The organism is Pseudomonas sp. Irchel s3h9, assembly GCF_900187475.1.
Classification (GTDB): domain Bacteria; phylum Pseudomonadota; class Gammaproteobacteria; order Pseudomonadales; family Pseudomonadaceae; genus Aquipseudomonas; species Aquipseudomonas neuropathica.
In genome coordinates this window covers 1-115343 of the sequence record NZ_FYDH01000017.1, presented here as the reverse complement: position 1 = coordinate 115343, position 115343 = coordinate 1, and the positions used below count along the sequence as shown (strand labels likewise).

At 58.5% G+C, this 115343-nt stretch carries 112 protein-coding genes (1 of these 112 running past the window's edge); 44 read left to right on the top strand and 68 right to left on the bottom strand.

What is annotated here, in order from left to right; translation table 11 throughout:
• The 21 genes from CKW26_RS24930 to CKW26_RS24835 form a co-directional block, all read right to left on the bottom strand.
• Positions 1-11: the 5' portion of a hypothetical protein gene (locus CKW26_RS24930; protein WP_065615933.1), read on the bottom strand. Its footprint begins 913 nt before the window's first position; only the first 11 of its 924 coding nucleotides appear in the window; its start codon is at positions 9-11; its stop codon lies off the left edge, out of view.
• Positions 8-715 (bottom strand): hypothetical protein, encoded by a 708-nt coding sequence (locus tag CKW26_RS24925; protein ID WP_095050529.1) that lies wholly within the window; start codon positions 713-715, stop codon positions 8-10. Before CKW26_RS24925 ends, CKW26_RS24930 begins: the two co-directional genes overlap by 4 nt.
• 8 nt (positions 716-723) lie before the next feature.
• Complete coding sequence (locus CKW26_RS24920; protein WP_095050528.1) at positions 724-2418, bottom strand: phage tail protein; 1695 nt, start codon at positions 2416-2418, stop codon at positions 724-726.
• A 9-nt stretch (positions 2419-2427) separates the two neighbouring features.
• Positions 2428-2952: a phage tail protein gene (locus CKW26_RS24915; protein WP_095050527.1), complete on the bottom strand. Its 525-nt coding sequence runs from the start codon at positions 2950-2952 to the stop codon at positions 2428-2430.
• On the bottom strand, positions 2949-4124 hold the full coding sequence (locus CKW26_RS24910) for a baseplate J/gp47 family protein (RefSeq protein ID WP_095050526.1): 1176 nt from the start codon (positions 4122-4124) through the stop codon (positions 2949-2951). Before CKW26_RS24910 ends, CKW26_RS24915 begins: the two co-directional genes overlap by 4 nt.
• Positions 4121-4438: a DUF2590 family protein gene (locus tag CKW26_RS24905; protein WP_095050525.1), complete on the bottom strand. Its 318-nt coding sequence runs from the start codon at positions 4436-4438 to the stop codon at positions 4121-4123. Before CKW26_RS24905 ends, CKW26_RS24910 begins: the two co-directional genes overlap by 4 nt.
• Positions 4435-6420 carry a phage tail tape measure protein gene (locus CKW26_RS24900; RefSeq protein WP_095050524.1) on the bottom strand — a complete coding sequence of 662 codons (1986 nt, stop codon included), beginning with the start codon at positions 6418-6420 and terminating at the stop codon, positions 4435-4437. Before CKW26_RS24900 ends, CKW26_RS24905 begins: the two co-directional genes overlap by 4 nt.
• A 5-nt stretch (positions 6421-6425) precedes the next feature.
• Positions 6426-6566, bottom strand: a complete 141-nt coding sequence (locus CKW26_RS29985; protein WP_039013052.1) for a hypothetical protein — start codon at positions 6564-6566, stop codon at positions 6426-6428.
• Positions 6567-6589: 23 nt separating this feature from the next.
• Positions 6590-6883 carry a putative phage tail assembly chaperone gene (locus tag CKW26_RS24895; protein WP_095050523.1) on the bottom strand — a complete coding sequence of 98 codons (294 nt, stop codon included), beginning with the start codon at positions 6881-6883 and terminating at the stop codon, positions 6590-6592.
• Positions 6880-7410, bottom strand: coding sequence for a lysis protein (locus CKW26_RS24890; RefSeq protein ID WP_095050522.1), 531 nt, complete (start codon positions 7408-7410; stop codon positions 6880-6882). The genes CKW26_RS24895 and CKW26_RS24890 overlap by 4 nt, the downstream gene beginning before the upstream one ends.
• Positions 7407-7934 carry a lysozyme gene (locus tag CKW26_RS24885; protein WP_095050521.1) on the bottom strand — a complete coding sequence of 176 codons (528 nt, stop codon included), beginning with the start codon at positions 7932-7934 and terminating at the stop codon, positions 7407-7409. The genes CKW26_RS24890 and CKW26_RS24885 overlap by 4 nt, the downstream gene beginning before the upstream one ends.
• A complete protein-coding gene (locus tag CKW26_RS24880; RefSeq protein ID WP_039756531.1) occupies positions 7931-8227 on the bottom strand; it encodes a hypothetical protein in 297 nt (98 codons plus the stop codon). The genes CKW26_RS24885 and CKW26_RS24880 overlap by 4 nt, the downstream gene beginning before the upstream one ends.
• Positions 8227-8436, bottom strand: coding sequence for a TraR/DksA family transcriptional regulator (locus CKW26_RS24875; RefSeq protein ID WP_095050520.1), 210 nt, complete (start codon positions 8434-8436; stop codon positions 8227-8229). The genes CKW26_RS24880 and CKW26_RS24875 overlap by 1 nt, the downstream gene beginning before the upstream one ends.
• Positions 8436-8888 (bottom strand): phage protein, encoded by a 453-nt coding sequence (locus CKW26_RS24870; RefSeq protein ID WP_039756525.1) that lies wholly within the window; start codon positions 8886-8888, stop codon positions 8436-8438. Before CKW26_RS24870 ends, CKW26_RS24875 begins: the two co-directional genes overlap by 1 nt.
• Positions 8889-8894: 6 nt before the next feature.
• Positions 8895-10010, bottom strand: coding sequence for a DUF2586 domain-containing protein (locus CKW26_RS24865; RefSeq protein WP_095050519.1), 1116 nt, complete (start codon positions 10008-10010; stop codon positions 8895-8897).
• An 11-nt stretch (positions 10011-10021) separates the two neighbouring features.
• The gene (locus tag CKW26_RS24860; RefSeq protein ID WP_071173509.1) at positions 10022-10705 is read right to left on the bottom strand and encodes a phage virion morphogenesis protein; all 684 of its coding nucleotides are present in this window, start codon (positions 10703-10705) and stop codon (positions 10022-10024) included.
• Positions 10692-11144, bottom strand: a complete 453-nt coding sequence (locus tag CKW26_RS24855; RefSeq protein ID WP_095050518.1) for a phage tail protein — start codon at positions 11142-11144, stop codon at positions 10692-10694. Before CKW26_RS24855 ends, CKW26_RS24860 begins: the two co-directional genes overlap by 14 nt.
• Positions 11141-11599 (bottom strand): head completion/stabilization protein, encoded by a 459-nt coding sequence (locus CKW26_RS24850; protein WP_095050517.1) that lies wholly within the window; start codon positions 11597-11599, stop codon positions 11141-11143. Before CKW26_RS24850 ends, CKW26_RS24855 begins: the two co-directional genes overlap by 4 nt.
• Positions 11600-11697: 98 nt before the next feature.
• Positions 11698-12420: a phage terminase small subunit gene (gene gpM, locus CKW26_RS24845; protein WP_095050516.1), complete on the bottom strand. Its 723-nt coding sequence runs from the start codon at positions 12418-12420 to the stop codon at positions 11698-11700.
• The gene (locus CKW26_RS24840; protein WP_095050515.1) at positions 12417-13436 is read right to left on the bottom strand and encodes a phage major capsid protein, P2 family; all 1020 of its coding nucleotides are present in this window, start codon (positions 13434-13436) and stop codon (positions 12417-12419) included. Before CKW26_RS24840 ends, gpM begins: the two co-directional genes overlap by 4 nt.
• Before the next feature lies 1 nt (position 13437).
• Positions 13438-14379, bottom strand: coding sequence for a GPO family capsid scaffolding protein (locus CKW26_RS24835; protein ID WP_095050514.1), 942 nt, complete (start codon positions 14377-14379; stop codon positions 13438-13440).
• Between the two features lie 162 nt (positions 14380-14541).
• On the opposite strand from CKW26_RS24835, the gene CKW26_RS24830 reads away from it, so the two are divergent.
• The 3 genes from CKW26_RS24830 to CKW26_RS24820 all read left to right on the top strand — a co-directional run bounded on the left by CKW26_RS24830 (position 14542) and on the right by CKW26_RS24820 (position 17698).
• Entirely contained in the window at positions 14542-16584 is a 2043-nt protein-coding gene (locus CKW26_RS24830) for a terminase large subunit domain-containing protein (protein ID WP_095050513.1), read from the top strand.
• Positions 16496-17365: a phage portal protein gene (locus CKW26_RS24825; RefSeq protein WP_177409286.1), complete on the top strand. Its 870-nt coding sequence runs from the start codon at positions 16496-16498 to the stop codon at positions 17363-17365. Before CKW26_RS24830 ends, CKW26_RS24825 begins: the two co-directional genes overlap by 89 nt.
• A 75-nt stretch (positions 17366-17440) precedes the next feature.
• The gene (locus CKW26_RS24820; protein ID WP_064392752.1) at positions 17441-17698 is read left to right on the top strand and encodes an ogr/Delta-like zinc finger family protein; all 258 of its coding nucleotides are present in this window, start codon (positions 17441-17443) and stop codon (positions 17696-17698) included.
• Positions 17699-17753: 55 nt separating this feature from the next.
• Here the strand turns inward: CKW26_RS24820 and CKW26_RS24815 are convergent, their stop codons facing one another.
• Both CKW26_RS24815 and CKW26_RS24810 read right to left on the bottom strand, forming a co-directional pair.
• Entirely contained in the window at positions 17754-17939 is a 186-nt protein-coding gene (locus CKW26_RS24815; protein ID WP_095050511.1) for a hypothetical protein, read from the bottom strand.
• A gap of 102 nt (positions 17940-18041) precedes the next feature.
• Positions 18042-18389 carry a helix-turn-helix domain-containing protein gene (locus CKW26_RS24810; RefSeq protein WP_177409285.1) on the bottom strand — a complete coding sequence of 116 codons (348 nt, stop codon included), beginning with the start codon at positions 18387-18389 and terminating at the stop codon, positions 18042-18044.
• A 92-nt stretch (positions 18390-18481) separates the two neighbouring features.
• On the opposite strand from CKW26_RS24810, the gene CKW26_RS24805 reads away from it, so the two are divergent.
• From CKW26_RS24805 to CKW26_RS24770, 7 genes are all read left to right on the top strand, one after another.
• Positions 18482-18682 carry a DNA-binding protein gene (locus CKW26_RS24805; RefSeq protein ID WP_095050509.1) on the top strand — a complete coding sequence of 67 codons (201 nt, stop codon included), beginning with the start codon at positions 18482-18484 and terminating at the stop codon, positions 18680-18682.
• Between the two features lie 29 nt (positions 18683-18711).
• Positions 18712-19185: a YmfL family putative regulatory protein gene (locus CKW26_RS24800; protein ID WP_095050508.1), complete on the top strand. Its 474-nt coding sequence runs from the start codon at positions 18712-18714 to the stop codon at positions 19183-19185.
• Positions 19182-19547, top strand: coding sequence for a hypothetical protein (locus CKW26_RS24795; RefSeq protein ID WP_064392759.1), 366 nt, complete (start codon positions 19182-19184; stop codon positions 19545-19547). The genes CKW26_RS24800 and CKW26_RS24795 overlap by 4 nt, the downstream gene beginning before the upstream one ends.
• A 75-nt stretch (positions 19548-19622) precedes the next feature.
• Entirely contained in the window at positions 19623-19856 is a 234-nt protein-coding gene (locus tag CKW26_RS24790) for a hypothetical protein (protein WP_095050507.1), read from the top strand.
• A 2-nt stretch (positions 19857-19858) separates the two neighbouring features.
• On the top strand, positions 19859-22657 hold the full coding sequence (locus CKW26_RS24785; RefSeq protein WP_095050506.1) for a toprim domain-containing protein: 2799 nt from the start codon (positions 19859-19861) through the stop codon (positions 22655-22657).
• A gap of 16 nt (positions 22658-22673) precedes the next feature.
• Positions 22674-22967, top strand: coding sequence for a hypothetical protein (locus CKW26_RS24780; RefSeq protein ID WP_095050505.1), 294 nt, complete (start codon positions 22674-22676; stop codon positions 22965-22967).
• Between the two features lie 359 nt (positions 22968-23326).
• The gene (locus tag CKW26_RS24770) at positions 23327-23602 is read left to right on the top strand and encodes a pyocin activator PrtN family protein (protein WP_095050503.1); all 276 of its coding nucleotides are present in this window, start codon (positions 23327-23329) and stop codon (positions 23600-23602) included.
• Position 23603: 1 nt separating this feature from the next.
• On the opposite strand, the gene CKW26_RS24765 is transcribed toward CKW26_RS24770, so the two are convergent.
• Positions 23604-24728: a site-specific integrase gene (locus CKW26_RS24765; protein WP_095050579.1), complete on the bottom strand. Its 1125-nt coding sequence runs from the start codon at positions 24726-24728 to the stop codon at positions 23604-23606.
• Between the two features lie 102 nt (positions 24729-24830).
• On the opposite strand from CKW26_RS24765, the gene dusA reads away from it, so the two are divergent.
• Both dusA and CKW26_RS24755 read left to right on the top strand, forming a co-directional pair.
• On the top strand, positions 24831-25841 hold the full coding sequence (gene dusA / locus CKW26_RS24760; protein ID WP_095050502.1) for a tRNA dihydrouridine(20/20a) synthase DusA: 1011 nt from the start codon (positions 24831-24833) through the stop codon (positions 25839-25841).
• A gap of 27 nt (positions 25842-25868) precedes the next feature.
• Entirely contained in the window at positions 25869-26288 is a 420-nt protein-coding gene (locus CKW26_RS24755) for a DUF2388 domain-containing protein (protein WP_245397991.1), read from the top strand.
• Here CKW26_RS24755 and CKW26_RS24750 read toward each other — a convergent pair whose 3' ends face one another.
• On the bottom strand, positions 26289-27122 hold the full coding sequence (locus CKW26_RS24750; RefSeq protein WP_095050500.1) for an undecaprenyl-diphosphate phosphatase: 834 nt from the start codon (positions 27120-27122) through the stop codon (positions 26289-26291).
• Between the two features lie 585 nt (positions 27123-27707).
• Between CKW26_RS24750 and CKW26_RS24745 the strand changes: the two genes are divergently transcribed.
• The 3 genes from CKW26_RS24745 to CKW26_RS24735 all read left to right on the top strand — a co-directional run bounded on the left by CKW26_RS24745 (position 27708) and on the right by CKW26_RS24735 (position 31146).
• On the top strand, positions 27708-28448 hold the full coding sequence (locus CKW26_RS24745; RefSeq protein ID WP_095050499.1) for a winged helix-turn-helix domain-containing protein: 741 nt from the start codon (positions 27708-27710) through the stop codon (positions 28446-28448).
• A gap of 279 nt (positions 28449-28727) precedes the next feature.
• Positions 28728-29360 carry a winged helix-turn-helix domain-containing protein gene (locus CKW26_RS24740; protein ID WP_093433774.1) on the top strand — a complete coding sequence of 211 codons (633 nt, stop codon included), beginning with the start codon at positions 28728-28730 and terminating at the stop codon, positions 29358-29360.
• A 391-nt stretch (positions 29361-29751) separates the two neighbouring features.
• Positions 29752-31146: an undecaprenyl-phosphate glucose phosphotransferase gene (locus CKW26_RS24735; RefSeq protein ID WP_095050498.1), complete on the top strand. Its 1395-nt coding sequence runs from the start codon at positions 29752-29754 to the stop codon at positions 31144-31146.
• A 1019-nt stretch (positions 31147-32165) separates the two neighbouring features.
• Here CKW26_RS24735 and CKW26_RS24715 read toward each other — a convergent pair.
• The 6 genes from CKW26_RS24715 to galE form a co-directional block, all read right to left on the bottom strand.
• Positions 32166-34244 (bottom strand): YjbH domain-containing protein, encoded by a 2079-nt coding sequence (locus CKW26_RS24715; protein ID WP_095050495.1) that lies wholly within the window; start codon positions 34242-34244, stop codon positions 32166-32168.
• Entirely contained in the window at positions 34241-34999 is a 759-nt protein-coding gene (locus CKW26_RS24710) for a capsule biosynthesis GfcC family protein (protein WP_095050494.1), read from the bottom strand. Before CKW26_RS24710 ends, CKW26_RS24715 begins: the two co-directional genes overlap by 4 nt.
• Entirely contained in the window at positions 34999-35664 is a 666-nt protein-coding gene (locus CKW26_RS24705; RefSeq protein ID WP_095050493.1) for a YjbF family lipoprotein, read from the bottom strand. The genes CKW26_RS24710 and CKW26_RS24705 overlap by 1 nt, the downstream gene beginning before the upstream one ends.
• A gap of 11 nt (positions 35665-35675) precedes the next feature.
• On the bottom strand, positions 35676-36737 hold the full coding sequence (locus CKW26_RS24700; RefSeq protein ID WP_052178248.1) for a polysaccharide biosynthesis/export family protein: 1062 nt from the start codon (positions 36735-36737) through the stop codon (positions 35676-35678).
• 144 nt (positions 36738-36881) lie between these two features.
• The gene (locus tag CKW26_RS24695; RefSeq protein WP_007910552.1) at positions 36882-37118 is read right to left on the bottom strand and encodes a hypothetical protein; all 237 of its coding nucleotides are present in this window, start codon (positions 37116-37118) and stop codon (positions 36882-36884) included.
• Positions 37119-37348: 230 nt separating this feature from the next.
• The gene (gene galE, locus CKW26_RS24690) at positions 37349-38365 is read right to left on the bottom strand and encodes a UDP-glucose 4-epimerase GalE (protein ID WP_095050492.1); all 1017 of its coding nucleotides are present in this window, start codon (positions 38363-38365) and stop codon (positions 37349-37351) included.
• A gap of 389 nt (positions 38366-38754) precedes the next feature.
• On the opposite strand from galE, the gene galU reads away from it, so the two are divergent.
• Together galU and CKW26_RS24680 are read left to right on the top strand one after the other, a co-directional pair.
• Positions 38755-39588: a UTP--glucose-1-phosphate uridylyltransferase GalU gene (gene galU, locus CKW26_RS24685; protein ID WP_093433753.1), complete on the top strand. Its 834-nt coding sequence runs from the start codon at positions 38755-38757 to the stop codon at positions 39586-39588.
• A 29-nt stretch (positions 39589-39617) separates the two neighbouring features.
• A complete protein-coding gene (locus CKW26_RS24680; RefSeq protein WP_095050491.1) occupies positions 39618-40022 on the top strand; it encodes a mannose-1-phosphate guanylyltransferase in 405 nt (134 codons plus the stop codon).
• Positions 40023-40142: 120 nt separating this feature from the next.
• Here the strand turns inward: CKW26_RS24680 and CKW26_RS24670 are convergent, their stop codons facing one another.
• The 8 genes from CKW26_RS24670 to CKW26_RS24635 all read right to left on the bottom strand — a co-directional run bounded on the left by CKW26_RS24670 (position 40143) and on the right by CKW26_RS24635 (position 49801).
• Positions 40143-41273, bottom strand: a complete 1131-nt coding sequence (locus CKW26_RS24670; protein ID WP_095050489.1) for a GDSL-type esterase/lipase family protein — start codon at positions 41271-41273, stop codon at positions 40143-40145.
• A 186-nt stretch (positions 41274-41459) separates the two neighbouring features.
• A complete protein-coding gene (locus CKW26_RS24665; RefSeq protein ID WP_095050488.1) occupies positions 41460-42506 on the bottom strand; it encodes an acyltransferase family protein in 1047 nt (348 codons plus the stop codon).
• Between the two features lie 12 nt (positions 42507-42518).
• Positions 42519-43622 (bottom strand): hypothetical protein, encoded by a 1104-nt coding sequence (locus tag CKW26_RS24660; RefSeq protein ID WP_095050487.1) that lies wholly within the window; start codon positions 43620-43622, stop codon positions 42519-42521.
• Complete coding sequence (locus CKW26_RS24655; protein ID WP_095050486.1) at positions 43613-44845, bottom strand: oligosaccharide flippase family protein; 1233 nt, start codon at positions 44843-44845, stop codon at positions 43613-43615. The genes CKW26_RS24660 and CKW26_RS24655 overlap by 10 nt, the downstream gene beginning before the upstream one ends.
• Positions 44842-45954, bottom strand: coding sequence for a polysaccharide pyruvyl transferase family protein (locus tag CKW26_RS24650; protein WP_095050485.1), 1113 nt, complete (start codon positions 45952-45954; stop codon positions 44842-44844). Before CKW26_RS24650 ends, CKW26_RS24655 begins: the two co-directional genes overlap by 4 nt.
• Positions 45955-45969: 15 nt before the next feature.
• A complete protein-coding gene (locus tag CKW26_RS24645; RefSeq protein WP_095050484.1) occupies positions 45970-47052 on the bottom strand; it encodes a glycosyltransferase in 1083 nt (360 codons plus the stop codon).
• A gap of 40 nt (positions 47053-47092) precedes the next feature.
• Positions 47093-49321, bottom strand: coding sequence for a polysaccharide biosynthesis tyrosine autokinase (locus CKW26_RS24640; RefSeq protein WP_095050483.1), 2229 nt, complete (start codon positions 49319-49321; stop codon positions 47093-47095).
• Between the two features lie 39 nt (positions 49322-49360).
• Positions 49361-49801 carry a low molecular weight protein-tyrosine-phosphatase gene (locus CKW26_RS24635; protein WP_038362273.1) on the bottom strand — a complete coding sequence of 147 codons (441 nt, stop codon included), beginning with the start codon at positions 49799-49801 and terminating at the stop codon, positions 49361-49363.
• A gap of 293 nt (positions 49802-50094) precedes the next feature.
• Between CKW26_RS24635 and CKW26_RS24630 the strand changes: the two genes are divergently transcribed.
• Positions 50095-51048, top strand: coding sequence for a cellulase family glycosylhydrolase (locus tag CKW26_RS24630; RefSeq protein WP_095050482.1), 954 nt, complete (start codon positions 50095-50097; stop codon positions 51046-51048).
• Positions 51049-51250: 202 nt separating this feature from the next.
• A complete protein-coding gene (gene tal / locus CKW26_RS24625) occupies positions 51251-52177 on the top strand; it encodes a transaldolase (protein WP_016986723.1) in 927 nt (308 codons plus the stop codon).
• Positions 52178-52290: 113 nt separating this feature from the next.
• On the opposite strand, the gene rssC is transcribed toward tal, so the two are convergent.
• Positions 52291-52773 carry an anti-sigma factor antagonist RssC gene (rssC, locus tag CKW26_RS24620; RefSeq protein ID WP_003226553.1) on the bottom strand — a complete coding sequence of 161 codons (483 nt, stop codon included), beginning with the start codon at positions 52771-52773 and terminating at the stop codon, positions 52291-52293.
• On the bottom strand, positions 52773-53954 hold the full coding sequence (gene rssB / locus CKW26_RS24615; RefSeq protein WP_095050481.1) for a two-component system response regulator RssB: 1182 nt from the start codon (positions 53952-53954) through the stop codon (positions 52773-52775). Before rssB ends, rssC begins: the two co-directional genes overlap by 1 nt.
• Before the next feature lie 275 nt (positions 53955-54229).
• Between rssB and CKW26_RS24610 the strand changes: the two genes are divergently transcribed.
• Entirely contained in the window at positions 54230-54529 is a 300-nt protein-coding gene (locus CKW26_RS24610) for a PilZ domain-containing protein (RefSeq protein WP_095050480.1), read from the top strand.
• A gap of 52 nt (positions 54530-54581) precedes the next feature.
• On the opposite strand, the gene CKW26_RS24605 is transcribed toward CKW26_RS24610, so the two are convergent.
• Entirely contained in the window at positions 54582-55271 is a 690-nt protein-coding gene (locus CKW26_RS24605) for a VacJ family lipoprotein (RefSeq protein ID WP_038362262.1), read from the bottom strand.
• A 198-nt stretch (positions 55272-55469) separates the two neighbouring features.
• Between CKW26_RS24605 and CKW26_RS24600 the strand changes: the two genes are divergently transcribed.
• The gene (locus CKW26_RS24600) at positions 55470-56090 is read left to right on the top strand and encodes a phosphatase (RefSeq protein ID WP_095050479.1); all 621 of its coding nucleotides are present in this window, start codon (positions 55470-55472) and stop codon (positions 56088-56090) included.
• A 108-nt stretch (positions 56091-56198) separates the two neighbouring features.
• Positions 56199-56462 (top strand): DUF4404 family protein, encoded by a 264-nt coding sequence (locus tag CKW26_RS24595; RefSeq protein ID WP_095050478.1) that lies wholly within the window; start codon positions 56199-56201, stop codon positions 56460-56462.
• A gap of 187 nt (positions 56463-56649) precedes the next feature.
• Here CKW26_RS24595 and queF read toward each other — a convergent pair whose 3' ends face one another.
• Entirely contained in the window at positions 56650-57480 is an 831-nt protein-coding gene (gene queF, locus CKW26_RS24590; RefSeq protein WP_095050477.1) for an NADPH-dependent 7-cyano-7-deazaguanine reductase QueF, read from the bottom strand.
• Positions 57481-57541: 61 nt separating this feature from the next.
• On the bottom strand, positions 57542-58075 hold the full coding sequence (locus tag CKW26_RS24585; RefSeq protein ID WP_095050476.1) for a plastocyanin/azurin family copper-binding protein: 534 nt from the start codon (positions 58073-58075) through the stop codon (positions 57542-57544).
• A gap of 154 nt (positions 58076-58229) precedes the next feature.
• On the opposite strand from CKW26_RS24585, the gene CKW26_RS24580 reads away from it, so the two are divergent.
• The gene (locus CKW26_RS24580; protein WP_038362249.1) at positions 58230-58910 is read left to right on the top strand and encodes a heavy metal response regulator transcription factor; all 681 of its coding nucleotides are present in this window, start codon (positions 58230-58232) and stop codon (positions 58908-58910) included.
• Complete coding sequence (locus tag CKW26_RS24575; protein ID WP_095050475.1) at positions 58910-60256, top strand: heavy metal sensor histidine kinase; 1347 nt, start codon at positions 58910-58912, stop codon at positions 60254-60256. Before CKW26_RS24580 ends, CKW26_RS24575 begins: the two co-directional genes overlap by 1 nt.
• A 119-nt stretch (positions 60257-60375) precedes the next feature.
• Here CKW26_RS24575 and CKW26_RS24570 read toward each other — a convergent pair whose 3' ends face one another.
• The 3 genes from CKW26_RS24570 to CKW26_RS24560 form a co-directional block, all read right to left on the bottom strand.
• Complete coding sequence (locus CKW26_RS24570) at positions 60376-61620, bottom strand: lipoprotein-releasing ABC transporter permease subunit (protein ID WP_093433700.1); 1245 nt, start codon at positions 61618-61620, stop codon at positions 60376-60378.
• A gap of 63 nt (positions 61621-61683) precedes the next feature.
• Positions 61684-62382, bottom strand: a complete 699-nt coding sequence (gene lolD, locus CKW26_RS24565; protein ID WP_007910506.1) for a lipoprotein-releasing ABC transporter ATP-binding protein LolD — start codon at positions 62380-62382, stop codon at positions 61684-61686.
• The gene (locus CKW26_RS24560; RefSeq protein WP_034156426.1) at positions 62375-63625 is read right to left on the bottom strand and encodes a lipoprotein-releasing ABC transporter permease subunit; all 1251 of its coding nucleotides are present in this window, start codon (positions 63623-63625) and stop codon (positions 62375-62377) included. Before CKW26_RS24560 ends, lolD begins: the two co-directional genes overlap by 8 nt.
• 94 nt (positions 63626-63719) lie before the next feature.
• Here CKW26_RS24560 and CKW26_RS24555 point away from each other — a divergent pair, with 94 nt between their 5' ends.
• Positions 63720-64301 carry a PilZ domain-containing protein gene (locus tag CKW26_RS24555; protein ID WP_007910502.1) on the top strand — a complete coding sequence of 194 codons (582 nt, stop codon included), beginning with the start codon at positions 63720-63722 and terminating at the stop codon, positions 64299-64301.
• A 14-nt stretch (positions 64302-64315) separates the two neighbouring features.
• A complete protein-coding gene (locus CKW26_RS24550; RefSeq protein WP_095050474.1) occupies positions 64316-65038 on the top strand; it encodes a glycerophosphodiester phosphodiesterase in 723 nt (240 codons plus the stop codon).
• Positions 65039-65080: 42 nt separating this feature from the next.
• Here CKW26_RS24550 and sthA read toward each other — a convergent pair whose 3' ends face one another.
• Positions 65081-66475, bottom strand: a complete 1395-nt coding sequence (sthA, locus tag CKW26_RS24545; RefSeq protein WP_064117858.1) for a Si-specific NAD(P)(+) transhydrogenase — start codon at positions 66473-66475, stop codon at positions 65081-65083.
• Between the two features lie 197 nt (positions 66476-66672).
• Positions 66673-67659, bottom strand: coding sequence for an FAD:protein FMN transferase (locus tag CKW26_RS24540; RefSeq protein WP_176471231.1), 987 nt, complete (start codon positions 67657-67659; stop codon positions 66673-66675).
• Positions 67660-67779: 120 nt separating this feature from the next.
• Here CKW26_RS24540 and CKW26_RS24535 point away from each other — a divergent pair, with 120 nt between their 5' ends.
• Positions 67780-69078 (top strand): MFS transporter, encoded by a 1299-nt coding sequence (locus CKW26_RS24535; protein WP_095050472.1) that lies wholly within the window; start codon positions 67780-67782, stop codon positions 69076-69078.
• A 184-nt stretch (positions 69079-69262) separates the two neighbouring features.
• On the opposite strand, the gene CKW26_RS24530 is transcribed toward CKW26_RS24535, so the two are convergent.
• Entirely contained in the window at positions 69263-70726 is a 1464-nt protein-coding gene (locus tag CKW26_RS24530; protein WP_093433692.1) for a glyceraldehyde-3-phosphate dehydrogenase, read from the bottom strand.
• Between the two features lie 354 nt (positions 70727-71080).
• Between CKW26_RS24530 and mfd the strand changes: the two genes are divergently transcribed.
• The 3 genes from mfd to CKW26_RS24515 are packed head-to-tail and all read left to right on the top strand — an operon-like array spanning position 71081 to position 77809.
• Positions 71081-74530: a transcription-repair coupling factor gene (gene mfd / locus CKW26_RS24525; protein WP_095050471.1), complete on the top strand. Its 3450-nt coding sequence runs from the start codon at positions 71081-71083 to the stop codon at positions 74528-74530.
• Between the two features lie 10 nt (positions 74531-74540).
• A complete protein-coding gene (locus CKW26_RS24520; RefSeq protein ID WP_093433687.1) occupies positions 74541-75107 on the top strand; it encodes a CsiV family protein in 567 nt (188 codons plus the stop codon).
• An 11-nt stretch (positions 75108-75118) separates the two neighbouring features.
• The gene (locus CKW26_RS24515) at positions 75119-77809 is read left to right on the top strand and encodes a DEAD/DEAH box helicase (RefSeq protein WP_095050470.1); all 2691 of its coding nucleotides are present in this window, start codon (positions 75119-75121) and stop codon (positions 77807-77809) included.
• Between the two features lie 148 nt (positions 77810-77957).
• Here the strand turns inward: CKW26_RS24515 and CKW26_RS24510 are convergent, their stop codons facing one another.
• From CKW26_RS24510 to CKW26_RS24495, 4 genes are all read right to left on the bottom strand, one after another.
• Complete coding sequence (locus CKW26_RS24510) at positions 77958-81251, bottom strand: DEAD/DEAH box helicase (protein ID WP_095050469.1); 3294 nt, start codon at positions 81249-81251, stop codon at positions 77958-77960.
• A 9-nt stretch (positions 81252-81260) separates the two neighbouring features.
• The gene (locus CKW26_RS24505; protein ID WP_016986745.1) at positions 81261-81998 is read right to left on the bottom strand and encodes an S-methyl-5'-thioinosine phosphorylase; all 738 of its coding nucleotides are present in this window, start codon (positions 81996-81998) and stop codon (positions 81261-81263) included.
• A gap of 12 nt (positions 81999-82010) precedes the next feature.
• Positions 82011-83021, bottom strand: coding sequence for a beta-N-acetylhexosaminidase (gene nagZ, locus CKW26_RS24500; RefSeq protein ID WP_095050468.1), 1011 nt, complete (start codon positions 83019-83021; stop codon positions 82011-82013).
• A 158-nt stretch (positions 83022-83179) separates the two neighbouring features.
• Positions 83180-83887: a TetR/AcrR family transcriptional regulator gene (locus CKW26_RS24495; protein ID WP_007910473.1), complete on the bottom strand. Its 708-nt coding sequence runs from the start codon at positions 83885-83887 to the stop codon at positions 83180-83182.
• A gap of 229 nt (positions 83888-84116) precedes the next feature.
• On the opposite strand from CKW26_RS24495, the gene lexA reads away from it, so the two are divergent.
• Together lexA and sulA are read left to right on the top strand one after the other, a co-directional pair.
• A complete protein-coding gene (lexA, locus tag CKW26_RS24490) occupies positions 84117-84725 on the top strand; it encodes a transcriptional repressor LexA (RefSeq protein WP_003226590.1) in 609 nt (202 codons plus the stop codon).
• Positions 84726-84735: 10 nt separating this feature from the next.
• Positions 84736-85209: an SOS-induced cell division inhibitor SulA gene (gene sulA / locus CKW26_RS24485; RefSeq protein ID WP_095050467.1), complete on the top strand. Its 474-nt coding sequence runs from the start codon at positions 84736-84738 to the stop codon at positions 85207-85209.
• A gap of 92 nt (positions 85210-85301) precedes the next feature.
• On the opposite strand, the gene CKW26_RS24480 is transcribed toward sulA, so the two are convergent.
• The 7 genes from CKW26_RS24480 to CKW26_RS24445 form a co-directional block, all read right to left on the bottom strand.
• Complete coding sequence (locus CKW26_RS24480; protein WP_007910471.1) at positions 85302-85535, bottom strand: hypothetical protein; 234 nt, start codon at positions 85533-85535, stop codon at positions 85302-85304.
• Between the two features lie 106 nt (positions 85536-85641).
• Complete coding sequence (locus tag CKW26_RS24475) at positions 85642-86166, bottom strand: DUF6586 family protein (protein WP_007910470.1); 525 nt, start codon at positions 86164-86166, stop codon at positions 85642-85644.
• A 143-nt stretch (positions 86167-86309) separates the two neighbouring features.
• Complete coding sequence (gene topA, locus CKW26_RS24470) at positions 86310-88940, bottom strand: type I DNA topoisomerase (protein WP_095050466.1); 2631 nt, start codon at positions 88938-88940, stop codon at positions 86310-86312.
• 114 nt (positions 88941-89054) lie between these two features.
• Positions 89055-89291 (bottom strand): DUF1653 domain-containing protein, encoded by a 237-nt coding sequence (locus CKW26_RS24465; RefSeq protein ID WP_007910467.1) that lies wholly within the window; start codon positions 89289-89291, stop codon positions 89055-89057.
• Positions 89292-89390: 99 nt separating this feature from the next.
• Complete coding sequence (gene fadA, locus CKW26_RS24460; RefSeq protein ID WP_007910465.1) at positions 89391-90566, bottom strand: acetyl-CoA C-acyltransferase FadA; 1176 nt, start codon at positions 90564-90566, stop codon at positions 89391-89393.
• A 29-nt stretch (positions 90567-90595) separates the two neighbouring features.
• Entirely contained in the window at positions 90596-92743 is a 2148-nt protein-coding gene (fadB, locus tag CKW26_RS24455) for a fatty acid oxidation complex subunit alpha FadB (RefSeq protein ID WP_095050465.1), read from the bottom strand.
• 517 nt (positions 92744-93260) lie between these two features.
• Positions 93261-93698, bottom strand: coding sequence for a hypothetical protein (locus CKW26_RS24445; RefSeq protein ID WP_095050464.1), 438 nt, complete (start codon positions 93696-93698; stop codon positions 93261-93263).
• 103 nt (positions 93699-93801) lie between these two features.
• Between CKW26_RS24445 and CKW26_RS24440 the strand changes: the two genes are divergently transcribed.
• The gene (locus CKW26_RS24440; RefSeq protein ID WP_095050463.1) at positions 93802-94239 is read left to right on the top strand and encodes a universal stress protein; all 438 of its coding nucleotides are present in this window, start codon (positions 93802-93804) and stop codon (positions 94237-94239) included.
• A gap of 174 nt (positions 94240-94413) precedes the next feature.
• Here CKW26_RS24440 and CKW26_RS24435 read toward each other — a convergent pair whose 3' ends face one another.
• On the bottom strand, positions 94414-96336 hold the full coding sequence (locus tag CKW26_RS24435; RefSeq protein ID WP_095050462.1) for an ATP-binding cassette domain-containing protein: 1923 nt from the start codon (positions 96334-96336) through the stop codon (positions 94414-94416).
• Positions 96337-96550: 214 nt separating this feature from the next.
• On the opposite strand from CKW26_RS24435, the gene CKW26_RS24430 reads away from it, so the two are divergent.
• Positions 96551-98479: a transglycosylase SLT domain-containing protein gene (locus CKW26_RS24430; protein ID WP_095050461.1), complete on the top strand. Its 1929-nt coding sequence runs from the start codon at positions 96551-96553 to the stop codon at positions 98477-98479.
• An 82-nt stretch (positions 98480-98561) separates the two neighbouring features.
• On the opposite strand, the gene CKW26_RS24425 is transcribed toward CKW26_RS24430, so the two are convergent.
• Complete coding sequence (locus CKW26_RS24425; protein ID WP_095050460.1) at positions 98562-100367, bottom strand: ABC transporter transmembrane domain-containing protein; 1806 nt, start codon at positions 100365-100367, stop codon at positions 98562-98564.
• Positions 100368-100623: 256 nt separating this feature from the next.
• Between CKW26_RS24425 and CKW26_RS24420 the strand changes: the two genes are divergently transcribed.
• Entirely contained in the window at positions 100624-100803 is a 180-nt protein-coding gene (locus CKW26_RS24420; RefSeq protein WP_016983726.1) for a PA1571 family protein, read from the top strand.
• Between the two features lie 169 nt (positions 100804-100972).
• On the opposite strand, the gene pdxB is transcribed toward CKW26_RS24420, so the two are convergent.
• Positions 100973-102115 (bottom strand): 4-phosphoerythronate dehydrogenase PdxB, encoded by a 1143-nt coding sequence (gene pdxB / locus CKW26_RS24415; protein WP_095050459.1) that lies wholly within the window; start codon positions 102113-102115, stop codon positions 100973-100975.
• A gap of 159 nt (positions 102116-102274) precedes the next feature.
• On the opposite strand from pdxB, the gene CKW26_RS24410 reads away from it, so the two are divergent.
• A complete protein-coding gene (locus CKW26_RS24410; RefSeq protein ID WP_038369407.1) occupies positions 102275-103684 on the top strand; it encodes an MATE family efflux transporter in 1410 nt (469 codons plus the stop codon).
• A gap of 48 nt (positions 103685-103732) precedes the next feature.
• Here CKW26_RS24410 and tusA read toward each other — a convergent pair whose 3' ends face one another.
• Together tusA and rlmM are read right to left on the bottom strand one after the other, a co-directional pair.
• Positions 103733-103981, bottom strand: coding sequence for a sulfurtransferase TusA (gene tusA, locus CKW26_RS24405; protein ID WP_095050458.1), 249 nt, complete (start codon positions 103979-103981; stop codon positions 103733-103735).
• 165 nt (positions 103982-104146) lie between these two features.
• Positions 104147-105220, bottom strand: a complete 1074-nt coding sequence (gene rlmM / locus CKW26_RS24400; RefSeq protein ID WP_095050457.1) for a 23S rRNA (cytidine(2498)-2'-O)-methyltransferase RlmM — start codon at positions 105218-105220, stop codon at positions 104147-104149.
• Between the two features lie 222 nt (positions 105221-105442).
• On the opposite strand from rlmM, the gene acnA reads away from it, so the two are divergent.
• On the top strand, positions 105443-108184 hold the full coding sequence (gene acnA, locus CKW26_RS24395) for an aconitate hydratase AcnA (protein WP_095050456.1): 2742 nt from the start codon (positions 105443-105445) through the stop codon (positions 108182-108184).
• Between the two features lie 443 nt (positions 108185-108627).
• Here the strand turns inward: acnA and CKW26_RS24385 are convergent, their stop codons facing one another.
• Positions 108628-109116, bottom strand: a complete 489-nt coding sequence (locus tag CKW26_RS24385; protein WP_093433632.1) for an SRPBCC family protein — start codon at positions 109114-109116, stop codon at positions 108628-108630.
• 196 nt (positions 109117-109312) lie between these two features.
• On the opposite strand from CKW26_RS24385, the gene CKW26_RS24380 reads away from it, so the two are divergent.
• From CKW26_RS24380 to CKW26_RS24355, 7 genes are all read left to right on the top strand, one after another.
• The gene (locus CKW26_RS24380; RefSeq protein WP_095050454.1) at positions 109313-110233 is read left to right on the top strand and encodes an ADP-ribosylglycohydrolase family protein; all 921 of its coding nucleotides are present in this window, start codon (positions 109313-109315) and stop codon (positions 110231-110233) included.
• A gap of 57 nt (positions 110234-110290) precedes the next feature.
• The gene (locus CKW26_RS24375; protein WP_093433626.1) at positions 110291-110695 is read left to right on the top strand and encodes a lysozyme inhibitor LprI family protein; all 405 of its coding nucleotides are present in this window, start codon (positions 110291-110293) and stop codon (positions 110693-110695) included.
• Between the two features lie 106 nt (positions 110696-110801).
• The gene (locus tag CKW26_RS30320) at positions 110802-111005 is read left to right on the top strand and encodes a nitroreductase family protein (protein WP_245397992.1); all 204 of its coding nucleotides are present in this window, start codon (positions 110802-110804) and stop codon (positions 111003-111005) included.
• Entirely contained in the window at positions 110965-111195 is a 231-nt protein-coding gene (locus CKW26_RS30315; protein WP_256579960.1) for a hypothetical protein, read from the top strand. The genes CKW26_RS30320 and CKW26_RS30315 overlap by 41 nt, the downstream gene beginning before the upstream one ends.
• Before the next feature lie 306 nt (positions 111196-111501).
• A complete protein-coding gene (locus CKW26_RS24365) occupies positions 111502-112107 on the top strand; it encodes a hypothetical protein (protein WP_095050453.1) in 606 nt (201 codons plus the stop codon).
• Positions 112108-112116: 9 nt separating this feature from the next.
• A complete protein-coding gene (locus CKW26_RS24360) occupies positions 112117-112323 on the top strand; it encodes a helix-turn-helix transcriptional regulator (protein ID WP_007910409.1) in 207 nt (68 codons plus the stop codon).
• Positions 112324-112408: 85 nt separating this feature from the next.
• The gene (locus CKW26_RS24355) at positions 112409-113080 is read left to right on the top strand and encodes a hypothetical protein (protein WP_095050452.1); all 672 of its coding nucleotides are present in this window, start codon (positions 112409-112411) and stop codon (positions 113078-113080) included.
• A gap of 65 nt (positions 113081-113145) precedes the next feature.
• Here CKW26_RS24355 and mrdA read toward each other — a convergent pair whose 3' ends face one another.
• The gene (gene mrdA, locus CKW26_RS24350) at positions 113146-115038 is read right to left on the bottom strand and encodes a penicillin-binding protein 2 (protein ID WP_034156458.1); all 1893 of its coding nucleotides are present in this window, start codon (positions 115036-115038) and stop codon (positions 113146-113148) included.
• Positions 115039-115343 lie beyond the last annotated feature (305 nt).

Sequence of the window (115343 nt, the reverse complement as noted above, 5' to 3'; positions counted from 1 at the left end):
GCCCAGGTCATGCCGGCGGCGTCCAGGTGATGGCTTTCATTGCCTTCAGATTTTTGTCTTTCTGAGCCTTCGCCACAGCTTGGCGCAGTGTTTCCGCGTGCTGCTGTGCGGCCTGCCGGAAGCGCACCAGGTCAAGGCTGACTTTCTGCAATTGTTCGATGGTGTGCGGTAGGAAAGCCAATACCTGATCGACGTCATAGCATGGGTAAACGTCGTCCAGGCCCAGCAGCACCTGGCCGTTTAAATTCACCTGGTCATCGATCGCGCTGCTGTACCGGTATGGCTCGCCCAATGCGCTGGAGGTAAAGCCACCGGCGATATAAGCCGTGCTGCCGGCGGCGATCGCTTGCAGTTTCTTGTCCCGAAGTGCAGCCAACACGGCGTCGATGTCATCAACCCATTCGCCATTCTTCCAGACCTGACTAGGCCCGGGCTTCTTCATGGTGAAACCCGCCGGCACCCCTTCGAAGCCTTCCAATGTTCGCGGCTCGCCGGTGTCGGTGCTGTACACCACAACGCCGCCGAAGTAATCCACCAACTGCCAGGCCTTACCGTTCCACCACGCGGCTTTGTGTTCCGGAATCGCGGGCGGCTCCGCTTCGACGCAACCGCCAGGAATCAAATAGACGCCTGGCTCCAGCGGCGATTCTTCAGCCTTCACGGCACCAATGAAGATACCGAGGTGGTCGGTCTGGAATACGAGTTTGTCAGTCATGCTCAATCTCAATACTTGATGCAGAAAAGAAGGGCCAAGTTTCGCGGCCGGGTTTCAGCACCGCCGGCAGCGGCGACGGTTACACCGTGGGTGTGGTTACCTGCGCCACCTACTCCGACGTTGTGCGCGTGCTGGCCAGCAGCGCCGATACCGACGTTGTGAGCATGGTTTCCTTGGTAGTCAGTGCGCATAGGTCGACCGTCGGCGTTTTTACCGCCGCCGATCTCAAGTTCTGTCCATACGCTGCCGCCAGCCGGATAACCGACGTTCACACCGGCGCCGTTATCGACTACGCGAAAACCGTGGTCGTGGTTGCCTTGCGCATCCGTCCAGGCGCTGTGCACGTGGTTGCCCTGCGCATCTGTCCAGGCGCCGTGCACGTGATCGCCCACGGCTGCGGCCGAGGCGCCGTGCGCGTGCGAGTGGATCATCATGTCCTGATAGACGCCGAACGCACGGCCAGGATCCAGACCGCGCCCGTCGTCCCAGCCACGAGGGAATAAGCCGCGCATGTCAGGCAAGTTGAACGTGGTGGAGCCGTCGCCAGCGCCGTAGTGCGTTCCAAGCCAGGCAAAGAGTTGTGCGTATGTGGTACGGGACACAGCCGCCCCGTTGCACTTCAGCCACCCCTGCGGCGCCCAAGACATGGCGAACGCCGCAACCATCCCAGTCATCGAATCGCCAACCTGCTTTTGTAGCTTGTTCAGAGCGGCGGTCGACGCCACGATCTGGCTGCTGTTGGTTGCTGGATCGTCGCTGATTGCGTTGGGCAGATTGCCAAGTCCGACGTCTTCTTTGGTGGTTGCCCGGGCGCGCAACTCCGCGTAATCCCCTTTACGCGCCGCCAGATGTTTAATGAGTGCGCCGGCGATCGGCTCAGGCTCACGGGCGTCATAAATCTCTGTAGGAGATGCGTAATAAGCGATCGGCACGCAGTAATGTCGAACCCCGGCAGCGTCGGTATAGTCGCCTTGCTGTCCGAAAATCACTTTCCACGTCGCGACCCGATCGCTTAATTGCCGCTCCAGGCAAACGTCGAGTGTCACCGTTCCGACGGCAACGCCAGTTAACGGGACAGGCTTTTCCATAAAAACCCGGATGCCTTCGATGTAGGCGGTGCCGGCGCCCAACTGGAAACCATTTTCGCCCTTACCAAATGTAAGCGAGTCACCAAAAAAGCAGGCGCGGCCGTACACCTCACGGTTACTCAGGCGTTCTCGTTCATCGATGCCAGCAAGGCGCACCGTAAAGTCATGCTGCCAGGTGCTGGCATCGATCTTTACGCCGGTTAGTTTCATGGCGCCGTCGAAGGCCACCAGAAAATTGCGGGTAACGTTGTTGCCGATCTGCTCCGGCGGAATGTTCCTGCGCTTCTGTTGCAGTGGCACCGACGACGCGGCGAACAAGATGCCGTCGGCGTCCTCGAGGCCGACCCAGTTAAAGTCCCAGTCGCCAACGTCAGACCCCAACTGTGCGCTGTACACCACCTGGTTCGGATTCACGAAACCCGCGTTCTTTTCCGGGATGGTGTAGACGTGAACAATCTGCGCAGCCGGTGGCTTGCCGGCAGCGCGATCGAGCGGCGCGGTCGGATCAAGCCCGGGTACATTCGCAAAAATGAAGCGGCTGACGATCAGCGGCTTTTGCTGGCTTTGTTTAAGGGCGATTTGGCTTTCGCCGGCCAAGGTAATACTGGCGCTCACGGTGCGCTCCTACAGGCTGGCAACCAGCGTTTGCTGGTCGTCGTTGAAGTCGATCAGGGCGATTTGCAGCCCTACGGGGGTGATGGTGACGAAGTCGTAGCGCCGGCACGTTCGGCCGTACTGCTGGATCAGCACGCGCAGAAGTTCGGGATTGAGCGACAACTGAGCGTTGCTGAACTTCAGCAGCACCACGTCCCAATCGCGGTCGGGCTGGCGTTCCTCGATCTCGACGTAACCCACGCCCAGTCGCTCGAAAATGCGTTTCAAACCGGCAGTGCTGCCGGCGTCGACTGAGTTGATAAACGCGTACTTCACGCGCAGTCGAAACAGAGTCTCGGGTTCGCCCTTGAAGCGCGTCACGTCCCGCTGCCAGGCCCACAGCTCAAGGATGCTCATGTGGCAGGTGTCGGGATCGATCTGCGAGTAGGGCCAGCGCAGCCACCCGGTGACGGTTCCCCACCACGCCTGTGCAGCCGCGACCAGTTTTGAAAGCTCGGTACCGCCCAGCCAGAACGGCAGTTTCAGTTTGTTCATTGCAGGTTCACCTTCAGCGAAGTCAGGCGCGGAATGTCCAACCCGCTGGTGATGTCGACGCCAGGTGTAAACCGCAATGAGGCGATATCGGCAAACTGCTGGTGCAGTTCTTCCGCGAGGCGACTGAAGCTGAAACGCGACTGGGGATAAGTCAGCGTCGGCTGATAATCGCGGGGCGTGCTTTCCCGAAACGCGGCGCGGATGAATAGCTCGATCTCACTTTTAAGCGTGTCGATCTGCTCGGCGCTCAGATTTGGTTGCGGCCAGAGCGTCATCGCAACACTCACGGGTACTTCGGGCATCACCATGGCCAGCAGATCATCGCCGTGGCCATGGTTGCCCTGGTCGCGAATGTGCGAATTGATTTGCTCCAGGTAAGTCGCCGCCGGCACACCTGCATCAAACAACACAAAGGCATTCGCGCTGCCCGGGCCACGCGGTGCGGCATGTTCGAAGTAAACGCCGTCCGGACGCACGCCCGGAAAGGCCGAGATCATGGCGCGATACACCGCGTCGGTGTGCCACTGATTCACGGCCGAGAACTGGTTGCGCACGCGCAAACGCAGCTGGTCGTTCGGTTCCGGATCCGCACCTGGTGATTCCAGCCAACCGTCCTTGTTCACTACCTGAACAATGCCGGGGATGGGCACCGGCAGGATGGCGTAGTAACCCGGCGCGAGATTGAAACCGCTGCCGGATTCGATCGCCTCCACCGGGACTTCCAGCTGCAGCTGGCCTGCTACGAACGTCGCCGGCGCCGTGGTAATCAGTTTGTACACGTTGCCGTTGATGGCGGCCGACTGCACCACAATGCCTTTTTCCAGTTCCATGACGCCGTCCGGCAAGGCCCGGGTGAACAGCAATTTCCCTTGCGCTTTGGTGGCGCCTTTACGCTCGACGTTCACCGCCCAGGCGAGCATGTCCAGCCACGCGTCCACCGCAGTTTTCACAAAGAAATTCGGCAGCACCGTCAGGCACAGAAAGTCCAACAGCCACAACACCGGTTTGGTCACCAGCGCGGTCATCACCCGCCAGAACGGCGAATAACTGCTGGTGTTGGCCACCTTCGCTCCCTGGGCTTCAACCTCCTTTTCCCACGCCGCCTTCAAACCGGCCTCGGTGGTCGGGATGCCGGCGTCGGCGATCACTTTTTTAAAATCGACCTGGCTCACAGACTTACCTCAATCGAACCGAATTTCAGGGTTTTCGCAGTGACCAGGTACACGCCTGGTTCTTGCTGGGTGATGCGTGCCGTACCCGGCACCAGGCGCTGGTCGTCCTCCACCAACAGTTCCATTTGTTGAATGCAGTCGCGCTGCCGCAGCCGATCGCGCTCGGCCACCAGTGTCACCAGCAACCCGCTGTCGCGGATCATGTGAGCGATGTCCTGAGCGATGCAGGCGCGGTCATCGACCACCAGCGGCTGGTGTGACGGATCCAGTGCCAGGTCGTTGTTGACGATCAACAGGTCTACGTACTCGCTCATCCGCCGACCGCCATAGCGACCATGTTTTCAACTTCCAGCGGGTTCATCGGTTTGCTGGTGTGAATGTTCACGTTCTCCACATGCGTGCCCTTGTTCTGGCTGCTGTTGTTGTTCTGGATGCTGGTCAGCAAGCCGCCGGGCGGCACCGCCGAAGGGCGCGCCGGCGAAAGGCTGGGGATTGCCGCGTTTATGGTTTGCTGGGCTTTTTGCGCGGCGTTAGCGGCGTCAGCGGCATTGGTCGCGGCATCGACGCCGGGCACTTCAGGTATGCCGCCGAAACGCGCTTCGATGTTCACGCCCGGGATGCTGTTCAGCAGCTCGATCACGCCGTTTACGGCCTTGGTGAAAATGCCGACGATGCTGTCCCATGCGGCCTTGGCCATGCCTGACCAACCGCCCATGGAGTTAAACCAGTCGGACAGCTTCTGGAGCTTGTCGGCGACGAACTGGAACGCGGCCGTGTTCATCAGGGCGGACGTCCATTCGTCCCAGTAGTAGACCGCCGCGACAATGACGGCCACCAGGGCGAGAACACCCACCACAATCCACACCATCGGGTTGGCCAACAGCGCCGCGTTGACCAGCCAGATCGCGCCCTGCCACAGCAGCATGGCGCCGCGCACCAGGGCAAGGCCGGCGCTGAGCGTGTAGATCGCGGCCATGTAAGCCAGGATCGCCAGTTTCTGCAGGACGAAGCCGGCAACGGTGCGCAGGTTCAGCAACTGCACGACCTTCCACACCGATAACAGGCCCAGCCAAGTCATCCGTGCAACGCCGACCACGACGGTCAACAACGACATGGCGCCGACGATCGCCATGATGGTCAGTGCGGTGATGCCGATCACCCGGGTGATGTTGGGAAACAGCTGCGACCAGCGCACCAGGGTTTTACCGATGTCGACCATCTTGCTCATGAACGGCGTCAGTACCGGTATCAGCACCTGGCCAAATACCACACGCATGACCTCGACCAGGGACGCCCACTGTTGCCACGGATCGACCATGGCCCGGGCCATCTGCTCGGCGTTCTCCAGTCCGCGCACCTTGCCCAACTGCTCGATGCCGTTACGCAGTCGATCGGTATCCTTGGCCAACGCGCCAATCACCTGGGCGCCTTCGCCGCCGAAGGCCTCCATTAACTTGGCCCCGGCCGACGCGCTGGTCAGATCACCGAACTTGCCCTGCAGCTTGTCCAGAATCGCCATCATCGGCAGGACCTTGCCCTGCTGATCAGTGAACTGCATGCCGAGCTTTTCCGATGCGGCGCCGATGTTCTCGAAAAACGCTTTGTAGCGTCCGCCGGCGTCGCCGCCCTCCATGGTGCTGCTCAGCGTGCCAATCACCGCCATCTGTTCGGCAAGGTCGACGCCGGATGTGGTGGCGATCGCGCCGGCCTCCTTGAAGGCATCTTTCATCGCGGCGCCGCTGGTACGAAACAGCTGCACGGCCAGCGCCGTTTGCCCGCCGAGTTTTTCCACCCATGCGCCCTTCCCCATCGCATCGGCCTGGGACTTCTGCAGGTTGTAGAGCGTGCCGACGTATTCGCCCATGGTTTCGGCATCGGACTTGGTGGCCTTCGCCAGCAAGTTGCTGGTGTTGGTGAACGTGGCGAGTTGATTGCCGGCAAGCCCCTTGATGGCGCCCTCGATCAAGTAAGCCGAGGCCACAAAATCCTTGGCGTTCTCGCCATAGCTCACCGCGAACTGCAGCGACTTGGCATTGAGCGCAGACAACGCATCCTCGGCAACGCCCAACGATCGGACGTCGCCCAAGGCGCGATTGACCTCCAGCGCCGGTTCCATGGACTCACGGATCCCGACCACAGCCGCCGTCACGCCGCCGATGCCCAAGCCGATGGTCTTGATGTGCTTTTCGCTCTGATCAGCCAGCTCGGAAAAGCCCATTTTCACCTTGCCCAAGGGCGCGGTGACCTTGTCCTGCAAGCTGAGAATGAAAGCCAAGCTGGCGCTACGGTCTGCCAAAGTCGTTATCCGTTCAGCGCAAGGGCGATGCCGTTAGCCACGGCGAACTCCATGCGTCTCCAGTGTTCGTCCTCCAGCCACTTGGCCGTCCCCATCGCCTCGGGCGTGGGTTCGGCACCAGGAAGCCAGCGGTTCGTCAGGGCCATCAATTGGCCCAAGCCGTTTTCGTTTAGGCGCTCAGCGTGCTCGAGCGCTTTTTTACGATCACCTCAACGTTGGGCGCGTACTCCTCGAGCAGCGCGCCGGCAATCTGCATCACCATCACCGGGTTGCCCAGCAACGGTTTCAGCGTTGCCTTTTCCTCTTGCTTGACGGTGGTCATCAGCAGGTTGTTGCCCGGGGCGACCTTGTTGGTTTGGGTCAGCGCGTTGAAGTACTTGGTGACGTCGGCCGGGGTCAGGTTGAAGGTGAATTCCTGTTCGCCGACTTCCAGGGTGATTTCGGTGTTGTTCTGTTGGCTCATTGGGTAGATCTCTTGTTGAGGTTGGGAAAAGTGGTGTCCTGGTGCGCTGGCGATCGCTGGCACACGCCACGGACGTATTGCTGCAGTCCGAGAATCATTTGCCGGCTTAAGGCGAGCTGATTACGGAGGGTGAAATAATCCGGTCGAGCGTCTGTTGCGAGTTCGGCGCGTCCTGCATCAGCCATGCGGGCGGTGCCGGCGGTGGCGGGCACAGATCCGGTGGCGGGACAGGTGGCGCGGACGAGCAACCGGCCAGAGCCATCGCTAACAGCGCGGCGCAGGCGCTCGTTTTCAGTGAGTGCATCGGTCAATTCCTTGGTGTTTCGTTGGTCTATCGCGTCCCGCTCGGCGAGCATCTCGCCGCTGATTCGGACCGATTCGCGCAACCCGACGACCTCCGAATTCAGGCCTTTCAAGTCTTTCAGCGCTTCATCACGTTGATCCACAACCCGGATGAACCAATACACGGGCACCAGGGCAGTAATCAGCATCACGATCAGCGCGAGCCGTAGCGATGGAATCGTCATTTCAGACAAACCTCCACTTCAGCCAGCCGGCGGTAGTGCAGGCCTGGAACAAAGCGCTTGCGGCCTTGGGCGTCGGTCACGTACGCCCATACCGGTGTCTTGCCGTCCGGTGCCCAGGCCAACGCCCTGCAGCCGTCAGCAATGCGGCCGGCGTTGATTAACGCCACCGCCCGACTGGCGCAAGTGCTGGGCACACCGACGTTGTGGGCATGGCTGGTCAGCGCGTCGAAAGTGTTCTGGCTCACGTCCGGGTTGGTGATGCAGTCGGCCAGCTGCAGCTGGGTTTTGCGGATCACCAACTGCTCCACCTCCGCGCAACGATCGGGCGACCAGTAGTCACCGACTACCACCGGGAACGGGCTGGTGTGTCGAGTGATGCCCTTGCAGACAGTGGGCAGTCCGCTGGCCAACTTGTCGGCATAGACGGTGTTCTGGCCGTTGCCTTCCCAAGTGCCCAGGAAGATCACCAACGGAGCGCTGGCCAGCGCAATCACGCCGGCTTGAATCCTGCCGCGCAGGCTCATGGGAACCACACCCGCAACAGTGCCGGCACAACCATCTGCAGCACAGAAGCGACCACAGTGAGAATGGTCAGCAAGCGGCCGACCTTCGCGCCGATGTCGTTCACCGCGACCGTCAGGGTCTGCTGGCCAGCGTTCAGTTCCGACAGTTGCCCGGCCATGTGTTCGAACCCCTGTTCCAACTTGGTCACGCGGGTAGGCACGGTTTCGTGGCGGTCTTCCAGCTCGCTCAGCCGGTGTTCAAATACGGCGAATCTCTGCTCAAGCGTCCCGAGGCGTGCGGCGTCAGTCGTCATCAGCGTTTACTCTGCTCAAAGACCGTTTGGCACGGGACGCACCGCGTTTTACCGCCTGTTGCCTGGCGCGCCGGCGGGATCTCGTTGCCGCAGTCCTCGCAATGGGTCAGGCTCGGCCCGACCGGCACAGACTTCAGCAGCTGGGCTTTGATTGCCTGATCACGTTGGCGCTGCTCCAGTTTCTGGGCGCGGTCGAACCAATCCACCATTAACGGATCCCCTCGATCTCGGTAGCGTCGAGGTACGGAACGCCGTTGATGTGAATGAAATCCGGACTGGTGACGTCAAACGGGACCTTGTGTTTGGTTTTCTCGCCACCTTTCGGGTCGATCGACAACAGGCTGGAGATCTTCACCTTGCAGCCGAAGGCTTCCACGCGCAGTTCCTCGTCTTCGCCGGCCTTGGCGAAGAACACTGCGTCAAACGGCTTGAGCTTGCGGAAGCTGCCCGCCGATCGCGCCGCATCGATCAGCAACTGAAAGTTGGAGCTGTCCAGTTCCAATTCGCCGGCAGCGGCCACGTCACCCTCCACGTAGCCGTCAGGCACGCCCCGGGTTTGGGCCACAGCTGAGTTGTCGGTGATGTCCAGGGTGCAGCTCTCGACGTGCAGCGACAGATCGCCCAGGCTCACGTCGAAGTTCTTGCCGCCAATTTTCGCCATGGGGCGTTACTCCGTTTTGTCGGTGGAAAGATCCAGAGCGATGTTCGCCGTGAGGTCTTTCGGGCAGTTGAGGGGTTTGAGCTTGATGTAGGCCGCAACCTTGGTTTTGCTGAGCCATTCCAGCACCAGGTCACCGTCTTTCGGCGGCTCGATGTCACCGGGGAACACCTCGCCGTTGAACTTGATGGACTTGGCCATGGCACGCAGAGGCGCCATCAGTTGGTTGGTGTTCACCGCCATGCTGTTGGGGGTACTGTTCAAGCGGCGATCGGCTACACGGCGGATCAGCAGCGGGCGAATCAGGCGAGCGGCTTTGTCGGTGATGCGCAGGTATTCCACGACTTGAAAGTCACTGCCTGGGGTGTCCAGCATGTTGCAGTCACCCCAGTACACGCCTGGATAGTCTGGGTAGGTCTGAGTGACGGAGAACCGCGCCCGATCCAGTTCGCTGCGCACAGCGGACGGCAGCGGTATCAGCTCCATATCGATAGGCACGTCGCCAAGCCCCAACACCGGCCCGGTGGCCACGCGCATCGGACTATCCGCGATGCTGACTGCCGAATTCGCCAAGCGACCAGCCAGCACGCCCAGGTCATTACCGTGCAGTTGCGGTACCGGTGAAACGCGCGGCGCTGCCAGACCCGCTACCAACGCTTTTTGCTCGCTCAGGTACTGCGCCCAGGTCTGGTCGACGGCAATGCCGGCGGTGCTTGCCAGAAAGAAAACACGACGGCCGTAGGTGTTGTTCAGGGCGACGGCCGCGTCATTCATGGCCGATAGTTCGTCACCCTTGGCGACAGGCTTGGTGACGATTACCGCTTCCACCGACACCCCTTGTTGCTGGGTTTTCTCCAGAGCGGTGGACCAGTCGCCTTCGGGGCCTATTGGGGCCGCCATGCAGGCCCAGCGCTGGCCACCGTTCAAACGTGCGGCGGTGATTTGGGTTTTCAGATCGCTTGCCGGGACGCCCAGGGCGGCGTCCAGATCGCTGTCGGTGTTCAGCGGAATGACCTGGCCGACGTTTTTGGCGGCGGGGCCGATGAAAAGAAAGTAACGCTCAACCTCAGTCACGGCGCCCTGGCCTAGATTGAGATTGTCGACGGTGACTTGACCGAGTGCCATGCAGTGCCTCGTTAGCGGGGTGAAGTTAGGATTTGTTGCAACACCTGGTTAATCAGGAGATTGGTTTCGCGCTCAGTTTCGGCGCCGATGAACTGGCGTTTCGGCAGCGTGATTTCCCAGCTCTGCGCGCCGGTGCTTTCGCTGCGCTGGTCGTCCAGGATCCGGATCAGCAAACCGGCTTTGGCGTAGTTCACATGCTCCTGAATCCACGCCACAGACGGCCGGGTCAGCGTCTTTTTGCCGGCTTGGCGTACACGGAAGCCCAACCGGCGCAAGCGCTTGGCTTGCTTGTCGGTTGCGGCCAACCCCGGTGGGGTCTTGTTCCATCGGCGCATCTGTTGGGCAGTGCGGCGCTCACTCACGCCGTTGTGCTGCTGCGCGGCGACCCATCGGGTCAGGGCGTTTTTCCAGCCCAATTCCGCTTCATCAGCAGACACCCGGGTGACCACCATCAACTTGGCCAGGCCGGCTTCCATCTTCTTTTTGCCCTTGGTGTCGCCCTTGCGTGGGGCGAAGGGTGTGCCGTCCAGGTTCTTCTGCTCACGCACTCGCTTGCGGCTCATCGTCCGCACGCGTTTGGTAACCTGGTTCAGCAGTCGGCGGCGCAATTGCGGCGGTAGACTCAGCAAAGCCAGTTGTTCGCGAACACCCAAGCGTCCGCGAATGTCGAGTTCGAACGTGCTACGCCCGGCCATCGGTGGCCACCTCGCCGCGCTCAGCGATCCACAGGTCAAATGGGACGAAAGCCCAGCTCTTGCCGAAGGCCTCGATCTCTCCATCCGGATCTTCGGCCAGGAACTGCGGCTCGACGAATTCCAGCGTGATTTCCACGTCGAACAGATCGTTATCCAGAGGCTCCACAAGGAATTCCGGCGCCGGCAGTTCGTGGCGGTCACGGTTGGAGTCGTGGTTTTCCAGCCAACTACCGACCAACGCCATCAGGCGCGCCGGATGGTCGGCGAAGCGCTCCAGGACGATCACAGCGCGATAGTGCATATCGCCCAGATGCATGCCATCGACGTCGGGTTTCCACACCAGAACGAGCTTCACCTGTTCGGTGAAACTGTCGAGTTGTTCAGGCTCGACCAGACGGCGTTCCCGTAGGTAGGCGGTCAGCCCTTGCAACTTGGTCATAGCAACGCCGCCGTGATGCGGCCACGGCCTTGCAGGGCACGCACGGCGGATTGGCTGAATGCCAAGAAGGTTTCTTTAAGCTCGGGTGCTTCCTTGGCGGTGTTCTCAGCGCTTTCGCGGCGGGTGACGGATGCAAATTGAGGCAAGGCGCTGGCCTTGGCGCGGCAATACACGGCGCGCTTGTACAAGCTGACCCGCAACGCACGTTCAGGCGCCGACTGTTCGGCCGCTTCGACGTTGGCAATGCCGAGGAGCTGCCAGCGGTTTTTGAGCTTGGCCAGGTCGGTGTTGACCTCGGCCATGGCAATACTCAGGGTGTCGACCAGCAACGTGCCCAGGAACTCCGCCGGCAGGCGGTAGCCCTTCTGGAATTCGGACACGGAGAGGTTCGGCCAAAAACCGTCGTTCTCAATCGTCTGTTCCACAAAGGTGGTGGGGTTCCCGGAAAAGCTCATTGCTGGCCGCTCAAATAGGGCGGGGAGACTGTTTTTCGTGGGGCTGGCCATGAATGGCAGACACACGTCCACAGTTCCCCGCTGGGGGGGGTAGTCGGTTATTGGGCGTCGGTCATGGCGGATGTTTGTTTGGCGATCGCCTTACGGCACTTCGCAATGCGCGTCTCATTGCCGGCTTTCGCGTACAGCTCGGTGGAACGTTCCAGGTGCTGGAGCGCGGTTTCCCACTGCTCGGCCTCCATGGCGCGCATGCCGATCAACTTGTGATACTTGGACGGGATCTGTTCGGTCAGCTCCCATTCACCGTCGACGCGAGGCAGCAGATCGGACAGGTACGGCTCCGGGCTGCGCTGGGCGTTGTATTCGGCGTAAGCCCAGTCAATCACTGCGTCCGCAACGAAGGTTTGCACGTCGCGACGCTTGAACCGCTCGGGCATTTCCTGCCCCTGCCCGATCGCAAAGTCCGCCAATGCCAGGCCGTCTTCGAACTGCTCGGTGTCGAACAGCCAGACCATCACCTGCACCAGGACACGGTTCGGCATCACCAGGCCCGAATCCATGTAACGCTGAATGAAGTCCTGATACTTGGGCAGCAGTTCCTCGCGCTTGAGTGCCTGACGCCCGGCGAGCCCCTTGATATCGCTCAGGCGCTGCAGATCCTGATCCAGCGACGCTTCCATCAGCAGCAGGTGCTTTTTCGCGTTGGCCGGGCTGCTCAGGGCTTCCGCCGGCGAATACGCCAGCGGTGCCGCTGCAGCAGCAATCACTGCAGCGGTTCCCTGAGCCAAAGTGCGGCGCTTGTGTGCGAGAGCCAGGCTCACTTCACCAGCTCCACGTTCTCAGTCAGCGCGATTTTCTCCAGCTGCTCGATCACATAGCCTTCATTGCGGCTGTTGTAATCCTCGACGCGGGAGCGTTTCGGGTTGTCCACGGTTTGCTTGCGCCAGCTGGAGTCCTGGAAGTAGATCGACAGGTTGTCCCAACTGGTGACCAGCACGCCGTTGACCGGGAAGAACGGTACGCTGAAGCTCGGCAGGCCACCGTAAGTGGCGATCACCTGAGCGTCCTCGATGCGCTCTTTTTCGGTTGGTGTATCACCCTGCTTGGCGTACAGCTTTGCCTTGTCAGCCGCTAACAGGTCGGTGCCGATAATGGCGATCAGGTCGCCGCCATCGCGCAGGCGCTCGTCCACCATTTGCTTGGTGTCATGCACCAAGGCGTCCAGGTTGGCGTAATCACCGCCCTGCCCCAGGATTACTTTGCCAGCGGTTTTGCCTTCCTTGAGTACCTGCTGTGGGGCTTGCTCGCGCAGTTGTTGCAGCCAGCCTTTGTTCACGTCCTGCAGCATTGGGTAAGCGGCGATATCGGTCTGCGCAGCGGCTTTCAGGCCGTGGAATCCGACCATGATGCGATCCAGGGCGATCTGTTTCTGCACAGCAGCCGAGTAACGTTGGTGGAAGTCCGGGAATTTGGCCCAGGCGTCGATTTTTGCGTAAGGCAGACCCACGTCCGACTCGGTGGACGAGAGTTCGTAGGTGGTGTTGTCCAGCTCGGAAGCGTCTTTCGCTTCGCGGTCGGTGGTCTTGGTGTTGGTGCGGCCGGTGACAGGGCCGGACACGCCGATAAACACCTTCTCGCCCTTGATCTCGGTCACCGGAATGACGTTGATGCGCTGCAGGAAGTCCGCTTTTGCCGTGATTGCGTCGTTTAACTCCTGGGTGATCGACGGTTCAACGGAAAACATCTTGCTGGACAGCGGGACGCCGTAGGTCTCGGCGATCGCCAGTTGCATTTCGGCGTACATCTTGGCGCCGTAGGCGCTCAGGGAACGAGCCATGTCAGAGCACCCGCACTTTGGATTTGTCGGCGGCGCCGGTGGAGCGCGGCAATTGACGACCGGAAGGGGTGTTCTTCAGTTCGGTGAACTGCTTTTGCAGGCCTGCCAACGCGGCCAGCACGGCCTTGTTACCGCCGCCGTTGCGCTTGAATTCGCGCTCTTCTTCGGCAGTGGTGACGATGTCGTTCACTGCGTCAGTTACGTCATCAATAGGGGCCTGATCGGGTTCTGGTGCGTCTTCAGCGGCAGGCTCGATTACGGCCTGAATGCCAGCGGCGACGACCAGCAGCTGGGCCAGCAGGGCTTTGAGGGCCGTTGCAGTAGCTTCATCCATTGGGGGTTTGCTCTCGGTTGGGGTTTGCGGAGTGGTTTCGGTGGGTGTGTCTTCAATGCCGAAACACTTGAACAAGCGGGTGAACATCGCAGCGAGACGTCCGATCTCGCCCGGCGGCTCGGTCTCAGTCGTGTTCTTGGTCACGGGAAGCGGGCCGAGTTCCAGCGAAGCGGCGTAATACGCCGCGCGGCTGGTTCGCTGGGAGAAATACAGCTCTTGAGTGCCGAGGCTGGCCGGCTCGTCGGTCACTGCGAGGCCGGTCAAATAGGCCTTGCCGGTGCCGGCGAAATTCGGGGTGATCTCAATGCTGGTGAACAGCTTCTGGCCCTGGTCGTTGAGGTACAGAAGGCGGTCGTTTGGTTTCAGCTGCGCTTCCAAGGCAATTTGCCCCGGTTCCAGATCGTCGCCCTCTTCCACCAGGCGCACGGCAAATACGGTGCCGTGCGACCCTGTCCAGCGTTCGTGGTCACACCAGATCACAGCGGTGTATTTGGCCGGGGTGTAGGTCTCGGCGATGTCGCGCAGTTCCTGGGGAAGGATGTCGCGGCCATCAATGGTCGGGCCGCTGGTGGCGACACGTTTCCAGTAGGAGACAAGGGAACGGGGCATGAGTGGTAACTGCGCTCAATCGCTGAATGAGCCGCCACGATAGGAGGCCGTTTACCGCCAAACAAACGGTTGAAATTCGGGGTTCTCCTATTTTTGGGAGATAGGCGGATCGCAGCATTTAACCCCGCGTTTCTGCGGTTTTCGCCGCATAGACTGCGGCCCATGAACTACCCGACCGAAGTTAAAGAAGCCGCAAAACGCCTCTACCTGCGCCGCTGTTCGGTAAAGGAAATACAGGCGCATTTGAAGCTGCCCAACATCCGAATCGTCTATTACTGGATCCGCCAAGGCGGCTGGGACGAGATGCTGACGGATGAAGAACCGTTGAGCGCGGTCAACCGGCGAATCACCCTGATCCTGGAAAAGATCGATCCGCTGACGAAAGCCGAACTGGACGAACTGGAGCGACTGACGGGCCTGCTTGAGCGGCTGAAAAAACTTGCGGCCAAGCCTGCACAGGCATCGCCGTCGGACGCACCGGACGAGCCTCGCGAACGCCAGCCTGGTCAACGTCGTGAACGAGGCGAAAGCAGCGGTAAGAAGCGGGAAAAGAAGGCCAAGAACGACGTTAGCGGCCTGACCGAAGTGGACTTCCTCGATAAATTCATCTCGAAGATGTACGACTACCAGAAAGAGCTGTTCGAGGCGAAACAGAACCCGCTGACACGCCGCGTCCGGAACATACTCAAAAGCCGTCAGGTCGGTCTGACTTACTACTTCGCCGGCGAAGCGTTCATGGACGCCGTGCTGAGCGGTGACAACCAGGTGTTTCTGTCTGCCAGCCGATCGCAGTCCGAGATCTTCCGTAGTTACATCATCCAGTTTGCCCAACAGTGGTTCGGCATCGAGCTTACGGGCAATCCGATCACACTGAGTAACGGCGCCGAACTGCGCTTTCTCAGCACTAACAGCAGCACCGCCCAGGGCTACCACGGCCACGTCTACGTGGACGAATACTTCTGGATTCGCGACTTCGAAAAACTCAGCACCGTGGCCAGTGCTATGGGCACACACAAGAAGTGGCGCAAAACTTATTTCTCGACGCCCAGCGCCGTGTCGCACCAGGCGTACCCGTTCTGGTCGGGTGATGAATTCCGCAACAGCAAACGCGGCAAGAAGGCCGGCGGTGTGTGGCCGAGCGAAGCGGCTTACACGCAGGGCGCGCTGTGCCCGGATGGTCAGTGGCGCAAGACAATTACCTTGGACGATGCGATCGCTGGCGGCTGCGACCTGTTCGACTTGGAGCAGCTGCAGCTGGAGTACGACGAAGACAAATTTCAGCAGCTGTTCTACTGCAAGTTCATCGACAGCACGCAAAGCGCATTCAGCCTCAAGGATCTGGAACGCTGCTACTCGGATCTATCGTTGTGGGAGGACTACAACGCGGAGCTGGATCGACCGTTTGGCAACAGCCCGGTCTGGCTTGGCTACGACCCAAGCCGCACCCGCGACGACGCCACCTGTGTGGTCATCGCGCCGCCACTCGAACCCGGGGCGAAGTTCCGGATTCTGGAGAAGCACAGCTGGCGCGGTCACTCGTTCACCTACCAGGCTGCACAGGTCAAGAAGCTGACCGAGCGCTTCAACGTTCAGCACATCGGCATTGACGTCACCGGCGTGGGTTACGGCGTTTTCGACCTGGTGCGCGACTTCTACGCCAAGGCAACACCGATTCACTACAGCCTTGAGGCGAAAAACGCTCTGGTGCTCAAAGCCCAGGACACGATCCAAGGCAGTCGCATCGAGTGGGACGCCGGCTGGACCGATATCGCCCAGGCATTCCTGACGATCAAGCGCGGCGCCACCAACAGTGGGCAGATCACCTACAGCGCATCGCGTACCGAAGCCACCGGTCACGCCGACATTGCCTGGGCGGTGATGCACGCCCTGTCCAACGAACCTTTGAACACCAACAAGCGGCGTCGCAGCCGCTACGTCACGAGTAACCAGAGCAGCCATGGCCAACCGCAAGCGCAGAAAGCAACACGTAGCCCAACCAACGCAGCAACCGATGCGCTCATTTACGTTCGGGGAACCGGAACAAGTGCTGTCCGGCAACATCGGCGAGTACGTGGGCGTGTTCCCCAGCGACGACGGCAAGATCTACAAACCTCCGGTGTCACGGGCTGGTCTGGCCAAGCTGCTGCGCGCCAACGCGCACCACGGCGCCATTCCAAAATTCAAACGCAACCTGCTGCTGCGTGAGTTTATCCCCTCGGCCGGCTGCAGCACCGAGACGATGGGGCGCGCCGGGCTGGACTACATGGTGTTTGGCGAATCGTATTTCTACAACGACACCAATGCATTCGGCCAGGTGCTGGAGCTGCAGCACCTCCCGGCCATCAACATGCGGGTGAAGGTCGACGGCGGTTTCGTGATGCTGCTGCCCGACAACAAGGAAATGGAGTTCGAACAGCATGAGATTTCCCACGTCCTGGACTACGACGTGGAACAGAATATTTACGGGATCCCGGATTACTTGGGCGGTCTGCAGGCGCTGCTGCTCAATGAGGCGGCCACCCTCTTCCGCCGTCGGTACTACAGCAACGGCGCGCACGCCGGTTACATCTTCTACACCAACGATCCTGATCTGACCGAGGAGGACGAAGACGAGCTGCGCGCACAGATCAGTGCCAGCAAGGGCGTGGGCAACTTCCGCTCGATGTTCGTCAACATCCCCAACGGCAAAGAAAACGCTATCCAGATCATCCCCGTGGGTGACTTCCAGGCGAAAGACGAATTGGAGAAGGTGAAGAACATCACCCGAAACGACGTTATCGCCGCCTGGCGCATGAACCCGGCACTGGCCGGCATCATCCCGGAAAACACCGGTGGTTTCGGAGACATCGAAAAGATCGATCGCGTGTACACCAGCAACGAGATCCGGCCGATCTGCCAGTTGTTCAACCAACTGAATGACAAGCTGCGAGAAGACAGGCGCTTTAGCTGGAAACCAGCACCTGAAGCAGTGGATACAACTACATGAAAAGCCAAGCGGAGAGAAAGCCACTACAGATTGTGGCAATATGGTGGCGATCAGCTGCCCCTGGGGAGGGACACAATGAGAGTTGTATGCAATTGCGGACACAAGGGCCGGATTGCCTCGCGGGAAGAGGTAACCAGAGCCTTTGTAAAACTGTACTGCCAGTGCCTCGACGCAAAGTGCGGGCACACGTGGGTGGCAAATCTGACGTTCTCGCACACGCTCAGTCCGTCATCGCAGACATTCGAGCGGATGTTGATCGATCGCTTGCGGGAAATGCCACGAGCGAAGCAGCGGGAGCTTTTCGAGCAGTTGGGATCGCAGGCGGTGGCGTAGTTACAAACCGCCAACGCTTTAGCGCCGGCGATCGGGATCATTCAAGGAATGACGGTCAGCCCTCTACTTTCTCCTTTGGGTTGATTGCCAGTATCTCGGCCACGCGACGAACCTGTTGCTGTTCAATGCGGCTCAGCCGGCGATACAGATCGATCAGTCGACGCTCAATGTCCGTTAGTACGGTAGTTTCCGACCCGGCGTATTCGAGGTTGATGTGATCGTTCTTCTTGCGATCCAACATGCTAACTACTCCATAAAGTGCATTGCTGAATGGACTTTATGGGGGGTGCGCAACTGCATTGGAATAAGAGATACCCCAATGACTGTGCGGGATTGTTGCGAGTTAAGACCGGTGCCGGGCGGCGTCGTCGGCCATCGCTTCAAGGAAACGACGAATCGCCTTCTGATCATCATCAGGGATCGACCTGAATTGCATGATCATCTGTTCTTCCGAGGGGCTAAAAAGTTGGCCCAATGGTGTCGCATGACGTCCCGTAAGGACGTACGCCGCATCTACCCCCTTCTCTTCCAAGGCCGTGACGTAACGAAGGTCTAGGGAGCTAGCTCCCAGTTCGTAGTTCTTTTGCGTTCCCCTACTGACTCCAAGTAGGACTCCAAACTCTGTTTGATTTAACCCCAAGCGCTCGCGCTCTTCCCTGAGGCGTTCACCTACTCGATCCGCTATGAGCATTTTTTTAGTCACCACCATTGACTTGATCATTTTTTTGACCAAGAATCACCACAGACAAACGCAAACAAACACAAATGAACAGAGGGAACACTATGCCCGCCACCATTACGCACGAGCAAGCCCGGGCGGCTCTCGATCGAAAGGGACTAAGTATCGCGGAGTTCAGTCGCAAGCATGGACTGAACAAAAATTTGGTCAGCGACCTTTTGAACGGTCGGATCAAAGGTCGCCGAGGGGAGGCACATCGCGCCGCCGTGTTGCTTGGCATCAAAGACGGCGTGATTGAACAGTAATCGCGGCGCTCAACAGGGAAAAGTAGAAGTTGAAAAGTCCAATCCTAGACACTCGCAAAGAAGTCATGAGCGAGATCATCCGCAGTTACGCTGGCGGACGCGAAGCCGCTGCTGCGCGCTTGGGTCTGAAGCTCAAAAAATTCGACAACCATGCCTACGAAAATGCTGGTTGCAGTCCCCTCAGCGACTTACAAGTTTTCATGCTCGAGCAGGACTGTGGAACTCAGCACCTCCCTACTTACGTCGCCTCGATGTATGGGGGACTGTTCGTACCGGTGGCCGATCCTGAAACGCTCGACAATGTCGAACTCTACAAACGCTCCGTGCAGGTTTCTGCAAAGCGAGGGTGTGTTGATCAAGCAATTGCCGCCGCTCTTGAAGACGGTTCGATCAGTGATGAAGAAGCCGAATTCATCATGGACGCGCATAACCTCCACGTAGCAGCAAGGCACGCAGAAGTGCTGGCTGCCATCGCTCTCTACCGCGCAGGAAAGGCTCAATGAACAATTTGTCTGCAGTACCGGAATACCAGGATGTCCTGCAGAGCGCCGCGCTGGCGTTTCTTGAGCGTCACCACTGCGAACACCTGAGCGACGATCAGCAACTGTTCAGCCGGGCTGTTCAACACCTGGTCGCAGACTATGACGTGCAAACGCAGGTCGCTGAAAAAATCGTTCACCTGGCAGGCACCACCATGGTCGCCGTTCGCGATCGGCAACGCCTGAACATCCAGAGCAGCACGTCGACGCACACCGTGATCGTTGATCCGGTGACCGGCCGACAATGGGCCGTACCGGTCAGCCTCATCTATGAGCGAATCATCAACGCGCCGGACCTTGGCCGCTTTCGCTTAGCCAACTCGTAACACCAACCCTCAAACAAACACCTGCCCCGCACTCCGTGGGTTTGGGTGAGCTGCGCCCGAAATCGAGGTTTCAAGATGGGAAACGCCGTAATTCTGACCACCCAGCTGCCACCTGCAGAGGCCGAAGCACTTCTGGCTGCGATGCGTGAGCAGTACCGCTTGAGCCTCAACAACTACTGGTATGCGGATGAGTACCGGTATGTCCCGCAAGAAAAACGGCACAGCTCGATCCTCGAAAGAACTCCGGTGATGGCCGCCCAGAAACGCCTGATGGCCGCCCTCTCCCTCAGCCTCAAAGCAGTGAAGTAATCATGAAAGAAGATCTCCGCCACGACGTGTTGCAACGCCTCCAGTTCGATTTCGGACTGAAGCACCGCGTAGGCACCGATTACATGCGCGGTGGCACCTGCCCCAAGTGCAAGAAAAAGGAGCTGTATTCCCGATTCGATACACCATGGATGGTGATCTGTGGTCGCCCGGAAAAGTGCGGCCATACCCTGCATGTGAAAGAGCTGTACGACGACCTGTTTGAAGACTGGAGCAAGCGTGCGCCGTCTACGGACCAGCACCCCAACGCCACTGCACGGGCTTATCTGGAGTTCGCCCGGGGCTTTCGATTTGAGTTGATCCAAGGCTGGTTCACGCAGGAAAGCTTCTACTCGCCCGAACACAATGCCGGCAGCGCCACCGTGCGTTTCGCCCTGGAAAAAGGCGGCTGGTGGGAACGGCTGATCGATCAGCCGCACCGTTTCGGCAAGATGAAGGCGCGCTTCAAATCCAAGGACAGCTATCGCGGCGTCTGGTGGTGCCCCCCTTGCGTCGACCTGCTCGAGGTAAAGGAAATCTGGATTGTTGAAGGGATCTTTGACGCCATCGCTCTGGTACACAACGACATCGCGGCCGTATCGGCCATGTCGTCCAACGCGTTCCCCGGGGACTCGCTCAAGGCCCTGATCAAAACCCGTGAAGACGGCAAGCTGCCTAAGTTGGTTTGGGCGCTGGACAACGAACCTAGCGCCAACGCCTACACCCGGCGCTGGGTCCGCGAAGCCCGAGCCCTGGGTTTCGTCTGCGAATCAGCACAGATCCCGCAACGCGATGGCCGCAAGTCTGATTGGAACGACCTGCACCAGCGCTGGAGCTTCATTCAGGACGATGCCAAGCGCGCCGAACAGATCGCTTCGGACCTTAAACAGGCCCGCCATCAGGGCGCCCTGCTGCTGGCAGAAAGCGCAGCGGAAAAGGCATTGCTCATGTACGACTGGAACAAGCGCGGGGAATTTCACCTGGGTTTTGGCAGTCGTCTGTACTGGTTCAAGCTGGACATGGAGAAATTCAACCGTGCCATGTCCGACATCGAGGACAGCGAGAACCACGACGACCAGCTGCTCAACCAGGCGCAACAGCGCGAGAAGGCACTGCAGCAGTCCGGTAGCGTCGTAGAGATTGCCAACTGCTACCCGCAAGCCCTGTACTTTCAGCGCAACGAAGTCACCGACGAGTCCTGGTATTACCTGCGCGTGGACTTCCCCCACGACTCCGAAAGCGTGAAAAACACCTTCACCAGCGGCCAGCTGTCCGCCGCCAGCGAATTCAAAAAGCGCCTGCTCGGCATGGCCGCCGGTGCCATGTTCACGGGAAGCGGCCAGCAGCTCGACAAGCTGATGAAGGACCAGCTGTTCGGCATCAAAACCGTGTCGACCATCGACTACGTGGGCTACAGCAAGGAATACGCCTGCTACGTCTATGGCGATATCGCAATCAAGGACGGCACCACCTACAAGGTCAACAGCGAAGACTATTTCGAGTTCGGCAAGCTGCGTCTGAAAACCCTGCAGAAAGGCGTCCCGATCAAGCTGCAGCGGGACGGCAAAGACTTCAACGAGCAGTGGGTGCGGTTGCTGTGGACCTGCTTCGGCGCCCAAGGCTTCGTCGCGCTGGTGTTCTTTTTCGGCTCGCTGTTCTGCGAACAGATCCGCGCGCGTTACCAGTCATTTCCGTTTCTGGAGGCCACCGGTGAAGCCGGCGCCGGCAAGACCACCCTGCTCAACCTGCTGTGGAAACTGCTCGGCCGCGAGGGTTACGAAGGGTTCGACCCGATGAAGTCGACCAAGGCGGGTCGCTCGCGCCTGATGGGCCAAGTCTCCGGCATGCCGGTGGTGTTCCTCGAGGCCGATCGCCACAGCGACGATCGGGCACACGCGAAGACCTTCGAATGGGATGAGCTGAAAGACTTCTACGGCGGCGGCACGCTGGCCACCAAAGGCGTCAAGACAGCAGGCAATGAGACGTACGAACCGCCCTTTCGGGGAACGATCGCCATCAGCCAGAACGCGGCGGTGATTGCCCACGAAGCGATCATGACGCGCATCGTCAAACTGCACTTCGTACGCCCGACCGTGACCCCGGAGAGCCGTGCGGCCGCTGATCAGTTGAACGCACTGGACGGCGGCACCCTCAGCCACTTCCTGTTGCGCGCCGTGGGTAAGGAGTCCGCGGTACTGGATCTGTTCGCCCAGCGCATACCCGAACACGAAGCGAAGCTGCGCCGCCTGCACACGCATTGTTTTGCCTGCAGTACGGCCTACGTCAGCGACCAGGGCAACTGCACCAGTTGTGGTTATGACCTGCGCGGCTATATCCGCGTGGAGCGCATCAGCAAGAACCACGCTCAGTTGCTTTCGCTACTCGATGCACTGCGTCTGATTCTGAAACTGGATGAGCCTCAAATAGCCGCGACCCAGCGCCAAATCGTCCGCATGGCGATTGAGCGCCAGGCTTCGATCAGCTCCGACCACCCGGCCGTTGCTGAATTCTGGGAAGTCTACGACTACCTCGAATCTCTCAACGATGACCCCTTGGTTGATCACAGCAGTGACCCGAGCGTCATCGCGATCAACCTCAACGAATTCAGCGAACGAGCTGCTGAACACAAACAGAAACTGGCGGACGTGGCCACCCTGCGTGACCTACTGAAAGAGTCCCGCTCGCACAAGTTTCTGGAAGCAAACAAGGCCGTACATAGCGCAGTCCGCGCAGCCATGAACAGCAGGACACCCTTGGCGCCGGGTCGCCCTACCACAGTCAAGTGCTGGATCTTCAAAGCGTGAAAAGGAGGCTACACCGATGCAAATCCAAGTCTTTATGGGCAATGCCGGCGACGGCAAAACAAGCATGCTGCGGGAGATCCAGAACCGGATGGAAGGGATCGGCGAATGCCAGCCGGTCATTCAGGCCGGTGCTTATGGGGAGGACGGACTGCTGCAGATTCTTGAGGTTCGTGCCGCAGGTGGCCAACGCGAAATCCTAGTGGACGCGTGCAGCCCACAGCAGATTTTGAGAGTACTCGAATGGCAGTCCTGCACTAAGGAAGATCCGAAGTACGCGGGCCTAATCATTCACCTGGCCCGCCAGGACTGACGAAAAAAAGAAGCGATGTCGAGGAGTTGCACCTCCCCGACATCAACCACCACCGAGGGCAACACCATGGAAGTAAAGCACCAAAGCGGCAGTGATTCGAAGGCTAACACACTCAACAACAGTGACCCCCACACGCGGCATCTGATGGCTATCAGAATCGTAGGTACAGCACTGTTTGATTATCGGGTACGGAAAACCGAAGTAGCGCGTATCCGTCTTGAATGCCTTACCACATTCGCCAAGGAGTTGGGCGACATCGACGCGGCAGAGTTCGCTGTTGTCGCTCAACTACTGGCTGGCAACTCAACAGCCAACCTAACCCCAATTGATCGACCTCACTCACTCGAAGGAATCGCACTATGAAAACGTTGTTTGTACTGATGGCTCAATACAATGGCCAAGTGGTAATTCCGCTGGATCGAGTGTGTCAGGATTATTTCACGCATCTGACAACAGACATGTTCCAACGCAAAGTGGGGGCCGGCCAGATAAAGCTCCCTATCACTCGCATGGAGCCGAGTCAGAAAAGCGCGAAAGGTATTCATATTGCAGACCTGTCGGCTTACCTAGATGAGCAGCGCGCTGCAGCAGTCAAAGAAAGTAACCAACTGAACAGCGCGCCGCGCAGCAGGTAACTCACTTCAACGTTTTGGCGCCCAGCTTTACGGGCGCCTGCAGGATGCGCTCGAACCACTCCCAAGTTGCATAAACATCCCCTCGCCCGCGCAGGTGGGTATAACGGCGCATCGAGTTCCAATCTCGATGTCCCGATACACTCGCCACTCGCGGAATATCCCAGTCCATTTCGAAAAGCCGGCTGACGCCTTCGTGGCGCAGATCGTGAAAGTGCAGATCTGCGATGCCCAGGATTTTGCAGGCCCTTGTCCAGGACGTGGACACGGATTCAGCGCTGTAAGGAAAAATCTCAGGCAACACTCTAGGCATGGTCTGAAGTATCGCCCATGCTTCTGGCGGCAAATGACACCAGACGTCGTTACCGATCTTCTGGCCTGGATTCTTCATGTCACGAACCAGCACCCGCTGGCCCGCTTCGTCTAAGTCATCCCATAGGATCCGAGTGATCTCTTCTTGCCTACGCGTGGAAAACAACGCGAAACCCGTCAGCTTAAGCATGTTGATAGAAGTTGGACGACGGGTTTGGATATCCCGGAAGTGTTTAAGCAGCTTGTCGAGTTCGTCTAGGGTGGGCCGGCGATCGCGTTCGCGGCTTTTCATGTTGTAACCGAGCTTTTTTAATACTCGGCGCGCGTCCACCATTGCATGCGGATCCACCTCATAACCCCATGCGGGTCGAGCGATCGAGAGAACCGCGCCCAGGTGTGCGAGATCGTTGCCAGCGGTCTGAGGCTGAACGCCCCCACCCTCCTTGCCCATGCGCCATAACGCATACTCGACCAGGTGCTGGCTGCTTATATCTCTGTCGTTCAACTTTCCCAGGTAGCACTCGCTAATTGCCTTCAACGTACCGAGCTTCGTTTTCCCGAGAGGGCGCGCCTTGGTCATTTCAGCCAAGTAGCGATCGATCATTTCCTTGATCGTCGCACCAGGTCGGTTCGCCCGCTCGATCGCACCTGGTTCGTCCAGCTCGGTTTCTCTTTTACGCACCCAAGCCTGTGCGGCCTGTTTTCGGGCGAAGGTCTGACTCTCTTGGTAAACTTGCACCCCATCGCGAAACAGGCGTATCTGTGCCGTGTAACTGGTGCTGCCGTCGGTGCGTTTCCGTGCTCTGATCGTGGCCATAGTCAACTGGTACAATTTGAAAAGTGATTGGTACATTGTACCAACCGACCTTCGAAAACGCCTATTTACCCCCTGAAATCGGCCTAGAACACGTAGAGCAAAATGGTACATAAATCAGCTACATACCCAACAAACACAGGCTCTACGCTGTCTAGAAGGTTCTCCGTTGCGCCCATGATGGATTGGACTGACCGCCATTGCCGTTTCTTCCTACGCCTCCTGTCGAAGAACGCTCTGCTCTACACCGAAATGGTCACCACCGGCGCGCTCCTCAATGGTGATCACGAACGTTTCCTCCGTCACAACGAAGCCGAGCACCCTCTCGCGCTGCAGTTGGGCGGTAGCGTCCCATTGGATCTGGCCGCCTGCACCCGCATGGCTCAGGAGCACGGTTACGACGAGGTAAACCTGAACGTCGGCTGCCCAAGCGATCGTGTGCAGAACAACATGATCGGCGCGTGCCTGATGGGTCATCCGCAACTGGTGGCGGATTGTGTGAAGGCAATGCAAGACGCTGTGTCGATTCCGGTGACGGTGAAGCATCGCATCGGCATCAACGGTCGGGACAGTTACGCGGAGCTGTGCGATTTCGTCGGCACTGTTCGCGATGCCGGGTGCACCAGTTTCACCGTGCACGCGCGGATTGCGATTCTGGAGGGGTTGTCGCCGAAGGAGAATCGCGATATTCCGCCTTTGCGCTATGACGTGGCGGCGCAGCTGAAGGCGGATTTTCCGGGGTTGGAGATTGTGCTGAATGGCGGGATCAAGACGATGGAGGCTTGCCATGAGCATTTGCAGACGTTCGACGGTGTGATGTTGGGGCGTGAGGCTTATCACAATCCGTATTTGCTGGCGGAGGTGGATCAGCAGTTGTTCGGCAGTTCGGCGCCGGTGATCAGTCGGGCTGAGGCGTTGGCGCAGTTGCGTCCTTATATAGCCGAGCATTTGCTGGCCGGTGGGGCGATGCATCACATCACGCGCCATGTGCTGGGCTTGGGCACGGGGTTCCCGGGGGCGCGGAAATTCCGTCAGTTGTTGTCGGTGGATATTCACAAGGCCAAGGATCCGCTGGCGTTGCTGGATCAGGCGGCCGAGTTGCTTGAAGGTCGTTGATTGATGGTTTGAGTGTGCGGGCGACGCATGAGCGTTGCCCGCTGTTTTGTTGTACTGACAGGATGTCTTTTGTTTATGCCCGCGTTTACTTTTTCTGCTTTCAAGCGCTTCACCCTCCTCGCCTTGTTCAGCTTCACTTCCGACGTTTATGCGCACTGCGATGGCTTTTGTATGGGCCGTACCGATACGCCGTGGGAGGTGACGCAGTTTTCCGGCTTCACCCTGGTGTCTTTATTCCTCGCGCCTATTTCGTCTAGCCAGGAAACGACCGACAGCCATAAACGTGTTTACTCTGCTGAAGAACAGGAAGACGCGCGACTCTATCTGGCCAGCGACGGCATGCTGCAGGCCGCGTATTTCACCTCGGCCTTGCAGCGCTATCGACAGGAGTCGCCGGATTCGGCGTTAAACGATCTCGCCGTTGCGGCGTTGATCAGCGCTCAGTGATCAGGCGGCCGCTGCGGCGGTCCAGTTGACCCAGCCAAACAGCCACGTTGCCAGAATCAACAAACCAAACGCGATCCGATACCAGGCGAACGCGGCGTAGCTGTGGTTGGCGATAAACTTGAGCAAGCCACGCACGGCGATCATCGCAAAGATGAACGCGGTGACGAAGCCGAGGGCGAAGACTGGCAAGTCGTTGGGCTGGAATAGATCGCGGTATTTGTAGCCGGAGTACACGGCGGCGCCGACCATGGTGGGCATGGCGAGGAAGAACGAGAACTCGGTGGCGGCTTTGCGCGACAGGCCGAAGAGCAGGCCACCGATGATGGTCGAGCCGGAGCGCGAGGTGCCGGGAATCATCGCCAGGCATTGTACGAATCCGACTTTCAGTGCGTGGGACCAGTGCATATCGTCGACGTGTTCGACGCTGATCACATGGCTGCGCTGTTCGGCCCACAACATGATGATGCCGCCGACCACCAGTGCCACGGCGACGGTGATCGGGTTAAACAGGTATTCGTGGATCGCGTCGGCGAACAATACGCCCAAGACCACGGCGGGCAGAAAAGCGATCAGCAAGTTGAGGGTGAAGCGTTGTGCATTACGTTCGGTGGGCAGGCCTTTGATGATGTCGAAGATCTTCGGTCGAAACTCCCAGACGACGGCAAGAATGGCACCCAGTTGAATAATGATGTTGAAGGCCATGGCGCGTTCGCCGCCGAATTCCAGCAAGTCGGCGACGATGATCTGGTGGCCGGTACTCGAGATCGGCAAGAACTCGGTCAGGCCTTCTACCGCACCTAATATCAACACCTGGAAAAGGGTCCAGAAATCCATTAATCCTCCGTCAGAGCGCTCTTGGTGAGCGACCGGGTAATAACACTCAGGGGTTGAGTATCTGAAGTTACACAATTGGCGTATATGAAGATCAAAAGATCGCAGCCTTCGGCAGCTCCTACATTTTGAAATGCATTCCCCTGTAGGAGCTGCCGAAGGTTCGGGCCGCGATCGGACGATCTTTTGATCTCAAAGAATAGGTCTTATGAATTGCCACACTCAAGCCATGTTAATAATCGTCGGCCGACGAACTACGCAGAAAATATTTAGGTCTTTTGCAAAAAAAGTTGCTCTGACAATAAAGTGTGATCAAAATCACATTATTCAGAGATGGCCAGACAGTGGCAGATAGACATAGAGATAGCCATCGCAATAAGCTCAAAATAGTGGCACCATTGCATATCGCCACCATCTAAGCAGTAGTTCACCCCTCCGAGAAAATCAACTAAAAGCTTGAAAAGCTTAATTATTGTTAGAAAACTCGGGAGCCACGTCTAAAAATCGCGTGAATGTTACCAATTGTCAGTCACAGATGAGAACCGGTGCTTTAACATCCCGATGTCAGCACTTAATTCGAGTCAATGCATGATGCTCTCAGCGAACTTAGCGACTAGAAGCCCGCGCCCGACAAACGACGAACCTGGTGTTCTTACTCTGGGTCGTACCCGTGGCGTGGCTGAACATTTCAAAGCGCTAGTCGCCCAGCATATACGTACCGATATGGCGCTCGAAGCCAGCGCGTACACTAGTTCATATCAGTTGAATGGACAGTCTGGTTCGTATCGAGCGATCTTCCTGGTTATCGACAGCCCTCAGGCCCTCGAAGACAATCTTGCCCTGATCGAGAACCTGCGCAGCGACAACTTGAAACCGATCATTTGCGCGGTCATCACCGGTCGCGGCGCCTTCAACAAGATCAAATATTATCTGGCTGGCGCGGATGTTTGTATCAAGCTCAATACCCTTTCCGACGATGGCGCCGAGTTGCTGGGCGAGTTCTTCAACAGCGAAGAATGGCAACGCGATATCGATCTGACGCTTGATCCGACGCGTATCTGCCTGATGGGCACCAGCAAGAAACTCGATATCTCGTTTGCCGAAATGAAGATCCTCGAAGCCTTCGCGCAAACCAGTAATCACATTCTGAGCCATGATGAAATCGCCAGCATCATGGGCCTCAACACCAATTTCTACGACCCTCGAGCGCTGGAGAAGTCAATCAGTCGCTTGCGTGGAAAAATCAAGGACATGTATGGTACAAACGCGATTCAGAGCATTCGCGGCTATGGCTATCGCCTGCTGCGGGGTCTGATATCGACTGCCTGACTCTCGGGCAGCCATCCCATTTGCATACGTACGAAGGATCGTCTAATGCAACCATATAGCTCCCGTTCTGCTTCACGCCTGTTTGAAATCAAGCAATTGAATGAGCGCGACAACACGCCCCATAACAATAAAACTCCATAACATAGCAGCAGATCGAGTGGAATTTATCGAGGGCCAATCTTGGGCCCAGACCCTGCCTATCGATTACTTCCGAGGAAGTCATTGCTCGCCTGCCGATTTATCTTTTAGCCAATTTTGGTATGTATTCAGGAGAGAGACATGGAAACTAGTACAACCCTCCCAAGGAAATATTTTGTTGTCGTGACTCACAGTACAACGTCGCAACGCGAACTGGAGAGCATGCTGTCCAGTGAACGTTTCAATTCGTTTGAAGGGGTTGATTCGCCCTCTTCCGCTCCAATGGTGATGGAGTTCACATATCCAGGCATCAGTCGAAAAAATATCCCGCGCAGTATCGAACACGATACTCAGCGAATAGTGGCCACGCTCGAGTCCGAATGGCGCGCCGCGCAATCGGCTAATCCTTTCCAGAATGTCCCGGTCATTACCGGGGAATCCCGCAACATGCCACCTGCCGTTGAAGGTGATATGCCCGGCAATGAAACCTGGCATCTCGACCCCGCTCAGGGTGCACTGGTCAAAGAAGATGTCGAAATCAGCCTGACTGGCCTGGAAACAGCACTGGTCAGAAAAATGCTCAGCCATGAAGAGCGTGTTGTCAGTCGTGACGAGCTGATTCTCAGCATCGGTCGAGAACCGGAACAATATCGCGGCCTGGAAATGTGCTTGAGTCGCCTGCAAGACAAATTCAAAAGCGCCAGTAATGGTGAGCGACTGTTTCGTGCTGTCAGAAACCGCGGTTATTGCCTGATTCAGGAAGTCGTCGCGTAACCCCGCAAGACCTCCACGAACAGAACAAACAGAAAAAAGTGCGATTACAAAAACAACAAGAGCACTCTGTTTGGCTTGATCTTCCTCCCTGAAGTAAATATTCCCTGCCTCCACCCTCCAACAGTAACAAATACAACATACTTTATTCACCCCTCGCTCTACGACCTTTTCTAACACCCTTCTATTTAATTATTAAAAAGTTGGCACTGTGCCATCTTGTTAGAACTCGTCAGACACCATTCCAGCCAATAACTTAGTCTATTGACTGACGACAGTTCGGCATATCGATGTTGTTACCTCAGGACACTCGTTAAAACAAAAACAATAAGTCTGCATAACAACTCGGATTTCAACTGTTGAAACCTGAATGGACGTCTTTTGGGGATACCGTATGGATCTTTCTTTAAGTATCAATCGAAGCACAGGCCTCAAGGGACTGACCTTTTGGGGCCAATGGGCGCTGGCACAAGGCTTTGTCGTGACGCTGTTGTTCATACTCGCCGAGCAGCACACCGGGACGGTCGCGTTCTACTACCGGATGTGTGCAACCCTGGCGGTACTGGCGTCGGTGCCGGCGTATACGTTTAGCGGTGTTTATCGCAAGCGTGACAACTACCTGACCGGTCTCGGTCGGTTGTTCATGGGTTGGTCGATGACCATGGCGGCGCTGGCGTGCATCGCCTTTGTCTGCCAGGCCGATGAGCTGTTTTCGCGGCAGGTGATTCTGAGCTGGGCGGTGTATGGCTTCCTCGGTCAGGCGTTTCTCTACGCTCCGCTGCATGCGTTTTCCAAGTACTACCAACGGTCGCGTAAAAGCGAGCACAAGACGCTGATCGTCGGCACCGGCGAACTGGCGCTGGGTCTGGCAAAGAAGCTCAGCCAACTGGAAAATCTGCCGTTGGTAGGTTTGGTCAGCAATGGCGATGTGTCTGCACTGGATTCCGATGCACCGCGTGTGGTCGGCGATCAGGAACAGTTGTTGGAGCTGATCGAGGCGCATGACATCCGCCGCTTGTACATCACCCTGCCGCTGTGTGAAGCCGCGAAAATCGAGGCGATTTATGGTGCCTTGCTGGGTGCCAACGTCGACGTGGTGTGGGTGCCGGACTTGAACAGTCTGACGCTGCTCAATCACTCGGTGAAGGTCGTGGACGGTCTGCCGGCGATCTACTTGAACGAAAGCCCGCTGACCAGTCGCCCTACCGCTGCTTTGAGCAAGAGTCTGGTGGAAAAAACCGTGGCGTTTCTGGCGATCATCGCGCTGAGCCCGATCCTGCTGATCATTGCGCTGGCGGTGAAGATCAACTCGCCAGGCCCGGTGTTTTTCAAACAGGATCGGCATGGCTGGAACGGCAAGGTGATCAAGGTCTGGAAGTTCCGCTCGATGCGTGTTCACGATGACCGTGACGTGAAGCAGGCCAGCCGTAATGACTCGCGCATCACCGCAGTCGGTCGCTTTATTCGCCGCACTTCGCTGGATGAACTGCCGCAACTGTTCAACGTATTGCAGGGACATATGGCCCTGGTCGGCCCACGCCCGCACGCCGTCGCGCACAACAACTACTACTCGGGGAAAATCCTCGCGTACATGGCGCGTCACCGGATTAAACCAGGGATCACCGGGCTGGCCCAGATCAGCGGCTGCCGGGGTGAGACGGACACCATCGACAAGATGCAGAAGCGTGTCGAGATTGACCTGCAGTACATCAACAGCTGGTCGTTGTGGCTGGATCTGAAGATCCTGGTGAAGACACCGTTTACGTTGCTGTCGAAAGATATTTACTGAGGTTCGAAGCTGGATACCGCAAGGGGACGAAAGTCCCCTTTTTTGTGCCTGGGATTTGAGGATGGAATCGGATCTTGGATGGATGCAAAAACTGTGGGAGCGAGCCTGCTCGCGAAAGCGGCGGGTCAGGCAATGATGATACTGACTGTGCTGACGCCTTCGCGAGCAAGCTTGCTCCCACAGGGATTTGTGTTTGGCTCACGCCTTGTGGCTAGACACATAACCTGTGGGAGCTGGCTTGCCAGCGATGGCGGTGGGTCAGCCAATATCAATATTGAATGTGCCGACCTCATCGCTGGCAAGCCAGCTCCCACAGGGATTCGGGATTGGCTCGGGATTTGTGGCGTGACAAATAACCAATGTAGGAGTGAGCCTGCTCGCGATGACGGTGTGTCAGCCAATATCAATATTGAATGTGCCGACCTCATCGCTGGCAAGCCAGCTCCCACAGGGATTCGGGATTGGCTCGGGATTTGTGGCGTGACAAATAACCAATGTAGGAGTGAGCCTGCTCGCGATGGCGGTGGGTCAGCCAATATCAATATTGAATATGCCGACCTCATCGCTGGCAAGCCAGCTCCCACAGGGATTCGGGATTGGCTCGGGATTTGTGGCGTGACAAATAACCAATGTAGGAGTGAGCCTGCTCGCGATGACGGTGGGTCAGCCAATATCAATATTGAATGTGCCGACCTCATCGCTGGCAAGCCAGCTCCCACAGGGATTCGGGATTGGCTCGGGATTTGTGGCGTGACAAATAACCAATGTAGGAGTGAGCCTGCTCGCGATGACGGTGTGTCAGGCAACAGGGATTGTCGACTGGTTTGACGCTATCGCGAGCAGGCGAAGGCCTACAGGGGATTTGTGGTTGGCTCAAGCCTTGTGGCTAGACACATAACCTGTGGGAGCTGGCTTGCCAGCGATGGCGGCGGGTCAGCCAATATCAATATTGAATGTGTCGACCTCATCGCTGGCAAGCCAGCTCCCACAGGTTTCAGAGGTGCTTCGGATATCCGCGCTTACTCCGTGATCTTCTCGAAATTCCGATAAAACATGTCCCCTTCCCGGCTATCGGTCATCGAGTGCAATTGGTAGCTGCGGCTCAGTCGCGCGCCACCGTCACGGGTCAGCGGGGCCCAGACCAGGTTGGCGCGACGCATGGTCGACATGCTCATCATTTCGTCGAACGGGATCGACAGGTAGATGCCTTTGTCGAAACTACCTTCGCCATACTCCGCACTGCCCGCCGTGGTGATCGTCGCCCACGCACCAAAACGCACGCCATTGAAGAATTCGCGCGAGATGTCCAGCGTACCGCCCCAGTCCCCGGCCAGATAACGGCCGACGCTAACCGCCGCCAACGTATCGAACGGCAAATCGGTATACGCCGTGACATGCCCGGTCACCACCGAGTAATCACGCAAAGCAAAACCCTGATCGAAATCGCGCTGACGCACCCAGTTCAGATCCGCCCCCACCGACCAGCGCTCACCGGTCGGGCGGAACAACACTTCACCGCCGACACCGGCAAACATCGACTCCAGATAACCGCCATACACCATCCCATACCAGTCTTTATCCAGTTGCTCGGCATGGCTGACCTGGAATAACGGCATGGTCGTGTTAGACGTGGTCAGGTACTGACGCAAATCCGTGCGCACACGCGGCAAGCCGCTCGGCGCGTCGTAGGTGAATTTATCGAAGTTGTTGGCCAGGTTGGCACTGAGCAAACCGCTCCACCAAGTGTTGCGGTTGAAACGGTATTCAGCGTCGGCATCGGCGCTCAATTGATAGAGCAAGCCATCCGGACCGCCGACGTTCTGCTTGAAGCCCAGCCCCACGCCATAGCTGAAATGCTGCGGTGCTTCGGTGTACAGGGTCTTCTCGTTGTGTGGCATCGCCGGGTTGATCTCGGTGGTGCGGTGCAGCGACTGCAGCGGCTCTTCGTTGTTGATCACCTCGCGGAAGGTCTGGCGCGGCAAACTGGTTTCTTCCAGCGGCAAGTCGTAGCGCTTGTTGACCACAGTGAACCAGTCGATGTCGTCGTTGACGCTGTTGTCGAGAATCCGGCTCGCCCGCCCGACAGCCTTGGACGAATGGAAGTAACGCTGCTGCTCGCCATAGACGATCAGCTCGGAATCACGCTGCGTAATGCGCTCGACCTTGTAGCCGGCATTCTGCTGCAAACGCTGCGAGACGTTGGCCCAGTTGACCTGATCCATCGCCGTGGTCGGTGCCTTCGCCGGCAGCGGTTCCGGGGTCGGGTCGTAGGTCTTGGCCGGCGCTTTGCGGCTGACGAAATTGGTGTGGAAGGTCACGCCGAACATCGCCGTATTACCGCGCTCCCACGCCGCGCTGACATCGACCGAATCGGTCACCTTGAATACCGCGCCAAGGTTGATCGGCGAGTCCTGTTTGATCTCGTTGTCCTTCGGCTCATGCTTGTAGTCGTTGCCTTCGAATTCGAGTTTCAGGCTGAGACGATCCCACGGCGTCTGATAGCTCACGCCACCGAAGAACGACGGCCGGCCACGGAAGTACGAACCCGAGTTGACGTCACCGGTGCCCTCGAGGGCCGGACGGGTATCGAAGCGATCGCTGACATAGCCCAACGGGTTGTCGATGTCGCCGCGATTACCGAGGTAACCCCAGGCAATCCCGGCGCTGAAATCAAAGTTGTCGTAGCGTTTGTTGGCGACGAAAAATTCACTGGAGAACAGACCGGTACCACCGATATCTCGGAAGCCCAGGGCCACATCGGGTAGCCAGTGACTTTCCTGCCACAGCCGGACTTTGACGTCGACCGCCTTGTCCTTATAGCTTTGACTACCGCTGAGGGCCTCCGAGCCGTACGGCCGGTTGGTGATCGCGGTGTAGCGGAACGAGCCTTCGAGCCAGTCCAGCGGCTGCAGCGAAACGCTGTAGCGGCTGTACGGTTCGGTGCGGTTGGCGTTGACGCTCAACTCGCCGGCCGGGGCCATGCGCGCGGTCGGCGTCTGCAAAAGACCGGTGCCACCGAAGTCATTCTGGGTAATGCGCGGCTCGGCATGAGCCAGACCGCAGGGCAATAACAACACAGCTGCAAAACGTAACTTCAACGAACCACCTCGGCCAGCTGCGTGGCAATGAATTCGGCCAACTGCTGATTCAGCTCAGGAAGAGGCGGATCAAGATCATCATTTTTCAACGGCACCAGAATCTTGCTGCCGGCCACGGGAAAGTGTCCGGACTCGCGATTCCAGTGGGCGATACCGACACGTTGCGACGCGCCGTTGGGCTGGATCAGCCACAGGTAATCGGCTTCGGCATCGGCCAGAATCGAACAGCCTTGCAGATACTCACGGGCCTCCTGCAACGGCTGATACGGCAAGCGGCACGGCTCGGCGACGGCACCGAGCACTTGCACTTCGTCGACGCGCTTCGGATAGATCAGACGATCGCCGTCATCGAGGCGAATGTTGCGCGCGAAGCCGACTTCCAACGCCACCGGATCGAGATCGGCGATCTGCCGCCCCGTTACCGGCATCTGCCGCACTTGTTCGGCAATGCGCTGCGCCAGTGCCGCCCGACTCGGCCGGTCGAACAGCATCGACATGCGTTGCAGCACATCCAGATCAAACAGCACACCGACCTTGAGCCGTGTCTGCTCCTCAATCAGCGACTGCCGCAGCAAGCCGCCCGCCAGCCAATAGCCTTCGGCATTCGGCACCGCTTCGCTGATCACATCGAGCAAGCGCCCACCCGGTGGCAACGCGACCGGCCCGGGATTGGCGACATCACCCGACACCGTGACGGCCGCCTGACTCACACTCGCGACCAGCATCAAGCTCGCCGATAACATTTTCAGGCGCATCACGGCAGGTGCCTGCGATCAGGGGTCAGTTGCACGACCTTGACGCGCAACTGCGACGTCAGCTGCTGCTCGCTCTGCAAGATGAAACCGTCACGCGGGTCGACCCAGTAACGATTGGTCGCGCTCAGGCCGATGGCCGGGGCGTCAATCTGCTCATCGACACGCAGCACGGTGTATTCCTTGTCGAGAATCTGCAGGGTCTGTTCGGAACGGCGGGAGAAGCGGCTGTTGACGATCACCCCGACTTCCTGACCTTTGTAGAGGTCGATCCAGCGCCGAGTGGTGAAACCGTCAGCGACGTGATGCAGGCCCTGTTTGAACGGCGAGTCATCGGCCAGCCGCGTGCCATCGAGATCGCCTTCCAGACCCAAGCCAATGCTGCGTACGGCGAGGCCATTGCGCAGCAGTAACACTTGTTTACCGGAGGCGACCCAGAACTGCAGGTCTTCCCGTTCGCGCACCAGCGCCAGCACGCCGGAGCCGGACGGCGTGGTCAGTTTCAGTTGCGGGTAATTGACCCCGGCCACTTCGGCCGCCGACACGTCGACCTCATCCGGGCCGACGACCGCCGCTTTAAGGTTATTTAACGAAGCGCTCATCAGCGGGTTACAGCCGCACAGCAACGAGGCCGCCATCAGGCACAGGCCAACTTTCAAAATGTTCAAAGTCGGCGACCTTATTTGCTGTTGTTACTGTATTCGCTCCAGTTCTTCGCAGCGGAAGCGCCAGTGCCGACAATCGATGCCGACGGCACCAATTGGCTGATCAGACGGTTCCAGCGAGTCACGTTCGCAGGCCCGACATACACCACGTCTTGCGGGCGCACTTCGAAGTGCGAAGCGAGGGCCATGGCGGTCGGCGATTCGGCTTCCAGCTGGTAGATCTTCGCCGGTTCGACATCAAGGTTTTCCACGCCACGAATGACATACACAGCGTTGCCATTGGAGGTGGTCTGAGCCAGGCCGCCAACCGAACCCAGCACGTCGGTGAGGTTCATCGTCGCGGTCTTGAAACTCAGTGCACGCGGTTGGTTGACCTCGCCCATCACGTAGATGCGCTTGTTGTCGTTGTACGGCAGATACAGCTGATCGCCACCCTTGAGGTAGACGTTCTGCAACTCGGAATCCTGCTGATTGAGCGAGTCGAGATTGAGCGGATAAGTGCGGCCCTTACGCGTCAGCAACAGCCCGGACAAATCGGCGTTGTTGGTGTCGATGCCGGCCGAACCGAGGGCTTCGACCACGCTCAGCGGATTGGTGGAAATCGCTTGCGGGCCGGCCTTGGTTACCGCGCCGGTCACCACGACTTTCTGGCTGGCGAAACGCAACACCGCGACATCTACTTGCGGCTCGGCGATAAACGCCGACAGCCGTTGTTCAATGTCCGAGCGCAGTTGCTGGATGGTCCGGCCAGTGGCCTGGACTTCCTTGATGAACGGGTAATAGAGCGTGCCATCGGAGCGCACCAGACGGCCGTTGGCATCGATCTGTTGTTGCGCGCCGGACGGGGCCGTCAGCTCAGGGTGATCCCACACGGTGATATACAGAACATCATTGTTGCCGATGCGGTATTCGGCCGGCGTCGCCAACAGCTCCGGCGGCAGCGACTCACGCTTCTGCGTGGCGCGGTTCATGGCAATCAGCTTCGGCGTGATCGGAATCAGCTCGACCCGGCTGCTTTCGCTGGCACCCTGGCGGGTGATGTCACTGGTGCTGAGGTATTGACCGGGGGAAAACATGCAACCTTGCAAAGCGAGACTTGCCAACATTAAAAGATAAACACTACGAGTCATAATGGCACTACGCTATTCAAGGGCGAATCCAAAAACAAAGTCACCCGACTTGCGTCGGGCGACCTTGTACTGCACTAACAGAACTTCCTGTTAGTTATGCGTGCCGGTTGTACCGGTGGTACCCGTCGTACCGGTGGTACCGCCGTTGGCACTGCCACCGCTGTTAGACGCCGCTACAGCACTGGCAACCATTGCAGTACTGGCTGCGGGCGCTTGAGAAGCCGCCACGTTGCCACCTACATTGGTTACCGCTGTCAACGGTGCTTCAGCGGCGGCAGCCCAGTTGCTCAACATCGTCAACAGGGCAACTGCCATCACTTTTTTCATATCAACTCCTTTCTAACATTCGACCTGTTAAAAAACCGGCCTGAGTTAGCGGTGGTGAGTTCAAGTCCGCAAAAAGCGCGAACATGATCCGTCGTTCTTTCACAGTCTTACCCAACTGATAAAAGTCGAACGGCAGGTTTATATCTACGGATTTGCAAAAGGCATTGCCAGTGTAATTTCCCGACGTTATCTAACAACCTGACTGAAAATAACATTGGACTAAATGGCCATCATCGCGAGTAGCCTTGGGGATGGTTCGATTGCCAGCGCCAAGTATCAGTGACCATGTCCTGCAAGTTGCGCGTGGCTTTCCAGCCCAGCTCTTTTGCCGCCTTGGAGGCGTCGGCCCAACTCTCGGCGATATCCCCGGAGCGGCGCGGCATCATCCGGTACGGCACCGGTTGCCCGCAGGCCTGCTCGAAAGCGTGGAGCACCTGCAGCACGCTGTAGCCATCGCCGGTGCCGAGGTTCCAGGTATGAATGCCGCTGCGTTCGGAGATCGACTGCAACGCCTTCAAATGCCCGTCGGCCAGATCGACGACGTGGATGTAATCGCGCACGCCCGTGCCATCGATTGTCGGGTAATCGTTGCCGAAGATCGACAGCTCTTGCAGGCTGCCAACCGCCACCTGACTGATGTACGGCACCAGATTATTCGGGATGCCATTGGGGTCTTCGCCCATATGACCGCTATGGTGCGCGCCGATCGGGTTGAAGTAGCGCAGCAACGCGATGCTCCAGCGTGGCTCGGCCAGGCTCAAGTCACGCAGGACGTTTTCAACGATCAGCTTGGACTGGCCGTAGGGATTGGTCGGATTGCCGGTGGGAAAATCCTCGCGAATCGGCATCTGCTCGGGCTCGCCATACACCGTGGCCGACGAGCTGAACACCAGGCGGAACACCCCCGCCGCCGCCATTGCCTGACACAGATTGATGCTGCCGCTGACATTGGTTTCGTAGTACTCGAGCGGCTTGCGCACGCTCTCGCCGACCGCTTTCAGGCCGGCAAAATGCAGCACCGCTTCGATGTTGTGCTCGCGGAATATCCGGTCGAGCAGTGCCCGGTCACAGACATCGCCACGGATCATCCAGGCACTCTTGCCACAAATGCCTTCAACCGCGTGCAACGCGGCTTCGCTGCTGTTGCAAAGGTTATCCAGTACGACAACTTCATAACCGGCTTCAAGCAATGCAAGTGTGGTATGCGAGCCGATATAGCCGGCGCCACCCGTTACCAGAATCTTCATAGTGCTATCCGTCTTTGGATGAGTGACAAGTAGCGTGTCAAGCCTGTTTTATTGAAGATGTGTTACACTCCACACAAACAGGCGACAACAACCGAAAACAAAACTAGTTCAATGACTGGCAATAAATATTTTTGCAGGTCACACTGTATTGCTCGTTACTTATTAGCACTCCCTGTGCGCTCATCACTATCAACAGATACCGACTAAAAATAACTAATAAAGCATTCGCCGACATCTCATAACATTGTCATGTTTTACCGACCCAACTAATTGCCATTAACAACCTGACTCAGGTATTAAAGTAGGCCTTCAATCAATATTGAAACTTGCAGCCATTGTTTATGGCTCGCATCCGTCGCCTGTGTTCCATGACTGTCCAGGATACTTTTATGATTCGTAAATGTTTGTTCCCCGCTGCCGGCTATGGCACGCGTTTCCTGCCGGCTACCAAAGCCATGCCGAAAGAGATGCTGCCGATCGTCAACAAGCCGTTGATCGAGTACGCCGTTGAAGAAGCGCGGGACGCCGGCCTGCAACACATGGCCATCGTCACCGGTCGCGGCAAGCGTGCGCTGGAAGACCATTTCGACATCAGCTACGAACTTGAACACCAGATTCGCGGCACCGAGAAAGAGAAATTCCTCGCCGGCACCCGCGAGCTGATCGACACCTGCACCTTCTCCTACACCCGTCAGGTGGAAATGAAAGGTCTGGGCCACGCGATTCTCAGCGGTCGTCCGCTGATCGGCGATGAGCCGTTTGCCGTGGTGCTGGCCGATGACCTGTGCCTGAACCTCGAAGGTGACGGCGTGCTTACGCAGATGATTGAGCTGTACAAGAAATTCCGCTGCTCGATCGTCGCCATCCAGGAAGTCCCGGCCGACCAGACCCACAAGTACGGGGTGATCGCCGGCGAGCTGATGTCCGACGGCATCTACCGCGTCAACAACATGGTGGAAAAACCGGCCCCGCAAGACGCGCCGTCGAACCTGGCAATCATTGGCCGCTACATCCTAACCCCGGACATTTTCGATCTGATCGCCGACACCCAACCGGGCAAGGGCGGTGAAATCCAGATCACCGACGCACTGATGAAACAGGCGCAGAACGGTTGCGTGCTGGCCTACCAATTCAAAGGCCTGCGCTTTGACTGCGGTGACGCCGAGGGTTACTTGCAGGCAACCAATTTCTGCTACGAAAACGTCTATCTCAAGGGCCGCTGAGACGGCTCCCTTCACCCAACGAGGCCACCATGAACATTGCACAACATTCCGTAGAGATTGAACGCGAGGTGGGTAACCTCGGGGTGATGAGCTGGCTGTCCCGCCATCAGCCGTTGCCCAGCGCCAACGAGTCCTGGCTGGGCACAATTCTGCTGGTGGAGCGGATTGGCGTGTTTCCGGCGTCCGGTGATATCCGCCGGCCGCTGCGTGATCCCTATCCCCTGCTTGCTCATCTGAAAAAGCTGTATGGCGAGCAGGCGCTGGAAATGGATGACCGTGATGGGCTGAAGGTGATCTTCGGTGACTGGCGTTTTCGCGTGCGAATTTGCTGCAACGACCCGGCGATCATCATCAACGTTGAGACTCGGTGCGATACGCGGTTGATGCCGCAGAAGATTGCGGAGTTGCTCGAGCAAGTAGACGCCTTCGAATAACTCCCCTCACCTGATCGTTCCCACGCTCTGCGTGGGAATGCATCCAGTGACGCTCTGCGTCACCCAGCGAAGGGACGCGGAGCGTCCCGGGCGGCATTCCCACGCGGAGCGTGGGAACGATCAGTGTGGCGAAGCTTCGCAACCGCTTTGGGTGCCAGTGATCCAGCCATAAAAATAATCGGCAATGACCTTCCCGCCTGTGGCCGGCACCGGATGAATCTTGTCCGGGCCGATCATCGCCGCCGAGTAGCGTTTGACGTCAGGGCCGAACGCGCATTGCAGATTGGCGTAGCCCAGACGTTGCTCTCGCGCCCACGGCTCAAGCACCTGCGCATACGCCGACATCGGGTAAGCGCTGGAGCGCGTGGTGTCCTGACGCATGATCAGGTTGATGCTCGCCTGCGGTTGAATCTCGCGCAGCATGCCCACCAGCCCCTGAACGTTCTGCAGATACTGCGCAGGCTTCACGCCGAAACCCTGATCGTTGCCACCGAGCATGATCAGGTAAACATCCGCGGGGATCTTCGACACAGCAGCTTTCCACTGCACCTGCCATTGCGGATCCTGGTGATAGAAGTCCGCCGAGGCCGCACCGGAGGCTGCCAGTTTCGAAACCCGCACGCCATTCTGATCGTTACTCATCCACAGGCCGAACAACGTCGGCGCGCCTTTCACCACTTCCAGTTTGAAGGACCAGTCTTTCGCTGCCGAGAGGCCTGTCAGCGGTACTTCCTGCACGCCCGAACCTTCAAGCTTCAGGGGTTGCCAGTCTTGCGCGGGAGACCAGCGGTAGCGGATCTCGCTGGATTCGCCGTTGCCCAGATAAAGCAGTTTCGCCTGCGTGACAGCGGTATCGATGCGCGGCGTCGGACTCGCATCCACTTGCAACCATGCACCGGGACGGCCTGTCACCGTGCGACTGTCCGGACTCGCCTGGCCCAGGTCTGAAACCTTCCAGTCGCCGCCGAAGTACTTGTCACTGCTGCGGGTGTATTTGAAATGGGTGCCGCCCAGCGCCGCGCCGTGGTTGAAACCGACGTAACCCGGCCCGGCAAAACCCACTTCCCCGGCCACGCGCTGCACCAGTTTGTTCAGGTAAAAATCCTGTCCGGCGCTGTAGCTGTCGCCGATCACCGAGACCGACAACACCGCGCCAGCCTTGCCTTCACGCCACTGCGCAAAACGCTCGCGGGCATCGCCGACCTGAACCACCGACGCCGCGACGGGTTGAGCGTCATCTACTGCCAACATGCAAAATTTCCTTCAGTCTGAAATGGCCCACTGAATGCCGGGATGTACACAGATCAACTGTAGGAGTGAGCCTGCTCGCGATAGCGGTGGGTCAGGTAATGAAATGCTGACTGACAGACCGCAATCGCGAGCAGGCTCACTCCTACAGGGATTGTGTTCGATAAAGATCCGCTGCTCGCGAAGCTCTTAGCTGCTGTGGGTTTGCACCACTGGAGTGATGGGCGTCAAAGATTTCTTCTTCGCCGCCCGCTCCCCAAGGAACAGCACCGAAGTGAAATTGAACCGACTGAAAACCATCGACAACACCACCGGCCCGAGCAAGCCACAGCTCAAGCCACCGAGTACCAGCAGGCTTTCATCCTTTACTCCCAACCGTCCCAGCACAAACCGCGACGTCGCCGCAAACAACACATGAAACAAGAAAATCGCATACGAATAACCACCGAGCCACGTCAGCGCCTTCGACCGCACATCACTCGACAGCAAGGCGATGCAAGACACGCAACCCACGGTCAAACCAATCAGACTGCGACGATCGACAATCAACTCACGATCAATCGCCGCGACATACAACAGCGTCAGCGAGATCAGCACAAACACCAGCGGCCCGATCACCTTGAAGCGCTGCTTCAACACGTCGACATTTTCCTGGCCAATCATCCCCGCGACAAAAAACGGCAGCAGATAAATCGCACCGTTGATCCCGAACGCATCGAACTTGAACGGCGGCAGCAGAAACAACACTGCCGCAAACGCAAACAGCCCATACAAGCGCGTCGCCGAACGCAACATCCCGCGCCACTCCAGCAGCCCGACGAACATGAAAATGATGAACACCGCCTGCAGGAACCAGAAGTGGTTGATCGGCACCCAGAACGACAACAACGCGTCGATCACACCGACATCCTTGTTCACCCCCGGCCCCACCGCTTGCAACACCGAGAACGGCACACCGACGCAAAACAGCGGCACGATCAAGCGGCGCACCTTGCCGCTGAAGAACGCGGAAAAGTCGTTGCCACGAATTTTGTAGATCGAATAGATGTACCCGGAAATGAAGGTGAACAGCGGCATGCGCACGTACACCATCGAGTCGGCGATGACCCGGAAAGGCGAGCCGATATCGATCTTCAACCCGCCACCCAGCGGGCCGATGACGTGATAGAGCACCAGCAGCAGGCACGCCAGGCCGCGCAGGGTTTCGATCTCCAGGGACTTTTTCTTGCTCGACATAAAGCACCTGCCTCAATTCAGAATTCTTGATTCAACCTGCACCGGTTTGTTCGCCCGCAGCATCAAGCCCAGCCCCACGAACAACACCGGCACCACCATCGAGAAGTGCCGGGCGAAGGAGCCGAAGTCCGGCTCGAACAGGCCTTGCACCAGCAGAAACGCCAGCGGAATGGCGATCAGTTCCTTGGGTTTGGTCTGGATCGGCGCGCCCTTGTAGTCGGTCGAGGTGATGACTTTGAACAACAGCAACGCGGTCATGATCATCAACGCGACGAAGATCACCTGACCCGGGCCGGACAGCAGAATCAGCTCCACCGGGAATGACAAGCGGAAGAAAATGATCATCGAGTCCAGCGCCTGCGAAACGAAGTCGCTGCCGCTGAGCCACGACACGATCAACGATTTCGAGCCCTCCTCGCCCGCCGTGCGTAACTCGTTGTTACTGGCGCGGATCGACGACACCGGAAAGCCCAGGGCGAGCTGGATCGACATCGCCACCGCCAGATAAAACAAGAACAGCATCAGGAAGAACGTCGTGCGCGACACGTACTTTTTCATCACACAGACGCCGACCCACGACAGCGAAAACAGAATCCAGTAGGGCCGGATCAGCACGCCGTAGATCACTGCCGACAGGAAAAACCCACCGCGATATTTACGCGTCAGCGAGCTGAGCAAAATGCTCAATACCGCCACCGACACGATGATTTCCTTGGTCAGGTTCTCCAGGAAAAACGAACGCACAATTCCCCACAGACACAAGGTGCCGAAGATCGCCAACGGCATGCGCCGAAACACCACCACCGGTATCGCCGTGAGGAAAAAATTGCAGAACATGCCGTAGGCCCAGGCATTGGTCAGGTTGATCCCGGTGGGCCGCAGCAGGAACGCCGAACACTCGTAGGACGAGCGATCCGGCGAGAACGGGTTCCAGAAATTGCAGTTGTCGGCACGCGCGTAGGACGACCACAAGGTCATCGCATCCGGCCCAGGATCACGTGGGATCAACAGCGGCATCGCCACCGAGAGAAACAGCCCGGTGAAGAGGATCAGGAATGAGATCGACGAATCGAGTCGCTTGCCACGAAACTCGATGCACGGCAGCTTCAGGCCCATGACAACGCAGCCTTTTTCCCGGCCGTTGCGCGGGTCAGCACGGCAATCACCAGCAGTTGCACGATGATCGCGAAGACGTTGCCCCACGCCGCGCCGTAGATCGAATAGTGCTTGATCAACACATAGCTGACCGGCACCGAAATCAACAAACAAATGGCAGCGCTGGCCAGTGACACCCGGCTGTTTTTCGAAGCAATCAGACCGCCCCAGACGATGTCGCCAATCGCGCGCAAAGCGAAGGAAAAAATCAGCACGCCGAGGATCGCATTGTCCGGACGCGGCACGCTGGTGGCGACGTAATCGAGCACCACGTTGAAAAACACATAGATCGCCACCGCCACCGCCGCCGACACCACCAGCGAACGCATGACCCACTTGTTGACGAACAACTGCTTGACCGTGAACGCCTGCTGATCAGCCTGAAAACGCTTGGCCAACAGCGGAATCCCGACCACCGCCACCACCGCATACGACAGCGCCTGCAAGGTGTTGGCCGCTGACCACGCGTACACGTATTGACCCAGTTTGGCGTACGGTTCGAGGTCGGCGATCAGAAACCGCTCGGCGTACTGACTCAACGCGATCAACCCGGTGCCGAGGTAAAACGGTAATCCCGCTTTCCACACAGTAGCAGTGGCCAGTGTCCCGGCTTCTCGGCCGTGATGAACGTTCACCACGATCAGGTAACCGGCGATGATCACCAGCACGTTGGCGACCACCCACAGCCACAACACACTGGCGATTCCCGAGACCCAACCGAGCATCATCCCGCCAACGGCCAACACCGCCCATAGGCCGGTCTTGATGAAAAACAACAGCGCACCGGCCGTGGCTTTCTGCGCGGAAAACACGAACGAGTTGATCTCGAACGACAGGTGCTCAGTGAGCAACACCAGCGTCACGCAGAGAATCAGCGCGGCGCTCGCTTCAACTGTCTGGAACAGTGAATAAATCAGCACCGTCACCACCGACAGCACCAGCCCCACCGCTAGATACAGCAGCAGAACCTTGTCGACCACGCGGCGCGAACTGCCGCCGACGCTGATCAACCGATTGATCTCGGAACTGAAACCGACGCTGTAGAACTTCGACGCAATCAGCGACGCCGCGACCACCACACCGTAAAAACCCAGCGCTTCATACCCGAGGTAATGGGTGATCGCCAACACCAGCAAAAACTTCGCGCCCAATGCACCGCCACGAAGCAGTAGCCGAAATATCATCGAACGACACCTTTGATGATCTCGTCCATGGCCACGGTTTTTGCCTCGATCTCACGGCAGGTATCTGTCAGGCGTTTGCCGAAGTTAGACAGCGCATTCTGCGCGTAAACCGTGTCGATGATGGTGTCGACGTTGATGTCGCCGCCGTTGATCACCCAGTCTTCCACGCCCATGTCCTGATAGGCGCCGAAGCCTTTGCGTTCGTAGCTGATGTGGTACGCCGGCACGCCGGAGAGCAGCGACTCGATGGCGCCGTGCAGGCGCACGGAAATCACCAGGTCCGGCTGGTATTTGGCAATCGTTGCTTTCAACGACAACAGGTCTTCGCTGATGCCCAACTCGCGATAGAACGCGCCGTCATCGTTGCCGCGTACCGCGCTCTGTACGGCGCAGACCACTTTGCTTTTGTTCTTCAGGCGCTGCAGCAGCAACTTCAGATTGGCGACGTAAGCGACTTTCTTTTCCTTGCTCCACTCCGGCGGCTTGCGCAGCACCACGCAGACTGTGGCTGGCGACGACGCGCAGCGGGTGAATTTTGCTTGCTGAAGGATTTTGCTCGCCAGCGATTGCACGGCCAGATCCGGCGCGCGGTAGACGTTTGCGCAGGCATCGAAAATGGCCGAAGAGCGGTTGTCACGGACGAATACCGCGTCGGCGCTGGCGTAATGCTCGACGATCTTGCTGCTTTCGCCATGGAACGGGCCGATGCTTTGCGGCAGGTACACCGACGGCACTTTGCTGAGGATCGCGGTTTCCAGTTGCTTGGCGTGGCCGAGTTTCAGCTTGATATGTTCGAAAGCACTTTTCGAGCGCATGTAGCCGCCGCCGACGCCGACGATCAGGTCGGTTTTCTTCAACAGATCCGCCAGCCCGGCGTAGGACTGGTTGAGGAACACCGCTTGCTTGACCCGGCCCAAACCCTTGGCCGCCATCACCGGCGCGTCGAAACGCGGGTGCGGCAAATAGCTGAAAGAATCCGGATCGGAAGCCACGACACTGATCGCGGTGTCTTCGCCAAAGTTGCGCTGCACCAGGGCAATGGCCAGATCGACGAGCAAGCCGTCACCGGAGTTGGACGCACTGTAGCCATGCAAAATCGTTACGTTCATATGCTTGAGTTCTACTTAAAAAGTGGGAGCGCGATACAGGTCGTAGGTCTGGCGAATCATCAACGCGGCGCTGAAACGCTCGCGGACAATGCTCCGTCCTTCGTTGCCGAGGTCGAGCAAGCGTGGCTTCTGGATAATCGTCAGCACGTCGGCCAATGCCTGGTGATCACCGGACGGGAAGACATAACCGGAGACTTCATTGGTGACCAGTTCCGGTAGCGAGGTGCAGTTGCTGGCGATTACCGGCAAACCCATGGCCATGCCCTCCAGCGGCACCATGGCGAAACCTTCCCAGCGACTCGGCACAATCAGCGCATCGGCTTTCTGATACAGCGCCTGCACTTCGCTCGGCGTGACCCATGGCAGGTATTCAACAGAGTCCATCGGCGGGCACTCCACCGCGTCCTCGTTCACCGCACTGCCGACCACGGTCAGCTTCAAGTCTTTGCGCTGCACGTTGGCGAAGGCCTTGAGCAACACGTCGAAGCCTTTCTGATAATCGAGGCGACCGACGAAGAGCAGATGAATCGGCTCGGGACTCGCCGCTTTCGGCGCGTCATCCTTGTGGTGAATGCCGTTGTAGATCAGCTTCATGCGCTTGCGCTCGATGCCGAAACGCGCGGCTTTGTCGAGTTCGTACTGGCTGACGCAAATGATCACATCGGTGACTTTCTGCAGCACCCGCTCGATCCACGCATAGACTTTCTGCTTGGTCGGCGAGCTTTCCATCAAGAACGAAAACGCGTGCGGGCAGTAGACGATTTTCGGCTTGCGCCACGGTCGCAGCAGCACACATACGCACCGGCCGATCACCCCGGAAAAGGTGCTGTGCAAATGCACCACGTCGGGTTTTTCCTTGAGCATCACCTGGGTCAAACGCCAGGCAAAACGCAGCAACGACGGCACGTTGCGCCCGGTGCGGGGAAAGGTGCGGATCTGCTGCGCGCCGATACCGTGCAACTCTTTGGCCTGATCATCCGGGACCAGATACACCAGCTCGTAGTTCGCCGCATCGCCTTCAGGCGAAGCCGAAATCGTCCGGATCACCGTCGCGACGCCACCTTTGATCGTCTCTGCCACGTGCAGTATTTTCTTCACAAATCACCCACTTCAAACAGGAAAAAACAGTCGCTGACAGTCAGGATTTGTCGGACGCGTATTCGTAGTTGTAATAGCCGTAACCGCCATTGCCGTAGTAGCTGGCCGCACGCTTCTCGACGCCGTTGAACACCGCGCCTTTCAACTCGATGCCGTTCTGCGCGAAGCGGCGAATGGTCAGTTCGATCTCTTTGGCCGGGTTCACCCCGAAGCGCGTGACGATCAGGCTGATCCCGGCTTCACGGCCGACGATGGCCGCATCGGTCACCGCCAGCAGCGGCGGCGTATCGATGATCACCAGGTCGTAGCGCTCGCTCAGTTCCGCCAACAGCTCGCGGAAGTTGGCGTGCATCAACAGCTCGGAAGGATTCGGCGGCACCTGGCCACGGCTGATGAAGTGCAGGTTGTCGATTTCGACCTTGTTGATTGCCTGATCGATGCTGCAGCGCTTGACCAGCAGATCGGACAAGCCGTTGGTGATCGGCGTGTTGAGGGTTTTGTGCAGGTGACCTTTGCGCATGTCGGCATCGATCAGCACCACACGCTGACCGCTCAACGCCATGACCGCGGCGAGGTTGGACGAGACGAAGGTCTTGCCGACCTGTGGGCTCGGCCCGGAAATCATGATGCGGTTGTTGGTCGAATCGAGCCCAGCGAAATGCAGGCAGGTGCGCAGGCTGCGGATCGATTCAATCGACAGATCCGTGGGATTACGCAGGGCCAGCAGGTACGCCGGTTTGTCGACACCGTCGCGGGCGCGGCCTTTTTTGTTGTCTTCTTCATCCTGCAAGGCGCTGTACGGAATCGACGCGTACACCGGCAAACCGAGTTGCTCGATGGCTTCCGGGCCTTCCAGACCACGGCTCAGGGATTTGCGCAGCAGCACCAGCGCCACGCCGACAAAAGCGCCGAGGAAGGTGGCGATCAGCACGATCAGGGCTTTTTTCGGTTTGACCGGACTGGTCAGGTCGACATCCGCTGCGTCGACCAGACGCACGTTACCCACGGCACCGGCGCGGACGATGTCCAGCTCCTGGGATTTGTTCAGCAACTGCGTGTAGATCTGCGACGCCACTTCGACATCGCGGGTCAGGTTGAGCAGCTCTTGTTGCGTGGCAGGCAGATCACCAACCTTGCCTTCCAGCGACTTCTGTTGCTGGGTCAGTTCGCCGATCTGGCTCATCAACGCGCGATAGGCCGGGTGCTGTTTGGTGAACTTGCGATCCATCTCCGCCTGCTGCATTTTCAGCTCGGAGATCCGCGTTTCCAGCGCTACCGACTGACCGAGCACCGACTGGGTTTCCAGCGAGATGTTCACGGTCTTGCCGTGGGTCTGATAGGCGTTCAGCGCATCGCTGGCCTTGGCCAGATCACGCTTGACCTGCGGCAACTGGCTTTGCAGGAAAGCCAGACTCTGCGCTGCTTCCGCCGAGGTGCGGCGCACGTTCTGATCGACGTACAGCGCGGCGATCTTGTTGAGGATCTTCACCGCTTCGGCGGCGTCGCTGCTGGCCAGCGCCAGTTTGATAATCCCCGATTCCTTGCCCTGTTCGGAGATATCCAGTGCGTCCTGATAGCCCTGAATGGTCACGATTCGCGGATTGCGCACCACTTCGAAACGCGTACCGGGATTCGCCAACAACTGGGTGATTTGCCCTTCTACGCCATCCTGCGCGAAGGCTTCACCGGCGACGCCTTCCACCAGCAGGTTGTCGTTGTCATCGAGTAACTGGAAGTACTTCTGTTCCCCGGCGATCAGGGTGAGTTTCTTGCCCAACAGTTCTTTCGGCAGATTGAGCCGGGCGAACTCCAGACGCTCACCACCCCAGGCGTAACTGTTCAGACCGAAACGCGGCGCCGCGACACTGGTTTCAGTCTCGCCGCGATAACGCCGGGCGAGAAAGCCGCCAATCATCGGGAAGGTGTTGGGGGTGACATCGATGTCCAGCCGCAGGTCGTCGACGGTTTTGCCGATCACCGCGCGGGATTTGATGATGCCGATTTCGGTCACCGACGGCGATTGCCCACCGAGCATGCTGTTGAGGTCGGAAAACCCGAGCATGTCGTTCTTCTTCGGCTCGACCTGCACCAGCGCATTGGCCAGGTACACGGGCGTGGCCAAAACCGCGCACGCGACACCGGTGACCATGAAGGCGCCGGTGAGCGCGCCGATCAACCATTTCTGGTCGATCAAACTGCCGAATATGCCGAGAAGATCAATACTGTCTTGATCATTGTCGCGGGTGCCGATGACGGACGGTAACTGCATAAGTCTGTTCTTACCATTCATTGATCTGAAGAATATTCATCAACGCGCGAGACGTTGTGCCCATGAGCTAACAGCATCTTCAATCAATGCATGGGCATGAATAAAAGCGGCCTTGCCTTGACGATACGGATCTTGTATTTCACGCTCGCTCTGCCACTTGCCGAGCAGAAATACTTTACCCCTCGCATGAGAGGCAATCTTCAGTACTTGATTAACATGCTGTTTTTCCATGACCAGAATCAGGTCTGATTCATTGACGATGTCTGCGGTCAGTTGCCGTGCCATGAAGCCTTCGGCGTTATGGCCATGGTCTTCGAGCACTTGCCGCGCGGACGCTTCTACACCCTCGCCCACCCGCGCCGACAGGCCTGCGGAGGAAACGGTGATCGCTGAGGGGGCCAGCGCGTTACGCAACATCAGCTCTGCCGTCGGACTACGGCATATATTGCCCACGCAAACGACAAGGATCTTTCTGAACAAGGTTTTACTTTCCTGTGTAATGTCAAACGGCCAACATCCGAGAGCAATTGAATGAACCCTCAAGATCTTCCTGCACTCAGAAATAGATTCGCCCTGTTAGTACCGAAGCATTAAGTACCACAGCGTTTAAAAGCTCCCCAACCACTATTAACGGACTAAAAATAACTGTGATTTTCAGATGATTGTTTCCCGACAAAAACTAACATTCGCGCACTAAGTGCCATCACCTCACTCGAAAATTGAGAAACGAGATCATTTATTCGCAGTTGTCACTTCTCTTCGGGAGAGCAGACATGAAACCAACACATCTCAAAAGACTCGGCGCTTTGGCGTTGATGGCGCTGGGTGCAACTCAGGTTCACGCCAGCGTCCTGTTTCCCAACCTTCCAGCCAAGAACATCGGTGTGCAGGTGAAGATCCAGAACTTCACAGCCACCGACGCCGCGCAGATCAAATCGGCAGGCTTCGGTTTTGTCCGCTTCGGTGTGTGGAGCGACAGCCTGACAGCCAAGGCTTATCAGAAACAGGTCAGCGATGCCTTTGCCGCAGCACAGTCTGCGGGCTTGCCGGTGTTGCTGACGGTCCGCGCGATCAAGGCATTGCCCGCCACCTCGAGCGCCGAGGTGACCACTGCCGGTGAAGGCTTCGCCAAAGCCGTGACGGGGCTGCAACAGTCGTACAGCGCGCAACTGGTGGCGATCGAGTTATGGAATGAGCCGGACCTGGAAACCTACTGGCCGACGCGCAATTTCGACACCACGTTTGTGCCGTTCATGAGCGGCGTGTGCAAGGCGCTGCAGGAGCAACCGCTATCGACACCCGTGATCGGTTACGGCTTCGCCCGCCCGCCTAGCGCAGGCTCGGCTGCAACCGTGGCGCTGAACCGCATCGTCAGCGAATACCCCAAATGCCTGAGCGCCGTGTCCTACCACCCCTACGGCATGACCGCCACGCAGATCAGCAACGCGCAAAACTTCATTCAGCAAAACTTCCATCTGCCGGGAGTCATCAGTGAATGGGGGATCTCGGCACTCGCCTCCAATGGTGGGCCTGAAGGACAAGCAAGCAAGATCAACACGTTTATTGGCGATGTTAAAAAACTCAATATTCCGCTGACGTCCATTTATGAATGGAAGAACAGCGATTCGGGCAGCAACGATCGCGAGAAGAACTTTGGCCTGCTGACCTCTGACGGTCAGCCGAAACCGGCACGTATGTCCGTCGAAGCCCTGTTGAACGCCCAGTAGCGCATGCACAACCGGCCTGTACGCAGGTCGGTTGCTTTGAACCTGTTGGCTGTTTTGGCATCGTATTCATCGATACCGCGCCCCGCCTTTCAAACAATCGTTTTCAGGTTGTTGCTGCAGGGGCCATCGATACACGCACCTACCCTTGAGTGGCCGTCAGCGCTCGGGTAATGTCATCAGACCCATAGGACAGAGCACGCCCATGACTTCCAAGCTGGAACAACTCAAACAATTCACCACCGTTGTTGCCGACACCGGCGACTTCGAAGCGATCGCCCGAGTCAAACCGGTCGACGCCACCACCAACCCTTCCCTGCTGCTCAAAGCGGCGGCCATTCCGGCCTACGCCGAGCTGCTGAACGCCTGCGTCAGCGACTGCAAGGGCGATGTCGGCCTGGCCAGCGACCGTTTCGGCGTCGCGGTGGGTCAGGAAATTCTCAAAGTGATCCCGGGCCGTATTTCCACCGAAGTGGATGCGCGCCTGTCGTTTGATAAAGATGCGGTACTGAAGCGCGCACATCGCCTGATCGAACTGTACGACAAGGCCGGCATTGGCCGTGATCGCGTATTGATCAAGATCGCCTCGACCTGGGAAGGCATCCGCGCCGCCGAAGTGCTGGAGAAGGAAGGCATCCAGACCAACCTGACCCTGCTGTTCTCCTTCGCCCAGGCCGCCGCTTGCGCCGACGCGGGTGTGTTCCTGATTTCGCCATTCGTGGGCCGCATCTACGACTGGTACAAGAAGGCCAACGGCAACGACTACACCGGCGCTGATGATCCGGGCGTGCAGTCGGTCACCCGCATCTACAACTACTACAAGGCCAATGACTACAAGACCGTGGTCATGGGCGCGAGCTTCCGCAACCTCAATCAGATCGAGCAACTGGCCGGCTGCGACCGCCTGACCATCAGCCCGGACCTGATCGACAAGCTGGCGGCCGATACCGGCAAGCTGGAGCGCAAACTGGCCCCGGGCAACGCCGGTGAAGCCCGTCTGAGCCTCAACGAAGCGCAATTCCGCTGGTTGTCCAACGAGGACGCGATGGCCACCGAGAAACTGGCTGAGGGCATTCGTCAGTTTGCTCGCGACCAGGAGAAGCTTGAGGCGCTGTTGCAGGCCAAGCTGTGATTTGAGTTAGCGAAATGCAAAAAGGGCGAACCTGTGAGGGTTCGCCCTTTTTTGTTGCTGCCGGAAATTGTAGGTGTTCTTGCTCGCGAAGAGGCCCCTCCGGTCGGCATCACTTAATGCCGCTCGAGGGCATTCACCAGGTCATGAAACGCTTCCCGGTTGGAATCGTTCAGGCCCATGAGGATCTTGTGCGCTTCGAGCACCTTGATCCGCACCACTTCTTCCGACTGGTCCTGATCAGGCAGGTCGTCCAGACACTCGGGACATGGCACCGGGTGGTTGACGATGTTGAACACCTGCTCGAAACCCATCGATTGCAGCAGACGGGTGATGTCTTCGTGGGTGGTGACGACGGTCGGCAGCAGGCCGACCTTCTGCCGCGACAGGATCGACAGTTTGGCCAGCAGGCCCAACGTTGTGCTGTCGATGCTGCGGGTTTCGGTCAAATCGATCACGATCGCGTTGAAATTCAGCGCGGTGAAGATTTTCTCAATAGTCGCATCCAACGCCGAACACAGGGTCAGGCGAACTTCACCGACGAACTTCAGGACAAAGGTGCCGTCCTGCTCGGCGAACTGGATTCTACCGGTACTCATTAAAGATTCCTGCTCAACACCAACAGGGCGATATCATCCGGCATCTCCCCTAGCGTGGCCAATCCAAACACTTGCCGCAGACCATCCAGGCTGCCGCCCGCCGACTTCACCCGTTGAGGCAAAGCGGCTTCTTTTTCTTTGAGCGTAGGTTCTGGCAAAAGATCCAGAATGCCATCGGACATCAGCGTCAGGCTGAACGTCGGCGGCAGCTCAAGCACGTGATCTTCGTAAGTGGCTTCATTGAAAAGCCCCACTGGCAGACCACGCCCTTCGAGATAACGAACACTGTCAGGCGTGTACAACACAGGCAACGGCAGATGGCCGCCGATGCTATAGGTCAACAAACCGGTCTCCTCGTCGATGACTCCACCGACCATTGTGACGTGTTTACCCAGCTTACAACTGATCAGCCCCCGGTTGATATGACCAAGGACTTCCGAAGGCTTGAATTCCGGCAAGGTGCCGTTGCGCTTGGATTCGAACAGCAAGCGCGTGGTCATGAACTTCAGCAGCACGGTGACGAAGGCTGAAGAAGCGCCATGCCCGGATACATCGGCCAGGTAAAAGGCGACCCGGCGCTCATCGACACGGAAATAGTCGACAAAATCACCCGACAGGTACAACGACGGGATGATCTGGTGCGCGAACTTGAACTCGTCGATGCTCCACGGGCTTTCCGGCAGCATGTTCATCTGTACCTGGCGACCGGCGTTCTGGTCTTCCTGGAGCAGGTTCAGGCTGGCCTCAAGCTCGCGGTTGGCCTTTTCCAGCTTCTCGCGGTAGCGCTGGTTCTCCACCAGCAGGCGCGCACGATCAAGGGCCCGGCGCACAGAGTGCTCGAGCACAGCCAGATCTTCGAGAGGCTTGATCAGGTAATCCGCCGCGCCCAGGCGCAAAGCCTCGACCGCGTCGTTCATCACGCCGGCACCCGACACCACGATCACCGGCGTTTGCGGCGATCGCTCGGTGACCTGACGGATCAGTTCGAGACCGCCCATCTGCGGCATGCGCAGATCGCAGATGACCAGGTCGGGCGTGTCTTGCTCGAATACCTGAAGACCCTGTTGGCCGTTGCTGGCCTGCAGGACGCTGAAACCGCTGTCTTCCAAATAGGCCGCGAGGCTCGCGCGCACTACTTCGTCATCATCGATTATCAGCAGCGTGGCACTGGTTTTTGGCATGTGGGCAAACGGCGCCAGAATTAGGTTGGCGTAGTTGGCGGGGCATCTGGCCCTGCGCAGACTACTGGATTCGCTTTCTAGCCTCTCTGCTGCACCGCTTTCGAGCATTGACTGCAAACGCGGTTGCACCAGAGGTGCCCTTCTAAGGCGCAGACGGTACTCCCATCCGCAGAGCGTTTCAAGCATGCGCCGATGGTCGCTTGACGACTTTACTTGTCAAATCACCGAGAGTTATAAGAACAGCTCAAACCGTAACCCAATGGAAGGACGAACCTATGAGTCAAACCAGTCGGGACTACAGCGAAAAGCGCGATTTCATCCGCATGCGGGTCGATGCCGATGTCGTGTTGATTCATGAAGGGGATGAGGTTTCAGGGGTGTGCATCGACCTCTCCAGCAGTGGCATGCAGGTCGAAGCACCGCGCCAGTTCGCGGTCGGTGACCGTTTGAGCGTGCGGATCGACTCTGAACACGCAGCGTTAAGTGGGCTTGAAGCCGAGACCGAAGTGGTGTGGATCAGGCCACAGGACGGCGGCGGCCAGAAGCTCGGCCTGACCATTCTGAAAATGAAATAGCTACACACAAAAAAGGCGACCCTGAGGTCGCCTTTCTTTTTACCGGTCGAGATTAAAAATCGTCTTCGACCTGGCCATCCTTCACTTTGAACTCGCGGTTCTGCAAGTAAGCGTTGCGGATGAAGGTGTACTTGTCGCCGCTGATCAGCTTCTCGCTCGACAGCAGGCTGGCGCGGGTGTCGACGATGTTCAGGCCGAAGATCGAGTTACGCGTAGGCACGTGGTCGATGTAGCGGTACATACCGGTGTAGCTGTCGACGTACTTGGAAGGCGCATCACGCAACGTGCTCGGCCCCATCAGCGGCAGCATCACGTATGGACCGCTACCTACGCCCCAGTAACCGAGGGTCTGGCCGAAGTCTTCGTCGCTGCGGTTCAGGCCCATTTTGGTGCCGACATCGAAGAAGCCGAGCAGACCGAACGTGGTGTTGAAGATCAAGCGCGCCGTGTCGACGCCAGCGGCAGCCGGTTTGGCCTGCAGGATGTTGTTGGCAAGGTTGGTGACGTCACCGACGTTGCGGAACATGTTGTGGATGCCGTCTTCAAGGAACTGCGGCGTGACAAACTCATAGCCCTGGGCCAATGGCTTCAGCGCGTAAGTGTCAACGAAGTCGTTGAACTGGAAAATCGGGCGGTTGACGCTTTCCCAAGGGTCTTCTTCCGTTGCCGCCTGAGTGGCGAACGGCGCCAGCAACAGGCCGGCACATACACTTAGCTGAGCGAGCGGATAGCTCCAGCGCATAGAAAAACTCCTTGGATTTGTACTGTCGCGGACATCGGAGTCCGGGCATTAAGGTCGCTAGTATAAGCGTAAACGCCGGTTTGGACAGTCGGCCAATTGTGCAAAGTTGTAGGACGCTTCCCACGTCGCGCTTCACATAGCCGTCACGTAACTGTCACCTGGAATGACTAGCCTTATCGCTATTTCAGGGACGTTGCCATGTCACATGCCGAAACCTTGCCCCTCGCCGCGCCGGGCCTGACAGCCGTACTGTTCGGACTCAGCGGCTGTCTGGTGGATTTCGGTGCTCGTGCCCGGCAACAGACGATCGCCCTGCCCGAGCATGCCGAGGCAACACCGGGCGCGCTCGACAGCCTGCACAATTTGCAGCGCCAGCAGATTCCCTGCGCCTGGCTGGATGAACTGCCCCCTGCGCTCGCCCAATCGTTGTCGGCCTTACTCCCGGCGTCAATCAAACCTGCGCAACATTCGGCAACAATCAATCCGTGGCCTGCGCCGAACGCCTGCTGGCAAGCCTTGATGGACTTGAACGTCGCCAGTCTGGACGGCTGCGTATTGGTCAGCGGTGAGCCGCGCCTGTTGCAGGCCGGCCTGAACGCCGGGCTATGGACCATCGGCCTCGCCTCCTGCGGCTCGCTGTGTGGCCTGGCACCCCACGAATGGCAAGCCTTGAGCCAGAAAGAACGCGAACACTTGCGCGGCAAGGCGACCGTGCAGTTATTCGGGCTGGGCGTGCATTCGGTGATCGATCATTTGGGCGAACTCGACACTTGTTTGGCAGACATCAGCCTGCGCCGCCTCAAAGGCGAAAAGCCCTGATCGGGATCATGCAGGTTTGCCGGGAGTGGATTAATCTAAAGGTCAGCCATAGACCTTTGGCGCGCGGCTGCGGTCAATGCCAGTGCCTATTGATAAAAGGAAAACACCATGCCCGCCCAAGAACTGCAAAAACAGCTCGAGACCCTGCGCGAGCAGCTGGAGCAGAATCCGCCGCTGACGGAAGTTGAGCGTGAAGACTTACATGCGTTGATGGCGCAGATTGAATCGGAAATCCAACTGGAAGCTGCTACTCAAGACGCCAGCATCGTCGATGGTGTGAATCTGGCAGTGGAGCGTTTCGAAGTCGAACACCCGACCATTGCCGGCACCCTGCGCAATATAGTCAATGCGCTGGGTAGCATGGGGATCTGATTCCCCCGTAACGCAAAAAGCCCTGCCATCACTGGCAGGGCTTTTTCATTTCCGGACTTGAAATACAGTCCCTAGTGGGAGCGAGCCTGCTCGCGAATACGGTGGATCATTCAACGATGATGTCGACTGACACTACGCATTCGCGAGCAGGCTCGCTCCCACATTGGATATCGCACATTCCGGATCTTTATTGACGCACGAGCCGGTGGTTCGGCAGCTGTACGCTTTCGGTACTGCGATACGGGTTGATATCCAGACCACCGCGACGCACGTAACGTGCAAACACCGTGAGTTTCTCGGGTTTCAACAAGCGCTGCAGATCAAGGAAAATCCGCTCCACACACTGCTCATGGAAGTCCGAATGCTGACGGAAGCTGACGATATATTCGAGCAGACTGGCATGATCCAGCGCCGAGCCACGATACTCCACCACCACTGTGCCCCAGTCCGGCTGACTGGTCACCGGGCAGTTGGATTTGAGCAGATGGCTGTGCACGCTCTCTTCAACAATCCGCGAATCATCGCAACGCAGCAATTCCGGGCGCGGATGTTCATAGTTGCTGACGCTGATATCCAGATCGTCGATGCACACGCCCGGCAGCGCCACGACGCCCTCCGCTTCAACATCCTTCAGGCTGCGAACCCGTACACCCACCGGTTTGCCGGCAGCGGCGGACAAATCCTTGATCAGTGTCGCCTCCAGGCTCGCAACGTCGGCAAACGCGGTCTGGTTCAGCGAGTTCAAATACAACTTGAACGACTTCGATTCGATGATGTTCGGCGAATCCGCCGGGATGCTGAACTCGCCGATCGCCACCACCGGCTTGCCCGACGGCAGCAGCCACGACAGCTCGAAGCAGTTCCAGAAATCCACACCTTTATACGGCAGGGTTTCGGCGGTCAGGCCCAGTTCGGCCCATTTCGCGGTGCGCGGAATCGGGAACAGCAGGGACGGCGTGTATGTGGCGATGTATTCGCTGGATTTGCCCAGCGGCGAATGTTCGGCTGCGGGATGCATGGCGGAAACCTGACTGAAGAATCAGCGGATTCTACCAGTCTTTGCCCGCGCCTTTGAGTGCTTACTGACTGACCGTCAGTTTGCCGACCATGCCCGCCTGATAATGCCCGGGAATATTGCAGGCAAATTCCAGGATCGTCGCTTTGCTGAAGGTCCAGGTCAGCTCGGCAGTTTTGCCCGGCTCGACCAGCACGCTGTTCGGATCGTCGTGCTTCATGCCGTGGCCCATCGCCGCGTGATCCATGCCAGCCATGTCGTGGGACATTTCCTTCATACCGGTAGGCGTAAGCATGCCGCTTTGCTGCATCTGCAACATTTCCTGCTGGTGTTTGGCGTGCATCGCTGCGTCACCGAGGTTGAATTCGTGCAACAACTGGCCTTTATTCACCAGCACAAAACGAACGGTCTCACCGGCCTTGATCTGAATCGCCTTGGGATCGAAGGACATATCACCCATCACCACCTCGATACTGCGCGTGGCGTTGGCGGCAGGTGCTGGCTGGCCAAAATCGTAGGTGTGAGCTGGCGCGGCCCACACTGGCGAACTCAGCGCCACCAGACAGGCAGCCAACGTCAGGGATTGGCGTAAAAACATGGTCGTTCTCCAACAAGTTAAGGTTCAGCCTGTGGGAGACTTTAGCCGGCCTGCGCTGGCGCCTACCTGACAGGCAGATTACAACTTTGTCAGGTTGGCGCTTACCGCACGCGCTCACGGTATAAAGCCTTAGTTACTACAACCCGAGTCGCCCATGAAACTGTTGATCGTCGAAGACCAAGCGAAAACCGGCCAATACCTGCGCCAGGGCCTAACCGAGGCTGGGTTCAACACGGAACTGGTGGCCGACGGCAACAGCGGTCAGCAACTGGCACTGAGCGGCGATTACGCGCTGCTGATCCTTGACGTGATGCTACCGGGGCGCAGTGGCTGGCAGATTCTGCAAGCGGTGCGCAGCGCCGGACTGGATACGCCGGTACTTTTTCTCACGGCCAAAGACGCCGTGGAAGACAGGGTTCATGGCCTCGAACTCGGTGCCGACGACTATCTGGTCAAGCCCTTCGCTTTCTCCGAACTGCTGGCGCGGGTGCGCAGCCTGTTGCGTCGCGGCAGTGCTACACAGCAAGAAACCAGCCTGCAATTGGCCGATCTGCGTCTGGACCTGATTCGCCGTCGGGTCGAACGCAGTGGCCAACGCATTGATCTCACCGCCAAGGAATTCGCGCTATTGGAGATGCTCCTGCGCCGTCAGGGTGAGGTGCTGCCGAAATCGCTGATCGCCTCACAGGTCTGGGACATGAATTTCGACAGTGACACCAATGTCATCGAAGTGGCGATCCGCCGTTTGCGCCTGAAAATCGACGACGAGTTTCCCAACAAATTGATCCACACCGTGCGCGGCATGGGTTACGTGCTCGAAGAGCGTGGCGCCTGATGAGCCGGCTGTCTCTGAGTTCGCGTCTGGCCTTGTTGTTTGCCGCTTGCACCGCCGTGGTTTCACTGTTTGCCGGGGTGCTGTTCAACCGCGCCAGCGAGGCGCACTTCATCGAACTCGACCAACAGCAACTGGACGGTAAGCTGATTGGCCTGCGCCGCGCCTTGCAGGATGTTCAACCCGCTCAACGTGAGGCGCGGCTGGCGGATGAGCTGAGCCGTCAGGCCGATCTGTCGTTGCGCATTACCGGCACTGACGGCCAGCGCTGGTATGACAGTTCGACGCAAATCCCCAAGGATTTGCCGCAACAATCCGGCCTGTTGACAGTTAGCAACGACGGCACCGATTACCGCGTGCTCAACGCCCCGCTCTACCCGGAAAACGCCGATTCCCCGCAACTGACAATGCTGCTGGACATCACCCATCACCAGCACTTCCTGCAACGCATGCAGCATCTGATCTGGCTGACTGTCGGTCTCTCGGCACTGGCCACCGCTTTGCTCGGTGCCTGGGCAGCACGCAGCGGCTTACGGCCATTGCGGCGCATGAGCGCGGTCGCCCGTGGGATTTCCGCACAATCGCTGAATGCGCGACTGCCGGAAGCGCAAATGCCGCCCGAGCTTGCGGAAATGGCCCACAGCTTCAACGCCATGCTCGCACGCCTCGACGACTCGTTTCAGCGGCTCTCGGCGTTTTCCGCCGACATCGCTCATGAGTTGCGCACGCCATTGTCGAACCTGCTGACCCACACTCAAGTCACCCTCACCCGCCCTCGGCCGATCGAGGATTACCGCGAAGCGCTGCACAGCAACCTCGAAGAGCTGCAATGGATGGCACAACTGGTCAACGACATGTTGTATCTGGCCAAGGCTGACCACGGTTTGCTGATGCCCAAGCGCGAAGCGCTGGAACTGGCGGACGAGACCGATGTGTTGCTGGAGTTTTTTGCGCCGCTGGCGGAGGACGCCGGGGTCAAGCTGACGCGCGAGGGCCATGCGCGGATCGAGGGTGATCGCAGCATGTTGCGCCGGGCCTTATCGAATTTGCTGGATAACGCGCTGCGCTTTACCCCCGCTGAGGGCTATGTGAGTTTGCGGATCGTTGATCAACCGAGCGCTGTGCGCATTTCACTCGAAAACAGTGGCGAAGGGATTTCTGCGCAGTTGTTGCCACGGCTGTTCGACCGGTTTTATCGGGCCGATCCGGCGCGGCAGGAAGGCAGCAGTGAGCATGCGGGGTTGGGGTTGGCGATTACTCAATCCATCGTCCGCGCCCATGGTGGGCAGATTCGTTGCGAATCTGAAGCGGGTTGGACGCGGTTTGTGATTGAGCTACCTCGAACCTGATCGTTCCCACGCTCTGCGTGGGAATGCAGCCCGGGACGCTCCGCGTCCCTTCCAGAGCCGAACGCGGAGCGTCCGTTGAGGCGTTCCCACGCAGAGCGTGGGAACGAGCATGGAGTCGCTTACGAATATCTCAACGCGTGAGCCGGCTCGATCTTCGCCGCTCGCCACGCAGGATACACCGTCGCCAGGAAGCTCAGGATAAAGCCCGCCGAGCAGATCAACAGCACATCCCCACCCTGCAATTCCGACGGCAAATTGCTGACGAAATACACATCAGAACTGAAGATGTGCTGCCCGCTGACTCGCTCGATCCAGCCCACGATCTGACTGACATTCAGCGCGGCGATCACGCCCAAAACGCCGCCAATGATCGTGCCGACAATCCCGATCACGGTGCCCTGAACCATGAAGATCGCCATGATCTGCCGTGGCGTGGCGCCGATGGTGCGCAAAATCGCGATGTCCGCGCCCTTGTCGTTCACCACCATAATCAGGGTCGCAATGATGTTGAACGCCGCCACCGCGACGATCATCAGCAACAGCAGGCCGATCATGGTTTTTTCCATCTTCATCGCACTGAACAGGCTGCCCTGGGTGTGGGTCCAGTCGTCAGCCTTGAACTCGGCGCCCAGGCCGGCAGCGATGTCCGAAGAGACTTTCGGCGCGGCGTACAGATCCTTGACCGCCAGACGCACGCTCTGTACCTGATTCGGCTGCCAATGCTGCATGGTCGCAGCGTCCGCCACATGGATCAGGCCCATCGAGCCGTCCAGTTCAGCGCCAACCTTGAACACGCCCACCACGTTCAGACGCTGCATGCGAGGGGTGATGCCGCCCGGTGCGGTGCTGACTTCCGGGACGATCAGGGTGATCTTGTCACCGACGTTGAGGCGGAAACGGCGCGCGGTGATTTCACCAATCACTACGCCGAACTCTCCTGGTTTCAAGGCATCGAGACGGCCCTGCACAATGTGCTGGGCAACGATGGAGACCTTGCCTTCCTGCGCCGGATCGACGCCGCTGATCTGGATCGGCTGCATCAAGCCCTTATAGGAGAGCATGCCTTCCATCTCAGTGAACGGCACGGCGGCGGTCACTTCAGGATTTTTCATCGCGGCGGCGGCCACCGGCTGCCAGTCATCGATCGGCTTGACGCCCACGATGGTGGCGTGCGGCACCATGCCGAGGATGCGCGAGCTCATTTCGCGCTGGAAGCCATTCATCACCGACAACACCACGATCATCGCCAGCACGCCGAGGGCGAGGCCGATCATCGAGGTCATCGAAATGAACGAAACAAAGCGATTGCGGCGCTTGGCGCGGGTATAGCGCGTGCCGATAAAGATCGATAACGGTCTGAACATTCGCTGGGGCACCGTATAAAAATAAAAGACCCGACGCCTTTACAGGCGCCGGGTTTCAGCCAATCAGATAGGCGTGAGGCAACCTTCTTGCAGGTGCAGTACGCGATCCATCTGGCGGGCCAGGTTCATGTCGTGGGTCACCACCAGGAACGCCGTGCGCATGGAGGTGCTGAGTTCCAGCATCAAATCCTGAATGCCTTGGGCGGTGTGCGAGTCGAGGTTGCCGGTTGGCTCGTCGAGCATCACCAGGCCCGGCTTGTTCACCAGGGCGCGGGCGATGGCCACACGCTGACGTTCACCACCGGACAGTTCCGCCGGTTTGTGCTCCAGGCGATGACCGAGGCCGACGCGCTCCAGCAGTGCCGTGGCACGCTGACGGGCTTCCGGGATCGGCGTCTTGCCGATCAGCAGCGGCATGCAGACGTTCTCCAGCGCAGTGAATTCCGGCAGCAAGTGGTGGAACTGGTAAACGAAACCGAGCGCACGATTACGCAGCAGGCCACGCTTCTTCTCGCTCAGCGCCGACAGTTCTTCACCATCGAGCCAGACGCTGCCCTTGGTCGGCGTATCGAGGCCGCCGAGCAGGTTGAGCAAGGTACTTTTGCCCGAACCCGAGGTGCCGACGATCGCGACGCGCTCGCCCGGGTGTAACTCCAGTTGCAGGCCGGCCAGTACTTCTACCGATTCCGGGCCTTCCTCGTAAGATTTGCCCAAGTTGCGGCAGCTCAGGATTGCTTGTTCACTCATGCCCGACTCACTCATAACGTAGCGCCTCCGCCGGCTGGGTGCGCGCGGCACGCCAGGCTGGATACAGGGTGGCGAGGAAACTCAGGACCAACGCAGCGGCGCAGACCATGACCACATCCTGGCTCTGCACCTGCGACGGAAGATAATCAATGAAATACACGTCAGCATTAAGGAATTTGTGGCCGATCAGGCCTTCCAGTGCCGAGATCGCCGCGCTGACATTAAGCGCCGCGAAAATGCCGACCACCGCGCCAATCGCCGTGCCGACCACACCGATCACCGTGCCTTGCACCATGAACGTGCGCATGATCGTGCCCGGCGTCGCGCCCAACGTACGCAGAATGGCGATGTCGCCCTTCTTGTCGTTGACCACCATCACCAGCGTGGAAATGATGTTGAACGCAGCCACGGCGACGATCAGCAACAACAGCAGGCCGATCATGGCTTTTTCCATACGGATCGCCTGATACAGATTGCCGTGGGTGCGGGTCCAGTCGCGGGCGTAGTAGTGGTCTTCGCCAAGCTGCTGGGCGATGTTCCATGCCACACGCGGTGCCTGGAACAGGTCGTCGAACTTCAGGCGAATGCCCTGCACCTGATCAGGCTTCCAGCGGTGCATCTTCGCCAGATCCTGCAGGTTGGTCACGCCCAGATAGCCATCGAGTTCGCCAGCGCCGACATGGAAAATGCCGACAACGGTGAAGCGCTTCATGCGCGGGAACATCCCGGCCGGGGTCACGCTGACCTCCGGCGCGACGAAGGTGACCTTGTCACCGATGCCGACGCCGAGCTTGGTCGCAGCCTTGTCGCCGATGACGATGCCGAAACTGCCCGGCGTCAGATCGTCGAGTTTGCCCTGTTTCATGAAGTTGTCGATGATCGACACATTGCGCTCGAGCGCAGGGTCGATGGCATTGAGCAATACCTTGGACACCTGACCGTTATTGGTCAGCAGGCCCTGCATCTGGGTGAACGGCGCAACCGCCGTCACCTGCGGGTTCTGCTTGACCTGGGTGGCCAGGCTTTGCCAATCGTTGATCGGCTCAGTGGATTCAATGGTCGCGTGGGGCACCATGCCCAGCACACGGGTGCGCATCTCATGATCGAAGCCGTTCATCACCGACAACACGACGATCATCACGACCACGCCAAGGGCGAGCCCGATCATCGAAGTCAGGGAAATGAATGACACAAAATGATTGCGACGCTTTGCACGGGTATAACGCGTGCCGATAAATACGAAGAGAGGTCTGAACATGTCGGGGCTTGTTCGGAGGGAAAAGGAACGTCCTTGTGGCGGGGGTCGATAACCAGCTTTACACTCAGACCACCGCCGCTACCATGGGTTCGCCATGTCGACATTAGATGAAGAAGATCGCCGCGAATACTACCGTATCGAGGACACGATCGCACTGGAAATTCGGCCCCTGTCTGCTCCCGAAGCCGCAGGCCAGGAAGTGTTGCAGGATGCTTCCCCACTGTTCAACCTGCTCAGCGAACTGCACCTGAGTGAATTCGAGTCGCAACACCTGTTGCGGCAGATCAGCGAGCGCGACCGGGCCATTGCCGCGTTCCTGAAATCCCAGAACAAACGCATCGACCTGCTCAGCCAGGTGGTCGCCCTGACCGTACTCGGTCATATCGGCGAGCCGCAACCGGTGATCATCTCCGAGGGCGGAATCGACTTTCAGCACCCGACACCGATTGCCACCGGCGCTCACCTGTCAGTGAAACTGGTGCTGATGCCGCAAGCGCTGGGCCTGTTGCTGCGTGCCCGCGTCACCCATTGCGACCGCAAGGGCGAAGGTTATGACATCGGTACCGAGTTCGAACACCTGACCGATGCCCAGCGCCAGTTGCTCGCCCGCTATATCTTGCAGAAGCAGGCCCAGGAACGACGTCTGGCCCGCGAACAGAACGAATCAGGCATTTAATTTAAGGAAGAACCGTGACCCTCATCTACGGCCACCGCGGCGCCAAGGGCGAAGCACCGGAAAACACCCTGAGCAGCTTTCAGGAATGTCTCAAGCACGACGTGCGCCGTTGCGAACTGGATCTGCACCTGTCCAAGGACGGCGAGTTGATGGTCATCCACGACCCGACCCTCAAACGCACCACGGAGCGGCGCGGCAAGGTCGTCGAACACACCGCCGCCGAGCTGGTGACCTACGACGCGCGCAAGGGCGGCCCGGGCTGGATCAAGCCGTGCCCGATTCCGACGCTGGAAGAGTTGTTCGAGAAGTGTGATTTCGAGCATTGGCAACTGGAGGTCAAAAGCGCTTCACGTACTCGCGCCGCAACCACGGTGCTGGCGATTCGTGAAATGGCGCAACGGCATGGCCTGCTCGACAAGGTGACAATCACCTCGAGTTCGCGGGAAGTGCTGAAAGCGGCGCTGGATCTGGTGCCGGACGTGTCGCGCGGATTGGTGGCCGAATACGCTTGGCTCGACCCGTTGAAGGTCGCGGCCAGCTATGGCTGTGAGATTCTCGCGCTGAACTGGACACTGTGCACGCCGGAACGTCTGCAAAAGGCGCAGCGTCAGGGGCTGCATGTGTCGGTATGGACCGTCAACGAGCCTGCGCTGATGCGCAGACTCGCCGACTTCGGCGTTGACAGCCTGATTACAGACTTTCCCGGTTTGGCCACTGCCACCCTCGAGAATTGCTGAAATCGGTCTCCCCGGCCGGCTCAGGCCACCGGCCGGAGCCCGTCAAAAAAGCCGGTTGAGGCCGTCGTACGCCGCTACCCGATAGGCTTCGGCCATGGTCGGGTAGTTGAACGTGGTGTTGACGAAGTACTTCAGGGTGTTCAGCTCGCCCGGCTGGCTCATGATCGCCTGGCCGATGTGAACGATCTCCGACGCCTGATAACCGAAGCAGTGAACGCCCAGCACTTCCAGGGTTTCACGGTGGAACAGGATCTTCAGCATGCCTTGCGGCTCGCCGGCGATCTGCGCACGCGCCATGCTCTTGAAGAACGCCTTGCCAACTTCGTACGGCACTTTGGCCTGGGTCAGTTCCTGCTCGTTCTTGCCGATCGAGCTGATCTCCGGAATGGTGTAGATGCCGGTCGGCACGTCATTCACAAAGCGCCAGCTACCGTTATCGACGATGCTGCCAGCAGCCGAACGACCCTGGTCGTGGGCGGCACTGGCCAGGCTCGGCCAGCCGATCACGTCACCGGCGCCGTAGATGTTCGGCACGCAGGTACGGTAAGCCTCGTCGACTTCGATCTGGCCACGGCTGTTGACCTTGACGCCGATGTTTTCCAGACCGAGCTGATCGGTGTTGCCGGTACGACCGTTGCACCAGAGCAAGGCGTCGGCCTTGATCTTCTTGCCGGACTTCAGGTGCAGGATCACGCCGTTGTCGACGCCTTCAACGCGATCGTAATCTTCGTTGTGGCGCACGGTGATGTTGTTGTTGCTGAAGTGGTAGCTCAACGCCTGGGAGATTTCCGAGTCGAGGAAGCTCAGTAACTGACCACGGTTGTCGACCAGCTCGACCAGTACACCCAGCCCACTGAAGATCGACGCGTATTCACAACCGATCACGCCGGCGCCGTAAACGATCAGTTTGCGCGGGGTGTGGCCGAGGCTGAGGATGGTGTCGCTATCGTAGATACGCGGATGGTGGAAATCGATGTCCGCCGGGCGATAAGGACGCGAACCGGTGGCGATGATGATGTGCTTGGCCACCAGTTTCTCGACCACACCGTTGGCGCAAACCACTTCGATGGTTTGCTCGTCGGCGAAGCTGCCGGTGCCGAAGAACACGTCGACGCGGTTACGGGCGTAGTAGCCGGTACGCGAAGCGACTTGTTTGGAAATAACCTTTTCGGCGCTTTTCAACACGTCCGGGAAGGAGAACCAGCGCGGCTCGCCGATCGCCCGGAACATAGGATTAGTGTTGAACTGCATGATCTGCCGCACCGAGTGACGCAGTGCCTTGGACGGGATGGTGCCGAGGTGGGTGCAGTTGCCGCCGACCTGGCGACGGCTGTCGACCATCGCGACCTTGCGCCCTGCTTTGGCGGCGTTCATTGCCGCGCCTTCTCCCGCCGGGCCGGAACCCAGCACCACCACGTCGTAGTTGTAGACAGCCATGCGTACTCCTCAGAACAGGCCGCGGTGCCAGCAGCACCGGCGGCTAAATCACGCCGAACGGCGGCGCGAAGGAACAATTGGGGGCCAATCAAGAACCCGGACACAGTCTATAGAAGCGTCAACGCCGCGCACATTAACCCTTGGTCGCGTCGTAGGCTACTTTTGCCTGCACTACAACGCCAGCTTTCGTATTGTTCTCAGTCAGTTTTTGCGCCACTGAGGCGTTCGAAAGCCTTGTTGGTGCGAACGACAAAACCTGTATCGGCACGAATCACAAAGAATGCACCAATGTCATGTTTTTCCGCATAGTCCCACGCCCTTTCAGGGCCGAGAATCAGCAACAGCGTCGATAGGCCATCGGCCATCAACGCTGAAGGATGAATCACCGTGACTGACGCCAGATCGTGTAGGACCGGTGCACCGGTACGCGCATCGAAGGTGTGGGAATAACGCCGACCGCTCTGCAGGAAATAGTTGCGGTAGTCGCCGGAGGTGGAAACGCCGTAGCCGTCGACATTGATGATGCGCTCGGCGACCTGTTGATCGTCACGAGGTTCTTCCAGCGCGATGCGCCACGATGAGCCGTCAAGCTTTCGCCCCTTTGCCTTTAGCTCACCCGTGGCTTCAGCGAGGTAATCGTGGATGCCCATGGCATCGAGCCGTGCCGCGATGGTGTCGACGGCATAACCGGCGGCGATGCTGTTGAAATCGACTTCGACGGCGGCGTCCTTGCACAACTGCTCGCCATTGATGCGCAAGTGCTGATAACCGACGCGCGACATCACCTCGGCGAGTGCGGCGGCGCCAGGGACTTTCTCTTCGCGCCCCTGCGGGCCGAACCCCCAGAGATTCATCAGCGGTTCGACAGTCAGGTCGTAGGAGCCTTCGCTTTGCGCTGACAGTTGTTCGCCCGTGCGGACCAATTCGAGTACCGCTGCAGGCATTTTCTGACAGCTATTGGCGGGTAAAGCGTTGAAGCGCTCGATGTCCGAATCGTTGCGATAGGTGGATAGCTGCCGATCGACTTCGCCGAGGATCCCCTCCACTTCACCGCGAACTTGCTTCGGTTCGGGCAAGCCGGCGCGGCGCACATACTTGATTGAATACGTGCTGCCCATGGTCGCCCCACCAAGGCTTTCCATGGAATCGCCATTGCCGCAGCCAGCCAATAAGCCAGCCAGCATCACAAGCCTCAGCAACCGTCTAGTGAACAATTATTCATCTCTCCGTAAAACCGCGACGGCCATTATGAATTAAAGGATCTGCAACATCTTTATACAAAATCCAATAGCGAGTACCTGAACATGTCCTCCACCACGGGCAAAGGCAAAGCGATTTTTCGCGTTGTCAGCGGCAACTTCCTCGAAATGTTCGACTTCATGGTCTATGGCTTTTACGCCACAGCCATTGCCAAGACCTTCTTCCCCACCGACAGCGCCTTCGCTTCGCTGATGCTTTCACTGGCCACTTTTGGGGCCGGCTTCTTGATGCGTCCGCTCGGGGCGATTTTCCTCGGCGCCTACATTGACCGTCATGGCCGTCGCCAAGGGCTGATCATCACGCTGGCGTTGATGGCTGCCGGTACGGTGCTGATTGCCTGCGTGCCGGGCTACGCCACCCTCGGCGTCGCCGCACCGCTGCTCGTACTGTTCGGTCGGTTGCTGCAAGGCTTTTCCGCTGGCGTAGAACTGGGCGGCGTATCTGTCTATCTGGCAGAGATCGCCACACCAGGCCGCAAGGGTTTCTTCGTCAGTTGGCAGTCTGCGAGTCAGCAAGCGGCGGTGGTTTTCGCCGGCCTGCTCGGCGTCGGCCTCAACCACTGGCTGAGCCCGGAACAAATGGGTGACTGGGGCTGGCGCGTGCCGTTCCTGATCGGCTGCATGATTGTGCCGGTAATCTTCGTCATTCGCCGCTCGCTGGAGGAAACGCCAGAGTTCCAAGCCAGGAAACATCGCCCAACCCTGCGGGAAATTGTCCGCTCGATCGGTCAGAACTTCGGCATCGTCATCGCCGGCATGGCACTGGTGGTGATGACTACGGTGTCGTTCTACCTGATCACTGCGTACACCCCGACGTTCGGCAAGGCTGAGCTGCACCTGTCGGATTTCGACGCGTTGCTGGTGACGGTGTGCATCGGCCTGTCGAACTTCTTCTGGTTGCCGGTGATGGGCTCGGTGTCTGACAAGATCGGCCGTAAACCCTTACTGCTGGCGGCGACGATTCTGGCGATCCTGACCGCCTACCCGGCGCTGTCGTGGCTGGTGGCGAACCCGAGCTTCAGCCATTTGCTGATTGTCGAGTTGTGGCTGTCGTTCCTCTACGGTTCGTACAACGGCGCGATGGTGGTGGCGCTGACCGAGATCATGCCGGTTGAAGTGCGTACGACCGGCTTCTCACTGGCTTACAGCCTGGCAACCGCGACGTTCGGCGGGTTTACCCCGGCGGCGTGTACTTACCTGATTCATGTGCTGGACAACAAGGCTGCGCCGGGGATCTGGCTGAGTGGTGCGGCGGTGTTGGGATTGATTGCGACGCTGGTGTTGTTCCGGGGCAATAAGCATGAACTGCGCACCGCGCAAGCGGCCGTCCCTGGCGGCGCCTGACAGGACGCCATCGCTGGCAAGCCAGCTCCCACAGGGTTTCAGGTGTTAATGCAATTGTGTAATTAACCAGTAAACCTGTGGGAGCTGGCTTGCCAGCGATGAGGCTGGCCAAGGCAATAGAAGTTTTGCAGGCATAAAAAAACGCCCCGAACAAAGTCGGGGCGTTTTCATGTGCAGCTATCGCTTAGCGCGGGAACGCTGGCGGGTTTACACCAGCCATGTCTTCCATCACGCGAACCACCTGGCAGCTGTAGCCGAACTCGTTGTCGTACCACACGTACAGTACAACGCGGTTGTCCTGAACGATGGTCGCTTCAGCGTCGACCACACCGGCGTGGCGCGAGCCCACGAAGTCAGTCGAAACCACTTCCTGCGAGTTGACGAAGTCGATTTGCTTGTGCAGATCGGAGTGCAGCGCCATGTAGCGCAGGTACTCGTTCATCTCTTCACGGGTGGCAGCTTTCTCAAGGTTGAGGTTGAGAATGGCCATCGACACGTTTGGCGTCGGAACGCGGATCGCGTTACCGGTCAGCTTGCCGGCCAGCTCAGGCAGGGCCTTGGCAGCAGCGGTGGCAGCACCGGTCTCGGTGATCACCATGTTCAGCGCGGCGCTACGGCCACGGCGATCGCCCTTGTGGAAGTTGTCGATCAGGTTCTGGTCGTTGGTGTACGAGTGAACGGTTTCGACGTGACCGTTGATGATGCCGAACTTGTCATTCACAGCTTTCAGCACCGGCACGATGGCGTTGGTGGTGCAGGAAGCGGCGGACACGATCTTGTCGTCAGCGGTGATTTCGTTGTGGTTGATGCCGTGAACGATGTTCTTCAGCTTGCCTTTGCCAGGCGCGGTGAGAACAACGCGGGCGACACCCGGGCATTGCAGGTGCTGGCCCAGACCATCGGCGTCACGCCATACACCGGTGTTGTCCACCAGCAGCGCATCTTTGATGCCGTACTGGGTGTAATCCACCTCGGTCGGGTTCTTCGCGTAGATCACCTGGATCAGGTTACCGTTGGCGGTGATGGTGTTGTTTTCTTCGTCGATGGTAATGGTGCCGTTGAACGAACCATGGACCGAATCGCGACGCAGCAGGCTGGCGCGCTTGGTCAGGTCGTTGTCGGCGCCTTTGCGCACGACGATGGCACGCAGACGCAGGCCGTCGCCACCACCGGTTTTTTCGATCAGGATGCGCGCCAGCAGACGGCCGATACGACCGAAGCCGTACAGCACAACGTCAGTGCCTTTACGTGCGGAAGCGTTTTGCTGGCCAACCACGTCAGCCATTTCTTCACGAACGAATTGCTCGGCGCTGCGGCCATTGCCTTCGTTACGGAATTTGAACGCCAACTTGCCCAGGTCTACCGAAGCCGCGCCGAGCTTGAGCTCGCTCATGGCCTTAAGCAGTGGGAATGTTTCGTGGACGGAGAGTTCGCTGTCGTCGGAAGAACGGTGGCGCGCAAAGCGGTGAGCTTTGAGAATCGCGATGACAGACTGGTTGATCAGGCTGCGGCCATAGATCGAGCTCACCACGTTGTTATTGCGGTAGAGCTGACCGATAAGCGGAATCATCGCTTCTGCGAGTGCTTCACGGTCGATCCATTCACCAAGACACTGGTCGGGCTTCTGAGTCACGGTAACCTTCCACATGTAGGGGCAGAAAAAAGGGGCTACATTATGCCGCCGACAACCTCTTGTAGCAATGTGCGCTTGTCGCGAAATCGGTAACAAAATTCCGTTCAAAAAAATTACGCCTCTCTCAAGCCCAGTAAAACCGGGGCTTTCAGCGCAGTCAATTTTTCGACGACTGTTAGACGATGTCTGTAACCCTCCGTAACACCAGCCACTTTCGGCACTACATAACCACAAAAAAACGGCTGGTTTTTATGGTTACCACTACATTTCGTCCAAACAGCGAAGATAGACGTAGTCTGCAACTGACAGGCGGCACCGGACGCCGCTACAATTACCGACTTTGTCGCAAAGCCTGGAGCTCAACCTTCCGTGCCCGTTCTGCGTCTACCGCTACTCCCTGCCGAGGCAGGTAAACAGCATTGGGGCAATCTGCCCGGTGCTGCCCTCAGCCTGGCGATTGCCGAGGCTGCCAGCGCTGCCAAGCGCTTCACCCTGCTACTGACCGCCGACAGCCAGAGTGCTGAACGACTGGAACAGGAGCTGAGTTTCTTCGCCCCGGATTTGCCCGTTCTGCATTTCCCTGACTGGGAAACCCTGCCGTACGACCTGTTCTCGCCCCACCAGGACATCATTTCCCAGCGCATCGCCAGCTTATATAGGCTGCCGGAACTGGCGCATGGCGTGCTGGTGGTGCCGATCACCACAGCGTTGCACCGTTTGGCGCCGACCAAATTCCTGCTCGGCAGCAGCCTGGTGCTGGATGTCGGGCAGAAGCTCGATGTTGAACAGATGCGTTCGCGACTCGAAGCCAGTGGCTATCGCTACGTCGATACGGTTTATGAGCACGGCGAGTTCACCGTGCGCGGTGCGTTGATCGACCTGTTTCCGATGGGCAGCAAGTTGCCGTATCGCATCGACCTGTTCGATGACGAAATCGAAACCCTGCGCACCTTCGACCCGGAAAACCAGCGCTCCATCGACAAGGTCGAATCGGTCAAGCTGCTGCCGGCCCGTGAGTTCCCGCTACAGAAAGACGCGGTCACCCGTTTCAAGGCACGCTTTCGCGAGCGTTTCGACGTCGACTTCCGTCGCTGCCCGATCTTTCAGGATCTGAGCAGCGGCATCACTCCGGCCGGTATCGAGTACTACCTGCCGCTGTTCTTCGACGAAACCTCGACCCTGTTCGATTACCTGCCGCAGGACACCCAGGTGTTCTCTCTGCCGGGCATCGAGCAAGCGGCGGAAAACTTCTGGAACGACGTGCGCAATCGTTATGAAGAGCGTCGCGTCGACCCTTCGCGTCCTTTATTGCCGCCGGCAGAATTGTTCCTGCCGGTGGAAGACTGTTTCGCCCGTTTGAAGAGCTGGCCACGTGTGGTCGCCAGTCAACAAGACGTGGAAACCGGCGTCGGCCGCGAGCGCTTCCCCGCGCAAGCCCTGCCGAATCTGGCAATCGAGGCCAAAGCCACGCAACCGCTGGCGGCACTGTCGGCATTTCTCGATGAATTCCCCGGACGCGTGCTGTTCACCGCCGAATCCGCCGGCCGTCGCGAAGTCCTGCTGGAGTTGCTTGAACGCCTGAAGCTGCGACCGAAAACCGTCGACAGCTGGCCGGACTTCGTCGCGAGCAAGGATCGTCTGGCGATCACCATTGCCCCGCTCGATGAAGGCCTGATGCTCGATGACCCGGCGCTGGCCCTGGTCGCGGAAAGTCCGCTGTTCGGCCAACGCGTGATGCAACGCCGCCGCCGCGAGAAGCGTGCCGACGGCAATAACGATGCGGTGATCAAAAACCTCACCGAGCTGCGCGAAGGCGCGCCGGTGGTGCACATTGATCATGGTGTCGGTCGCTATCTGGGTCTGACGATTCTCGAAATCGACAATCAGGCCGCCGAATTCCTCACCCTCGAATACGCCGAGAACGCCAAGCTTTACGTGCCCGTAGCCAACCTGCATTTGATCGCGCGTTACACCGGCAGCGACGATGCGCTGGCCCCGCTGCACCGCCTCGGCTCGGAAACCTGGCAGAAGGCCAAGCGTAAAGCCGCCGAACAGGTGCGCGATGTTGCCGCTGAACTGCTCGACATCTATGCCCGGCGTGCCGCTCGCGAAGGTTATGCATTCGCCGACCCGAAAGCCGATTACGCGACGTTCAGCGCCGGTTTCCCGTTCGAAGAAACCCCGGACCAGCAATCGACCATTGAAGCCGTGCGCGAAGACATGCTCGCGCCGAAACCAATGGATCGCCTGGTCTGCGGCGACGTCGGTTTCGGCAAGACCGAAGTGGCCATGCGTGCGGCATTCATCGCCGTGCACGGCGGTCGCCAGGTGGCGATTCTGGTGCCGACCACCCTGCTCGCCCAGCAGCACTACAACAGCTTCCGCGACCGCTTCGCCGACTGGCCAGTGACCGTCGAAGTGATGAGCCGCTTCAAGTCGGCCAAGGAAGTGAACGCGGCTATCGCTGATCTGGCCGAAGGCAAAATCGACATCGTCATTGGTACGCACAAGCTGCTGTCCGACGATGTGAAAATCAAAAACCTCGGGCTGGTGATCATCGACGAAGAACACCGTTTCGGTGTGCGTCAGAAAGAACAGCTCAAGGCCCTGCGCAGCGAAGTCGACATTCTTACCCTGACCGCCACGCCGATTCCGCGCACACTGAACATGGCGGTGTCGGGCATGCGCGACTTGTCGATCATCGCCACGCCGCCAGCGCGACGCCTGTCGGTGCGCACTTTCGTCATGGAGCAGAACAAGAGCACGGTCAAAGAGGCCCTGCTCCGTGAACTGCTGCGCGGCGGCCAGGTTTACTACCTGCACAACGATGTGAAAACCATCGAGAAGTGCGCCGCCGATCTCGCCGAACTGGTGCCGGAAGCCCGCATCGGCATCGGTCACGGACAGATGCGCGAGCGCGAACTCGAACAGGTGATGAGCGACTTCTATCACAAGCGCTTCAACGTGCTGATCGCCTCGACCATCATCGAGACCGGCATCGACGTGCCGAGCGCCAATACCATCATCATCGAGCGCGCCGACAAGTTCGGCCTGGCACAACTGCACCAGTTGCGTGGTCGTGTCGGCCGCAGTCACCACCAGGCTTACGCCTACCTGCTGACGCCGCCGCGCCAGCAAATCACTTCGGACGCGGAAAAGCGTCTGGAAGCGATTGCCAATACTCAGGATCTCGGCGCCGGTTTCGTGCTCGCGACCAACGACTTGGAAATCCGTGGTGCCGGCGAACTGCTCGGCGATGGCCAGAGCGGGCAGATTCAGGCCGTGGGCTTCACGCTGTACATGGAGATGCTGGAACGCGCGGTGAAATCGATCCGCAAGGGCGAGCAACCGAACCTTGATCAACCGCTGGGCGGTGGCCCGGAAGTCAACTTGCGGGTGCCGGCGCTGATTCCGGAAGACTACCTGCCGGACGTTCACGCGCGTCTGATTCTGTACAAGCGCATCGCTTCGGCCTCCGACGAGGAAGGCCTGAAAGATCTGCAAGTCGAGATGATCGACCGCTTCGGCCTGCTACCGGAACCGACGAAGAATCTGGTGCGCATCACAGCGCTGAAGTTGCAGGCCGAGCAATTGGGCATCAAGAAGGTCGATGGTGGCCCGCAAGGTGGGCGTATTGAGTTCGCCGCGCAAACCCCGGTCGACCCGATGACGCTGATAAAGCTGATCCAGAGCCAGCCAAAACGCTATAAATTCGAAGGCGCGACGATGTTCAAATTCCAGGTACCGATGGAACGTCCGGAAGAGCGCTTTAATACTGTAGAGGCGCTGTTTGAGCGCCTCCTCCCGAAATCTGTTTGAAGGACGCCCAATGCGCCTGTTCCGCTCAGTGACTTTGCTACTTGCTTTGGTAGCCCCTTCGGCTTTCGCCGATGACCTGTATCAGGTCGAAATGATTCTGGTGCGCCAGAACGCCGTGCCGGCAATCGTCAGCCGCGCCGCGCCGGAAGACTGGGCCGCTGGCGCCCAGCGTTTGAGCGACGACAGCAAACGCACACCGGCGTTGAATGACGTTGTCAGCAAACTCACGGCCAGCGGCGACTACAGCGTGCTGATGCACAAAGCCTGGCAGCAAACCCTTGGCGAAGCACCGGCAAAAGTGGCAGTCAGCGACGGTCAGGAGCAGTTCGGTCAATTCCCGATCGAGGGCACGCTGGAAATGAAACTGGGGCGTTTCACCGATGTGAACGCCGATTTCTGGGTCAATCAGATCGACGCCAATGGCCTGGTCACCGCCAGCGAGCGCCTGAAACAGGACAGTCACACCAAGAACGGCCAACTCAACTACCTGGACAACGGTCATCTGGCCTTGCTGATCAAGATCACTTCCCTGACCGCGCCAGCGCCACGGGAAGCGCCTGAAGCGATTCCGGACTGATCGAAGTCCTTATGTCCCCGCCCCTGAGTAAACCGTTGGCACCCTCCTGGGTCAGCCGATTCAAGGAACAGAGCCTGGAGCGTGGCCGCCGCTATGCCCTGGAAAACCGGGTACGCATCGCCCAGGTCGGCGATGCGACCATCACCGCCAGTTGCGAAGGCTCTGGCGGTAACGTTTACCGCCAGACCATCCAGCTGCGCGAATCCGCCAAAAGCACCTTGCTCCTGGTCGATGCAAGCTGCACCTGCCCGGTTCGCAGCAACTGCAAACACTGCGCAGCGGTGCTCCTGAAAGTGCAGGAAACCCTCGATTACCCTGCCGCCGCCAAAGACGCCGAACTCTTGGAAAAGCTGCAAGCCGTGCTGGAAAACCGCAGCCCGAAGGCGCCACCGCAAGTGCTGGTCGACAATGTGCAGCCAATGCCGCGCCTATGGCTGGCCAGCGTCGAGTTCAGCGCCTTCGAACCGCGCAACGGCAAGATGCAGCGCTACATTCAGCATCGCGCGGCGTTGTCGTTCAGCTATCTGGATGAATACGTCAGCGGACAAAAGAACAGCGACATCCTGATTCGCCAGGAAAGCCAGACGCTGCGCGTCAAACGCCATCCGGATGTCGAGCAGTCGTACCGCGAACAGTTGCGCATCCTCGGCTTTCGCATCGCCACCCGCCAGAGCAAAGCCCTGCCGGAGAGCGCTGGCGAGCTGTACGAAATGGTCAATGACAGCGCTTGGCTGACGTTCACCCTCAACGACCTGCCGAAACTGCGCAGCCAAGGCTGGGAACTGCAGATCGACGAGGAATTCGGTTTTGACCTGACCGCCGTTGATGACTGGTACGCCACCGTCGAGCAGGTGCCGGAACGCGATTGGTTTGATCTGGAACTGGGGATCATCGTCAATGGTGAGCGCCTGAGTCTGTTGCCTATCTTGCTCAATCTGATGCGCTCGCACGCGGAAATCCTCAACCCGGAACGCCTGGCGCGCCGCCGCGATGACGAGCTGATTCTGGTGAATATTCCGCAGCGCAACAGCGAGCACGGGCCGTTGCAGGTGGCCTTACCGCTGGGTCGGCTGAAGCCGGTACTGATGACGCTCGGGGAGTTTTACTTACAAGAGCCGGGCGAAACCACCCTGCGCCTGAGCAAGGCCGATGCCACGCGTCTCAATTCGCTGGAAGGCCTTCCGCTGCTGTGGGAGGGCGGCGAACAGATCCGCACGTTTGCCCAACGTCTGCGTGATATTCGTGATTTCAGCACAGAAGCACCGGAAGGTTTGAATGCGACGTTGCGCCCTTATCAGCTCGAAGGCTTGAGCTGGATGCAGTCGCTACGGCAACTGGAAGTCGGCGGGATTCTTGCGGATGACATGGGGCTGGGTAAAACCCTACAGACCCTGGCGCATATTCTCAGCGAGAAAATCGCCGGACGCCTCGATCGTCCGTGCATGGTGGTGATGCCGACCAGCCTGATTCCGAACTGGCTCGATGAGGCGGCGCACTTTACGCCGCAACTGAAAGTGGTTGCCCTGTATGGCGCCACTCGCAAAAAGCATTTCGATAACCTGGCCGACTTCGACCTGATCCTAACCACCTACGCCCTGCTGCCAAAAGACGTCGAACGTCTGGCCAAGCAGCCGCTGCATGTGTTGGTACTGGATGAAGCGCAGTACATCAAGAATCCGAACAGCAAAGCCGCTCAAGCCGCGCGCGAACTGAATGCGCGTCAGCGCTTGTGCCTCAGCGGCACGCCGCTGGAAAACCACCTGGGCGAGCTGTGGTCGCTGTTCCACTTCTTGCTGCCGGGCTGGCTCGGCGACGTAAAAAGCTTCAACGCCGATTACCGCGTGCCGATTGAAAAGCGCGGCAGTGAAGTCAGGCTTCAGCACCTCAACGGTCGGATAAAACCGTTCCTGCTGCGCCGCACCAAGGAACAAGTGGCGACTGAGTTGCCGCCGAAAACCGAGATCATCCATTGGGTCGATCTCAACGAAGCGCAGCGCGATGTATATGAAACCATGCGCCTGGCGATGGACAAGAAGGTCCGCGACGAGATCACCCGCAAAGGCGTGGCGCGCAGCCAGATCATCATTCTTGAGGCGCTGCTCAAGTTGCGTCAGGTTTGCTGCGATCTGCGCCTGGTCAATGACGCCACCCTGCCCGCTCGCGGCAGTACCTCGGGCAAGCTCGACAGCCTGATGGAAATGCTCGAGGAGCTGTTCGAGGAGGGCCGGCGGATTCTGCTGTTTTCGCAGTTCACCTCGATGCTGTCCTTGATCGAAGACGAGCTGAAAAAACGTAATGTCGCTTACGCGCTGCTGACCGGCCAGACCCGGGATCGGCGCAAGCCGGTGAAGGAATTCCAGAGTGGCAAGCGTCAGATTTTTCTGATCAGCCTGAAGGCCGGCGGCGTCGGTTTAAACCTGACCGAGGCCGACACGGTGATTCATTACGACCCGTGGTGGAACCCGGCCACCGAGAATCAGGCGACGGATCGTGCCTATCGGATCGGTCAGGAGAAACCGGTGTTCGTCTACAAGATGATTGCCCGGGGCACGGTGGAAGAGAAGATTCAGCACCTGCAAAAGGAAAAATCCGACTTGGCAGCGGGCGTGCTGGATGGGCGCAAGGCCGGGGACTGGAAGTTGCAGAGTGATGATATTGAGGCGTTGTTTGCGCCGTTGCCGGATAAGCTCGACAAGCGTTGAGATCTGCGTCGCCTGTTAGATAGCCATCGCTGGCAAGCCAGCTCCCACAGGTACCGAGTTGGAACACAGTTTTGTGTACGACTCCCAACCCTGTGGGAGCTGGCTTGCCAGCGATGGGGCCATCAGATATTGCTCTATTACTTAGGGCTCAGCCCTTGGCAACAGGCAACGGTGCAAACAGCGCCTCGATGTCGCCCTGCTCCAGTTTCCAGCCACCTGTCGTCCCACCCTCAAGCACCGCTCCGGCCAACGCCGCTTTCTCCTGCTGCAGCGCCTGTATTTTTTCCTCTACCGTGCCACGAGCAATCAGCTTGTAAACGAACACCGGGTTGTTTTGCCCGATTCGATACGCACGATCGGTGGCCTGATTCTCCACCGCCGGGTTCCACCAAGGGTCGAAGTGAATCACCGTGTCCGCAGCGGTCAGGTTCAAACCGGTACCACCCGCTTTGAGACTGATGAGAAACAGCGGCACCTTGCCGCCCTGAAAATCCTTCACCGGTGTGCGTCGATCCGTGGTGTCCCCGGTCAGCAGCGAATAGGCAATGTCACGTTGCTGCAATTCTTCCTCGATCAAGGCGAGCATCGAGGTGAACTGCGAAAACAGCAGGATTCTTCGACCTTCGCCGAGCAACTCTTCGAGCATCTCCATCAAGCTGACCAACTTGCCACTGCCGGAGCGCAGCGCCTTCGCTGTCAGCGGCATGTTGATCAGGCGCAGGTCGCAACAGACCTGCCGCAGCTTGAGCAAGGCATCCAGAATGATGATCTGACTGCGCGCCACGCCACTGCGGGCAATTTCGTCGCGCACTTTTTTATCCATCGCCACGCGAACGGTTTCATAGACATCGCGCTGGCCGTCGCTGAGATCCACCCAATGGATGATTTCGGTTTTCGGCGGCAGTTCGGTGGCCACCTGATCCTTTTTGCGGCGCAGTAAAAACGGCTTGATGCGCGCTGTCAGGTGCTGCATACGCTGAACATTGCCGTGCTTTTCGATTGGCGTGCGGTAATCGCGATTGAAGGACTTGCTGTCGCCGAGCCAACCGGGCATGAGGAAATGAAACTGCGACCAAAGCTCGCCCAAGTGGTTTTCCAATGGCGTGCCGCTCAGGCACAAGCGCTGGCGGGCCTGCAAATCGCGTGCGGCCTGCGCGGCTTTGCTGAGCGGGTTCTTGATGTTCTGCGCTTCGTCGAGAATCAGCACGCTCCACAACTGCGGCTGTAGAACCTCGAGATCCCTCGGCAGCAAAGCGTAAGTGGTCAGTACCAGATCGTATCCAGCCAGATCAGCGAAATCCTTTTGCCGCCCCGAGCCGTGCAGCGCCAATACTTTCAACTGGGGGGTGAAACGCTCGGCCTCGTCGAGCCAGTTGGGAATCAGGCTGGTCGGCATCACCGCCAGTGCCGGGCAATCGAGGCGTCCGGCGTGTTTTTCCGTGAGCAGATGCGCCAAGGTTTGCAGCGTTTTGCCCAGCCCCATGTCATCGCCCAGAATGCCGCCTACTTCAAGCTCGCGCAGGGTTTGCATCCAGTTCAGACCTTCGAGCTGATACGGGCGCAGTTGCGCGTTAAGGCCGGCCGGCGCAGCAACGTGGGTGTGACTGGCATCCTGCAGGCGCTTGGCAAAGGTGCGCAGCCGCTCGCCACCCTGCCAATCCAGCGGTACGCCATCAAGCATACTCAAGCGCGCGGCGTCCGGGACACTCAAGCGCAGTGCATCGCCCTGATGACCGCCCAGGTACAACTCGCCCAGCGTGGCCATCAGCGGTTTGATCCGACTCAGCGGCAGCGCGACCTTGGCGCCCGATGGGTCGCCAAAACCGCTGGGCTTCAGTTCGATCAGGAGTTTTTCGTCATCGCTGCGTTGTGCAAGATTGACCGGGTCAAGCAAGCGCGGCTGGGTGCGCAACAAGTGCAGAAGGATCGGTAGCAAACTGTAGCGCTGGCCATTGACGACGATACCCAACTGCAAATCAAACCACTGATGCCCAGCCTCTTCTTCGACCTCGGCGTACCAATGCTCGACTGGCTGCACATTGAAATGAAAGCCGGGACTCATCTCGACTTCCCAGTTCGAGGCGCGCAACGTGGCAAGCCCTTCGTGCATAAACCCGAGCCAGGCGGAATCATCCGGCAACGTGAACATCTCGCCGGGACGATCCAGCGAACTCTTGCGGGTGGCTTTCTTGAAGCCGAACTTTTGCAGGATCTGACGCAGTTTCTTTTCCACCGCAGGCTGGCGTTGAATGCGCTGGGTTTCGGTACCGTTGAGGATCATTACTTCCGGGTTGCGATCCACCGTCGGCTGGCCGTTGTAGGTAAACACCAGGGCGGCGCGGTGCTCAAGAACGTATTCCCAGCGCGAGCGCTCCCGACCGCTGACGAGGGTGAGTTGCGGCTGCGGTAGTACGTCGTCGATGATTCGTTCGGTCAGTTGGTGTGGCGGCGGGATTCTCGTTGCCGCACTCATGCGATGACTGAACTGCATGGCCTGACGCGCCGGAATGTCCGGCGCCAGAGTCAAATGACTGGCCAGTTTTTCATCCAGTTCATTGAACAGAGGGCCAATCTGCCGCTGTTCACGATCCAGGTAATAAAGCGGCTCCAGCGCCAGCACGGTTTCCTGCGCAGCCTCGGCACTGCTCCACTGCGCGCGGAACCCGCCGTCGGCCTGCTCGGCCCAGGCGAACTGGCCGATGCGTTTCGCGCCAGACATCAACGGTTGCAGATCCTCGAAATCGAGGAACAGCCGCGAGGTGCGCAGGAGCACTTCCAGCAGTTCGGCGCCGCTGCTGCCTTCCAGCGGATAGCCGCTGTAATAGGCGTGATGGGAGTGCATGGCAACCAGCAGCCTGGCGACGCGCAGATCCAGCTCGGACAGGTAGCCGGGCTGACGCATGAGCATTTCCGCCAGCGAATACATCGGTTTGACTTCGCGCAACTCGCCGCTCTTGAGCTGGGAGACCTTGAAAATATCGAGCAGCCACTTGCCGCTCACTGACGTCGGCTTGAGCTTGTAAAACAGGCGCGTGCCTGCAGTTTGCGCGCCTTCTTCGATGGGCTTGGCCGGCACGGGAATGGTCGAAAGCCAATGTTCCAGCGCCCGCCCCAACTGGGTCTGTGCGTTACTTTCGGACGCTTCATGATCACTGCCCTGCAGGTGATAGAGCACCGCAGCGCAGTGTTTGCAGTCGATTGAGACAGGACAGGTGCACAGGCAACGCAAGTTGACGGAACCCAGCCGATCTTCGGACAGGTAAATGGTTTGTTCATACGCCTGATCTTCCGAACCGACGCAGAACGCCTCGATCTTTCTGTCATCGATCTCGATGATCTCTACCCGATCATCGGCGGCATAAGCCCGAGCCTTGGCCAGCGCGTTGCTAGTGAATGCCCGGGCCCAGGCCAACGACTTAAGCTGTTCGATGATAATGCTCATGGGCAGTCCTTAGCCGGCCAACACCCGCGCCAACGCCGACTTAACCTTGCCCATGCCGTCATGCAAGGCCTGCTCGATCTCGGCCATGGTGATTACTTCGGTGGTTTTTCCCGCTGCCGGGTTAACCACCAGCGCCAGACAGGCGTAATCCAGATCCAGCTCGCGGGCCAGTGCAGCTTCCGGCATGCCGGTCATGCCGACGATGTCACAGCCATCGCGCTCCAGACGCACGATCTCCGCCACGGTTTCCAGACGCGGGCCCTGAGTGCAGGCATACACGCCTTGATCGCTGTATTCGCAGCCTTCGGCAGCCACCGCCGCAATCAATTGCTGACGCAGCGGCTCGCTGTAGGGGAAGCTGAAGTCGATATGGGTGACGTGCTCCAGATCATCGGCGAAAAAGGTGTGTTCGCGGCCGCTGGTGTAGTCGACGATCTGGTGTGGCACGCAGAAATGCCCGGTGCCCATGGCCGGGTGAATACCGCCCACCGCATTTACCGCGATGATCGCTTCGGCACCGGCCTGCTTCAACGCCCACAGGTTGGCGCGGTAGTTGACCTTGTGCGGCGGAAAGCGATGCGGGTGGCCGTGACGGGCGAGGAACAGCACTTCCTTGCCGGCGTACTCGCCAATCTGCACGTCGGCCGATGGCGCGCCGTAGGGTGTGTCCACTGCCAGCGATTGGCGAATGGTCAAACCTTCGAGTTGAGTCAGGCCCGTGCCACCGATGATTGCGTAAACCGTCATAGCGAAAAATCCTTAATCGATCAGTTGAGCGTCTTTGAGCGCGCCGATGGCGGTGAGCCAGCGCGGATCCTGACGATATTCGGTGCTGGCAATGGCCTGACCGCGCATGCGCGCGATTCGGGCCGATGGCTTGACCTTCATGCGTTGTGCGGCGCTCAAGGCGAGCTCTGCAGCAGCGCGGTCGTTGCACACCAGCCCCATGTCGCAACCGGCAGTCAGTGCGGCTTCGATGCGGCTGGCGGCATCGCCAACAACGTGGGCGCCGGCCATCGACAGGTCGTCGCTGAAGATCACGCCGTCGAACTGCAATTCGCCGCGCAGGATGTCCTGCAACCAGCGCCGGGAGAAGCCGGCAGGCTGCGAGTCGACTTGCGGGTAGATAACGTGGGCCGGCATCACAGCGGCCAGTTGTTTGCTGAGCCTGGCGAAGGGCACGAGATCGTTGGCGCGGATCTCGTCCAGGCTGCGCTCGTCGTTCGGGATCGCCACGTGGGAATCGGCTTCGGCCCAGCCGTGGCCAGGAAAATGCTTGCCGGTAGCAGCCATGCCCGCGCTGTTCATGCCGCGAATGAACGCTCCGGCAAGCACTGCGGCGCGCTCCGGATCGCCCTCAAATGAACGGGTGCCGACAACAGCGCTGCGCTGGTAATCCAGATCGAGCACCGGGGCGAAGCTCAGGTCGAGACCGACCGCCAGCACTTCGGTGGCCATGATCCAGCCGCATTGCTCGGCGAGGTATTCGGCGTTCGGGTTGTCGGCGATGGCACGCATGGCCGGCAGGCGCACAAAGCCCTGACGCAGGCGCTGCACGCGACCGCCCTCTTGATCCACCGCGAGCAGCAGATCAGGACGAACTGCACGAATGGCCGCGCTAAGCTCACGCACCTGACGCGGATGCTCAATGTTGCGCGCGAAAATGATCAGGCCGCCCACTTCGGGCTGACGCAACAATTGGCGATCTTCGGCCGTCAGCCAGGTACCGGCGACGTCCACCATCAACGAGCCTTGCAGGCCAGCAGTCATAGAGATTCCTTGAAAACGAAAAACCCGATCCGCAGCAAATCGCTACCCTGAGCAATGCTCGGCAGGTTGGCAATTTGTATGGATTTCGGGTTCAGAACGAGAGTCGGCATGGGCGGCTAGCTTAGCGGATACAAGCTGCCGCGCCCACCCGTGCGCGGTTAAACCTTGGCGGCGACCGGCGTTGATTTGCTGCGCGGGCGCAGTTGTGCGGTAGCCATCGCCGCATCGGTGACGCCGGTTTCGGCACGCATGCCCGCAGCGAGGAACGGCACCATCAGGCGCATCACTTGCTCAATGGAGGTGTTGACGCCGAAATCGGTCTCGGCAATTGCGCGCAACGCCTTGATGCCAGACATGCTGAACGCCGCGGCGCCGAGCATGAAGTGCACGCGCCAGAACAGCTCGATCGGCGGAATGCGTGGCGCGGCTTCGTTGACCAGCAGCATGTAGCGACGGAACACCTTGCCGTACATGTCTTCCAGATAACGGCGCAAGTGGCCCTGGCTCTGGCTGAACGCGAGGCCGAGCAGGCGCATGAAGATCGACAGGTCATTGCCGCTGCGTGGTTGCACCACAAGGGCCTGCTCGACGAGGATTTCGAGCAGCTCTTCAAGCGTCGGCTTGTTTTCAGGCTTGGCCTGACGGCGCTCCAGCTCTTTATCGAGGCTGATGCAGAACGGCCCGAGGAAGCGCGAGAAAACCGCTTGAATCAGCGCTTTTTTCGAGCCGAAGTGATAGTTCACCGCTGCCAGGTTGACGCCGGCCTTGCTGGTGATCAAACGCAATGAGGTTTCGGCGAAACCTTTCTCCGCGAACAACTGCTCGGCAGCATCAAGAATGCGTTCAACGGTTTCCGACTGGGCCATGGCTACTCCGCCTGACAAACACTTGTTTGAAACATACGTTTCAGCCTGTGCCTTGTCAAGCCTGCCGGTTCGTTTTGGGAATGGTCGGTCAGCTATTTAACCACACAAGCCCAACTCATTAATAAGCACGAATACCGACCGTCTGGCGGCCTGCAAAAAAACGGGCATTGCCAAGGACGCTTCACTGTATATAATCCCAGTCACTGTATAAAAAGACAGAGCGATCAATATGCTAAAGCTGACGCCACGCCAAGCCGAGATTCTGGCCTTTATCAAACGCTGCCTCGAAGACAACGGCTACCCGCCAACCCGTGCGGAAATCGCTCAGGAACTGGGCTTCAAGTCGCCGAACGCGGCTGAAGAACATCTCAAGGCTCTGGCCCGAAAAGGCGCCATCGAGATGACACCGGGCGCTTCTCGCGGTATTCGCATTCCCGGCTTTGAAGCCAAGGCCGACGACTCTACCCTGCCAATCATTGGCCGGGTCGCTGCCGGCGCGCCAATCCTCGCTCAGCAGCACATCGAAGAGTCTTGCAACATCAATCCGGCCTTCTTTCATCCGCGCGCCGACTATCTGCTGCGCGTACACGGCATGAGCATGAAGGACATCGGCATTTTCGATGGTGACCTTCTTGCCGTGCACACCACCCGCGAAGCACGTAATGGCCAGGTCGTCGTTGCCCGTATCGGCGACGAAGTGACGGTCAAACGTTTCAAGCGTGAAGGCAGCAAGGTCTGGCTGATTGCCGAAAACCCCGAGTTCGCCCCTATCGAAGTCGACCTGAAAGATCAGGAACTGGTGATCGAAGGCTTGAGTGTCGGCGTAATCCGCCGCTAAAGGAGGCTTTATGCAGTTCCCACACACCCCCCAGCAAACACAACTGCCTTTATTCGAAGCGTTTCTGGCGCAACCGATGGCGCCGATCCTGAAAGACGTGGTCGAACGCCCCTGGAATGCCGAACCCGAAGTATTCAGTGAGCTGTCACTGCGTGGTGCGGCCGGGAACTGCCTGAACCTGCTCGCCCCGATTCTTCGCGAACTCAGTGAAGATCAGGACGCACGTTGGCTGACATTGATCGCGCCACCTGCCAGCCTGACTCAAACCTGGCTGCGGGATGCCGGCCTGAACCGCGAACGTATTCTGCTACTTCAACCACGGGGCGCTCAAAGCGCCCAGCAACTGGCGTGCGAAGCTCTGCGGTTGGGGCGCAGCCACACTGTGGTCACCTGGCTCAACCCGCTAAACACCCACTCGCGGCAACAACTGATCAGCGCCGCACGCACGGGCGAAGCTCAGAGCCTGAATATTCGTTTGGGTTGAGGTTTGCTACTACGCGCTGTGTGAAGCGCAGGGCTTCTCCAGGGACAGAGAAGCCGATCTGAAGCGGTAACGTTAAAAAGCAAAGGCGCGGATCAATGAAGAACCCGCGGCCCCTCTTCCTTATCAAACTCGCCTTCGACCATACGACCGGCCATCTGCACGCCGACGCTTAGCATCGCCTTGGCAATTTCTACATGCTGACCTTGAAGGAACGCCTTGGCATCGTCGGAGAAATCCAGCGTCACCAGAGAACCCTCGTCCTCAGCCCTGCGCAGTTCGATTCGGCCGTCTGGTAACTCGACAATTTCTAGAAAGGACGTTGGCATAAAGGTCTGTTCTCCACGAAAGGCAGGGATTATATAGACATCATTCAGGCTTCGCTCGGGATCTTGACCAGCAGCATGTTTCAGATTGCCACCGTGTCAATCACCCTCAGCACTCGTTCAAGCCTTCGCGAAAGCGAATCGCCAAGCCTTTCAGATTCTGCCGCCAGCTCTCCAGCTCCTCTCGACTCAACTCTTCTGGCGCTTCTTCTTCATCCAGATTAATCGCCTGAATTAGCGGCTGAGTCACGTCCCCTTTGGGCTTGTGTGGCACCCGTGGCGGTTGAAACAGCGCCGAATGCGCAGCCAGCAGTTTTGCCAGCCAGGTTTCAGAGTTGCCCGCGAGTTCGACCATCTCGGCCAACTCGGGAATCGCGATCGACTCCAGCACCTCACGTGTCAGCAGCATCTCGGCGCGTGGTGCATTGGCCTGCGGCAGACGATAGAAACCAGCGATCTCGTGACAGAGACCGAGCAAGGCGCCGTAAAGGTGAAACAACGCCGATTCACGCCCCGCCTGAATCAACGCCAGCGAATTCATCGCTCGCCCCTCTTCGGCGCGAGCCAGAGCTTCGAGCGACAGTCCGGCGAAATAGATCTTCTGGTTGGTGCGGGTATAGAGTTCGTGAGCCATGACGGCGCTCTCCACAACGAAATAATTGCTTCACACAGGCCGGACAGTGTCGTGGATCAGCCGATCCCACCGCAAGCACAAAACAAAAAGGCCGCATGAAAACCCAAGAGTTCTCATGCGGCCTTTCAGTATCAGGCTAAGGCTTACTCAGCTTTTGGCTTCGTACGCTTGTCTTCAACCGTCCACTTGCCGCCGTCGAAGTACGCCTTCCAACCGGTAGGCTTGCCATCGACTTCGGTCTGTACGTATTGCTCCTTGGTCTTGCGGCTGTAGCGAATCACCGCCGGCAGACCATCAGGATCTTTCTGTGGAGCGTCGCAGAGGAAGTGGTACTTCGGATCGATCTCGTCCTTGTGCGGCAGAATCTCGATCACCAGCGGAGCACGGGTCTCGCGGTTTTTCGGGAACTGACTGGCCGCCAGGAACAGGCCGGAAGCACCGTCGCGCAGGATGTAGGTGTCGTTGACCTTTTCGCATTTCAGCTCAGGCATCTTCACCGGATCCATCTTCGGCGGCGCCGCGTCACCGCTTTTCAGCAGTTTGCGGGTGTTTTTGCAGGTCGGGTTGGTGCAACCGAAGAACTTGCCGAAACGCCCGGTCTTGAGTTGCATCTCGCTGCCGCACTTGTCGCATTCCAAACTCGGACCTTCGTAGCCCTTGATGCGATAGCTGCCTTCTTCGATTTCGTAGCCGGCGCAATCCGGGTTGTTACCGCAGATGTGCAGCTTGCGCTTCTCGTCCAGCAGGTAAGCGTCCATCGCCGTGCTGCAGATCGGGCAGCGGTGCTTGCCACGCAGTACCAGCGATTCCGACTCACCCTCGTCGTCCGCAGCGATTTCATCGCCCGGCACCAGGTTGACGGTGGCCTTGCAGCGTTCTTTCGGCGGCAGGCTGTAGCCTGAACAACCGAGGAAAACGCCTGTCGACGCGGTACGAATCTGCATCGGACGACCACAAGTCGTGCACGGAATGTCGGTCATGACCGGCTGGTTGGCACGCATACCGCTGTCCGGGTTTTCGGCTACTTCGAGTTTCTTTTTGAAGTCGCCGTAGAACTCGTCCAGTACGTTTTTCCAGTCGCGCTCGCCCTGCGCCACGTCATCGAGGTTCTCTTCCATGCCTGCGGTGAAGCCGTAGTCCATGAGGTTCGAGAAGCTTTCCGACAGACGCTCGGTGACGATGTCTCCCATCTTTTCCGAGTAGAAACGACGGTTGTGCAGGGTCACGTAACCGCGATCCTGAATGGTCGAAATGATCGCAGCGTAAGTCGAAGGACGACCGATACCGCGCTTTTCCATTTCTTTCACCAGACTGGCTTCCGAGTAGCGGGCCGGCGGTTTGGTGAAGTGCTGCGATGGATCGAGCTTGATCAGCTTCATCACGTCGCCCTGCGCCATATCAGGCAGAACGTCGTCATCACCCGGTTTGGCAATCTGCGGCATGACACGGGTGTAACCGTCAAACTTGAGGATACGACCCTTGGCGCGCAGCTCGAAGTCACCAGCGCCTACGCTGACGGTGGTCGACAGGTATTGCGCCGGCAGCATCTGGCAAGCAAGGAACTGGCGCCAGATCAGCTCGTAGAGACGCTCAGCGTCACGCTCCATACCCGCCAGCTTGCTTGGCGTGGTGTTGGCGTCAGAAGGACGAATCGCTTCGTGAGCCTCTTGTGCGCCTTCCTTGCTGCTGTAGACGTTCGGCGTTTCCGGCAGGTACTTCTTGCCGAACTCGTCTTCGATGTAAGTACGCGCCATCGCCACGGCATCAGCCGAGAGGTTGGTCGAGTCGGTACGCATATAAGTGATGTAGCCGGCTTCGTAAAGACGCTGGGCCATCATCATGGTTTTCTTCACGCCGAAGCCCAGGCGGTTGCTCGCAGCCTGCTGCAGGGTCGATGTGATGAACGGCGCCGACGGCTTGCTGCTGGTCGGTTTGTCTTCGCGCTTGACGATGCTGTAGCTGGAAGATTTGAGTTTCTCCAGCGCGGCCATGGCCTGAGCTTCGTTGAGCGGCTTGAACGCTTCGCCTTTTTCGCGAGCCACTTCGAAACGCACGGTGGAGCCTTTGGTGGTGCCGAGATCGGCATGCACTTCCCAGTACTCTTCCGGGTTGAACGCGCGAATTTCACGTTCACGCTCGACCACCAGCTTCACGGCAACCGATTGCACGCGACCGGCGGACAAGCCACGAGCGATCTTCGCCCACAGCAGCGGCGAGACCATGTAACCGACAACGCGGTCGAGGAAGCGACGCGCCTGTTGAGCGTTGACACGATCAATGTCCAGCTCACCCGGTTCCGAGAAAGCTTCCTGAATCGCTTTCTTGGTGATTTCGTTGAACACCACACGCTTGTAGCGGCTGTCGTCACCACCGATGGCTTCGCGCAGGTGCCAGGCAATGGCTTCCCCCTCGCGATCCAAGTCGGTTGCGAGATAGATGGTGTCAGCATCTTTGGCGAGCCGGCGCAGCTCTTCGATGACCTTCTCTTTACCCGGGAGGATCTCGTACTGGGCTTTCCAGCCATGATCGGGATCGACCCCCATACGCGAGACCAGCTGCTTGCGCGCTTTCTCTTTCGGCGAGAGCACCGGACCTTCGCCCGCAGCAGCCTTACCGCGCTTGGCGGCTGGCTCTTTGCTGGCGCTAGCCGAACCGCTGGTGGGCAGGTCTCGGATATGGCCGATACTCGACTTCACCACGTATTGGTTACCCAGATACTTGTTGATGGTCTTGGCCTTAGCCGGGGATTCCACAATGACCAGCGATTTGCCCATGGATCAGAAAATTCCTGAATTCTAGAAGTGAAAGGCGGTTGGCGCCTGACGCGGCACCGCTATATATAGTTGATACAAGGTGAGGTCAAGCACAGGGTTCTGTGCGCACTCGCCTTATGCCTTGGAAAAAAGGCTCGGTTCGGCTTGCACCAAAGCAAAGCGTGGCACCTGCTCGCCGTCAACCTCGACTGACTCGAGAAACATGCTCAGAGGGCGTACCCAAAAGCCGTAATCGCCATACAGGGCTTGGTAAAAGACCACTTCTTCTTCGGTCTCGGAATGCCGCGCAACACTGAATACGCGGTACTGCGGACCTTTGTAATGTTGGTAGAGCCCAGGTTGTATCGGCATGCTTCGGCCCTCACTCAAATTTTTTCAAAAATAAAAACAAAATAAATCCACAAAAACAAAAACCGGGGCACTTGGCCCCGGCTTCCATCGACGAGACGCTTAAACGCGTTCGAAGACGGTGGAGATGCCTTGGCCGAGACCAATGCACATAGTGGCCACCCCGAAGGTGCCGCTATTCTGCTTCATCACGTTCAGCAAAGTGCCGGAAATACGGGCACCGGAGCAACCGAACGGGTGACCCAGGGCGATCGCGCCGCCGTGCAGGTTAACCTTCTCGTTCATCTTGTCGAGTACTTTCAGATCTTTCAGCACTGGCAGGGCCTGTGCGGCGAAAGCTTCGTTGAGCTCGAAGAAGTCGATATCGTTGATGCCAAGGCCCGCACGCTTCAGGGCTTTTTGTGTCGCCGGAACTGGACCATAGCCCATGATTGCCGGATCCACACCCGCCACTGCCATCGAACGGATAACCGCCATTGGCTGGATACCCAGGTCCTGCGCACGCTGCGCCGACATCACGATCATGCACGAAGCACCATCGGTGATCTGCGACGAAGTACCGGCAGTCACGGTGCCGCCCTTTGGATTGAAGGCAGGCTTGAGGGCCGCCAGACTTTCCAGGGTGGTTTCCGGACGAATGGTTTCGTCGTAGTCGAACAGTTTCAGGAAACCGTTCTCGTCATAGCCCTGCATCGGGATTATTTCGTCTTTGAACTTGCCTTCCACGGTGGCCTTGTGGGCCAACTGGTGGGATCGCACGCCGAAAGCGTCCTGTTGTTCGCGAGTGATGCCGTGCATTTTGCCGAGCATTTCAGCGGTCAGGCCCATCATGCCCGAGGCTTTCGCCGCGTACAGCGACATGTGCGGGTTCGGATCGACACCGTGCATCATGCTCACGTGGCCCATATGCTCGACGCCGCCGACCACGAACACGTCACCGTTGCCGGTCATGATCGCTTGCGCAGCGGTGTGCAGCGCACTCATCGACGAGCCGCACAGACGGCTAACAGTCTGACCGGCCGAGGTGTGCGGGATCTGGGTCATCAGCGAAGCCATGCGCGCGATGTTCCAGCCCTGCTCCAGGGTCTGGTTGACGCAGCCCCAGATCACGTCCTCGACTTCTGCAGGATCGACCTTGGCGTTGCGTTCCAGCAACTTGCTGATCAGGTGCGCCGACATGTCTTCGGCGCGGGTGTTGCGGTGCATGCCGCCCTTGGAGCGGCCCATCGGAGTACGACCGAAGTCGACAATCACGACGTCTCTAGGATTCAAGCTCATAAGTTCACTCTCACTCTAGTTGGGGGCGCTTAACCGAAGAAGCTCTGGCCGTTTTTGGCCATTTCGCGCAGCTTCGCGGTCGGGTGGTACAGCGCGCCCAAATCAGCGTACTGGTCAGCCAGGGCAACGAACTCGGCAACACCGATCGAGTCGATGTAGCGCAGTGCACCGCCACGGAATGGAGGGAAACCGATACCGTAGACCAGACCCATGTCGGCTTCGGCGGCGGTTTCAACGATGCCGTCTTCCAGGCAACGCACGGTTTCCAGGCACAGCGGGATCATCATCCAGTTGATGATGTCTTCGTCAGTGACTTCACGCTGCTCGTAAACGATCGGCTTGAGCACTTCCAGCACCGATGGATCGGCGACTTTCTTCTGCTTGCCTTTCTTGTCGGCCTCGTAGGCGTAGAAGCCCTTGCCGTTCTTCTGGCCCAGGCGCTTGGCTTCGTACAGCACGTCGATGGCCGAACGACGGTCATCCTTCATGCGATCCGGGAAACCTTCAGCCATCACGTCACGACCATGGTGACCGGTGTCGATGCCGACCACGTCCATCAGGTACGCCGGGCCCATCGGCCAGCCGAATTTTTCCATGACCTTGTCGATACGGACGAAGTCGACACCGGCGCTGACCAGCTTGGCGAAACCACCGAAGTACGGGAACAGTACGCGGTTGACCAGGAAGCCCGGGCAGTCGTTGACGACGATCGGGTTCTTGCCCATTTTCTTGGCGTAGGCAACGGTGGTGGCAACAGCCAGCTCGCTGGACTTCTCGCCACGGATCACTTCCACCAGCGGCATCATGTGCACCGGGTTGAAGAAGTGCATGCCGACGAAGTTTTCCGGACGCTTGAGGGCCTTGGCCAGCAGGCTGATGGAAATGGTCGAGGTGTTGGACGCGAGGATGGTGTCCTCTTTGACCTGACCTTCGACTTCAGCCAGTACGGCTTGCTTGACCTTAGGGTTCTCGACGACAGCTTCGACAACCAGATCCACGTGACCGAAGTCGCCGTAGGACAGGGTCGGACGAATGCCATTGAGCACTTCAGCCATTTTCGCAGCGGTCATGCGACCTTTATCAACGCGGCCAACCAGCAGCTTGGCGGCTTCGGCCAGACCCTGCTCGATACCGTGCTCGTTGATGTCCTTCATCAGGATCGGCGTACCTTTGGAGGCCGACTGATAGGCGATACCGCCACCCATGATGCCGGCGCCGAGTACAGCGGCCTGCTTCACGTCTTTGGCGATTTCGTCGTAGGCCTTGGCCTTTTTCTTCAGCTCCTGATCGTTCAGGAACAGACCGATCAAGCTCTGCGCGGCAGAGGTCTTGGCCAGTTTGACGAAGCCGGCGGCTTCGACTTCCAGCGCCTTGTCACGACCGAAGTTCGCGGCTTTCTGGATGGTCTTGATCGCTTCAACCGGCGCTGGGTAGTTCGGGCCAGCCTGACCGGCGACGAAACCTTTGGCGGTTTCGAAAGCCATCATCTGTTCAATAGCGTTCAGCTTGAGTTTTTCAAGTTTCGGCTGACGCTTGCCCTTGAAATCGAACTCGCCGGAGATGGCGCGCTTGATCAGTTCAAGGGCAGCTTCCTGCAGTTTTTCAGGAGCAACCACGGCGTCGACGGCACTGACTTTCAGGGCGTCTTCAGGGCGGTTTTCCTTGCCGGAGGCAATCCACTCGATGGCGTTATCGACACCGATCAAGCGCGGCAGACGCACGGTGCCACCGAAGCCTGGGTAGATGCCCAGCTTGACTTCCGGCAGGCCGATCTTGGCTTTGGTCGACATGACGCGATAGTCAGCCGCCAGGCACATTTCCAGACCACCACCCAGGGCGATGCCATTGATGGCCACTACGGTTGGGACGTTGAGGTCTTCGAAATCGCTGAAGATCTTGTTGGCTTCGAGATTGCCAGCAACCAGCTCGGCATCCGGCAGCTTGAAGTTATCGACAAATTCGGTGATGTCGGCGCCGACGATGAACACGTCCTTGCCACTGCTGACGATCACGCCCTTGATCGAAGCATCTGCCTTGATGGTGTCTACGGCCTGACGCAGTTCGTTCAGGGTTAGACGGTTGAACTTGTTGACGGACTCACCCTTGAGGTCGAATTTCAATTCGACGATGCCACTTTCAAGAGCTTTAACCGTGATGGCTTTACCTTCGTAAATCATCAACTGATCTCCACGATATGGAAGCTGAACAGTACACGTCGGACGCAGGCGAATGGCTCGGCAGGACGCTTTTTCGTCGATGCTAACGCCAATCCACCCGGCACACCCGCCAACGCGATAGTCGGGATTCTGTAGGAGCAGTCTGTAAGACAAACGCTCAATTCATACGCCCGTTTGATTTGGGTACGTCACCTTCACGGAATTTCCGACAATTGTCAATCGCCCAAAATACGGGTTGAAATGCGACTTTGCGGTCATTTCTGTAAGACGAAGACCCGCAACACGCGTCTGCATGTGAAGCCATTCATAGAATCAATAGTTAGAAAAGTCGCCCTAATTCGCAGCAGCCCGAGTTTAAAGGGCTACGCTGGGTGGACTACAGAGAGATGTACCGACCAAGTCAGCATCAAAAAAGGTTTCCGGCCTGCCTGGCCACCCTGCCCGATGAATCATGTCGGGCTTTTTATTGCGCGTCTGCCGGACGTTCCCCACCGTTGCAGTGGGAAAAGTCCGCGCGTCACGCCAGTGCTTTCAGAGTGGTGTCGATGTCCTGCAACACCGACGCTTCGCCCTTCTCGCCCCAGTACAAGGCGATCATCTGCTTGTCTGCTTCGACTTTGAAAACGTTGCCGGGCAACTTTTCGAAATGATTGAGCAGCGCCCGATCTTCGCAAACTTCCTGCCATTGATTGACCCACACACCCGGCGATTTTTGCCAGTAAGTCCAGCAGGCAGGCGACTTGCCACGACGCGGCCGATGATACTGCGCACACGGATTCGGCGGCTCTTGCGCCAGCCAGTGCGGCCATTCCTGAGGCGCCAGTTGCATGGCCAGACCCATGCGCCGCGCCTCCATGCGCAAGGCGATGCGACCGCTTTGCGCGCGCGATGGGCGCAACCACGCCAACGGACTCAAAACCACCAGCAGGATTGACACCACCAACCAGACCGTCATATCTCTATTCCCAATTCTTGGTGAGCGCATTGTGTCACTTTGGAACCAATGCGCTTGAAACCAGCCATACTTAACAATATTGAAACCTCACGAGGAGCACCTCATGCCCTACCACCACATTCTGGTCGCCGTAGATCTGACCGAAGAGTGCGACCCTGTGATTCACCGCGCCCGCGAGCTATCGGTGAGCAATGGCGCCAAGCTTTCGCTCGTGCATATCGTTGAGCCGATGGCCATGGCCTTCGGCGGCGACGTGCCGATGGATCTGTCACAACTGCAACAACAGCAGTTCGATCAGGCCAAGGAGCGCCTGGAGCGTTTGAAAGCCAAATACTCAGAGCTTGAGGGCGCCAACTGCCACCTGACCTATGGCCAGCCACGCCAGGAAATCCATCATTTCGCCAAGGAAAACACGTGCGATCTGATCGTGGTCGGCAGCCATGGCCGTCATGGTCTGGCGCTGTTGCTCGGCTCGACCGCGAACGACGTACTGCACGGCGCGCCATGCGACGTCCTCGCCGTCCACCTGGTCAAACGTTGAAACACTGATCATTGTGGGAGCGAGCCTGCTCGCGAAGGCGTCGGCACATTCAGCATTAATGCCGCCTGACACACCGCATTCGCGAGCAGGCTCGCTCCCCCATTGGGTCTCCACCCGCATATGAAAAGCCCGGCGTTCATCACTGAACGCCGGGCTTTTTCACATCCGGATCAATCAGGCATCCAGCTCGGCCCAACGCTCCATCAACGCGTCCAGTTCAGCCTGCAACTGCTCCAGCGAGGCAATCACCTTGGCTGTTTCAGCCGGTGGACGCTGATAGAAACCGCCTTCAGCCATCTCGGCCTCCACTGCGGCGATCTGCTGTTCCTTGGCGTCGATATCGCCCGGCAACGCTTCCAGCTCGCGCTGCAGCTTGTAGCTCAGCTTTTTCTTGGCAACCGGGGCAGCAGCGGCAGGCGCAGCAACCACAGCAGGCTCAGCGGTGACTACCGCCGAATTCAGGTCAGCCTTGCCCGATTTGCTTTCAGTCACGCCCAACAGCCGCGGCGAGCCGCCCTGACGAATCCAGTCCTGATAGCCACCGACGTATTCACGCACCTTGCCTTCGCCTTCGAAGACCAGGGTGCTGGTGACCACGTTGTCGAGGAATGCACGGTCGTGGCTGACCATCAGCACGGTGCCGTTGAAGGTCAGCAGCACCTCTTCGAGCAGTTCGAGGGTTTCCACGTCGAGGTCGTTGGTCGGTTCGTCGAGAACCAGCAGGTTCGCCGGCTTGCTGAACAACTTGGCCAGCAACAGACGCGCACGCTCACCACCCGACAGCGCCTTGACCGGCGTGCGGGCACGCTGTGGGCTGAACAGGAAATCGCCGAGGTAGCTCAGCACGTGACGGCTCTGGCCGTCGATATCGATGAAGTCGCGACCTTCGGCGACGTTGTCGATCACGGTTTTTTCCAGATCCAGTTGATGACGCAACTGGTCGAAGTAGGCCACGTCGATCCGCGTGCCCTCTTCCACTTTGCCGCTGGTCGGTTGCAGACCGCTAAGCATGAGTTTCAGCAGGGTGGTCTTGCCAGTGCCGTTGGCGCCAAGCAGACCGATACGGTCGCCGCGTGTCAGCACCATCGAGAAATCCTTGATCAGGAACGGGCCGCCCGGGTGAGCGAAACTCACGTTCTCGAGGACCATCACCTGCTTGCCGGACTTGTCGGCAGTGTCCAGCTGAATGTTGGCCTTGCCGGTGCGCTCACGACGCTCGCTACGCTCCACGCGCAAAGCTTTCAGGGCGCGGACGCGGCCCTCGTTGCGGGTGCGGCGAGCCTTGATGCCCTGGCGGATCCAGACTTCTTCCTGGGCCAGTTTCTTGTCGAACAGCGCGTTGGCGGTTTCTTCGGCGGCCAGCGCGGCTTCTTTGTGCACAAGGAAACTGGCGTAGTCGCCGTTCCAGTCGATCAGGCCGCCGCGATCCAGTTCGAGGATGCGCGTGGCGAGGTTTTGCAGGAAGGAACGGTCGTGCGTGATGAACAGCACGGCGCCCTGGAAATCTTTCAGGGCTTCTTCGAGCCAGGCAATCGCACCGATGTCCAGGTGGTTGGTCGGTTCGTCGAGCAGCAGCAGATCCGGCTCGGACACCAGCGCCTGCGCCAGCAGCACGCGACGACGCCAGCCGCCGGATAACTGGGCGAGGGTCTTGTCGGCCGGCAGTTGCAGACGGCTCAAAGTGCTCTCGACCAGAGTCTGCAAGCGCCAGCCATCACGGGCTTCGAGGTCTTGCTGAACGTGCATCAGCTTGTTCAGGTCTTCTTCAGTGACGCAGTTCTGCGCAAGGTGATGGTATTCGGCGAGCAACGCGCCCACGCCATCAAGGCCTTCAGCGACTACGTCGAACACCGTCCGATCGTCGGCCACCGGCAATTCTTGCGGCAATTCGCCGATTTTCAGACCGGGGGCACGCCACACCGAGCCTTCATCGGGCTTCTGGTCGCCCTTGACCAGTTTCATCATGCTGGACTTGCCAGTGCCGTTGCGGCCGATGATGCACACCCGCTCACCACGGGCGATCTGCCAGGACACCTTGTCCAACAACGGCATAGCGCCGAACGCAAGGGACACATCGCTGAATTTGAGCAGGGTCATGAGCTTCTCCAAAAACCGGGCGCGCATTCTACCTGAGTTAGGGCTTCAGCAGGCCGGCAATTTGTCTGTCGAAGCACTCTGCACAACATTTGTTGCGAACTTGTGCTGCGAGGCCCGCAAAGCTTTCGCCGCTTGCTGGCAAAAGGCTAAGCTACAGACAATTCAGTGCTGACCGAGGTCGGCACTTGTCATGATTTCTCTGCCCGGATGTCTCATGCGCAGTCGCCTTTTCAGTGTCTTGTCCTGTTTGCTACTTACCGCCGCTGCCGCTCAATCCGCCCAGGCGGTGGACCTGTCCACCCAACGCCAGTATTACGATGAAGCCAAGCGCGCCCTGGCCAAGGGTGATACCGGCCCGTACTTTCGCTACAGCCAGGCGTTGGCCGATTACCCGCTGGAACCGTACCTGGCCTACGACGAACTGACCGCGCGGCTGAAAACCGCGAGCAACGCGGAAATCGAAAAGTTCCTCGCCGAACACGGTGACCTGCCCCAGGCCAACTGGATGAAATTGCGCTGGTTGCGCTGGCTCGCCGACCGTGGCGACTGGGCCACCTTCGTCAAGTATTACGACCCGAAACTCAACTTCACTGAACTGGACTGCCTGAATGCGCAGTACCAGATCAGCAGCAACCATAAGGCCGAGGGGTACGCCAATGCTGAAAAGCTCTGGCTGACTGGCAAATCCCAACCCGCCGCGTGTGACGCGCTGTTCGGCATCTGGGCAGCCGATGGCCAGCTCACTGAACAGAAACGCTGGGAGCGCACCAAACTTGCCGCTCAGGCCCGCAACTATCCATTGGCCAACAGTCTGGTCAACGGCCTGACCACCCTCGCCCCGCGCGGTCGTTTGCTGGTGGATGTGGCGCAAAAACCGGAGTTGCTCAATCAGCCTTCGCGCTTCACCCCGGCCGATGAACCGATGTCCGACGTGGTCAGCCTCGGCTTGCGCCGACTGGCCCGTCAGGATCCGGACAAGGCCATGGCGTTGCTCGACGGTTACGCCAGCAGCATGCATTTCTCCCGCGATGAAAAAGTCGCGATTGCCCGGGAAATCGGCCTGACCCTTGCCCGTCGTTTCGACAGCCGCGCGCTGGACGTGATGACCAAATACGACCCGGAGCTGCGCGACAACACCGTCTCGGAATGGCGCTTGCGCCTGTTGCTGCGTCTGGCCCGCTGGGACGACGCCTACCAGTTGACCCGCCGTCTGCCGCAGGATCTGGCCACCACCAACCGCTGGCGCTACTGGCAGGCGCGTAGTCTGGAACTGGCCCAGCCGCAGAACCCGGAAGCGCAGACCCTGTACAAAAACCTTGCGCGCGAACGTGACTTCTACGGTTTCCTCGCCGCCGACCGCTCGCAATCGCCGTACTCGCTGAACAACAAGCCATTGGTCCTCAGCCAGGCGCTGATCAACAAGGTGCGCAACACGCCGGGCGTACGCCGCGCGCTGGAATTCCATGCCCGTGGGCAAATCGTCGACGGTCGTCGCGAGTGGTATCACGTCAGCCGCCATTTCAATCGCGATGAAATGGTTGCCCAGGCGAAACTCGCTTACGACTTGAAATGGTATTTCCCGGCGATCCGCACCATCAGTCAGGCGCAGTACTGGGACGATCTGGATATCCGCTTCCCGATGGCCCACCGCGAAACGCTCGTGCGTGAAGCCAAGGTACGTGGCCTGCATTCGAGCTGGGTGTTTGCCATTACCCGCCAGGAAAGCGCGTTCATGGACGACGCACGCTCCGGTGTCGGGGCCAGTGGCCTGATGCAATTGATGCCCGGCACCGCCAAGGAAACCGCGCGCAAATTCAGCATTCCGCTGGCCTCGCCGCAGCAAGTGCTGGACCCGGACAAGAACATCCAGCTCGGCGCCGCGTATCTGAGCCAGGTGCACAGTCAGTTCAACGGCAACCGCGTCCTCGCCTCCGCCGCCTACAACGCAGGTCCTGGTCGCGTGCGCCAATGGCTGCGCGGCGCCGATCACCTGAGCTTCGACGTGTGGGTCGAAAGCATTCCGTTCGACGAAACCCGTCAGTATGTGCAGAACGTGCTGTCGTACTCGGTGATCTACGGCCAGAAGCTCAACTCGCCGCAGCCGCTGGTGGACTGGCATGAGCGCTACTTCGACGATCAGTGATCACCTGACTGACGCCAACTAACGAAAAATGCCCGTATCGCGAGATACGGGCATTTTTTATGGGCACAACCTGAGCGGCTATTTAGTGAATGGCAGGATCGGTGACAGGATTCGTTGACGCGCTCTTGCCATCATTGAACTGCAACGCTGCCAACCGCGCATACAGCGGATTGCTGGCAATCAGTTCCTGATGGGTGCCAATGGCCACAAGCTTGCCCTGATCCATTACCGCAATCCGGTCAGCGTTTTTCACCGTGGCCAGTCGATGCGCGATCACCAGCGTGGTGCGGTTTTGCATCAGGCTCGGCAGGGCTTCCTGAATCAGGTGTTCGCTCTGCGCATCAAGGGCGCTGGTGGCTTCGTCCAGCAGCAGGATCGGTGCGTCGACCAGCAACGCCCGGGCAATGGCCAGACGCTGACGCTGGCCACCGGAAAGACCGAGGCCACCATCGCCGAGATGGGTCTGGTAACCGTTGGGCATTTTCTCGATGAAGTCGTGGGCATGAGCAATTTTCGCAGCGTCCTTGACCTGCTCCAGCGTCGCCCCGGGATTGCCGTAACGAATATTCTCTTCAACACTGCCGAAAAACAGCGCCGGCGATTGTGATACCAGGGCGAAGTGACGGCGCAGGTCCAGCGGATCGAGGCTGGTCAAAGGCACGCCATCAATCAGGATCTGCCCTTCCAGCGGATCATAAAAACGCAACAGCAAGTCGTACACGGTGGACTTGCCAGCGCCGGACGGCCCCACCAGCGCTAGTGTCTCGCCAGCGCGAATGGTCAGATTCAAACCGTTGACGGCGTAGCTTTCCGGACGCGAAGGGTAGGAAAAACGCACGTCCTGCAATTGCAATTCACCCCGCACGCGCTCCGGCAAGGTCACCAGCCCGGTAACGGGCGGCTGGATGATGTTTTCCGAACCCAGCAGTTCAGCGATACGTTCGGCGGCCCCGGCCGCGCGCTGCAGTTCGCCGATCACCTCACTCAACGTGCCAATCGCACTGCCGACGATCAGGCTGTAAAAGACAAACGCCGCCAGTTCGCCCCCGGTGATGCGCCCGGCGATTACGTCCATGCCTCCGACCCACAACATCACCGCCACGGCGCCGAGCACCAGCACGATCACCATGGTGATCATCCACGAGCGCTGAAAGATGCGTTTGCGCGCCGTGTCGAACGCGTCCTCGACCGTCGTCGCAAAACGTCGCTCGTCCTGAATCTGGTGGTTGTAGGCCTGCACGGTTTTGATCTGGCCGAGGGTTTCCGACACATAGCTGCCGATATCGGCGACGCGGTCCTGGCTCAATCGCGACAGATTGCGTACGCGTCGGCCGAAAATCAGGATCGGCGCGACCACGAACGGCAAGGCGATCACCACAATGCTGGTGAGTTTTGCGTTGGTCACGAACAGCAGGATGACACCGCCAATCACCATCAGCAGGTTGCGCAGGAACATCGACAGCGACGAGCCGATCACCGATTGCAGCAGCGTCGTGTCAGCGGTCAGTCGCGACTGGATCTCCGAACTGCGGTTGTTCTCGTAGAAGCCGGGATGCAGATAGACCAGGTGATTGAACACCTCACGGCGAATATCGGCCACGCAACGCTCGCCGATCCACGACACCCAGTAAAACCGCGCGAACGTGCCGACCGCCAAACCCAGCACCATCAACATGAAGATGCCGATGCTCTGGTTGAGCTGATGCGGCGACTGAGTCATGAAGCCCCGGTCGACCAACAGCTTGATCCCCTGCCCCATCGACAACGTGACGGCGGCCGTAACGATCAACGCCAGCAGCGCAGCGATGACCTGCCAGCGGTAAGGGGCCAGAAATCGACTGGTCAGACGCAGCGCGCGACGGTGTCGTGAAGAAAGCTTCGGGGTCATTCAGGTGTACATCCGTGTTGATGAAAGGGCTAGCGTAAACCTTCTTTGGGGTGGAACTCTGTAAATCACAATGAGTCAGGTTAAATATGCCCCCAAAGACTAGGCCATAGTTGCTATCGGTCTAACGTCAAGGTTGAGACGAACGGTCATTTCTGTTGGACTGGAATGGCCGCTCATGACGGATCGAAAGGCGCTGTCACAGCCTGGTCACGTGGCGGCTTTAATCTGGGTATACAACCTGATGAGGAGACAGGCCATGTCCTTGCAACACAGCAGCGATGACAAGATTGAAGTGATCCGCACCAAGCCCGGCCAATCTCTGGGTTGCTCAATACTGGATAAGGATGGGCGTGAAGTACCGATCACTGAAGAGATGATCCAGCAAGCCTGCAGCGAGCTGGAGAAGCGATTGGTCAAGCCTGCCGAACAAGAGTGATATAGCCACCGTCTTCCTGACCCGGCCCCTTTGGCCGGGTTTTTTCTGCCTGCAGATCCGGGGACTTTTGGCGCGACCTTCGCGAGCAGGCTCGCTCCCACAGGAGATCGTCAGTGAGTGCGAGATCCATGTGGGAGCGAGCCTGCTCGCGAAGGGGCCAACCCGGTTTCTAGACAGTCACCGCACCCAGTGCCGCGACTATCTTCGCCAACACCGGCGAATCCCCTTCAATCCGCACCTTCAGCCCTTCAATCTCGCGCCGCACCGGATACTGTTTACGCAACACATCGAACGCCGCCCGCTGCTCGCCGACATTACCTACGAGGCTGCGGCGAAAATCCGCATCATCGCGGCGCGGGTCGTACACGCCACGACACAACATCGCCAGCGCCCAGGCCGGATCGCTGTCGCCATGCAAGGTCACTTGCGACAACCACGGCGCCGGTAGCAGCTCACTGAGTTGAATGCTTGCTGGCTGGCCGATGAATTGGCAGTAAGCCTGATAGATCTGCGCCGTTCCGCGCTGTTTGCCATCAAGGCTGTAACCGGCAATGTGCGGAGTGGCCAGTACGCAAAGTTCGGCCAATGCAACATCAACCTCAGGCTCGGCCTCCCAGACATCAAGAACGGCTTGCAGGTCTTCACGCTCCAGCAGCACTTCGCGCAGCGCGGCGTTATCCACCACCGGACCACGCGCCGCGTTGATCAGCCATGCACCGGGCTTGAGCTGCTGCAGACGCTGCTGATCGAACAGATGCCAAGTCGCACCAACGCCGCTGCGTGTCAGCGGTGTGTGCAGACTGATTACGTCACACTGCTCAATGATTTGCTCAAGGCTCACGTAATCGCCGCCCTCGGCAGCCTGACGCGGCGGATCGCAGACTTTGACATTCCAGCCCAACTCTTTTAGAACCTTGATCAGGCGCCCTCCCACCTCACCGGCGCCGACGACACCATAAGTCCGCTGAGTGAGATCGACACCTTCGATTTCGGCGAGGGTCATCAGACTGCCCAGCACATAATCGACCACGCCTCGGGCATTGCAGCCGGGTGCACTCGACCAGGTGATGCCGGCCTCATTGAAGTAGTCGAGATCCAGATGATCGGTGCCGATCGTGCAGGTACCGACAAAGCGCACCTTGCTGCCCTCAAGCAACGTGCGGTTGACGTTGGTCACCGAGCGCACGAGTAACACGTCGGCCTGCGCGACCGTCGCACGGTCGATGGAACGGCCCGGCACCCGGCGGATCTCGCCGAAACCGGCAAAAAAGGCATCGAGCAGCGGGATATTTTCGTCGGCAACAATCAGCATGGCGGGCTCCTTAGGCGGATCGGCAGTTTAGGTGCAGATCGGTCGCCGGGCCAGCGGGCTTTGCGCTTACAAATCCGCAACAGAGGATTTTTCCTGACCAAGGCGTCAGCGGCGTAGAATGCGGCGCCTTGCGCATCAACAGCTGTGGACGTTTTTCCCGTGAATTCTGTAACTGATCAACCTGTCGCCGTCTCCCTCACTCGCCCCGCGCGGATTCGCCTGGAGTTCAAGAACCTGCTCGCCCTGGCATTGCCGATCATCATCGCGCAACTGGCGACTACGGCCATGGGCTTCGTCGACGCGGTGATGGCTGGCCGCGTCGGGCCAAAGGATCTGGCAGCGGTGGCGCTGGGCAACTCGATCTGGGTGCCGGTGTTTCTGCTGATGACCGGCACTCTGCTGGCAACCACGCCGAAAGTCGCCCAGCGTTTCGGCGCTGGCACCCACAGCGAAATCGGCCCGCTCGTGCGTCAGGCGCTGTGGCTGGCGCTGGTGGTCGGACTGATCGCCACCGCGATGCTGGTGGCCGCCGAGCCGGTACTGCACCTGATGAAAGTCGATCCAGAGCTGATCGGCCCGTGCATGCAATACCTGCACGGCATCGCCAGTGGTCTGCCGGCAGTGGCGTTCTATCACGTGCTGCGCTGCACCAGTGACGGCATCGGCCGTACGCGTCCTGCCATGGTGCTGGGCCTGTGCGGTCTAGCGCTGAACATTCCGCTGAACTACATCTTCATCTATGGCCATTTCGGTGTGCCGGCGATGGGCGGCGTCGGTTGCGGTTGGGCCACGGCCATCGTGATGTGGGTGATGGCGCTGGGGCTGGCCGGTTATGAGCGCTGGGCACCGGCCTATCGTTCGAGCGAAATATTCAGCCGTTTCGACTGGCCACAATGGACAGTGATCAGGCGTCTGCTGGCGATTGGTCTGCCTATCGGTATCGCCGTGTTTGCCGAGTCGAGCATTTTTGCCGTGATCGCCCTGCTGATCGGCAGTCTTGGCGCCACCGTGGTGGCCGGGCACCAGATTGCCCTCAACGTCAGTTCGCTGGTGTTCATGATTCCGTATTCGCTGGGCATGGCGGTGACCGTGCGCGTCGGTCAGGCACTGGGCCGCGAAGAACCACGCGAAGCGCGTTTTGCCGCTGGTGTCGGCATGGGCACCGCGCTGGCGTACGCCTGCCTGTCGGCGAGCATGATGCTGTTGCTGCGCGAGCCGATTGCGGCGATCTACACCGCTGACCCGACAGTGATTCACATCGCGGCGATGCTGATTGTGTACTCGGCACTGTTCCAGTTTTCCGACGCGATCCAGGTCACCGCCGCCGGCGCGCTGCGTGGCTATCAGGACACGCGCGTGACCATGATCCTGACCCTGTTCGCCTATTGGGGCATTGGTTTGCCGGTGGGCTATGCCCTCGGTCTGACCGACTGGCTCGGCGAACCACGCGGCCCGAGCGGTTTGTGGCAGGGTTTGATCGTGGGCTTGAGCTGTGCGGCGTTGATGCTGTCGATTCGCCTGACGCGCAGTGCGCGCAAGCGTATTCGGATCAGTCGCTCGGCGGGTTGATCGCCCATAAAAAAGACCTGCAGATGCAGGTCTTTTTTTTGCCTTTGATCAGGACTTTTTGCGGATCCAGTACAGATATGTACCGGCGTCTTCGTGCTGGCTCACCAGTTCATGGTCGAGAAACACGCAGAACTTGGGGATATCGCGTTTGGTCGACGGGTCGGTGGCGATCACTTTGAGCAGGCCGCCGGGCACCAGGTCACGGATGTGCTGGTGCAGCATCATCACCGGCTCCGGGCAATTGAGACCGGTGGCGTCGAGGGTGCCATCGACCGGGGTATCGATCATTTCACTCATGATTCACTCCTGAAACTGGCCGGCATTGTCGCGCATTGCCGGGTATTCGGTCATCTATGGCGTTACGCCACACCCTATGTAGGAGCTGTCGAAGGCTGCGATCTTTGCTTTTTAAGATCAAAAGATCGCAGCCTGCGACAGCTACTACAGGGGTTTTGCAGTGTTTCAGCGGGATTTGGCTTTCTTGGTGTCGTGACGGCGCAAATGGCAGGTCACTTCTTCGCGGTCGTGATACAGCTGTTTGCAGCCGATATCGACCTTGATCCCGCGTGCCTTGAAACCATCGGCAATGCGTTCGAGCAAACGCTTCACCTCGGCGTAACGCTGCTTCATCGGCAACTTCAGGTTGACCACCGCCTCGCGGCAATGCCCTTCGCCGATCCACTCTTCCAGCATCGCGGCATTGCGCGCCGGCTTCTCGACGATGTCGCAGACCATCCAGTCCACCGGTTGCTTGGGCTTGAAGGTGAAACCGTCTGCCATCAAATGCTGAACCAGTCCGGTATCCATCAGACTTTCAGCCATCGGGCCGTTGTCGATCGCGGTCACCAGCATGCCGCGATTGACCAGTTGCCAGGTCCAGCCGCCCGGCGCGGCGCCGAGGTCAACGCCGGTCATGTCGCTGTGCAGGCGATCTTCCCACTGATCACGCGGGATAAAGTGGTGCCAGGCCTCTTCCAGCTTCAGCGTCGAACGGCTCGGTGCTTCACGCGGGAACTTCAGACGCGGAATGCCCATCGGCCACATCGCCGAATTGCCAGCATCGGCCATGCCGAGAAACACTTCACGACCGCTCTTGAAGGTCAGCAGCAGACGCGGTTTGCTGGCGTCATCCACCAGTTTGCCGGCGCCGGTCAGCGCCTTGCGCAGCGGGCCTTCGAATTTCTTGCAGAAATTCGACAGTTCCTTGCCGTCGTTGGTGTCGACGACTTCCAGCCACAGGCTGCCGCACACCGGGAATTCGGCCATGTGCGCAAGGATCACGCTGATGCGGTCGGTTTCCGGCAAATCGATGAAAACCCCACGCGCCCATTGGCGCGGGAAGATCAATTCGGCGAAACGCTGACCGCGCATTAGGCGCTCGGCGCCGTCTTCTTCGGTGCAGACAAACTCGGCGCAGGCGGTAGCCGCTTTGGCCTTGGCGTAGCCGGCCACGTTGAGTTGCGCGGCGAGGTCGGAAATCTCCGAACAGACTTCGCCTTCGAAGCCTGGCCGGCAATGCATGAATAGGGTGTTCATTCTTACTCCTGGGCAGCGGGCGATCATTCGGCCGCCGCGCGATGCTCAGGCCTTGCGTTGAAGCAAAGCCTGTCACGAAAACCGGCGCATGATAGCCGATGTCGGAACCTTGGTTCCGCTCATAGAGTCCAGTTATTAGCCAGCTACCTAAAACAGGGCTAGGTTTAAAGCTCTATTCGTCCCCTCAATCCGTAGCCGTGCGGATTCAAAGGAGTGATCGTAATGCCGTCCCTCGATAGTCTGAAAACGCTCAAAACCCTGCAAATCGATGACAAGACCTACCACTATTTCAGTTTGCCGGATGCCGCCAAAAGCTTGGGCGACCTCGACAAGCTGCCCATGTCGCTGAAAGTCCTGCTGGAAAACCTGCTGCGCTGGGAAGATGAAAAAACGGTCACCGGCGCCGACCTCAAGGCGCTTGCCGCCTGGCTCAAGGAGCGCCGCTCCGACCGCGAAATCCAGTACCGCCCTGCCCGGGTATTGATGCAGGACTTTACCGGCGTACCCGCGGTGGTCGACCTTGCCGCCATGCGTGCGGCGATGGCCAAGGCCGGTGGCGATCCGCAGCGAATCAACCCGTTGTCGCCGGTGGATCTGGTGATCGACCACTCGGTGATGGTCGACAAGTTCGCCACCGCCAGCGCGTTCGAGCAGAACGTCGATATCGAAATGCAGCGCAATGGCGAACGTTACGCCTTCCTGCGTTGGGGCCAGAGCGCTTTCGACAATTTCAGCGTGGTGCCGCCGGGTACCGGCATCTGTCACCAGGTCAACCTCGAATACCTCGGCCGCACGGTGTGGACCAAGGATGAGGACGGCCGCACCTACGCGTTCCCCGACACGCTGGTCGGCACCGACTCGCACACCACCATGATCAATGGTCTCGGCGTGCTCGGCTGGGGCGTCGGCGGGATTGAGGCGGAAGCGGCGATGCTCGGGCAACCGGTGTCGATGCTGATTCCAGAAGTGATCGGTTTCAAACTGACCGGCAAGCTCAAGGAAGGCATCACCGCTACCGACCTGGTGCTGACCGTCACGCAAATGCTGCGCAAGAAAGGTGTGGTCGGCAAGTTCGTCGAGTTCTACGGTGACGGCCTCGCCGACCTGCCGCTGGCCGACCGCGCGACCATCGCCAACATGGCCCCGGAATATGGCGCGACGTGCGGCTTCTTCCCCGTTGACGACGTAACGCTGGAATACCTGCGCCTGTCCGGCCGGCCACCGGAAGTGGTGAAACTGGTCGAGGCCTACACCAAGGCTCAAGGCCTGTGGCGTCTACCCGGTCAGGAACCGGTGTTCACCGACAGCCTGGCGTTGGACATGGGCAGCGTCGAAGCCAGCCTCGCCGGGCCGAAACGCCCGCAGGATCGCGTTTCGCTACCGAATGTCGCACAAGCGTTCAGCGACTTCATGGATCTGCAATTCAAACCCACCAGTAAAGAAGAAGGACGTCTGGAAAGTGAGGGCGGTGGCGGCGTCGCGGTGGGCAATGCCGATCTGGTCGGCGAAACCGAATATGAATATGAAGGCCACACTTATCGCCTGAAAAACGGCGCCGTGGTCATCGCCGCGATCACGTCCTGCACCAACACCTCGAACCCGAGCGTGATGATGGCCGCCGGCCTCCTGGCGAAAAAAGCGGTGGAGAAAGGCCTGACCCGCAAACCTTGGGTGAAGAGTTCGCTGGCACCGGGTTCGAAAGTGGTCACCGACTACTACAAGGCTGCGGGGTTGACGCAATACCTAGATCAGCTCGGCTTTTCCCTGGTCGGCTATGGCTGCACCACTTGCATCGGCAACTCCGGGCCGCTGCCGGAACCGATCGAGAAAGCCATCCAGAAAGCTGATCTCACCGTCGCTTCGGTGCTCTCCGGCAACCGCAACTTCGAAGGCCGCGTGCATCCATTGGTGAAAACCAACTGGCTGGCCTCACCGCCGCTGGTGGTCGCCTATGCCCTGGCCGGCAGCGTGCGCAGCGACATCAGCAGCGAACCGCTGGGCGAAGATCAGCAAGGCAATCCGGTGTACCTGCGCGATATCTGGCCGACCAGCAAAGAGATCGCCGACGCGGTCAATCAGGTCAGTACGGCAATGTTCCACAAGGAATACGCCGAAGTGTTCGCCGGTGATGAACAGTGGCAAGCCATCGAAGTGCCGCAGGCGGCGACGTATGTGTGGCAGGACGATTCGACTTACATCCAGCATCCGCCATTTTTCGACGACATTTCCGGCCCGTTGCCTGAAATCAAGGATGTCAAAGGTGCACGAGTGCTGGCCCTGCTGGGTGATTCGGTGACCACCGACCATATCTCCCCCGCCGGCAACATCAAGGCCGACAGCCCGGCCGGGCGTTATTTGCGCGAAAAAGGCGTGGAGCCACGGGACTTCAATTCTTACGGTTCACGGCGTGGCAATCATGAAGTGATGATGCGCGGCACCTTCGCCAACATCCGTATTCGCAACGAAATGCTCGGCGGTGAAGAAGGTGGCAACACGATCTACATTCCGACCGGCGAAAAACTGGCGATCTACGACGCGGCGATGAAGTATCAGGCTTCGGGAACGCCGCTGGTGGTGGTTGCCGGGCAAGAATATGGCACCGGGTCCAGCCGTGACTGGGCGGCCAAAGGCACCAATCTGCTGGGAGTCAAAGCGGTGATCGCGGAAAGCTTCGAGCGAATTCACCGTTCCAATCTGGTGGGCATGGGCGTATTGCCGCTGCAGTTCAAGCTTGATCAGAACCGCAAGAGCCTCAATCTCACCGGCAAGGAAACCTTTGAAATCCAGGGTCTGACCGGCGTCGAGCTGATACCGCGGATGAATCTGCCGCTGCTGATCACCCGTGAGGACGGGCGCCAGGAGAAGATCGAGGTGTTGTGCCGGATCGATACGTTGAATGAGGTGGAGTACTTCAAGTCGGGCGGGATTCTGCATTACGTCCTGCGCCAATTGATCGCCTCGTAACGCACAAACCAAAGTAGGAGCTGCCGCAGGCTGCGATCTTTTGATCTTGCTTTTAAAAGCCAAAGTCAAAAGATCGCAGCCTGCGGCAGCTCCTACATACAGGCGAAAAAAAACCCGCCGAAGCGGGTTTTTCCCAAGACCATTATCGACTCCCTGTCGGCAGCGATCCTTGCAAATGGTCGATCATCCTTGATCCTGAAACACTCCCTGTGTCTCAGTTGATGTGTGTAGATTACGCGGTGGATCCAATCGCCAATAGTCGTAAAAGCTACCAGCGCGTGTAGGACATTCGCCATAGCAACCCTTCCGAAAACCCTTAGCCGTGTCATGCAGAAAGCATGGAAGCCACGATCTAAGCGACTTTCAGCGGCCCTGAGGCCTGCTTCCAGCACCACCGTGCACATAGCCGGCTATCGCTGTCGTTCAGGCAAGACTCGAAGGTCTCAACCACCGTCACGCTCGCGGGCCTTGGCGCTCTCAGCAAGAAACTGTTCGAGCCGGCTCAACTGCTCCTCCCAGCCACGGCTGTCCATGTAATACGCCTCTTTCTGGCGAATGTCAGGAATGTGCGCGAAGCCGGATTCGGACACTTTCAGCAACGTACCGCTCTCGAAGTCTTCCAGCTCGAACCTGACCAGCGTAGTCGGCTCCTGTGAATAGTCGATCTTCGGATTGACCGCATACGGATGCCAGCGAAACGAAAACAACTGCTGCGGCTCGACCCGCTCGATCAGCACGTTCCACAACACGTGTTCATAACCCGGATACGTGACCTGCCCTTGCGTCCATTCACCGGCAATAAAACGCCTGCCCTCCAGCGCCACCCCAAACCACTGGCCAAACGCCTCGGCATCGACCAATGCACGCCAGACATGCGAACGCGGCGCCTTGAGCGTGATTTTGCGTTCGAAACTATTGGGTACTGGTTTCATACGTCACCTCCTGTTTTGAACACTAGGCCTGTATGACCACATGTCCAATGTGAAGTTGTATCAAGGCGGTGCAGTCATTCATCAGCAAAGACACATCAAGCTGCACTTTTTGACCGTTGCTGTGATGGATCCAGGCACCCTCCGCCCAACGAAACTGTTACCTTCTCCAGCGAATTTGAATCTACAAGGACGAATCATGCCGCCATCCCTCGCTGAACGTTACCGCGGAGCCCTGCTCGGTCTTGCGTGCGGCGACGCTGTCGGTACTACGGTTGAGTTCAAACCACGGGGATCATTCCCACCATTGACCGATATGGTCGGCGGTGGCCCGTTCCACCTCAAGCCAGGGCAGTGGACCGATGACACTTCCATGGCCCTCTGTCTGGCAGAAAGCCTGCTGAACAAGAATGGATTCAACGCTGCCGATCAGATGGGGCGCTACCTCAACTGGTGGCAATGGGGTTACCTCAGTTCGACCGGTGAATGTTTCGATGTCGGCATGACCGTCAGCCAGGCGCTCGCGCAGTATCAACAAACCGCTGATCCCTTCGCCGGCTCGACCGACCCGTGCAGCGCCGGCAACGGTTCGCTGATGCGTCTGGTGCCGGTGGTGCTGTTCTACTTTCCCGATGCCCGGAAAATCCAGAGCTTTGCCGCCGACAGTTCGCGAACCACCCACGCAGCACCTGAAGCCATCGAATGCTGCCAATTGTTGGCCGGGTTGATTGCCAGAGCGCTTGAAGGCGCAAGCAAAGCAGAACTGCGTCAGTTGCCTTTCGCCAGCTTCTCGCAATCCAAGGTCGCCGCCATTGCGCATGGCGAATACCTCGTTCTGTCCGAGACGGACATCAGAGGCAATGGCTACAGCGTGCAGTCCCTGGAAGCGGCGCTGTGGTGCTTTCACCAGACGGACAGCTTCGAAGCGGCCATTTTGCGAGCGGCCAACCTGGGGGATGACGCCGATACCACCGCTGCGATCACCGGTCAGTTGGCCGGCGCCTATTACGGCGTGCGGGGCATTCCTGCACATTGGCTGGAAAGGCTGCACGATGGTGAAGAGATTGCGGCCATCGCCGACCGTTTGCTCGACGCCTCCCGAATGCGCCTGCCTGAATAAGTGCGAAGCAGCCGCTACACTGCTCGGCACTTATCTTCGATACAGCGAGACTTGACCATGTCCCCACGCCTGCTTCTGGCTCTCACGCCCTTTCTGTTCACTCCCCTCGCCCACGCCGCCGTGGACTGTGCAAATGCCAGCGATCAAGCGACGATGAATCAGTGCGCCGGGCAAGACTTCAAAGCGGCGGACAAAGAGTTGAACACCGTGTATCAACAGATCATCGGGCGCTTGAAGGACAACCCGGATGGCAAGAAGCTGTTGGTCAGCGCGCAGCGGGCGTGGCTCGGGTTTCGGGATGCCGAGTGCAAGTTTTCATCGTCGGGAGTTACTGGCGGGAGCGTTTATCCATGGGTTTACAGCAGTTGTCTGACAGGGGTGACCAAGCTGCGGGTTGAGTCGCTGAAACAGTATTTGAAGTGTGAAGAAGGTGACATGAGCTGCCCGGTGCCTGGGGCCTGATTTTTTGCGGCGGCTTTGAGGATCCTTCGCGAGCAGGCTCGCTCCCACATTGGAACGCATTTCAAATGTGGGGGGCGGAGAACATCTTTCACCTTTACGGAATTTGATGACGAGCACACTGACAGACCTGCTGAAATGGCGCTATGCAACGAAAAAGTACGACCCTTCCCGGACGGTGTTCGATGAAAAAATCGAGCGCATTCTGGAGGTGGTACGGCTAACGCCGACATCAAGTGGACTGCGGCCCTTTGAATTGCTCGTAGTGACCAATGCAGAGTCTTGGCTCGGCTCTGATCGCTGCGGCATTTGAAGAAGTCGACGCGACACCGATGGAAGGTTTCGACCCGGCAGCCATCGATGAAATCCTCGGACTCACGGCCCGCAACTTGCGCGGTGTAGTGATTCTGCCGCTAGGGCATAGAGCAACTGAGGGAGACTGGTTGGTCAACTTGAAAAAGGTTCGCCGCTCGCGGGAAAACTTCATTACCGAGATCAAGTAAGACCGGTTAGAGCGGGGACTGAAGCATGCTTGTGGCGCATGCCCCCCGCTCCAATCATTCGCTGAACCCGTCATCGATATCAGCGTTCACCGCGTGGGTCGCGCCTCTCCCTGCTCTCGACTTGCTTCGAACTCGAGAGTCTATCGACATTGAAATCCCCGCAAATCGATTGAACTGAGGTTCATTCTATGGCCTCTGCGTCCGATGCTAACAACGTCCTTCACAAAACAAGAACAATTTATTATTGCCATTCGATAATTTTACATCGAGAATTAGTCATTCCCAATGACACCGCAAGGATTTTTCATGAGTACTCGTAACAACGGATTGGCACTGCAGCGCATGCATTGGGTCGGACTACTGGCAGCGATTCTTGTCTGGGTCTTAGGGGTGACCGAGGTCGGTGGCAACGCTTCGATCTGGTTCTTCCAAACGGATGAAATGCTCGCAGCTCTGCTCTACGCCTTCGCCGAAAACTCGCCGCAATTACTTGACCCGTTTGTCGAAGGTGCCCTGCTTGCTCCCGATACATGGCTCTCGCCACTGGTCACTGCGCTGCTTGTCGTTTTGGATTTCCTACCCGTCCTGCTTTCGACCTACGTGCTCTGGCTGACAGGGTTGTTTTTCCTGCGCTTGTCCCGCGGCGAAACCTGGACCGAGCGCAACATCAAGGTGCTATGGCGAGTGGGGATTCTTTGCATCATTTCTCCGGCCGCCTACCCACTGGTAGAGACATTGCAAGGTTTGGCCCTGTCTATTGATCTACCGCCAGGGGATCGTATTTTTCAGTTCTCAATCGGCCTGTCCTCCACTTCTGCCTACGAGATTGTCAAAGGCGTATTGCTCTGTTTGTTTTCAATTATCATGCGCGATGCAAAAGTACTCAGCGATGAGCAAAGCCAATACATATAGAACAACACAATGACCATTATCGTCCGCCTTGACGTTGTCATGGCCACGCAAAAAATTCGCTCGAAAGAGTTGGCCAGCCTGCTGGGCATCACCGAGGCCAATCTGTCATTACTGAAGAATGGCAAGGTCAAGGGCGTGAAGATGGCCACCCTGGACAAGCTCTGCGCAGCACTCGATTGCCAGCCAGGCGATTTGCTGGAATACCAGAAAGACTGAGCCTTGCGCAGGCGTGCAAGTTAATTGTCGCCAGTCCACACCGTTTAACTCTTATTCAATCCTTAGTTTGTAAGGCGGCTTTGTCATGACCCGGTTTTTACTTTGCGCGCTGTTTTTACTGACAGCGTTGATCAGCGGCTGCGCCACGCAAATGGACGTAGCGCTAAATGCGACACCCGATCCGGACTATCATTTTGACCGAAAGGCGACTGTGCTGGTGACGTCTGCGAGTGGCAGCGACGAAAACGCTCTTAATGCCCGCTACTATCTTCGCGACATGGTTAACGCGCTGAAAGACAGGGGTTTCCAGGAGGTCTATACCGACGCCAGTCTGCCGAAAAACCACGCGCCGATAAAAATGACTGTCAGTCTCGATATTGGCAGTCGACAGGTGACTTACCGCTATACCGCCACCGACTATGGGCAAGTGCCGACCAGCACCTCTACGGTGTGTAAGACCAGAAAGAAAAAAGACGACCGACTGACCTGTACGAGTAAACCGAACACCACCTATGGACCGGTAGGGACCTCGGAGCGCACCGGTTACACCACGCTCAGCACCTTCGTTGCCACTGCCCGCGACGAAGTCAGTAAGCGCCCGGTCTACCTGCTTCGCGCGTCGTCCTATAACGAAGACTGCCAATCCACCAAGGTTGAAGCCTTTCTGGTGGAACAAGGCTTGCAGAACCTGAACTTCGAGGATCGCGTGCAGCGCAACTACACCGTCACGATGCCCGAGGGTTACAGCTGCAAATAGTCTTTGCAAGACAGTTCACAGTAGCGGTTCAGCTTGCATGAGCCGCTACTGTGAACTGTTGAAGGTTAAACGTGCGGGTCACCCGGCGCTTTCGTCGGCGCAGCGTATTGCGGCTTGAGATGGCCGTCCTGATCAAGCAGCCAGGCGTCCATGATCTGCCGCACCACAGGGCCGGCAACACGACCACCGGCCTCGCCGTTCTCAATCATCACCGAAATCGCAATCTTCGGATGCTCGGCCGGCGCGAAGCCGACGAACAAGGCGTTATCACGATGGCGCTCCAGGGTTTTCTCGCGGTTGTAGCGCTCGCCCTGCTTGATCGCCACCACTTGCGCGGTACCACTCTTGCCAGCGATGCGATATTGCGCACCGGCCGCGGCCGCACGCGCGATACCTCGCGCATCGTGCATTACCATCTGCATACCGTGATTGACCTGCTCCCAGTCTCGCGGATCCTTGAGCAGGATGTTCGGCATCGGATGTTCGTCGACAGGAGCGACACCGTCGACGGTCTTGGCCAGGTGCGGCCGGTTCCATACACCTTTGTTGGCGATCAATGCCGTGGCCTGAGCCAGTTGCAGCGGCGTGACCTGCATGTAGCCCTGGCCGATGCCAAGGATAACCGTTTCGCCCGGGAACCAGGCCTGACGGCGGGTCGCGCGCTTCCACGCTTGCGATGGCATCAGGCCGGGCGACTCTTCAAACATGTCCAGCGAGACCTTCTCACCCAAGCCGAACATTGCCATGTAATCGTGCAGGCGATCGATGCCGAGCTTGTGCGCAAGATCGTAGAAATAGGTGTCATTGGAACGCATGATCGCCGCGTCCATGTCCACCCAGCCGTCGCCACTGTGGTTCCAGTTGCGGTACTTGTGATCGAAGTCCGGGAGTTGGTAATAACCGGGGTCAAAGACGCGCGTCTGCGGTGTTACGACCCCGGCGTCGAGGCCGGCGATTGCCACTTCTGGCTTGATCGTCGAGCCCGGTGCGTAGAGCCCGCGCAGCACACGGTTGAACAGCGGCCTGTCGATCGAATCTCGCAGTGCCGAGTATTCCTTGGAGCTGATACCGGTGACGAATAGATTCGGATCGAAGCTCGGATTGCTAACCATGGCCAACACCTCGCCCGTCGACGGATCGAGCGCTACCACTGAACCACGACGATCACCCAGAGCGGCTTCGGCGGCTTCCTGCAGTTTGATATCGAGGCTCAGGACGATGTTCTGGCCCGGGACCGGGTCGGTATGTTTGAGCACACGGAGTACGCGACCTTGAGCGTTGGTTTCCACTTCTTCGTAACCGACGTGGCCGTGTAGTTGCGCCTCGTAGAAGCGTTCGATGCCGGTTTTGCCGATGGATTGCGTACCGCGATATTCGACCGAGTCGAGGCTCTTCGACTCTTTTTCATTGATCCGCCCGACGTAGCCAATCGAGTGGGCGAAATGCGCGCCGAGCGGGTAATGCCGGACGAACTGGGGTTCGACATCGAGGCCCGGGAGGCGGAACTCATTGACGGCCAATACAGCGATTTGCTCTTCCGTCAGCTCATAGAACAGCGTCACCGGCGTAAACGGGTGACGGGACTGCTTCATGGCTTTATCGAAGACTGTACGATCTTCTGCAGGCAAGTGCAGGAGGTTGATGACCTCGTCCAGTTCTTGATTGACGTCGGTGGCGCGCTCGCGGGTGATGGTCAGGTTGAAACTGGGGCGGTTATCGGCGAGCAAGACGCCGTTGCGGTCGTAGATCAAGCCGCGTGTCGGCGGGATTGGCAATACGTGGACGCGGTTGTTTTCGGAGATCGTGGAATGGTAGTCGAACTCCACCACCTGGAGGATGTACAGGCGCACGACAAGGGCGCAGCTGATGGCGAAAACGAACAAGGCGCAGGCGATCAACCGTTTGTTGACCAGGCGCGTCTCTTTTTCGTGGTCTTTGATCGGGATGGGTTCAGGCATTTCTACAGCAACTCTTTGACATAAATGAGTGCCGATCCGTGGGCATGACATCAGTCCGTTAAAAAAAACGAGCTGCACCATACCAAAAACTGCCCGGTCATTTCAGAAGGAATTTCCCCAATGGCCATTTCTTGCGACAGCTGGGACAGCGTTGTCCTGTGAAAACTTTCCCGCGGGCAAAACAAAACCCCAACTGCTTTCGCAATTGGGGTTTCGGAATTTAATCTTGACGATGACCTACTCTCACATGGGGAAACCCCACACTACCATCGGCGATGCATCGTTTCACTGCTGAGTTCGGGATG

Bases quoted from the DNA above. Each gene is read 5' to 3' on its own strand.
- CKW26_RS24925 (WP_095050529.1), bottom strand. From the start codon at position 715: ATGACTGACAAACTCGTATTCCAGACCGACCACCTCGGTATCTTCATT.
- CKW26_RS24915 (WP_095050527.1), bottom strand. From the start codon at position 2,952: ATGAACAAACTGAAACTGCCGTTCTGGCTGGGCGGTACCGAGCTTTCA.
- CKW26_RS24905 (WP_095050525.1), bottom strand. From the start codon at position 4,438: ATGAGCGAGTACGTAGACCTGTTGATCGTCAACAACGACCTGGCACTG.
- CKW26_RS29985 (WP_039013052.1), bottom strand. From the start codon at position 6,566: ATGGCCCTGACGAACCGCTGGCTTCCTGGTGCCGAACCCACGCCCGAG.
- CKW26_RS24895 (WP_095050523.1), bottom strand. From the start codon at position 6,883: ATGAGCCAACAGAACAACACCGAAATCACCCTGGAAGTCGGCGAACAG.
- CKW26_RS24890 (WP_095050522.1), bottom strand. From the start codon at position 7,410: ATGACGATTCCATCGCTACGGCTCGCGCTGATCGTGATGCTGATTACT.
- CKW26_RS24885 (WP_095050521.1), bottom strand. From the start codon at position 7,934: ATGAGCCTGCGCGGCAGGATTCAAGCCGGCGTGATTGCGCTGGCCAGC.
- CKW26_RS24880 (WP_039756531.1), bottom strand. From the start codon at position 8,227: ATGACGACTGACGCCGCACGCCTCGGGACGCTTGAGCAGAGATTCGCC.
- CKW26_RS24875 (WP_095050520.1), bottom strand. From the start codon at position 8,436: ATGGTGGATTGGTTCGACCGCGCCCAGAAACTGGAGCAGCGCCAACGT.
- CKW26_RS24870 (WP_039756525.1), bottom strand. From the start codon at position 8,888: ATGGCGAAAATTGGCGGCAAGAACTTCGACGTGAGCCTGGGCGATCTG.
- CKW26_RS24865 (WP_095050519.1), bottom strand. From the start codon at position 10,010: ATGGCACTCGGTCAAGTCACCGTCGACAATCTCAATCTAGGCCAGGGC.
- CKW26_RS24860 (WP_071173509.1), bottom strand. From the start codon at position 10,705: ATGGCCGGGCGTAGCACGTTCGAACTCGACATTCGCGGACGCTTGGGT.
- CKW26_RS24855 (WP_095050518.1), bottom strand. From the start codon at position 11,144: ATGACCAAGTTGCAAGGGCTGACCGCCTACCTACGGGAACGCCGTCTG.
- CKW26_RS24850 (WP_095050517.1), bottom strand. From the start codon at position 11,599: ATGAGCTTTTCCGGGAACCCCACCACCTTTGTGGAACAGACGATTGAG.
- CKW26_RS24840 (WP_095050515.1), bottom strand. From the start codon at position 13,436: ATGGCTCGTTCCCTGAGCGCCTACGGCGCCAAGATGTACGCCGAAATG.
- CKW26_RS24835 (WP_095050514.1), bottom strand. From the start codon at position 14,379: ATGCCCCGTTCCCTTGTCTCCTACTGGAAACGTGTCGCCACCAGCGGC.
- CKW26_RS24830 (WP_095050513.1), top strand. From the start codon at position 14,542: ATGAACTACCCGACCGAAGTTAAAGAAGCCGCAAAACGCCTCTACCTG.
- CKW26_RS24820 (WP_064392752.1), top strand. From the start codon at position 17,441: ATGAGAGTTGTATGCAATTGCGGACACAAGGGCCGGATTGCCTCGCGG.
- CKW26_RS24815 (WP_095050511.1), bottom strand. From the start codon at position 17,939: ATGTTGGATCGCAAGAAGAACGATCACATCAACCTCGAATACGCCGGG.
- CKW26_RS24810 (WP_177409285.1), bottom strand. From the start codon at position 18,389: ATGCTCATAGCGGATCGAGTAGGTGAACGCCTCAGGGAAGAGCGCGAG.
- CKW26_RS24805 (WP_095050509.1), top strand. From the start codon at position 18,482: ATGCCCGCCACCATTACGCACGAGCAAGCCCGGGCGGCTCTCGATCGA.
- CKW26_RS24795 (WP_064392759.1), top strand. From the start codon at position 19,182: ATGAACAATTTGTCTGCAGTACCGGAATACCAGGATGTCCTGCAGAGC.
- CKW26_RS24790 (WP_095050507.1), top strand. From the start codon at position 19,623: ATGGGAAACGCCGTAATTCTGACCACCCAGCTGCCACCTGCAGAGGCC.
- CKW26_RS24785 (WP_095050506.1), top strand. From the start codon at position 19,859: ATGAAAGAAGATCTCCGCCACGACGTGTTGCAACGCCTCCAGTTCGAT.
- CKW26_RS24780 (WP_095050505.1), top strand. From the start codon at position 22,674: ATGCAAATCCAAGTCTTTATGGGCAATGCCGGCGACGGCAAAACAAGC.
- CKW26_RS24770 (WP_095050503.1), top strand. From the start codon at position 23,327: ATGAAAACGTTGTTTGTACTGATGGCTCAATACAATGGCCAAGTGGTA.
- CKW26_RS24765 (WP_095050579.1), bottom strand. From the start codon at position 24,728: ATGGCCACGATCAGAGCACGGAAACGCACCGACGGCAGCACCAGTTAC.
- dusA (WP_095050502.1), top strand. From the start codon at position 24,831: ATGGTACATAAATCAGCTACATACCCAACAAACACAGGCTCTACGCTG.
- CKW26_RS24755 (WP_245397991.1), top strand. From the start codon at position 25,869: ATGAGCGTTGCCCGCTGTTTTGTTGTACTGACAGGATGTCTTTTGTTT.
- CKW26_RS24750 (WP_095050500.1), bottom strand. From the start codon at position 27,122: ATGGATTTCTGGACCCTTTTCCAGGTGTTGATATTAGGTGCGGTAGAA.
- CKW26_RS24745 (WP_095050499.1), top strand. From the start codon at position 27,708: ATGATGCTCTCAGCGAACTTAGCGACTAGAAGCCCGCGCCCGACAAAC.
- CKW26_RS24740 (WP_093433774.1), top strand. From the start codon at position 28,728: ATGGAAACTAGTACAACCCTCCCAAGGAAATATTTTGTTGTCGTGACT.
- CKW26_RS24735 (WP_095050498.1), top strand. From the start codon at position 29,752: ATGGATCTTTCTTTAAGTATCAATCGAAGCACAGGCCTCAAGGGACTG.
- CKW26_RS24710 (WP_095050494.1), bottom strand. From the start codon at position 34,999: ATGCGCCTGAAAATGTTATCGGCGAGCTTGATGCTGGTCGCGAGTGTG.
- CKW26_RS24700 (WP_052178248.1), bottom strand. From the start codon at position 36,737: ATGTTTTCCCCCGGTCAATACCTCAGCACCAGTGACATCACCCGCCAG.
- CKW26_RS24695 (WP_007910552.1), bottom strand. From the start codon at position 37,118: ATGAAAAAAGTGATGGCAGTTGCCCTGTTGACGATGTTGAGCAACTGG.
- galE (WP_095050492.1), bottom strand. From the start codon at position 38,365: ATGAAGATTCTGGTAACGGGTGGCGCCGGCTATATCGGCTCGCATACC.
- galU (WP_093433753.1), top strand. From the start codon at position 38,755: ATGATTCGTAAATGTTTGTTCCCCGCTGCCGGCTATGGCACGCGTTTC.
- CKW26_RS24680 (WP_095050491.1), top strand. From the start codon at position 39,618: ATGAACATTGCACAACATTCCGTAGAGATTGAACGCGAGGTGGGTAAC.
- CKW26_RS24670 (WP_095050489.1), bottom strand. From the start codon at position 41,273: ATGTTGGCAGTAGATGACGCTCAACCCGTCGCGGCGTCGGTGGTTCAG.
- CKW26_RS24665 (WP_095050488.1), bottom strand. From the start codon at position 42,506: ATGTCGAGCAAGAAAAAGTCCCTGGAGATCGAAACCCTGCGCGGCCTG.
- CKW26_RS24660 (WP_095050487.1), bottom strand. From the start codon at position 43,622: ATGGGCCTGAAGCTGCCGTGCATCGAGTTTCGTGGCAAGCGACTCGAT.
- CKW26_RS24655 (WP_095050486.1), bottom strand. From the start codon at position 44,845: ATGATATTTCGGCTACTGCTTCGTGGCGGTGCATTGGGCGCGAAGTTT.
- CKW26_RS24650 (WP_095050485.1), bottom strand. From the start codon at position 45,954: ATGAACGTAACGATTTTGCATGGCTACAGTGCGTCCAACTCCGGTGAC.
- CKW26_RS24640 (WP_095050483.1), bottom strand. From the start codon at position 49,321: ATGCAGTTACCGTCCGTCATCGGCACCCGCGACAATGATCAAGACAGT.
- CKW26_RS24630 (WP_095050482.1), top strand. From the start codon at position 50,095: ATGAAACCAACACATCTCAAAAGACTCGGCGCTTTGGCGTTGATGGCG.
- tal (WP_016986723.1), top strand. From the start codon at position 51,251: ATGACTTCCAAGCTGGAACAACTCAAACAATTCACCACCGTTGTTGCC.
- rssC (WP_003226553.1), bottom strand. From the start codon at position 52,773: ATGAGTACCGGTAGAATCCAGTTCGCCGAGCAGGACGGCACCTTTGTC.
- rssB (WP_095050481.1), bottom strand. From the start codon at position 53,954: ATGCCAAAAACCAGTGCCACGCTGCTGATAATCGATGATGACGAAGTA.
- CKW26_RS24610 (WP_095050480.1), top strand. From the start codon at position 54,230: ATGAGTCAAACCAGTCGGGACTACAGCGAAAAGCGCGATTTCATCCGC.
- CKW26_RS24605 (WP_038362262.1), bottom strand. From the start codon at position 55,271: ATGCGCTGGAGCTATCCGCTCGCTCAGCTAAGTGTATGTGCCGGCCTG.
- CKW26_RS24600 (WP_095050479.1), top strand. From the start codon at position 55,470: ATGTCACATGCCGAAACCTTGCCCCTCGCCGCGCCGGGCCTGACAGCC.
- CKW26_RS24595 (WP_095050478.1), top strand. From the start codon at position 56,199: ATGCCCGCCCAAGAACTGCAAAAACAGCTCGAGACCCTGCGCGAGCAG.
- queF (WP_095050477.1), bottom strand. From the start codon at position 57,480: ATGCATCCCGCAGCCGAACATTCGCCGCTGGGCAAATCCAGCGAATAC.
- CKW26_RS24585 (WP_095050476.1), bottom strand. From the start codon at position 58,075: ATGTTTTTACGCCAATCCCTGACGTTGGCTGCCTGTCTGGTGGCGCTG.
- CKW26_RS24580 (WP_038362249.1), top strand. From the start codon at position 58,230: ATGAAACTGTTGATCGTCGAAGACCAAGCGAAAACCGGCCAATACCTG.
- CKW26_RS24575 (WP_095050475.1), top strand. From the start codon at position 58,910: ATGAGCCGGCTGTCTCTGAGTTCGCGTCTGGCCTTGTTGTTTGCCGCT.
- CKW26_RS24570 (WP_093433700.1), bottom strand. From the start codon at position 61,620: ATGTTCAGACCGTTATCGATCTTTATCGGCACGCGCTATACCCGCGCC.
- lolD (WP_007910506.1), bottom strand. From the start codon at position 62,382: ATGAGTGAGTCGGGCATGAGTGAACAAGCAATCCTGAGCTGCCGCAAC.
- CKW26_RS24560 (WP_034156426.1), bottom strand. From the start codon at position 63,625: ATGTTCAGACCTCTCTTCGTATTTATCGGCACGCGTTATACCCGTGCA.
- CKW26_RS24555 (WP_007910502.1), top strand. From the start codon at position 63,720: ATGTCGACATTAGATGAAGAAGATCGCCGCGAATACTACCGTATCGAG.
- sthA (WP_064117858.1), bottom strand. From the start codon at position 66,475: ATGGCTGTCTACAACTACGACGTGGTGGTGCTGGGTTCCGGCCCGGCG.
- CKW26_RS24540 (WP_176471231.1), bottom strand. From the start codon at position 67,659: ATGCTGGCTGGCTTATTGGCTGGCTGCGGCAATGGCGATTCCATGGAA.
- CKW26_RS24535 (WP_095050472.1), top strand. From the start codon at position 67,780: ATGTCCTCCACCACGGGCAAAGGCAAAGCGATTTTTCGCGTTGTCAGC.
- CKW26_RS24530 (WP_093433692.1), bottom strand. From the start codon at position 70,726: ATGTGGAAGGTTACCGTGACTCAGAAGCCCGACCAGTGTCTTGGTGAA.
- CKW26_RS24520 (WP_093433687.1), top strand. From the start codon at position 74,541: ATGCGCCTGTTCCGCTCAGTGACTTTGCTACTTGCTTTGGTAGCCCCT.
- CKW26_RS24515 (WP_095050470.1), top strand. From the start codon at position 75,119: ATGTCCCCGCCCCTGAGTAAACCGTTGGCACCCTCCTGGGTCAGCCGA.
- CKW26_RS24510 (WP_095050469.1), bottom strand. From the start codon at position 81,251: ATGAGCATTATCATCGAACAGCTTAAGTCGTTGGCCTGGGCCCGGGCA.
- CKW26_RS24505 (WP_016986745.1), bottom strand. From the start codon at position 81,998: ATGACGGTTTACGCAATCATCGGTGGCACGGGCCTGACTCAACTCGAA.
- nagZ (WP_095050468.1), bottom strand. From the start codon at position 83,021: ATGACTGCTGGCCTGCAAGGCTCGTTGATGGTGGACGTCGCCGGTACC.
- CKW26_RS24495 (WP_007910473.1), bottom strand. From the start codon at position 83,887: ATGGCCCAGTCGGAAACCGTTGAACGCATTCTTGATGCTGCCGAGCAG.
- lexA (WP_003226590.1), top strand. From the start codon at position 84,117: ATGCTAAAGCTGACGCCACGCCAAGCCGAGATTCTGGCCTTTATCAAA.
- sulA (WP_095050467.1), top strand. From the start codon at position 84,736: ATGCAGTTCCCACACACCCCCCAGCAAACACAACTGCCTTTATTCGAA.
- CKW26_RS24480 (WP_007910471.1), bottom strand. From the start codon at position 85,535: ATGCCAACGTCCTTTCTAGAAATTGTCGAGTTACCAGACGGCCGAATC.
- CKW26_RS24475 (WP_007910470.1), bottom strand. From the start codon at position 86,166: ATGGCTCACGAACTCTATACCCGCACCAACCAGAAGATCTATTTCGCC.
- topA (WP_095050466.1), bottom strand. From the start codon at position 88,940: ATGGGCAAATCGCTGGTCATTGTGGAATCCCCGGCTAAGGCCAAGACC.
- CKW26_RS24465 (WP_007910467.1), bottom strand. From the start codon at position 89,291: ATGCCGATACAACCTGGGCTCTACCAACATTACAAAGGTCCGCAGTAC.
- fadA (WP_007910465.1), bottom strand. From the start codon at position 90,566: ATGAGCTTGAATCCTAGAGACGTCGTGATTGTCGACTTCGGTCGTACT.
- fadB (WP_095050465.1), bottom strand. From the start codon at position 92,743: ATGATTTACGAAGGTAAAGCCATCACGGTTAAAGCTCTTGAAAGTGGC.
- CKW26_RS24445 (WP_095050464.1), bottom strand. From the start codon at position 93,698: ATGACGGTCTGGTTGGTGGTGTCAATCCTGCTGGTGGTTTTGAGTCCG.
- CKW26_RS24440 (WP_095050463.1), top strand. From the start codon at position 93,802: ATGCCCTACCACCACATTCTGGTCGCCGTAGATCTGACCGAAGAGTGC.
- CKW26_RS24435 (WP_095050462.1), bottom strand. From the start codon at position 96,336: ATGACCCTGCTCAAATTCAGCGATGTGTCCCTTGCGTTCGGCGCTATG.
- CKW26_RS24430 (WP_095050461.1), top strand. From the start codon at position 96,551: ATGCGCAGTCGCCTTTTCAGTGTCTTGTCCTGTTTGCTACTTACCGCC.
- CKW26_RS24425 (WP_095050460.1), bottom strand. From the start codon at position 100,367: ATGACCCCGAAGCTTTCTTCACGACACCGTCGCGCGCTGCGTCTGACC.
- CKW26_RS24420 (WP_016983726.1), top strand. From the start codon at position 100,624: ATGTCCTTGCAACACAGCAGCGATGACAAGATTGAAGTGATCCGCACC.
- pdxB (WP_095050459.1), bottom strand. From the start codon at position 102,115: ATGCTGATTGTTGCCGACGAAAATATCCCGCTGCTCGATGCCTTTTTT.
- tusA (WP_095050458.1), bottom strand. From the start codon at position 103,981: ATGAGTGAAATGATCGATACCCCGGTCGATGGCACCCTCGACGCCACC.
- rlmM (WP_095050457.1), bottom strand. From the start codon at position 105,220: ATGAACACCCTATTCATGCATTGCCGGCCAGGCTTCGAAGGCGAAGTC.
- acnA (WP_095050456.1), top strand. From the start codon at position 105,443: ATGCCGTCCCTCGATAGTCTGAAAACGCTCAAAACCCTGCAAATCGAT.
- CKW26_RS24385 (WP_093433632.1), bottom strand. From the start codon at position 109,116: ATGAAACCAGTACCCAATAGTTTCGAACGCAAAATCACGCTCAAGGCG.
- CKW26_RS24380 (WP_095050454.1), top strand. From the start codon at position 109,313: ATGCCGCCATCCCTCGCTGAACGTTACCGCGGAGCCCTGCTCGGTCTT.
- CKW26_RS24375 (WP_093433626.1), top strand. From the start codon at position 110,291: ATGTCCCCACGCCTGCTTCTGGCTCTCACGCCCTTTCTGTTCACTCCC.
- CKW26_RS30320 (WP_245397992.1), top strand. From the start codon at position 110,802: ATGACGAGCACACTGACAGACCTGCTGAAATGGCGCTATGCAACGAAA.
- CKW26_RS30315 (WP_256579960.1), top strand. From the start codon at position 110,965: ATGCAGAGTCTTGGCTCGGCTCTGATCGCTGCGGCATTTGAAGAAGTC.
- CKW26_RS24365 (WP_095050453.1), top strand. From the start codon at position 111,502: ATGAGTACTCGTAACAACGGATTGGCACTGCAGCGCATGCATTGGGTC.
- CKW26_RS24360 (WP_007910409.1), top strand. From the start codon at position 112,117: ATGACCATTATCGTCCGCCTTGACGTTGTCATGGCCACGCAAAAAATT.
- CKW26_RS24355 (WP_095050452.1), top strand. From the start codon at position 112,409: ATGACCCGGTTTTTACTTTGCGCGCTGTTTTTACTGACAGCGTTGATC.
- mrdA (WP_034156458.1), bottom strand. From the start codon at position 115,038: ATGCCTGAACCCATCCCGATCAAAGACCACGAAAAAGAGACGCGCCTG.